The 115,343-nt window shown below is 68.6% G+C and carries 95 protein-coding genes and 1 pseudogene (2 of these 96 cut by a window edge); 49 read left to right on the forward strand and 47 right to left on the reverse strand.

What is annotated here, in order from left to right; genetic code table 11:
• A protein-coding gene (gene guaD, locus EKG36_RS02430) for a guanine deaminase (RefSeq protein ID WP_126480677.1) crosses the window boundary here: on the forward strand, positions 1-50 show its 3' end. Its footprint begins 1,309 nt before the window's first position; only the last 50 of its 1,359 coding nucleotides appear in the window; its start codon lies beyond the left edge, outside the window; the stop codon is at positions 48-50.
• Between the two features lie 91 nt (positions 51-141).
• On the opposite strand, the gene EKG36_RS02435 is transcribed toward guaD, so the two are convergent.
• From EKG36_RS02435 to EKG36_RS02460, 6 genes are all read right to left on the reverse strand, one after another.
• Positions 142-1,137, reverse strand: coding sequence for an adenosine deaminase (locus EKG36_RS02435; RefSeq protein ID WP_126480679.1), 996 nt, complete (start codon positions 1,135-1,137; stop codon positions 142-144).
• 26 nt (positions 1,138-1,163) lie between these two features.
• A complete protein-coding gene (gene cydC / locus EKG36_RS02440) occupies positions 1,164-2,909 on the reverse strand; it encodes a thiol reductant ABC exporter subunit CydC (protein WP_126480681.1) in 1,746 nt (581 codons plus the stop codon).
• Complete coding sequence (gene cydD / locus EKG36_RS02445) at positions 2,902-4,584, reverse strand: thiol reductant ABC exporter subunit CydD (RefSeq protein ID WP_246007409.1); 1,683 nt, start codon at positions 4,582-4,584, stop codon at positions 2,902-2,904. Before cydD ends, cydC begins: the two co-directional genes overlap by 8 nt.
• Positions 4,568-5,569: a cytochrome d ubiquinol oxidase subunit II gene (gene cydB / locus EKG36_RS02450; protein ID WP_126480683.1), complete on the reverse strand. Its 1,002-nt coding sequence runs from the start codon at positions 5,567-5,569 to the stop codon at positions 4,568-4,570. The genes cydD and cydB overlap by 17 nt, the downstream gene beginning before the upstream one ends.
• 3 nt (positions 5,570-5,572) lie before the next feature.
• Positions 5,573-6,982, reverse strand: coding sequence for a cytochrome ubiquinol oxidase subunit I (locus EKG36_RS02455; protein ID WP_126480685.1), 1,410 nt, complete (start codon positions 6,980-6,982; stop codon positions 5,573-5,575).
• Positions 6,983-7,253: 271 nt separating this feature from the next.
• The gene (locus tag EKG36_RS02460; protein ID WP_126480687.1) at positions 7,254-8,237 is read right to left on the reverse strand and encodes a calcium/sodium antiporter; all 984 of its coding nucleotides are present in this window, start codon (positions 8,235-8,237) and stop codon (positions 7,254-7,256) included.
• 161 nt (positions 8,238-8,398) lie between these two features.
• Between EKG36_RS02460 and EKG36_RS02465 the strand changes: the two genes are divergently transcribed.
• From EKG36_RS02465 to EKG36_RS02510, 10 genes are all read left to right on the forward strand, one after another.
• Entirely contained in the window at positions 8,399-9,712 is a 1,314-nt protein-coding gene (locus EKG36_RS02465) for a paraquat-inducible protein A (RefSeq protein ID WP_246007410.1), read from the forward strand.
• Complete coding sequence (pqiB, locus tag EKG36_RS02470; protein ID WP_126480691.1) at positions 9,693-11,375, forward strand: intermembrane transport protein PqiB; 1,683 nt, start codon at positions 9,693-9,695, stop codon at positions 11,373-11,375. The genes EKG36_RS02465 and pqiB overlap by 20 nt, the downstream gene beginning before the upstream one ends.
• Positions 11,372-11,962, forward strand: coding sequence for a PqiC family protein (locus EKG36_RS02475; RefSeq protein ID WP_126480694.1), 591 nt, complete (start codon positions 11,372-11,374; stop codon positions 11,960-11,962). The genes pqiB and EKG36_RS02475 overlap by 4 nt, the downstream gene beginning before the upstream one ends.
• Before the next feature lie 143 nt (positions 11,963-12,105).
• Positions 12,106-13,410, forward strand: a complete 1,305-nt coding sequence (locus tag EKG36_RS02480; RefSeq protein ID WP_126480696.1) for a DEAD/DEAH box helicase — start codon at positions 12,106-12,108, stop codon at positions 13,408-13,410.
• An 88-nt stretch (positions 13,411-13,498) separates the two neighbouring features.
• Entirely contained in the window at positions 13,499-14,002 is a 504-nt protein-coding gene (locus EKG36_RS02485) for a hypothetical protein (protein WP_126480698.1), read from the forward strand.
• 5 nt (positions 14,003-14,007) lie between these two features.
• A complete protein-coding gene (locus tag EKG36_RS02490) occupies positions 14,008-14,556 on the forward strand; it encodes a hypothetical protein (protein WP_126480700.1) in 549 nt (182 codons plus the stop codon).
• The gene (locus EKG36_RS02495; protein WP_246007411.1) at positions 14,537-15,763 is read left to right on the forward strand and encodes an MFS transporter; all 1,227 of its coding nucleotides are present in this window, start codon (positions 14,537-14,539) and stop codon (positions 15,761-15,763) included. Before EKG36_RS02490 ends, EKG36_RS02495 begins: the two co-directional genes overlap by 20 nt.
• 75 nt (positions 15,764-15,838) lie before the next feature.
• Positions 15,839-16,903, forward strand: a complete 1,065-nt coding sequence (locus EKG36_RS02500; protein ID WP_126480703.1) for an asparaginase — start codon at positions 15,839-15,841, stop codon at positions 16,901-16,903.
• Positions 16,904-16,975: 72 nt separating this feature from the next.
• The gene (locus tag EKG36_RS02505) at positions 16,976-17,212 is read left to right on the forward strand and encodes a DUF2789 domain-containing protein (protein WP_126480705.1); all 237 of its coding nucleotides are present in this window, start codon (positions 16,976-16,978) and stop codon (positions 17,210-17,212) included.
• A gap of 106 nt (positions 17,213-17,318) precedes the next feature.
• Complete coding sequence (locus EKG36_RS02510) at positions 17,319-18,842, forward strand: sensor domain-containing diguanylate cyclase (RefSeq protein WP_185827459.1); 1,524 nt, start codon at positions 17,319-17,321, stop codon at positions 18,840-18,842.
• Between the two features lie 32 nt (positions 18,843-18,874).
• Here the strand turns inward: EKG36_RS02510 and EKG36_RS02515 are convergent, their stop codons facing one another.
• Positions 18,875-19,285, reverse strand: coding sequence for an SRPBCC family protein (locus tag EKG36_RS02515; RefSeq protein WP_126480709.1), 411 nt, complete (start codon positions 19,283-19,285; stop codon positions 18,875-18,877).
• A 106-nt stretch (positions 19,286-19,391) separates the two neighbouring features.
• Positions 19,392-20,807, reverse strand: coding sequence for a prephenate-dependent tRNA uridine(34) hydroxylase TrhP (gene trhP / locus EKG36_RS02520; RefSeq protein WP_126480711.1), 1,416 nt, complete (start codon positions 20,805-20,807; stop codon positions 19,392-19,394).
• Between the two features lie 342 nt (positions 20,808-21,149).
• Here trhP and queC point away from each other — a divergent pair, with 342 nt between their 5' ends.
• Genes queC through EKG36_RS02540 form a run of 4 tightly spaced genes read left to right on the forward strand, consistent with a single transcriptional unit; the run spans position 21,150 to position 23,617 of the window.
• The gene (gene queC, locus EKG36_RS02525) at positions 21,150-21,869 is read left to right on the forward strand and encodes a 7-cyano-7-deazaguanine synthase QueC (protein WP_126480713.1); all 720 of its coding nucleotides are present in this window, start codon (positions 21,150-21,152) and stop codon (positions 21,867-21,869) included.
• Positions 21,862-22,506: a 7-carboxy-7-deazaguanine synthase gene (gene queE, locus EKG36_RS02530; protein WP_126480715.1), complete on the forward strand. Its 645-nt coding sequence runs from the start codon at positions 21,862-21,864 to the stop codon at positions 22,504-22,506. Before queC ends, queE begins: the two co-directional genes overlap by 8 nt.
• Positions 22,506-23,351, forward strand: a complete 846-nt coding sequence (locus EKG36_RS02535) for a 6-carboxytetrahydropterin synthase (protein WP_126480717.1) — start codon at positions 22,506-22,508, stop codon at positions 23,349-23,351. The genes queE and EKG36_RS02535 overlap by 1 nt, the downstream gene beginning before the upstream one ends.
• Entirely contained in the window at positions 23,348-23,617 is a 270-nt protein-coding gene (locus tag EKG36_RS02540) for a YkgJ family cysteine cluster protein (RefSeq protein WP_126480719.1), read from the forward strand. Before EKG36_RS02535 ends, EKG36_RS02540 begins: the two co-directional genes overlap by 4 nt.
• 39 nt (positions 23,618-23,656) lie before the next feature.
• Here the strand turns inward: EKG36_RS02540 and EKG36_RS02545 are convergent, their stop codons facing one another.
• The 3 genes from EKG36_RS02545 to EKG36_RS02555 are packed head-to-tail and all read right to left on the reverse strand — an operon-like array spanning position 23,657 to position 28,686.
• Positions 23,657-27,556: an ATP-binding protein gene (locus EKG36_RS02545; protein WP_126480721.1), complete on the reverse strand. Its 3,900-nt coding sequence runs from the start codon at positions 27,554-27,556 to the stop codon at positions 23,657-23,659.
• A 32-nt stretch (positions 27,557-27,588) separates the two neighbouring features.
• Entirely contained in the window at positions 27,589-28,224 is a 636-nt protein-coding gene (locus tag EKG36_RS02550; RefSeq protein ID WP_126480723.1) for a MiaE family protein, read from the reverse strand.
• 27 nt (positions 28,225-28,251) lie between these two features.
• Positions 28,252-28,686, reverse strand: coding sequence for a DUF1289 domain-containing protein (locus EKG36_RS02555; RefSeq protein WP_126480725.1), 435 nt, complete (start codon positions 28,684-28,686; stop codon positions 28,252-28,254).
• A gap of 237 nt (positions 28,687-28,923) precedes the next feature.
• Between EKG36_RS02555 and acnB the strand changes: the two genes are divergently transcribed.
• The 3 genes from acnB (at position 28,924) to EKG36_RS02570 (ending at position 34,148) form a co-directional block, all read left to right on the forward strand.
• Positions 28,924-31,527, forward strand: coding sequence for a bifunctional aconitate hydratase 2/2-methylisocitrate dehydratase (acnB, locus tag EKG36_RS02560; RefSeq protein ID WP_126480727.1), 2,604 nt, complete (start codon positions 28,924-28,926; stop codon positions 31,525-31,527).
• Positions 31,528-31,707: 180 nt separating this feature from the next.
• Entirely contained in the window at positions 31,708-32,193 is a 486-nt protein-coding gene (gene rraA, locus EKG36_RS02565) for a ribonuclease E activity regulator RraA (protein ID WP_126480729.1), read from the forward strand.
• A 71-nt stretch (positions 32,194-32,264) separates the two neighbouring features.
• On the forward strand, positions 32,265-34,148 hold the full coding sequence (locus EKG36_RS02570; RefSeq protein ID WP_126480731.1) for a glycerophosphodiester phosphodiesterase: 1,884 nt from the start codon (positions 32,265-32,267) through the stop codon (positions 34,146-34,148).
• A gap of 8 nt (positions 34,149-34,156) precedes the next feature.
• Here EKG36_RS02570 and EKG36_RS02575 read toward each other — a convergent pair whose 3' ends face one another.
• From EKG36_RS02575 to ppsA, 5 genes are all read right to left on the reverse strand, one after another.
• A complete protein-coding gene (locus EKG36_RS02575) occupies positions 34,157-35,980 on the reverse strand; it encodes a gamma-glutamyltransferase family protein (RefSeq protein ID WP_126480733.1) in 1,824 nt (607 codons plus the stop codon).
• A 56-nt stretch (positions 35,981-36,036) separates the two neighbouring features.
• On the reverse strand, positions 36,037-36,456 hold the full coding sequence (locus EKG36_RS02580) for a hypothetical protein (RefSeq protein WP_126480736.1): 420 nt from the start codon (positions 36,454-36,456) through the stop codon (positions 36,037-36,039).
• Between the two features lie 72 nt (positions 36,457-36,528).
• Entirely contained in the window at positions 36,529-37,305 is a 777-nt protein-coding gene (locus EKG36_RS02585; protein WP_126480738.1) for a universal stress protein, read from the reverse strand.
• Complete coding sequence (locus tag EKG36_RS02590; protein WP_126480740.1) at positions 37,292-39,667, reverse strand: Lon protease family protein; 2,376 nt, start codon at positions 39,665-39,667, stop codon at positions 37,292-37,294. The genes EKG36_RS02585 and EKG36_RS02590 overlap by 14 nt, the downstream gene beginning before the upstream one ends.
• 224 nt (positions 39,668-39,891) lie before the next feature.
• Entirely contained in the window at positions 39,892-42,264 is a 2,373-nt protein-coding gene (ppsA, locus tag EKG36_RS02595; protein ID WP_126480742.1) for a phosphoenolpyruvate synthase, read from the reverse strand.
• Positions 42,265-42,509: 245 nt separating this feature from the next.
• Here ppsA and ppsR point away from each other — a divergent pair, with 245 nt between their 5' ends.
• Positions 42,510-43,343 carry a posphoenolpyruvate synthetase regulatory kinase/phosphorylase PpsR gene (ppsR, locus tag EKG36_RS02600; protein ID WP_126480744.1) on the forward strand — a complete coding sequence of 278 codons (834 nt, stop codon included), beginning with the start codon at positions 42,510-42,512 and terminating at the stop codon, positions 43,341-43,343.
• Here the strand turns inward: ppsR and EKG36_RS02605 are convergent.
• The 6 genes from EKG36_RS02605 to EKG36_RS02630 all read right to left on the reverse strand — a co-directional run bounded on the left by EKG36_RS02605 (position 43,340) and on the right by EKG36_RS02630 (position 50,906).
• Entirely contained in the window at positions 43,340-44,545 is a 1,206-nt protein-coding gene (locus EKG36_RS02605; RefSeq protein ID WP_126480746.1) for a CaiB/BaiF CoA transferase family protein, read from the reverse strand. The genes ppsR and EKG36_RS02605 overlap by 4 nt on opposite strands.
• Before the next feature lie 20 nt (positions 44,546-44,565).
• A complete protein-coding gene (locus EKG36_RS02610; RefSeq protein ID WP_126480748.1) occupies positions 44,566-45,747 on the reverse strand; it encodes an acyl-CoA dehydrogenase in 1,182 nt (393 codons plus the stop codon).
• Positions 45,748-45,814: 67 nt separating this feature from the next.
• A complete protein-coding gene (locus EKG36_RS02615; RefSeq protein ID WP_185827460.1) occupies positions 45,815-47,209 on the reverse strand; it encodes an MATE family efflux transporter in 1,395 nt (464 codons plus the stop codon).
• 98 nt (positions 47,210-47,307) lie between these two features.
• Positions 47,308-48,210 (reverse strand): 3-hydroxyisobutyrate dehydrogenase, encoded by a 903-nt coding sequence (mmsB, locus tag EKG36_RS02620; protein WP_126480750.1) that lies wholly within the window; start codon positions 48,208-48,210, stop codon positions 47,308-47,310.
• Between the two features lie 352 nt (positions 48,211-48,562).
• Positions 48,563-49,717 carry an enoyl-CoA hydratase/isomerase family protein gene (locus EKG36_RS02625; protein ID WP_126480752.1) on the reverse strand — a complete coding sequence of 385 codons (1,155 nt, stop codon included), beginning with the start codon at positions 49,715-49,717 and terminating at the stop codon, positions 48,563-48,565.
• A 22-nt stretch (positions 49,718-49,739) separates the two neighbouring features.
• Positions 49,740-50,906, reverse strand: coding sequence for an acyl-CoA dehydrogenase family protein (locus EKG36_RS02630; protein WP_126480754.1), 1,167 nt, complete (start codon positions 50,904-50,906; stop codon positions 49,740-49,742).
• A 238-nt stretch (positions 50,907-51,144) separates the two neighbouring features.
• Here EKG36_RS02630 and EKG36_RS02635 point away from each other — a divergent pair, with 238 nt between their 5' ends.
• Together EKG36_RS02635 and EKG36_RS02640 are read left to right on the forward strand one after the other, a co-directional pair.
• Positions 51,145-51,588: a MerR family transcriptional regulator gene (locus EKG36_RS02635; RefSeq protein ID WP_126480756.1), complete on the forward strand. Its 444-nt coding sequence runs from the start codon at positions 51,145-51,147 to the stop codon at positions 51,586-51,588.
• A gap of 71 nt (positions 51,589-51,659) precedes the next feature.
• Positions 51,660-53,351, forward strand: a complete 1,692-nt coding sequence (locus tag EKG36_RS02640) for an AMP-binding protein (RefSeq protein ID WP_126480758.1) — start codon at positions 51,660-51,662, stop codon at positions 53,349-53,351.
• A 169-nt stretch (positions 53,352-53,520) separates the two neighbouring features.
• Here the strand turns inward: EKG36_RS02640 and EKG36_RS02645 are convergent, their stop codons facing one another.
• Together EKG36_RS02645 and nagZ are read right to left on the reverse strand one after the other, a co-directional pair.
• On the reverse strand, positions 53,521-54,099 hold the full coding sequence (locus tag EKG36_RS02645; protein WP_126480760.1) for a hypoxanthine-guanine phosphoribosyltransferase: 579 nt from the start codon (positions 54,097-54,099) through the stop codon (positions 53,521-53,523).
• 33 nt (positions 54,100-54,132) lie between these two features.
• On the reverse strand, positions 54,133-55,146 hold the full coding sequence (gene nagZ / locus EKG36_RS02650) for a beta-N-acetylhexosaminidase (RefSeq protein ID WP_126480762.1): 1,014 nt from the start codon (positions 55,144-55,146) through the stop codon (positions 54,133-54,135).
• 161 nt (positions 55,147-55,307) lie between these two features.
• Here nagZ and EKG36_RS02655 point away from each other — a divergent pair, with 161 nt between their 5' ends.
• The 4 genes from EKG36_RS02655 to EKG36_RS02670 are packed head-to-tail and all read left to right on the forward strand — an operon-like array spanning position 55,308 to position 57,954.
• Positions 55,308-56,159, forward strand: a complete 852-nt coding sequence (locus EKG36_RS02655; protein WP_246007412.1) for a prepilin peptidase — start codon at positions 55,308-55,310, stop codon at positions 56,157-56,159.
• Position 56,160: 1 nt separating this feature from the next.
• On the forward strand, positions 56,161-56,790 hold the full coding sequence (gene coaE, locus EKG36_RS02660) for a dephospho-CoA kinase (RefSeq protein ID WP_126480766.1): 630 nt from the start codon (positions 56,161-56,163) through the stop codon (positions 56,788-56,790).
• Between the two features lie 55 nt (positions 56,791-56,845).
• Entirely contained in the window at positions 56,846-57,079 is a 234-nt protein-coding gene (gene yacG, locus EKG36_RS02665; RefSeq protein ID WP_126480768.1) for a DNA gyrase inhibitor YacG, read from the forward strand.
• Between the two features lie 5 nt (positions 57,080-57,084).
• Positions 57,085-57,954 (forward strand): DNA replication terminus site-binding protein, encoded by an 870-nt coding sequence (locus EKG36_RS02670; RefSeq protein WP_126480770.1) that lies wholly within the window; start codon positions 57,085-57,087, stop codon positions 57,952-57,954.
• A gap of 9 nt (positions 57,955-57,963) precedes the next feature.
• Here EKG36_RS02670 and EKG36_RS02675 read toward each other — a convergent pair whose 3' ends face one another.
• Positions 57,964-58,233: a hypothetical protein gene (locus EKG36_RS02675; RefSeq protein WP_126480772.1), complete on the reverse strand. Its 270-nt coding sequence runs from the start codon at positions 58,231-58,233 to the stop codon at positions 57,964-57,966.
• A 456-nt stretch (positions 58,234-58,689) separates the two neighbouring features.
• Between EKG36_RS02675 and EKG36_RS21055 the strand changes: the two are divergent.
• Both EKG36_RS21055 and EKG36_RS20670 read left to right on the forward strand, forming a co-directional pair.
• Positions 58,690-58,902 (forward strand): annotated as a pseudogene (locus tag EKG36_RS21055) (helix-turn-helix transcriptional regulator); the annotation flags it as partial.
• A gap of 96 nt (positions 58,903-58,998) precedes the next feature.
• Positions 58,999-59,406, forward strand: a complete 408-nt coding sequence (locus tag EKG36_RS20670; protein WP_246007413.1) for a hypothetical protein — start codon at positions 58,999-59,001, stop codon at positions 59,404-59,406.
• Positions 59,407-59,482: 76 nt separating this feature from the next.
• Here the strand turns inward: EKG36_RS20670 and EKG36_RS02685 are convergent, their stop codons facing one another.
• The 8 genes from EKG36_RS02685 to EKG36_RS02720 form a co-directional block, all read right to left on the reverse strand.
• Positions 59,483-59,860: a histone-like nucleoid-structuring protein, MvaT/MvaU family gene (locus EKG36_RS02685; protein WP_126480776.1), complete on the reverse strand. Its 378-nt coding sequence runs from the start codon at positions 59,858-59,860 to the stop codon at positions 59,483-59,485.
• A gap of 309 nt (positions 59,861-60,169) precedes the next feature.
• Positions 60,170-61,846: a 30S ribosomal protein S1 gene (gene rpsA, locus EKG36_RS02690; protein ID WP_126480778.1), complete on the reverse strand. Its 1,677-nt coding sequence runs from the start codon at positions 61,844-61,846 to the stop codon at positions 60,170-60,172.
• Between the two features lie 179 nt (positions 61,847-62,025).
• A complete protein-coding gene (gene cmk / locus EKG36_RS02695) occupies positions 62,026-62,715 on the reverse strand; it encodes a (d)CMP kinase (RefSeq protein WP_126480780.1) in 690 nt (229 codons plus the stop codon).
• Positions 62,712-64,979: a bifunctional prephenate dehydrogenase/3-phosphoshikimate 1-carboxyvinyltransferase gene (locus tag EKG36_RS02700; RefSeq protein ID WP_126480782.1), complete on the reverse strand. Its 2,268-nt coding sequence runs from the start codon at positions 64,977-64,979 to the stop codon at positions 62,712-62,714. The genes cmk and EKG36_RS02700 overlap by 4 nt, the downstream gene beginning before the upstream one ends.
• 1 nt (position 64,980) lies before the next feature.
• Entirely contained in the window at positions 64,981-66,072 is a 1,092-nt protein-coding gene (gene pheA, locus EKG36_RS02705; RefSeq protein WP_126480784.1) for a prephenate dehydratase, read from the reverse strand.
• Positions 66,073-66,342: 270 nt separating this feature from the next.
• Positions 66,343-67,446, reverse strand: coding sequence for a 3-phosphoserine/phosphohydroxythreonine transaminase (gene serC / locus EKG36_RS02710; protein WP_126480786.1), 1,104 nt, complete (start codon positions 67,444-67,446; stop codon positions 66,343-66,345).
• A 17-nt stretch (positions 67,447-67,463) separates the two neighbouring features.
• Entirely contained in the window at positions 67,464-70,160 is a 2,697-nt protein-coding gene (gyrA, locus tag EKG36_RS02715; RefSeq protein ID WP_126480788.1) for a DNA gyrase subunit A, read from the reverse strand.
• A 109-nt stretch (positions 70,161-70,269) separates the two neighbouring features.
• On the reverse strand, positions 70,270-70,692 hold the full coding sequence (locus EKG36_RS02720) for an acyl-CoA thioesterase (RefSeq protein ID WP_126480790.1): 423 nt from the start codon (positions 70,690-70,692) through the stop codon (positions 70,270-70,272).
• 156 nt (positions 70,693-70,848) lie between these two features.
• Here EKG36_RS02720 and EKG36_RS02725 point away from each other — a divergent pair, with 156 nt between their 5' ends.
• The 5 genes from EKG36_RS02725 (at position 70,849) to EKG36_RS02745 (ending at position 76,864) form a co-directional block, all read left to right on the forward strand.
• Entirely contained in the window at positions 70,849-71,799 is a 951-nt protein-coding gene (locus EKG36_RS02725; protein WP_126480792.1) for a recombination-associated protein RdgC, read from the forward strand.
• A 38-nt stretch (positions 71,800-71,837) separates the two neighbouring features.
• A complete protein-coding gene (locus EKG36_RS02730; protein WP_246007414.1) occupies positions 71,838-72,983 on the forward strand; it encodes a 1-acyl-sn-glycerol-3-phosphate acyltransferase in 1,146 nt (381 codons plus the stop codon).
• Between the two features lie 5 nt (positions 72,984-72,988).
• Positions 72,989-74,152 (forward strand): cation diffusion facilitator family transporter, encoded by a 1,164-nt coding sequence (locus EKG36_RS02735; RefSeq protein WP_126480796.1) that lies wholly within the window; start codon positions 72,989-72,991, stop codon positions 74,150-74,152.
• Positions 74,153-74,226: 74 nt separating this feature from the next.
• Positions 74,227-74,943, forward strand: a complete 717-nt coding sequence (locus EKG36_RS02740; RefSeq protein WP_126480798.1) for a transglutaminase-like cysteine peptidase — start codon at positions 74,227-74,229, stop codon at positions 74,941-74,943.
• 4 nt (positions 74,944-74,947) lie between these two features.
• A complete protein-coding gene (locus EKG36_RS02745; RefSeq protein WP_126480800.1) occupies positions 74,948-76,864 on the forward strand; it encodes an EAL domain-containing protein in 1,917 nt (638 codons plus the stop codon).
• 57 nt (positions 76,865-76,921) lie between these two features.
• Here EKG36_RS02745 and EKG36_RS02750 read toward each other — a convergent pair whose 3' ends face one another.
• The 6 genes from EKG36_RS02750 to EKG36_RS02775 form a co-directional block, all read right to left on the reverse strand.
• The gene (locus EKG36_RS02750) at positions 76,922-77,257 is read right to left on the reverse strand and encodes a tryptophan synthase subunit beta like protein (RefSeq protein ID WP_126480802.1); all 336 of its coding nucleotides are present in this window, start codon (positions 77,255-77,257) and stop codon (positions 76,922-76,924) included.
• A gap of 103 nt (positions 77,258-77,360) precedes the next feature.
• Positions 77,361-82,667 (reverse strand): retention module-containing protein, encoded by a 5,307-nt coding sequence (locus tag EKG36_RS02755; RefSeq protein ID WP_126480804.1) that lies wholly within the window; start codon positions 82,665-82,667, stop codon positions 77,361-77,363.
• Between the two features lie 168 nt (positions 82,668-82,835).
• Positions 82,836-83,447: a response regulator transcription factor gene (locus EKG36_RS02760; protein WP_126480806.1), complete on the reverse strand. Its 612-nt coding sequence runs from the start codon at positions 83,445-83,447 to the stop codon at positions 82,836-82,838.
• Entirely contained in the window at positions 83,447-84,874 is a 1,428-nt protein-coding gene (locus EKG36_RS02765; RefSeq protein WP_126480808.1) for an HlyD family type I secretion periplasmic adaptor subunit, read from the reverse strand. The genes EKG36_RS02760 and EKG36_RS02765 overlap by 1 nt, the downstream gene beginning before the upstream one ends.
• The gene (locus EKG36_RS02770) at positions 84,874-87,042 is read right to left on the reverse strand and encodes a type I secretion system permease/ATPase (protein WP_246007415.1); all 2,169 of its coding nucleotides are present in this window, start codon (positions 87,040-87,042) and stop codon (positions 84,874-84,876) included. Before EKG36_RS02770 ends, EKG36_RS02765 begins: the two co-directional genes overlap by 1 nt.
• Before the next feature lie 60 nt (positions 87,043-87,102).
• Positions 87,103-89,007, reverse strand: coding sequence for a TolC family outer membrane protein (locus EKG36_RS02775; RefSeq protein WP_246007416.1), 1,905 nt, complete (start codon positions 89,005-89,007; stop codon positions 87,103-87,105).
• A 342-nt stretch (positions 89,008-89,349) separates the two neighbouring features.
• On the opposite strand from EKG36_RS02775, the gene EKG36_RS02780 reads away from it, so the two are divergent.
• Together EKG36_RS02780 and thiI are read left to right on the forward strand one after the other, a co-directional pair.
• Positions 89,350-89,631, forward strand: a complete 282-nt coding sequence (locus EKG36_RS02780; RefSeq protein ID WP_126480813.1) for a hypothetical protein — start codon at positions 89,350-89,352, stop codon at positions 89,629-89,631.
• A 109-nt stretch (positions 89,632-89,740) separates the two neighbouring features.
• On the forward strand, positions 89,741-91,219 hold the full coding sequence (gene thiI, locus EKG36_RS02785; protein ID WP_126480815.1) for a tRNA uracil 4-sulfurtransferase ThiI: 1,479 nt from the start codon (positions 89,741-89,743) through the stop codon (positions 91,217-91,219).
• A 38-nt stretch (positions 91,220-91,257) separates the two neighbouring features.
• On the opposite strand, the gene EKG36_RS02790 is transcribed toward thiI, so the two are convergent.
• The 4 genes from EKG36_RS02790 to EKG36_RS02805 all read right to left on the reverse strand — a co-directional run bounded on the left by EKG36_RS02790 (position 91,258) and on the right by EKG36_RS02805 (position 94,504).
• Positions 91,258-91,803: a hypothetical protein gene (locus EKG36_RS02790; RefSeq protein WP_126480817.1), complete on the reverse strand. Its 546-nt coding sequence runs from the start codon at positions 91,801-91,803 to the stop codon at positions 91,258-91,260.
• Between the two features lie 87 nt (positions 91,804-91,890).
• Positions 91,891-92,919, reverse strand: a complete 1,029-nt coding sequence (locus EKG36_RS02795) for a PQQ-binding-like beta-propeller repeat protein (RefSeq protein ID WP_126480819.1) — start codon at positions 92,917-92,919, stop codon at positions 91,891-91,893.
• Between the two features lie 40 nt (positions 92,920-92,959).
• On the reverse strand, positions 92,960-93,658 hold the full coding sequence (locus EKG36_RS02800) for a TVP38/TMEM64 family protein (RefSeq protein WP_185827462.1): 699 nt from the start codon (positions 93,656-93,658) through the stop codon (positions 92,960-92,962).
• Between the two features lie 576 nt (positions 93,659-94,234).
• Positions 94,235-94,504: a hypothetical protein gene (locus tag EKG36_RS02805; RefSeq protein ID WP_126480823.1), complete on the reverse strand. Its 270-nt coding sequence runs from the start codon at positions 94,502-94,504 to the stop codon at positions 94,235-94,237.
• A gap of 303 nt (positions 94,505-94,807) precedes the next feature.
• Between EKG36_RS02805 and metG the strand changes: the two genes are divergently transcribed.
• The 10 genes from metG to EKG36_RS02855 all read left to right on the forward strand — a co-directional run bounded on the left by metG (position 94,808) and on the right by EKG36_RS02855 (position 105,473).
• Positions 94,808-96,844 carry a methionine--tRNA ligase gene (gene metG, locus EKG36_RS02810; protein ID WP_126480825.1) on the forward strand — a complete coding sequence of 679 codons (2,037 nt, stop codon included), beginning with the start codon at positions 94,808-94,810 and terminating at the stop codon, positions 96,842-96,844.
• A gap of 125 nt (positions 96,845-96,969) precedes the next feature.
• Positions 96,970-98,547 (forward strand): sensor domain-containing diguanylate cyclase, encoded by a 1,578-nt coding sequence (locus EKG36_RS02815; RefSeq protein WP_126480827.1) that lies wholly within the window; start codon positions 96,970-96,972, stop codon positions 98,545-98,547.
• Positions 98,548-98,680: 133 nt separating this feature from the next.
• Positions 98,681-99,262: an electron transport complex subunit RsxA gene (rsxA, locus tag EKG36_RS02820; protein ID WP_126480829.1), complete on the forward strand. Its 582-nt coding sequence runs from the start codon at positions 98,681-98,683 to the stop codon at positions 99,260-99,262.
• A 9-nt stretch (positions 99,263-99,271) separates the two neighbouring features.
• A complete protein-coding gene (rsxB, locus tag EKG36_RS02825) occupies positions 99,272-99,910 on the forward strand; it encodes an electron transport complex subunit RsxB (RefSeq protein ID WP_126480831.1) in 639 nt (212 codons plus the stop codon).
• Positions 99,903-101,612 (forward strand): electron transport complex subunit RsxC, encoded by a 1,710-nt coding sequence (gene rsxC / locus EKG36_RS02830; RefSeq protein WP_126480834.1) that lies wholly within the window; start codon positions 99,903-99,905, stop codon positions 101,610-101,612. The genes rsxB and rsxC overlap by 8 nt, the downstream gene beginning before the upstream one ends.
• Entirely contained in the window at positions 101,609-102,676 is a 1,068-nt protein-coding gene (locus EKG36_RS02835) for an RnfABCDGE type electron transport complex subunit D (protein ID WP_126480836.1), read from the forward strand. Before rsxC ends, EKG36_RS02835 begins: the two co-directional genes overlap by 4 nt.
• Complete coding sequence (locus tag EKG36_RS02840) at positions 102,673-103,314, forward strand: RnfABCDGE type electron transport complex subunit G (RefSeq protein WP_126480838.1); 642 nt, start codon at positions 102,673-102,675, stop codon at positions 103,312-103,314. The genes EKG36_RS02835 and EKG36_RS02840 overlap by 4 nt, the downstream gene beginning before the upstream one ends.
• On the forward strand, positions 103,311-104,021 hold the full coding sequence (locus EKG36_RS02845; RefSeq protein WP_126480840.1) for an electron transport complex subunit E: 711 nt from the start codon (positions 103,311-103,313) through the stop codon (positions 104,019-104,021). Before EKG36_RS02840 ends, EKG36_RS02845 begins: the two co-directional genes overlap by 4 nt.
• A gap of 18 nt (positions 104,022-104,039) precedes the next feature.
• A complete protein-coding gene (nth, locus tag EKG36_RS02850; RefSeq protein ID WP_126480842.1) occupies positions 104,040-104,675 on the forward strand; it encodes an endonuclease III in 636 nt (211 codons plus the stop codon).
• A gap of 48 nt (positions 104,676-104,723) precedes the next feature.
• Complete coding sequence (locus EKG36_RS02855) at positions 104,724-105,473, forward strand: YdcF family protein (protein WP_126480844.1); 750 nt, start codon at positions 104,724-104,726, stop codon at positions 105,471-105,473.
• 160 nt (positions 105,474-105,633) lie between these two features.
• On the opposite strand, the gene EKG36_RS02860 is transcribed toward EKG36_RS02855, so the two are convergent.
• Entirely contained in the window at positions 105,634-106,317 is a 684-nt protein-coding gene (locus EKG36_RS02860; RefSeq protein ID WP_126480847.1) for a glutathione S-transferase family protein, read from the reverse strand.
• Positions 106,318-106,442: 125 nt separating this feature from the next.
• Here EKG36_RS02860 and EKG36_RS02865 point away from each other — a divergent pair, with 125 nt between their 5' ends.
• The 4 genes from EKG36_RS02865 to EKG36_RS02880 are packed head-to-tail and all read left to right on the forward strand — an operon-like array spanning position 106,443 to position 111,856.
• Complete coding sequence (locus EKG36_RS02865) at positions 106,443-106,814, forward strand: response regulator transcription factor (protein WP_126480849.1); 372 nt, start codon at positions 106,443-106,445, stop codon at positions 106,812-106,814.
• Complete coding sequence (locus tag EKG36_RS02870) at positions 106,814-108,892, forward strand: 3'-5' exonuclease (protein ID WP_126480851.1); 2,079 nt, start codon at positions 106,814-106,816, stop codon at positions 108,890-108,892. The genes EKG36_RS02865 and EKG36_RS02870 overlap by 1 nt, the downstream gene beginning before the upstream one ends.
• Complete coding sequence (locus EKG36_RS02875; RefSeq protein WP_126480853.1) at positions 108,889-109,083, forward strand: hypothetical protein; 195 nt, start codon at positions 108,889-108,891, stop codon at positions 109,081-109,083. The genes EKG36_RS02870 and EKG36_RS02875 overlap by 4 nt, the downstream gene beginning before the upstream one ends.
• Positions 109,084-109,090: 7 nt before the next feature.
• The gene (locus EKG36_RS02880; protein ID WP_126480855.1) at positions 109,091-111,856 is read left to right on the forward strand and encodes an ATP-binding protein; all 2,766 of its coding nucleotides are present in this window, start codon (positions 109,091-109,093) and stop codon (positions 111,854-111,856) included.
• On the opposite strand, the gene EKG36_RS02885 is transcribed toward EKG36_RS02880, so the two are convergent.
• The 3 genes from EKG36_RS02885 to EKG36_RS02895 all read right to left on the reverse strand — a co-directional run bounded on the left by EKG36_RS02885 (position 111,816) and on the right by EKG36_RS02895 (position 114,796).
• On the reverse strand, positions 111,816-112,946 hold the full coding sequence (locus EKG36_RS02885; RefSeq protein ID WP_126480856.1) for a DUF294 nucleotidyltransferase-like domain-containing protein: 1,131 nt from the start codon (positions 112,944-112,946) through the stop codon (positions 111,816-111,818). The genes EKG36_RS02880 and EKG36_RS02885 overlap by 41 nt on opposite strands.
• A 135-nt stretch (positions 112,947-113,081) precedes the next feature.
• The gene (locus EKG36_RS02890) at positions 113,082-113,378 is read right to left on the reverse strand and encodes an HlyU family transcriptional regulator (RefSeq protein WP_126480858.1); all 297 of its coding nucleotides are present in this window, start codon (positions 113,376-113,378) and stop codon (positions 113,082-113,084) included.
• A gap of 197 nt (positions 113,379-113,575) precedes the next feature.
• Positions 113,576-114,796, reverse strand: coding sequence for an argininosuccinate synthase (locus EKG36_RS02895; RefSeq protein ID WP_126480860.1), 1,221 nt, complete (start codon positions 114,794-114,796; stop codon positions 113,576-113,578).
• A gap of 146 nt (positions 114,797-114,942) precedes the next feature.
• On the opposite strand from EKG36_RS02895, the gene rnt reads away from it, so the two are divergent.
• Positions 114,943-115,343, forward strand: partial view of a ribonuclease T gene (gene rnt, locus EKG36_RS02900; RefSeq protein ID WP_126480862.1) — the 5' portion only. Its footprint extends 265 nt past the window's final position; only the first 401 of its 666 coding nucleotides appear in the window; its start codon is at positions 114,943-114,945; its stop codon lies beyond the right edge, outside the window.

Consider the following 115,343-nt stretch of genomic DNA (forward strand, 5'->3'; position numbering starts at 1 on the left):
ATCACCGTGACGCCCGGATGGCGGAGGCGACGACCCCCGTCGACGCCTGATCACCGAGCAAGATGGGGTGTAGACCTTGGGCGACCCGCGACGGGTCGCCCCTTTTTTATGGCCGGTTATGGCCGGCCGTTGGCCGGGGGCTCAGCGACAGGCGGTGAGGCGGCGGCGCAGTTCGGTGCGCCGTGCCTCGGGCATGAAGGCCGCCTCGATGGCGTTGCCGGCGAGGTCGAGGAAGACCTCCCGGGACCAGCCGAAGGCCCGCCGACAGGCGAGGAAGTTGTCCAGCATGCCGCCGCCGAAGTAGGCGGGGTCGTCGGAGTTCAGCGTCAGGGTCAGCCCGGCCTCCAGCAGCCGCGGCAAGGGGTGGTCCTCCATGCGCTCGACCACCTTGAGGCGCAGGTTGGAGAGCGGGCAGACGGTGAGCACCATGGCCTCCTCGCGCAACCGCTCGACCAGGGTCGGGTCCTCCAGGCAGCGCACGCCATGGTCGATGCGGCACACCTCCAGGGCATCCAGCGCCTCGAGGATATAGTCGGGCGGCCCCTCCTCGCCGGCATGGGCGACCCGCGCCAGCCCCAGGGCCTTGGCGCGCTGGAACACCTCGCTGAACTTCGCCGGCGGGTTGCCGCGTTCGGCGCTGTCCAGGCCTACGGCATCCAGGGTTTCCCAGTAGGGGGCGGCCTGCTCGAGCAGCGTCAGGGCCTCGTCGGCGGGCCGGTCGCGCAGGAAGGCCATGATCATCGCCGTGGACAGGTCGAGCTCACGCTCGGCGCGGCGCCGGGCCCGTCCCAGCCCCTCCATCACCGTGGCCAGCGCCACGCCGCGGGCCAGGTGCGCCTGGGGATCGACGTGCATCTCCACGTGCACCACCCCCTCGTCGTGGGCCCGCCGGAAGTAGTCCATCGCCAGGTCCTCGAAGTCCCGGGCGGTGCGCAGCACGCTCATGCCCTGGTAGTAGAGGTCGAGGAAGGACTGCAGGTCGGTGAAGTCGTAGGCGGCGCGTATCGCCTCCACCGAGCCGTAGGGCAGCGACACGCCGTTGCGCTCGGCCAGCGCCATCATCAGTTCCGGCTCGAGTGTCCCCTCGATGTGCAGGTGGAGTTCGGCCTTGGGCAGGCGCTTGAGGAAATCCCGCATGGCTCACCTCGCAAAAGTCCTTTGCCCTATCCTGTAAGATTCCGCGCCCGGGCGCAAAGGGCGTGTGACGCCCCTTCGTCCAGCGCCAGATGGCGCGTCACCCCCGGTAGCAGTCCCCCGCCGACGGCGGGAGCGTGGGCCAGGTAGAGCACGCTGCGCCCTCGAAGCCAGGCGTCCAGGCGTCCGGCCAAGCGCTCTGCCAGGGCCCTATCCAGGCCCGCGAAGGGCTCGTCGAGGATCACCAGGCCCGGGTCACGCAGCAGCAGGCGGGCCAGCGACAGGCGCCGGGCCTGGCCGCCGGACAGCCGCCGCCCCCCCTCGCCCACCCGGGTGGCGAGCCCCCGGGGCAGGCCCTCGGCCCATTCGGCCAGCTCCACCACCGCCAGCACCTCCCATAGCCGCGCCTCCCCGGCCGAGGGATCGGCCAGGCGCAGGTTGGCGGCCAGGCTGTCGTCGAACAGCTCGGTGAGCTGGGTCAGGCAGGCCGTGCGCCGCCGCAGGTCGGCCTCGGCGACCTCGGCGAGCGGCAGGCCGGCGAGCCGCACGCGGCCCGCGCTCGGCGCGAGCTGGCGCGTCAGCAGGGCCGCCACGCTCGACTTGCCGGTGCCCGAGGCGCCATACAGGGCCAGGCGCTCCCCCGGCGCCAGGACCAGGTCGAGTCCGTCGAGGGCCGGGGTCAGCGCCCCGGGATAACGCAGGCCGACCGCCTCCAGGGCGACTGCCAGTGGCCCCTCGGGCAGGGGCGCCGTGGCCGCGGCGGACGGCCGGCACCGGGTCGCCTCGAGGGCATTCAACCGCTCGGCGGCGGCCCGGGTGGCGCCGGCCTGGGTGAAGGCCGCAGGCAGTGCCGCCAGCGCCTCGTTCAGCGCCAGCACGGCCAGGGGCATCATCACCATCACCGGCCCGGACAGCACACCGCCCTGCCAGGCCCTGGCGGCCAACCACAGGGCGGCGAGCCAGGTCGCCCCGGTGGCCAGCCCGGCCAGGGCGTTGCCCAGGGCCGCGGTGAGCCCCAACCGCCGGTGGTCGGCGGCGAGCCGCGCCTCGATGACCTCGAGTCGGCGACGATGCGCGGCCAGGCTGCCGTAGGCCTCGAGCTCGGCGAGGCCCTGGAGCTGCTCGATCACACGCCCGCGCAGACGCTCCAGCGCATCCACGCGGCGCCGGCTGGCGGCCAGGCCCAGCCGCGCCTGACCCAGGGTCAGCCACAGCCAGGCCAGGCCCAGCACGCCAGCCACTGTCGCTCCCACCGCGGGCAACCAGAGTGCCAGAAAGCCGGCCAGGGCGAGGATCGCCACCAGGGCCACCGCCGCCGGCGCCAGCAGGCGCAGGAAGAGGCTGTCCAGGGTATCGATATCGGCGGTCAGGCGGTTGAGCCAGTCGCTGGCGCGCCGCCGGGCCAGGTGGGCGGCATCCAGGTCGGCGAGGACGGCGAACATCCCGGCGCGCAGGTCGGCCAGCAGGCGCAGCACGGTGTCATGGTTGTACAGGCGCTCCAGGTAGCGAGCCACGGTACGCGTCAGGGCGAAGGCACGGATGCCACCGCCGGGCACGTAGACGTCGAGAGTCGCGGCGCCCCCCGCGGCCAGGACCAGCCCGGCGAGCGCGGTGGCGGTAATGAACCAGCCCGACAGCGCCAAGAGCCCCAGGGCGGCCAGCAGGGCCAGGAGCATCAGGCCGGCTCCGGCCAGCAAGCGACGTCGATGCTGTCCCAGCAGGCGCAGCCAGGGCCCCAGGGTGGTCCACCATCCGGGGGGCGAGGGCTCAGCCATGGACCGCTCCCGCCTCGCGGCCCGCGTCCAGCCGCACCATGCGCTGGGCCAGCGCCAGCGGGGCCGGCTGGTGGCTGGCGATCACCAGGGTGCGCCCCTCAGCGGCCAGGGCGGCCAGCCCCGCCAGCACCCGGGCCTCGCTGGCCGCATCGAGGCTGGCGGTGGGCTCGTCGAGCAGCACCAGGGGGGCCGGCGAGAGGAAGACCCGGGCCAGGGCCAGGCGCTGGGCCTGGCCCCCGGAGAGCCCCACGCCACGCTCGCCGAGGGCGCTGTCGAGCCCGGCGGGCAAGGCGGCCAGCAGGTCGGCGAGCCCGGCCCGCGCGAGGGCGTGATGCAGGTCGGCTGCGTCGGCCTGCGGCGCGGCCAGGCGCAGGTTGTCGGCGAGACTGCCATGGATCAACAGCGGGCGCTGATCCATCCAGGCGAAGGCATGATCCGCCACCACCCGCCGCGCGCCCTCGGTGGGCTCGGCGAACCCCGCCAGCAGCTGCAGCAGCGTCGACTTGCCGGCCCCGGAGGGGCCGCTCACCCCGACGATCTCGCCCCGGGCGAGGGTCAGGTCCAGGGGGCCCAGCACCCGCCCCCGCTCGGGGTGCGACACCGTCGCGCCCTCGAGTTCGACGAGCGAGTGCTCCCCGCGCGGCCCGTCCTGTGCGACGCCGGTACGGCGCGGCGTCGTCTCGAGCAGCGCCACCAGCCCCTCGGCGGCACCCAGCGCCGCGGCCCGATCGTGGTAATGCTGGGCGAGGCTGCGCAATGGCTGGAAGAATTCCGGGGCCAGCAGCAGCACCAGGAGCCCGCTGAACAGGGTCAGCTCGCCCGATGGGCCATAGTCGATATAGCCGAGCAGGCCGAAACCCACGTAGATGGCCACCATGGCGATGGCCACGGCGGCGAAGAACTCGAGGACCGCCGAGGACAGGAAGGCCAGGCGCAGGGTGCGCATGCTGCGCCGCCGGTAGTCGTCGGCGGCGGCGTGCACCTCCCGGGTGGCCATCCGGGTGTGGCCGAACAGCTGCAAGGTGGCGAGGCCGCGTACGCGATCGATGAAATGCCGCGACAGCCGCGAGACGGCGTCGAACTGCTCACGATTGAGCCGCTCCGCACCCATGCCGACCAGGGCCATGAACAACGGGATCAACGGCGCGGCGAGCAACAGGAACACTGCCGCCAGCCAGTCCAGCCAGGCCACCACGGCGAGGATCAGCAGCGGCATGACCACGGCCAGCCGGCGCTGGGGCAGGAAGCGGGCCACATAACCGTCCAGGGCCTCGACCTGGTCCACGACCCGGTTGGCGAGGCTGGCCGTGTGCTGGCCGGCAATGCCCACGGGGCCCAGGCGCGCCAGGTGGTCGAGCAATTCCCCCCGGGCCCGGGTGCGCAGGCGCAGGCTGGCGGCGAGCCCGGCCGCGTCCTGGCCCCACTGGGCCAGGGCGCGCAGCGGCAGCAGCACCGCCAGCGCCGCAAAGCCCGGCAGCAGGGCCGGAAGCGATCTGCCATCCACCAGCAGGGCCGCCACCAGCCAGGCCAGCAGCGCCAGCTGGACAACGGTCAGGGCGCCGGCGACGAGCCCGGCAGCCACTGCCAGCGCCAGCCATCCGCGCTCGACGTGGGCCAGGCGCGCCAGCCAGGCGCGGGCGGTGCGCGCCTCGCTGGCCTCAGTGATAGCCCTCACCCTCCCGGACCTTGCCGCGGAAGACCCAGTAGGTCCAGGCGGTGTAGGCCAGCACGATGGGAATCACGAAGAGCATGCCAAGCAGCAGGAACAACTGGGATTCCGGTGCCGAGGCGGCCTCCCAGAGGGTATGGTCCGGCGGCACGATCACCGGCCACTTGCTGACCACCAGGCCCAGGTAGGTGAAGACGAACAGGCCCAGGGTGGCGATGAACGGCTGGCCCTCGCGACGCTCCTTCACGGTCCGCCACAGCCACACCGCGCTGCCCAGGGCCAGTGCCGGGAAGATCCAGATCAGGTGCAGCTGGCCGAACCAGCGCTCGCGCACGAAGTCGTCGACGAAGGGAGTCCAGACGCTGATGACGGCGAATACCACCAGCACCATCAGCAGCAGTTTCGGCGTCAACCGATAGGCCCAGTCCTGGAGGCGCCCCTCGGTCTTCATGATCAACCAGGTGGCGCCGAGCAGGGCGTAGCCGGCCATCAGCCCCAGGCCTGTGAGCACGGTGAAGGGCGACAGCCAGTCCAGCGGCCCGCCGACGTAGACGAAGTCCTCCACGGCGAAGCCCTGGATATAGGCGCCGACCACCACGCCCTGGGCAAAGGCGGCCACCGCCGAGCCCCAGCAGAAGGCGCGGTTCCACCAGCGACGGTGGCGATGGGACTTGAAGCGGAACTCGAAGGCGACCCCGCGAAAGATCAGCCCCGCCAGCATCAGGAAGACACCGATGTACAGTGCCGGCAGGAACACCGAGTAGACCAGCGGGAAGGCCGCCAGCAGGCCGGCACCGCCCAGCACCAGCCAGGTCTCGTTGCCGTCCCAGACCGGCGCCACCGAGTTCATCATCACGTCCCGGCTGCCCTCGTCCGGGGCGAAGGGGAAGAGGATCCCCACCCCCAGGTCGAAGCCATCCATCAGCACGTACATGATCACGCCGAAGCCGATGATGACGGCCCAGATCAGCGACAGGTCGAACATCTCCATGGTTCAGCTCCTCCTCGGGTGGCTGGTGGCATCGTCGAACGGCACGTGGGCGGCGGACAGCGGACGCTTGGGCCGTTCGACCTCATCCTCGTGGGGGGCCTCGGGCAGCATGCCCTGGCGCACCACCCGGGTCAGGTAGAGGGTCCCGCTGTAGAAGACCACGGCGTACACGAGGCCGTAGCCGATCAGAGTGAACAGCGCCATGCCACCGGTCAGCGACGGAGTCAGCGCCTCGGCCTGATCCATGATGCCGTAGACCAGCCAGGGCGCGCGGCCGGTCTCGGTGACGAACCAGCCGGCCAGCACGGCCAGGAAGGGGGTGACCGTCATCACCCGCATCAGCTGCAGGTAACCGCGATGCTCATAGAGCCGGCCCTTGAAGCGCAGCCACAGGCCGGCCAGGGCCACGGCGATCATCGCCAGGCCCATGGCCACCATGATCCGGAACGACCAGAACACGATCCACACCGGCGGCTGTTCCTCCGGCGGCACGGCGCTCACGCCGGGGACCTCGCCGTCCAGGTGATGGGTCAGGATCAGACTCGCCAACTTGGGAATGCCGATCTCGAAGTGGTTGTCCTGGGCATCCTGGTCGGGCCAGGCAAACAGCAGCAGCGGCGCGCCGGGCTGCGTCTCCCAGTTGCCTTCCATGGCCGCCACCTTGGTCGGCTGATGCTCCAGGGTGTTGAGGCCATGAAAGTCCCCCACCACCGCCTGGGTCGGCGCCAGCACCAGCAGCAGCCACAGGCACATGGAGAAGGCCTTGCGGTTGGCTTCCACGTCGCGGCCGAGCAGCAGGTACCAGGCGCTGACGCCGGCCACCACGAAGCCACCGGTGAGGAAGGAAGCCAGCACCATGTGAGCGAAGCGATAGGGGAAGGAGGGATTGAAGATCGCCGCCGACCAGGAGGTCACGTGGAAGCGGCCGTCGATCAGTTCCATGCCCGCCGGGGTCTGCATCCAGCTGTTGGCGGCGAGGATCCAGAACGAGGAGATGAAGGTGCCGATGGCCACCATGATGGCGGCAAAGAGGTGCACGCCCTGGGGGACCTTGCCCCGGCCGAACAGCAGCACGCCGAGGAAGGCGGCTTCCAGGAAGAAGGCCGTCACCACCTCGTAGCTGAGCATCGGCCCCAGGAAGTTGGAGGCCGCCAGGGAGAAGTTGCTCCAGTTGGTGCCGAACTGGAAGGACATGACGATCCCCGAGACCACACCCATCCCGAAGACCACGGCGAAGACCCGGGTCCAGAAGATCGCCAGGCGTTCCCAGGCGGGATTCTCGGTGCGATAGAAGAGGCCGTTGAGCACGGCGATATAGGACGCCAGCCCGATGGTGAACACCGGGAAGATGGCGTGGAAGGACACCACGAAGGCAAACTGCAACCGCGATAGCAGCAGGGGATCCAGTTCCATGAGGCACTCCTCGTTCCTGCGGTTCATGGGTACGAGATGCGTCAGGCACTGGACGTGCTCTTGTGCGTGGGGCGTCTTGCGCCCTGCCGCATTCTAGATCGGTCACGGAACAGCCTAGAGCATCCTGGCGCGGGGCAGGCCCACAGGCATCCATAGCCAGAACGAATAAGCTAATTCCATCAGTTCCACTCCCCTATCATACGCCTTGGAGCTTGCCGCCTGTTAGCCAGTTCGGCGACCAGTGCTGTGTCGCGTTGTCGCAGCATGTCGATCAGGCGGTTGCGCTGCCGACCACCAGGCTGATCATGAAGCCGATGTAGCCTACGTACATCGCCAGCAGCGTGCCCCCCTCGAGGCGGTTGATGCGCCCTGCCCGGCCCTGCCAGCCCATGGCGAAGACCACCATCAGCACGGTCATGGCGGTCATCAGACTCCAGTCGCGCAGCAGCACCTCGCGGCCGGCGTCGATGGGGGCGATCACCGCGGCCAGCCCCACCACCCCGAGGGTGTTGAAGAGGTTGGAGCCCACCACATTGCCGAGTACCAGGTCATGCTCGCCCCGCCGCAGGGCGCTCAGCGAGGACGCCAGTTCCGGCAGCGAAGTGCCCACGGCCACCACCGTCAGGCCGATGATCAGGTCGCTGACGCCGAAGCTCTGGGCGATGGCCACCGCCCCCCAGACCAGCAGCCGCGAACTGGCCACCAGCAGCACCAGACCGATCGCCGTCCAGGCCAGGGAGGCACGCAGCGACATGGGATGGGCCGCCAAGTCGGTCTCGGTGTCGGCGGAGAGGGGATCGCTGCCGTCACGCAGCCCCTTGACGACGCTGATCGCCATGAAGGCCCCCAGCAGCACCAGCAGCAGCACGCCCTCCAGGCGGGCGATGCCGCCCCCCAGCAGCAGCAGCGCCGACAGCAACGTCGCGCCCCCCAGTACCGGCAATTCGCGGCGGATCACCCCCGAATGCACCGCCAGCGGCGAGATCAGCGCCACCACGCCCAGGATCAGGCCGATGTTGGCGATGTTCGAGCCGTAGGCATTACCCAGGGCCAGGCCGGGGTTGCCCTGCCCTGCCGCGATGGCCGAGACGACCAGCTCCGGCGCCGAGGTGCCGAAGCCGATCACCAGCATGCCGATCAACAGCGGGGAAAGACCGAGTCGTGCCGAGGTCGCGGCGGCACCATCGATGAAGCGCTCGGCGCTCCATACCAGCAGGATCAGGCCTGCCACCACCGCCAGAGCGGGAAGCATCATGGGATCTCCAAGGGGAACATTCAGGCCCGCATGTTTGACTATGGTGCCCCCGGCGTCAACGTGACACACTTTCCATTAGTTCATTGCGCCGTCAGGAGGACCCCTCGCCAGTGCCAAGGCCGGCCTTTCGTCATGTCGCCCTGCCCCGGCAGGCGCCCCTCGTGGACCGTGCCCCGCCGGAAGTCCGGATCTCCCGGCGGCGCCTGCGTGCCTGCCACGAGTGCGACTGGCTGATGGCTCTCCCCCCCCTGCATGCCGGCGAGCAGGCCGTCTGCCCGCGCTGCCGCCACTCGCAGGTCCGGCGTCATCGCTACCCCGCCCAGCGCAGCCTGGCCCTGGCCCTGGCCGCCCTGACGGCGCTGGCCCTGGCCCTGGCCTTTCCCTTTCTCGGCTTCCGCGTGAGCGGCGTCGGCAACCGCATCGAGCTGACCCAGACCGCCGCCCAGCTGATCGGCCACGACGAGCCCCTGGTGGCGATCGCGGTGTTGCTGACCATTTTGGTGCTGCCGGCCATCTACCTGGCCGGCGTGATCTGGCTCCAGGCCGGGCTGCTGAGAGGCTCGCCACTGCCGGCAAGCCGCGGCCTGGCGCGCTCCCTGGCCCACCTCGAGCCGTGGATGATGGCCGACGTCTTCCTGGTCGGCACCCTGGTCAGCCTGATCAAGATCGCCGGGCTCGCCCAGGTGGAACTGGGCCCCTCCTTCTGGGCCTTCGGGGCCTTCGCCCTGCTGCTGCTGGCCACCTCCCAGTCGGTGGATCGCGACTGGCTATGGTTCGCCCTGGCCGGGGAGCCGAGTGCCCCCGAAGGCAGTCGCACCGGCGAGACCGCCGCCGCCCAGCGCCTCACCGGCTGCCCCACCTGCGGCCTGGTCAATCGCCTGGACACCGGCGGCCAGGGCCGCTGCCGGCGCTGCGGCGAGCCCCTGCATGCCCGCCACCCGCGGAGCATCCAGCGCACCTGGGCGCTGCTGGCCGCGGCGGCCATCCTCTATATTCCCGCCAACATCTACCCGATCATGACCACCACCAGCCTGGGGCGCAGCGACCCGTCCACCATCATCGGCGGCATCGTCGAGTTGATCGAGATGGGCTCCTGGCCGGTGGCACTGGTGATCCTGGTGGCCAGCGTGATCGTGCCGGTGGGCAAGCTGCTGGCCCTGGCCTGGCTGTGCCTGGTGGCGCCCCGGGCGCACAACCACTTCGCGCTGTCGCGCACCCGGCTGTACCGGCTGACCGAGTTCATCGGCCGCTGGTCGATGGTCGACATCTTCGTGGTCGCCATCCTGGTGGCGCTGATCCGGGCCGGCAACCTGATGTCGGTCACCCCCGGCCCCGCGGCCCTGGCCTTCGGCGCCGTGGTGGTGATCACCATGCTCGCCGCCATGAGCTTCGACCCCAGACTGATCTGGGACACCCCGACGCCCCCGAGCCACTCAGCGGACAAGGAAGCAGCCCATGAACGACTCGCCCCGTGACGACACGGCCGAGGATGCGCACCGGGCCCGGGCCACGCCCCAGGCACCGCTCTCGCCGATCTGGATCGTGCCCATCGTGGCGCTGCTGATCGGTGCCTGGCTGGTCTACGACAACTACCTCAGCCGTGGCCCGCTGATCACCCTGACCATGCAGAGCGCCGACGGCATCGAGGCCGGCAGCACCCTGATCAAGACCCGCAACGTGGAGATCGGCCGGGTGGAGACGGTGTCGCTGTCGGACGACCTCTCGCGGGTGGTGCTCAAGGCACGGATGAAGCCCGAGGCCACCCCCATGCTCGTCGAGGACAGCTACTTCTGGGTGGTCAAGCCGCGCATCGGCCGGGAGGGCATCAGCGGCCTGAACACCGTGCTGTCCGGTGCCTACCTGCAGCTCGAGCCGGGGCGCAGCGAGGAGGAGAAGCGCACCTTCCAGGTCAGCGAGCAACCGCCGGTGGCGCCCCCCGGGGCCGAGGGCCTGAGGGTCAACCTGATCAGCCAGCTCGGCAACTCCCTGAGTGTCGGCGACCCGGTCACCTACCAGGGCTTCGCCGTGGGCCGCGTCGAGGAAGCCGATTTCGAGGTGGCGTCCCGGCGCATGCACCATCGCATCTTCATCGAGAGCCCCTACCACCGCCTGGTGACCGAGAATACGCGCTTCTGGACCGCCAGCGGCGTCGACCTGCAACTCGACTCCGAAGGCGTCCGCGTGCAGCTGGAGTCTCTGGAGGCGCTGCTCGGTGGCGGCGTGACCTTCGGCGTGCCCGAGGACCTCCCCAGAGGCCTGCCCGCCGACCCCGACACCACCTTCACCCTCTATGCCGACGAGGACAGCGCCCGCCAGGGCACCTTCGATCGCTACCTCGAGTACGTGCTGCTGATCGAGGACACGGTCCGCGGCCTGAGCCGTGGTGCCCCGGTGGAGTTCCGCGGCGTGCGGGTCGGCACGGTGGCCAGCGTGCCCTGGAACTTCACCGCGCCCCAGCCCGACCGGCGCGACCGGCTGGCCATCCCGGTGCTGATCCGCATCGAGCCCCAGCGACTGGGCATCGACAGCCAGGCGCTGGACCTCGAGGACTGGCGGGCGCGCTTCGACCGGCTGTTCAAGCGCGGCCTGCGGGCGTCGCTGAAGAACGGCAGCCTGCTGACCGGGGCCCTGTTCGTCGACCTGACCTTCGACCGCGAGCGCTCGGGCGAGTACCGGCCCGAGACGTTCGCCGAGCGCACCGTCTTCCCCACCACCTCCGGTGGCCTGGCCCAGATCCAGGCCCAGGTCACGGCCCTGCTCGACAAGCTCAACGAACTGCAGGTGGCGCCGATTCTCGATGGCCTGGAGCGCAACCTCTCCACCTCGGAGGCGATGCTCGAGGAAGTCCGCGAGCTCACCGCCGGGGTGCAGGGCCTGCTCGACGACCCGGGGACCCGGGCTCTGCCCGGCAACCTCAATGCCACCCTGCAGGAGCTGCGCGGCACCCTCGAGGGCCTGTCGCCGGAGGCTCCGGCCTACCGCGACCTGACCGACACCCTCGACCAGGTCGAACGCCTGATGCGCGACCTGCAGCCGATGGCCCGCCAGCTGGGCGACGATCCTCGGGCGCTGCTGTTCGACAGCCTGCAGACCGAGGACCCGATGCCTCGCGCCCCGACCCAGAGGAGCCAGCCATGATCTCCCCCAAAGGTCTTGCCACCCTCATGAGCCTGGTGTGGCTGGGCGGCTGCGCCGTGGGTGGCGCACCGCCGACCCGCTATACCCTGCCCGACGATGCCGCCACTCCACCCGCGCCGGCCTCGGGCGCCGAGGCTCGCCATCAGCTGACCGTGCGCCCGCTGCGCCTGACCCGCTACCTGGACGTCGAGGGCATCGTCTTCCAGCTCGATGACATCACCCTGCAGGAGGCCAGCGGTCACCAGTGGGTCGAGCCCCTGGGCCGCCAGCTGGAACGCGGCCTGCGCGAGCGGCTCGCCCATCGCCTCCCGGAGACCCGGGTGATGCTCGAGGCCGACGCCGGGAACGAGACGTCGCAGCGCCTGCGCGTCGAGGTGGAACGCTTCCAGGGACGCCACGACGGCCTCGCCGTCACCGAGGGCCGCTGGCAGCTGCGCGACGCCGACGGCCGCCTGCTGGTCCTCGAGCCCTTCCGGGTCACCACGCCCCTGGCGGCCGATGGCTACCCGGCCCTGGTCCGCGCCCTGGGCCACAGCTGGGACGGCGTCGCCGACGAGATCGCCGCCGGGATTCGCCGGCTGCGTTGACGGCGCCGCTGTGGCATAATGATCGCCCTCGCGGCTTTCTCGGTCCCTTCTGCCGCGTCTACCCCTATTCCCACGCCCCGGCCCGGGACTGGCCAGTCGCGACTCGAGACTGGCGCGGACCGAGGCGTTGTTGCGGAGACCGCATGACCTTTTCCGACCTCGGCCTGAGCGCCGAACTGCTGCGCGCCATCGATGCCCAGGGCTACACGATCCCGACCCCGATCCAGCGCCAGGCGATTCCCGCCGTCCTGCAGGGCGGCGACCTGCTGGCCAGCGCCCAGACCGGCACCGGCAAGACCGCCGGCTTTACCCTGCCCATGCTGCAGCGCCTGTCCGGCGGCAAGCGGCCGGCCAAGCGGGGCGTACGCGCCCTGGTGCTGACCCCGACCCGCGAGCTGGCCGCCCAGGTGGGCGAGAGCGTGCGTGACTATGGCCGTCACCTGCCGCTCACCTCCCACGTGATCTTCGGTGGCGTCGGCCAGCAGCCCCAGGTGGATGCCATCCGCCCCGGCCTCGACATCCTGGTGGCGACCCCGGGTCGCCTGCTCGACCTGCACCAACAGGGCCATGTCGATCTCTCCGGCATCGAGATCCTGGTCCTGGACGAGGCCGACCGCATGCTCGACATGGGCTTCATCCACGACATCAAGAAGGTCCTCAAGCTGGTTCCGCCGCAGCGCCAGAACCTGCTGTTCTCGGCGACCTTCTCCAACGAGATCCAGGCGCTGGCCAACAAGCTGCTCGACGCGCCGACGCTGATCGAGGTGGCCCGCCGCAACACCACCGCCGAGACGGTGGATCAGGCGGTCTACCGGGTCGACCGCGAGAAGAAGCGTGACCTGCTGGCCCACCTGATCAGCGCCCACCAGTGGTACCAGGTGCTGGTCTTCACCCGCACCAAGCACGGCGCCAACCGGCTCGCCGAGCACCTCGGCAAGCAGGACATCCCGGCCATGGCCATCCACGGTAACAAGAGCCAGTCGGCCCGTACCCGAGCCCTGTCCGCCTTCAAGTCCGGCGACCTTCAGGTGCTGGTGGCCACCGACATCGCCGCCCGCGGCCTGGACATCGACGAGCTGCCCCACGTGGTCAACTTCGAACTGCCCAACGTCGCCGAGGACTATGTCCACCGCATCGGCCGCACGGGCCGGGCCGGCAACGACGGCCAGGCCGTTTCCCTGGTCTGCGTCGACGAGCATGGCCTGCTCAAGAACATCGAGCGGCTGATCAAGCGGGACCTGGAGAAGCACATCGAGCCGGGCTTCGAGCCAGACCCCAATGCCAAGCCCGAGCCGATCGAGAACGGCCGCGGTGGCGGTGGCCGCGGTCGCAATGGCGGCGGCCGTGGAGGCAAGCCCCAGCAGGCCCAGGGTGGCCGCGGCAGTGGCGACGGCCAACGTCCCTCTCGCCGCCGGCGGCGCGGTGGCCAGGGTCGCCAGCAGGCCTGAGGCCCGGACTGGCGGGCCACCACGGAATATGCGACGGTGGCCCGATGGCCAGGCGTGACATCTTCACCATCCAGAGCAAGGAATGCCCATGGACAGCAACGACCCGATTCACGACTATCAGCGCTGGCTCACCTTCCAGCGCCAGGCACAGCTGGACCGCGAGCACCGTGCCGCCTGGCAGAAGCTCGAGGCCTCGGGGGTCTCGGCGACCCGCACCACCGAAGCCTATCGCAGCATGGCCGAGAAGGCCGCCGGCCAGGGAGCCTGCTATCGCACCCTCTTCCTGCGTCAGCACTCGGGTGGCCCGTCGCTGGCCTGCGAGGGCTGGCTGTTCGTGCGCCGCGTGCTGGCGGAAGGCGGGGCGACCCGGGTGCGCGCCACCCTGCTGCCGAGCTTCACCCTCCAGGATGGCCACCTGGAGCCGGGTGCGACCGACGCCGAGAAGCTGACCCTGGAGATCTTCGACCAGCTGACGGTGGGCCAGGGCATGGCCAGCGTCGCGCGGGTCGACCGCATCGACGCCTCGGGAGACACCCACTTCATCGCGCTGCTGGACAGTGTCCGCGGCGACCTGCGCCGCCACCTGGGGTAAGGCCCATGTGGAAGCGACTCTTTGGCCGGACCCCCGTGCGCGTCTGGGTCATCAAGCAGATCGACCGGGACCTCCTCCATCTCTGCGGCGAGGGCCGTCTCGACGCCGGGCGCAAGGCCGATGCGGTACTGACCGAGCTGAGCGAGGGGCGCTATCAGGGGCCGGTGCAGATGGGCGACAGCGGCCTGGTCCTCAACGCACGACTGTTCGCCGCGCTGGTTCCTCATGATGGCCTCCACCTCGGCGCCGACGGCCAGGCCCACTGGCGGGGCCACAACTGGCGGGTCGCCAAGGTCCCACAGCGCTGCTGGGCCTATGAAGGACGCCTGGTTCCCCAGATGACCACCCAGGGACGCCTGCACCTGACCAGCACGGAAGACCTTTCCGGCATCCGGCGCCGTGCCGACAGCGACCATGCCGCCCCCGGCACGGTGCACTTCCGTGCCGCCAACGAGCTCGAGGACGAGGCCGCCTTCAGCGACCGCCAGCAGCGTCGACGCGCCCGCCCGGCCCCGCACCGGGAGTGGCGAGGGGATGACCTTGAGGGCGGCTGAGGCCGCCCCGCTGCGTCGGCCCCGTCCACTGGTGTTCATCGCCTTGATGATCCTGGTGGGGCTCAACCTGCGCCCGGCGCTGTCGTCGCTCGCCCCCCTGCTGCCCCGCATCGAGTCCCAGGCCGGCCTGCCGGTCCTGGCCATCGGCGCCCTGACCACCCTGCCGGTGCTGTGCCTGGGGCTCTTCGCCCCCCTGGCCCCGTGGCTGTCCCGGCGCCTGGGGGCGGAACGCACCCTGTCCCTGGCACTGCTGGCTCTGACCCTGGGCCTCGCCCTGCGGGGCCTGGCGGGCCCCGCAGGGCTGTTCGGCGGCACCCTGCTGGTGGGTGCGGCAATCGGCGTCGCCGGCACCCTGCTGCCGGCGCTGGTCAAGCGCGAGTTGGCCGAGAGCGCCGACCTCATGACCGGGGTCTATACCATGGCGCTGTGCCTGGGCGGCGCCCTCGGGGCCGGCCTGAGCATCCCGCTGGCCGACGGCTTCGGCGGCTGGGCGGCCAGTCTGATGGCCTGGGCCGGCCTGTCCGCCCTGGCCCTGGTGGCCTGGGCGGCCCTGATGCCGAGCCCCGGGACGCTGCCGCCACCCCCCGCGCCCACCGGCAATACTCGGGCCCTCCTGCACCAGCCCCTGGCCTGGCAGGTGATGCTGTTCATGGGCTTCCAGTCGTCGCTGGCCTATATCGTCTTCGGCTGGCTGCCGAGCCTGCTGGTCGAGCGCGGCTACGACGAGGCCACGGCCGGCTGGATGATGGGCGTCTCGGTGCTGGTCCAGCTCTTCGCCGCCCTGGCCGCTCCCTGGCTCGCCCGCCTGGGCCGGGACCAGCGGCCGGCCCTGCTGCTGGTGCTGTCGCTGGTAGGCAGCGGTCTGTGGCTGTTGCTGCTGGGCCCGGAGGACGGACGCTGGGCTGGGGTCGCGCTGCTCGGCCTCGGCCAGGGCGGCGGCTTCAGCCTGGCGCTGACCCTGATCGTGCTGCGCACCGCCGACTCGCGCCTGGCCGGCAAGCTCTCCGGCCTGGTGCAGGGCGGCGGGTACACCCTGGCCGCCCTGGGGCCGCTGGCAGTAGGCGTGATGCTCGACCGGGCGCTGAGCCTGGCCCAGATCACCACCGCCCTGCTGGCCATCGTGATGGCCGCCGCCGGCTTCGCCTTGCTGGCGGGACGCAACCGGCGACTCGAGACCGACCCCCAGGGACGCCTGATCACCCGCTAGCCGAGCATCCCGGCGCGCTTGCCCGGTGACGCCAGGCCCGTATCATGTCGCCAATGCCCCCGGCCAGGAGAGCCCATGACGCGCAACGCCCCCGCCTCCCCCCTGCTGGTGATCTACACCGGCGGCACCCTCGGCATGATCGATGGCCCCGATGGCCTGGTCCCCGGCCCCGACTTCGAAGCGCGGCTACGCCGTGCCCTGGCGACTCTGCCGCCGGCTCGCCGGGCCGCCCTTCCGGACTTCGAGCTGATCGCCACCCCGACGCCCATCGATTCCAGCGCCGCCTCGCCCCGGGACTGGCAATGGCTGGCCGGCCTGATCGCCGGGCGCTACCAGCGCCATGCCGGCATCGTGGTGCTGCATGGCACCGACACCCTGGCCTGGACTGCCGCCAGCCTGGCCTACCAGCTCCAGGGCATCGACCGCGGCGTGGTCCTCACCGGCGCCATGCACCCCCTCGAGGCGCCGGGCAGCGATGCCCTGGCCAACGTCGAGGCGGCGCTACGCTTCGCCGCCGACCCCGGCCTGCAGGAAGTCGCCCTGTGCTTCGCCGGTCGATTGCTGCGCGGGGTGCGCAGCCGCAAATGGCAGACCCGCCAGACCGACGCCTTCGCCAGCCCCAACCATCCCCCCCTCGGCGAGTGCGTGGGCGAGGATTGTGTGCTCTACCCGACCCGCGGCCTGGAACGCCAGCAGCGCGGCGCTCCCCGCTTCGAGCTGCCGGATTATGCCGCCCTCGCCGAGGGCGGCGTGCCCCGCATCGTGCTGTGGCCGGGCATCGCCGCCTGGCAGCTGAAGGCCTGGCTGCTCGACGACCGCGTGCGCGGCGCCCTGCTCGAGGTCTGGGGCGGCGGCAACCTGCCGGACACGGCGGCCGTGACCGGCGTGCTGGCTCAGGCCACCGGCGAGGGCAAGCTCATCGCCGCCATCAGCCAGTGCCCCCATGGCGGGGTGGCGATCGGTAGCTACGCCGCCGGCCGGACCCTGGTCGAGGCCGGGGTGCTGTCCGGAGACGACATGACCCCCGAGGCGGCGGCCACCAAGCTGGTCCACCTGCTCGCCCAGCCTCTGGATGAAGCCGAACGCCGTCGGCGCTTCCTGACCCCTCTGGTCGGGGAGCGCGAGACGCCGAAGCGTTGAACGGTCCAGCCCCCGTGCAGCGCCGCGAGCGGCTAGAGTATACGGCACACATTGCGGCCTCAGGAGCGGCGCATGGAACACCCTGATCATCCCTTCAGCGAACTCTTCGAGCAGCTCGGTCTGGCCTCGGACCCGGCGTCCATCCAGCGTTTCATCGAGCGCCATGCCCCGATCCCGGAAGCGGTGGCCCTGCCGGATGCGCCCTGCTGGAACGAGGGCCAGGCCGAGTTCCTCCGCGAGGCCATCGCCGAGGATGCCGACTGGGCCGAGGTGGTCGACCACCTGAACGCCTCGCTGCGCAAGGCTTGATCGGCCGCGCCGGCCACCAGTGGCCACGCGAAGCGTGCGGGCGGCAAGGCTGACGCCTTTCGCGGCCCGTCGGATCATCCGGCCCATCCCACCCAGGAGCAACGGCGTGCACGACACCGATTCGCCAGTCCTTGCCGAAGCCTCGGCGGCCCCGGACCTGCAAGCCCTCCCGGCAGGCCTGTCGAGACGGCTCCAGGAGTGCCAGACCCTGCCGTCACTGCCGGCCGCAGTGTCGCAGGTGTTGCGGCTGTCACGCGAGGAGGAGGTCGGCACCGACCAGTTCGCCCGCGCCATTGAGCCAGACCCGGCCCTGACCCTGCGCGTGGTGGCACTCGCCAATAGCGCCTACTACCGGCGGGCCGGCCAGGATGTGGTGACCTGCCACGACGCCGTCAGCCGCCTGGGCAGCGAGGCCACCCTCGCCGCCGTCATGAGCTTCGGCCTGCAGGCCGCGCGCATCCCGGAACCGCTCTGGCACCGCGCGGTGATCGCCTCGGTGGCCGCCCGGGAACTGGCCCAGCGGCTGTGCCCCGAGAGCGCGGGCCTGCTCTTCACCAGCGCGCTGCTGCAGGACATCGGCGTGATCGGCCTGCTCGCACTGGACGACGAAGCGTACCGTCGACAGCTGCCTCATCACGGCGAGCACCTGAGACTGATGCTGGCGGAGCATGACGCCTATGGCTGTGATCATGCCCTGATCGGGGCCTGGCTGGCGTTGAGCTGGGGCGTCCCGCCGGGGCTTGCCCGGTGCATCGCCGACAGTCACGGCCCCCTGGAGGACGGCGACATGGCGCGGCTCTGCCTGAGGCTATCCGGACGCATCGCCGATGCTCGGCTGGCCCCGGACCCGGGAGTGGCGCTGGCCAGGCTTGCCCAGCAGCTCGAGCACCTGGAGGGCCTGCAGGCCATGCCCCTGGCGCCCCTGCTCCAGGCGCTGCATGCCCGGCTGCCGGCCATGTCCCAGTTGCTGGCCCTGACCCAACCGCTGGCCCTGGACGACGAGGACCTGCTGCACCAGGGCAAGCAGCGGCTGGTCGAGTTGACCCTGTCGCTCAGTACGCGCCTCCAGCAGCGCCATCGGGAACTCGACGACCTGCGACGCGAGAACGCGGCCCTGGAACAGCGCAGCCACACCGACCCGATGACCGGACTGGCCAACCGGGCCTGGCTCGAGCACTGCCTGGACCAGCGGCTGGACGAGACCACGGCGCAGGCCGGGGCCCTGGCCCTGCTGTTCATCGACCTGGATCACTTCAAGCAGCTCAACGACCGCCACGGCCATGGCCTGGGCGACCGGGTGCTGATCAACTTCGCTTCGGCATTGCGGGAACTGGTACGCGAAGGCGACCTGGCCGGCCGCTATGGCGGGGAGGAATTCGTGGTGATCTTGCCGGGCGAGACCAGCGACGGGGCCCGGGTGGTGGCCAGCCGCCTGCTGGCACTGCTGGTGGCCCAGCCAATGGCCGAGGTCGCCGGCGAGCCGCTGTTCGTCTCCGCCTCCATCGGCATCGCCAGCCTCGAGGATGCCCCCATCGGCTCGGCCCAGGAGATGATCGCCACTGCCGACCGGCAGATGTATCGCGCCAAGCGCGACGGCCGTGCCCGGGTCTCCACCGTCCGCCCGGGCTGAGCGAGAGGCCGGGCGCTACGCCGCGCCCCGGTCTAGAGCCGGTCCTCGACCCGATCGAGGATCTGCTGGCTGACCCTGTTGACCAGCGGCCGGACCGCCCGGTTGACCGCCTTCTCCACGAGGCGGTTCTTGATCTCGTATTCCAGCGTCAAGGCCACCTCGGTGCCCTCGGATACCGGCGTGAGCCGATAGCGGCCGCGATTGTGGACGCCACTCAACGACTCCCAGGCCAGCACTTCCGGCGCCCGGGATTCGGTGATCGCCACCTCGAAGGTCCAGTCCATGCCCACGGCGTGCACGTACCAGCGATAGCGCCCATCCCCCAGCGGCTCGATGGCCCGGATCAGGTCGGAGTAATCGACGAAGTCCTCGACCCGCTCGAGCAGGCTGAAGACCCGCTCGGGCGGCGCCGCGAGGGTGGCGCTGTGCTCGATGATGGCCATGCCGGTTCCTTCTGGTCGATATCATCGGGAAGCAGGGCTGTCCCTGCAGGGCCCAGCTTCCCCGAAGGCGGCCGGCGGTGTCCAGCCCGGCGGCCGCACCGGAGGCTCAGTTCAGGTCGCGCATCAGCAGGGCGAACTCGATCCGCTCCGGCGCAATGGCCTCGCCCGGCACCGGGATGCGTACCACATGGCCGGAGCCGGGGGCCGCGCCCACGCTCTCGCCCCGGCGATTCTCGATGTGCTCGAGAGTAAAGCGGCGGTTGCCGCCGGGCAGCATCAGCTCCATGCCATCGCCGACCTCGAAGCGGTTCTTGACGTCGATCTCCAGCACGCCGCGGTCGGGATCGTAGCCAGTGACCTCGCCGACGAACTGCTGGTGCACGCCCACCGAGTTGCCCTGCTCGTAGTTCTGGTACTCGTCATGCACATGGCGGCGATAGAAGCCTTCGGTGTAACCGCGGTTGGCCAGGTTGTCGAGCTCGTCCATCAGCCGCATGTCGAAGGGCCGGCCGGCCACGGCGTCGTCGATGGCCCGCCGATAGACCTGGGCGGTACGCGCCACATAGTAGTGGGACTTGGTGCGCCCCTCGATCTTCAGCGAGGTGACCCCCATCTCGGTCAGCCGTGGCACGTGCTGCACCGCGCGCAGGTCCTTGGAGTTCATGATGTAGGTCCCATGCTCGTCCTCGAAGACCGGCATCAGCTCACCGGGCCGGGTACGGTCCTCGATCAGCGCCGAGAGCTCGTCCTGGCCCTCCACGCCGCCGGCGCTGGCGGTGCTCACCTCGGCACTGCCCCCGGCGGAGGCGATCATGCCGCCGCCCTGCCCGGGGGTCCAGATGCCGCTGGCGGCATGGGCGCGGGCCGAATTGGCCGGCACCAGATCACCGGTCTCGTCTTCCGCTGCCGCCACGGTGTTGTACTTCCAGCGACAGGCATTGGTGCAGGTTCCCTGATTGGGGTCCCGGTGGTTGAAGTAGCCGGACAGCAGGCAGCGCCCCGAATAGGCGATGCACAGGGCGCCGTGGACGAAGGTTTCGATCTCCAGGTCCGGGCATTCGGCGCGGATCTGGGCGATCTCCTCCAGGGACAGCTCGCGCGACAGGATGATGCGACTGATGCCCTGCTGCTGCCAGAACCGCGCAGCGGCATAGTTGACCACGTTGGACTGCACCGAGAGGTGAATGACCTGCTCGGGCCAGCGCTCGCGGATCATCATGATCAGGCCGGGGTCGGACATGATCAGCGCGTCGGGGCCCGCCTCGATCACCGGCTCCATGTCGCGCAGGTAGGTCTTCAGCTTGCTGTTGTGCGGCGCGATGTTCGAGGCCACGTAGAACTGCTTGCCCCGCTCGTGAGCGTAGGCAATGCCCTTGTGCAGGTTGTCGAGCTTGAAGTCGTTGTTGCGCACGCGCAGCGAGTAGCGTGGCTGGCCGGCGTAGACGGCATCCGCCCCGTAGGCGAAGGCATAGCGCATGTTCTTGAAGGTGCCGGCGGGCGACAGCAGTTCGGGGGCTTTCATGGAGTTCACCGTTGTCAGGACGATGGCGCGCGAGGGCGCAGGGTGTGAAGGGGCACGGATTATAGCAGGGACGAGGGACGAGGGACGAGCGGTAGGGTCGAGGCGCAAGTGGTGAGGGGCGCCGGGGACAGCTCGCAGAGGGGGCGTTTGACCAAGGATGGCAACAGGAGCGCCCATGAGGGGGCATAGCGCCTCCTCGTCGACCTGTCGTCCGGGCCCCCGAGGAACGGCGATAGCGCCGGAGGGCGAGCCCGCTTGGCGCCTGTCCTTCCGGTCAAGTACACTAGGCGACCTGCCGGACCGGACCCCGGTTAAGAAAATTCTCCGACCCACAGGTACCCCATGTCCAAACCCGCTTCCCCTGCCACCGTGGTCATCTACTCCGGCGGCATGGATTCCTACACCGTGCTGCACCGCGCCCTGCGCGAGGGCCGCGAGGTGCATGCCCTGTCCTTCGACTATGGCCAGCGCCACGCCAAGGAGCTCGAGGTGGCCCGCCGGGTCTGCCGTGATCTCGACCTCCCCCACCAGGTGGTCGACATCCGGGCCATCCACGGCCTGATCGACAACTCGGCGTTGACCGACGCGAGCCGTGAGATGCCCGAAGGGGACTACGCCGCCGACAACCTCGCCGACACCGTGGTGCCCAACCGCAACATGATGCTGCTGTCGCTGGCCATCGCCAAGGCCGTGAACATCGGCGCCGACCGGGTCGACTACGGCGCCCATGGCGGCGACCACGTGCTCTATCCGGACTGCCGTCCCGAGTTCGTCACGGCCATGAACGCCGTCGCCGGCATCGCCAACTTCGCGCCGGTTTCCATCCATGCCCCCTACCTGAGGGCCGGCAAGGCCGAGATCCTCGCCGACGGCCTCGCCATGGGCCTCGACTACGCCGCGACCTGGACCTGCTATCGCGGCGAGCCCCTGGCCTGCGGGCGCTGCGGCAGCTGCCGGGAGCGCCTGGCCGCCTTCGCCGCCAATGGCGTCCCTGACCCCCTGGGCTATGCTCAGCGGCCCGATACCGCCGCCGAAGCATCCGAGGCTGCCGGCGATGTATAGCGTCAAGGAAGCCTTCTACTCGCTGCAGGGAGAAGGCGGCCAGGCCGGGCGCGCGAGCGTCTTCTGCCGCTTCGCCGGGTGCAACCTGTGGTCGGGCCGCGAGGTCGATCGCGCCAGTGCCGCCTGCCGGTTCTGCGATACCGACATCCGCGGCACCGACGGCCAGCACGGCGGACGCTTCGCCAGTGCCGCGGCCCTCGCCGAGCATCTGACCATGCTCTGGCCGGACGCACCCGGCACGGCCACCCCCCAGGTCATCTTCACCGGCGGCGAACCGCTGCTGCAGCTCGACGGCGCCCTGATCGAGGCCATGCACGACCGCGGCTTCGACGTCGCCGTGGAGACCAACGGGACCCTCCCGGCGCCTCCCGGCATCGACTGGTTGTGCGTCAGCCCCAAGGGCACCGCGCCCCTCGTCCAGACCTCGGGGGACGAGCTCAAGCTGGTCTACCCCCAGGACGATGCCCCGCCCTCGCGCTTCGTCGACCTGGACTTCCGACATTTCTTCCTGCAGCCCATGGACACCGCCCCCCTGGGCGGCGGCGATGCCGCCCTGGCCGACACCGTGACCTACTGCCTGGGCCATCCCCAATGGCGGCTGTCATTGCAGACCCACAAGATCGCGGGGATCGACTGATGACGCTTTTCGTCAACCGGCTCACCCACCTCGATGTCTCCCTGTGGTGCCCCGAACATGGCCTGATGGGCGCCAGCTGGCGCGTGGATGCGGAGCTCGACGGCGAGCTCGGCGAGGATGGCATGCTGTTCGACTTCGGCGAGGTCAAGCCGTGGATCAAGTCGCGCCTCGATCGGGGCGCCGATCACACCCTGCTGGTGCCCACCGAGGCCCCCGGCGTCAGCGTGCGCGACTGCCCCGAGGGCCTCTGCGTGCGCACCGAGACGCCCTACCCTCTGGAGGTCCGCGGCCCCCGCCAGGCCTTCACCCTGCTGCCCTGGCACAGCGTCACCCCGGACCGGCTGGCCGACCGACTGGCCACCGAGTTGATGCGCCAGCCGCCGGAACGGGTCGGCGAGATTCGCCTGACGCTCCTCGAAGAGGCCATCGAAGGGGCGAGCTACACCTACAGCCATGGGCTGCGCCGCCATGCCGGCAACTGTCAGCGCATCGCCCACGGCCATCGTTCGCGGCTGCATGTCTGGCAGGACGGCGAGCGGCGCCCCGACCTGGAGGCGGAATGGGCGCAGCACCTGGCGCATCGCTACCTGGTGGACGAGGCGGATATCGTCGAGGGTCGCGAGGCCTCCTTCCTCGGCCGTCTGAGCAGCCGCTACCACGCCGACCAGGGCCGCTTCATGCTGACCCTGCCGCGGGAACGCTGCGTGGTGCTGCCCACGCCCACCACCGTGGAGCATATCGCCGCCTGGCTGGCCGGCGAGATCGCCCGGGACACCGGCCGCCCGACCCGGGTCCAGGCCTTCGAGGGCATCGACAAGGGGGCACTGGCGGAGGCCAGGCCATGAGCGCAGAGGCCGTCACCGCGGGCTGCCGCCCCGGTTGCGGGGCCTGCTGCATCGCCCCCTCGATCAGCTCTGCCATCCCGGGGATGCCCGACGGCAAGCCGGCCGGCGTGCGCTGCGTGCAGCTCGACGACGACAACCTCTGCCGACTGTTTGGCGACCCGCGCCGACCCGCCGTGTGCGAGCGCTTTGCCTTCGACCCGGCGCTGTGCGGGGAACACCGGGAGCAGGCACTGGCGCGGATCGCCAGCCTGGAAGTGGCCACCTAGCGGCGCGGGGCCCACTGCACCCCGGCCGCAGTGCCAGGCTCAATCCTCGACGTCGGCGGTATGCGGCAGGCGCTTGTCGAGCAGGGTCCGCCAGCGCACCAGCACGGGGGCATCACTGTGGCTGACCTCGCCGAGCAGCGCCCGGAAGGCCTCCCGGGCAGTCTCATCGTCGGGATCGACCAGCGTCAACCAGGCCTCCAGGGCACACAGCTCCTGATGCAGGTTGCCGTCACCGCGGGCCTGCTGCAGGGCCTGGTCGGTCAGCGCACGCACCTCCTCGGCCGGGTGACCGAGGCGATGCCGTACCCTGGCCAGCTGGACCGCCAGCTCGGGCACAAACAGGGTGGTGCGCTCCCGAGCGATCATCAGGCACTGATCGAGATAGTCCTCGGCACGGGCCAGCTCGCCCAGCGACATGCAGGCATCGACCAGCCACAGCGCCGGCCGCTGATAGGGATCGCGACCGGTGACCTCGGCGAGTTCCTCCAGGGCGGCCTCGATGCGGGTCAGCCCCTCGCGGTCCCCCGACAAGGCCCGCTGCCAGCCCAGCACGGTCCGCGCCGCGACCTGCCACAGGTGCAGGTCCGGCGTGCCGGTGATCTCGAAGGCCCGCTCGGCGCGATTGGCCGCCAGGTGCACGTGCCCCACCTGACGGTACAGGGAGGCGGCATACATCAGCGCCATGGCCAGGCTGCCGGGATGATTGATCTGCTCGGCGAGGCGGATCGCCGATTCCACCTGCTGCTCGGCGCGGCGGTAGTCGCCACGCAGGCACAGGGCCCAGCCCTGGAAACAGGCGGCGGCCACCTGGGGGTGGTCGGAGAACGGCAGCCACTCGATCATCATCGAGACGTTGAGCGGATCGATCTCCTCGAGATGTTCGTAGGCCTGCTGGATGCGTCCCGCCCAGTACTCGCAACTCGCCCGGGCGAAGTCGGCCAGGCGACGATAGCGCGGGTCCTCGAGGTGCGCGGCCAGGTCGGCCAGCCGCGAGGCCAGCAGGAAGGCATCGGCGTGGGCGTTGCGCTGGCTGCAACCCACCCACAGGCCCCACTTGACCAGGAAGGCCTGTTCCAGATCCTCGCTGTCCTCCGGCGCCTCCTCGGCACAGGTCAGCAGCTCCCGGGCCCGCACGAAGCTCTCGTGGGCGGTGGGCGAGCCGTGCCCTTCGAGAGCGAAGGCCGCCTGGCCGCGCACCGTGTGCAGGCTGATCTCACGCTCCTGCTGGCCCTCCACGTGGCGTAGGCTGGCCAGCCCGAAGTCGGCCATGCGCAGCGCCGTGCGATTGGCGCTGACCTTGAGCGCCTCCCGGGCCGCCAGCTCGAAGTAGCGGGCCCCGCGGGCATAGTGGCCGCTGCGCCGCAGGTGGGTGGCGAAATCCCCCGGATGGCGACTGATCCATACCGGGAAGCGCTCCTCGATCAGGCCGACCACCTGCCGATGGATACTGACCCGCACGTCGCGGGGGCAGGACAGGTAAGCCGCCTCCTGGAGCAGCTGGTGGGTGAACTGGTAGCCACGCCCCTCCTCGGCATCCTCGGCCGGCTCGATGATCTCCAGCCGGCACATCTGCTCGAGGGCCGCGGTCAGCCGAGACATCTCCCAGCCGCTGCATTCGGCCAGGAAGTCGAGCCGAAAGCGACGCCCCAGCACCGCGGCCACATGGGCCACCTCACGATCGGCATCCAGCTGGTCGATACGGCTGGCCAGCAGGCCGAGCAGGCCACGCGGCAACTCGTCCAGCTGGACGCTGCGCCCCTCGCGGCGATCCATGTCGACGCGGCGGCAGATTTCCTGGAGGTACAGCGGCACCCCATCGCAGCGCTCGATGATCTGGCTGCGCAGCCGCGGACTGAAGTGCAGTCGGTAGCGCCGGGCGAGCTGCGACAGCAGTCGCGAAGCCTGCATGGGGTCGAGGCGCCCGAGGGTGATCTGCTGGTCCCAGTCGAGCCGTGCCGGCAGGGCCTCGCGGCCATGGTGGCTGGCCACCAGCAGGAAGGGACAGTTGATGGGCAGCCGGGCCTGGAGACCGGCCAGCACCTTGAAGGAGGGCTCGTCGAGCCACTGCAGGTCATCGATCATCAGCACCAGGGTGCGCTCGGCGGCCAGCTCACCGATCAGCCGGTGCAGCAACCCGACCACCAGCTCCACGGCCTCGCCGCTCTGGGCCAGGGCCGCCATCTCGCGGGGCTCGCGCACCCCCAGGGCCTCCTCCAGCAACAGCCGATGATCGTCATCCAGCGCCCCGCCCTCGATCTCGGCCAGGGCCTCGGCGTCGATGGCCCCGCCGAGATGCCAGCGTAGCAGCTGGCGCGCCACGCCGTAGGGTTCCTGGACGGACAACCGCGTGGTGGGCTGCCAGCAGATCGCCGCCTCGCGGCTCTGCTCGAGCTGGCGGAAGCCGACCAGCAAGGCCGACTTGCCGAGCCCCGATGGCCCGCGTACCAGGACGCTCTGGCGCAGCCCGATGCCGGCCCGGGCCAGGGCGTCACGCAGCGTGCGCAGCGCCGACTCGCGCCCCACCAGGCTCGGCGGCAGGGCCTCCCGCCCGCCTTCATTGGTACCCAGCACCAGCGCCCGCAGACGCACCCGGCCATCGCTGGCCATCAGCCGCGAGGACAGCCGGGGCTGCAGGTCCAGGGCCGGCGGCATGTGCTGGCTGGCCTCCTGGGAAATCACCAGCTCGCTGCCCTCGGCCGCGCTCATCAGGTCCAGGGCACCCTGGGTGACCTGGCCGAGCGGATCGACCAGGTGGCGCTCGGGTAGGTAGACCACCCGACCACTGTTGAGCCCGGCGGCGAAGGCAATTCGCGGTGGCTCGCCCTCGCCGTTCCAGTGCCGCTGGCACTCGTCGGGCAGCACGCGGCGACAATGCTCGTAGAGAGCCACCAGTTCAGCGAGCTGGTGGGCCGGGCCATGGGTGCCGAAGCAGGCCAGCCCCAGGCCGCCGGTGGCGCCGGGCAACCAGAAGCCGCCCAGGTGATGGCACTGCTGTTCCAGCCAGCGCATCAGCTCGATCTGCAGGGCCAGGCAGGCCCGCGCCTCGCTGCGGGCCGAGAGGTCGGCGTCCAGGGTCAGGCGGATCGCCATTACCGAAAGCTGGCGCTGCTCGATCTCGTCCTCGCGCAGCGGCGTGCTGTCGGGCGCCAGTGCCCGGGAGAAGGCGCCGCTCGGCCCGGCGCTCTGCTCGGGCTTGCCGTCGGACCAGTAGCGCGCCAGTTGCAGGAAGGCCGGGTCGGGCTGCTGGCCGGTCAGCGCCAGCAGCTGCAGGTAGGCATTGTACTGCTCGTGGGCGGCGGCCAGCTGGCCGTGCTCGGCCAGTTGGCGCACCAGCCGCTCGTGGAAGGGCCCGTAGCCGGAAAAGCGGCTGACCAGCGCCTGCAGCAGGCTATCCGGCAACGGCTCATGCTGCTCGAGCACGGCCTCGGCGAAGCGGATCACGCGCTGACGCCACTCGTTGCGGACCTGGACCAGCCAGCGCTGGAAGTCGGCGCAGGCACTGAGCTGCAGTTCCTCGACGAGATCGCCCTGATAGCAGGCCAGCACCGCCTCCAGGCTGGCCACATCGGCCGGCGCATCAAGCAGGGCCTGCAGCTCGTGAAGGTCGAAGTGCCAGCTCTCGGGCAGCTTGAAGGCGATGGTCTGGCGTGACACCGACAGCACCTGCTCGGCCTGCTCGCCCAGCGATTGCCGCAGGCAATGCAGCGCGTGGCGCAGGTTGGTACGGCCGGACGACAGCCCCTGGTCCGGCCACAGCAGCTCGGCCAGGGTGGCCCGGTTGACCGGCTGATCGTGGAGCAGCAGGTAGACCAGCAGTGCCTTGACCTTGTCGTAGCTGAAATGGGTCAGGGCGTCGTCGCCCAGGGTCAGCGAGAAGTGACCGAAGAGGGCCAGGCGATCCTGGTCGTCATGGGTAACGGCGTCGGAAGCATCCCGCATGGTGGTCGGTCCTGCTGGGCGGCGCGGCGGCTTCAGGCCGGTACGCCGCTGTGAAAACGAAATGCCGTGTCCGGCATGGTGATCAGTTCGGCCTCGCGCTCGGCGAGGAACGCGAGGCGCGCATCGAGCGCCTCCGGGGCGAGCTGCCGTGCCAGCATCAGATAGTCCTCATAGTGACGCCCTTCCGACTTAACCAGACCGCGATAGAACTTGGCAAGCTCGGTGTCCAGGTGCGGGATCAGGCGAGCGAAGCGCTCGCAGCTGCGTGCCTCGATCAGCGCCCCGACCAGCAGGATGTCGACCAGCCGGTGGGGCTCCTCGCCGCGCACGTGACGGCGCAGCCCCTCCGCATAGCGTGACGCCGCGATCTGGCGGTAGACGATGCCCCGGGCCTCCATCAGCTTGAGCACCTGCTCGAAGTGCAGCAGCTCCTCCCGGGCCAGCTGGCACATCTTGGCCAACAGCAGCGGCTGGTCGACGTAGCGGTGGAGCAGGCTCATGGCGGTGGCGGCAGCCTTCTTCTCGCACTGGGCATGGTCAATCAGCAGCAGCTCGGGGTTGGCCAGCGCCCAGTCGACCCAGGCATCGGGGGTGGCGCAGGGCAGGAAGTCGAGCAGTCCCGGGGGCAGCAGGTCGTCGAGGTCGGGCGCGGCAAGCATCGCAGTCATGTCGGGGTCGTCCGGCGGTACAGGGGTTCAGGAGAGGGGCACGGCGGCATGGCGACGCGTCTCGGCGGCCGCCATCAGCTCGGCCGAGATCCGCTCGTGCAGGGCGGCGGCGTCCAGCGGCTGGCGTGGCGCCAGGCCGTAGCGGGACAGGTCACGGATCCGCCCGCGCCCCACCCGCAACAGTTCCACGGCCCGGGACAGCGGGGGCTGCTCGGCACGGAAGCGGATGCCATGGCGCTGCAGCTGAGTCTCCAGGGCCTCGGTATCCACCACCTCCAGGTGACGCCCGGCCACCGCCGCGCGCAGCGCGTCGAGCGCGACCATGCGACGCTCACGCTCCTCGCCGGTCAGGGCCGGCCAGTCGCGGATCTCGCCATCCAGGCGTTGACAGCCGCGACAGACGCGATCGCCCACCGTGGTCGAACAGAGCCCCACGCAGGGTGAGGTGACACGCCCGGCCATCGTCTGCTCCTCTCCGTTGATTCGTCGTCATGGTAACGCGCCACGCGCGTGCTGGCACCCTGCAGGGCGGCGCAGACCAAAGTTCAAGGCCCGCCGCAGCGGGCGTTCTTAACATTGTCGACAGTTTCTTCTAGAATTGCGCCACCGTTGACCGTGTCGATTCATGCGCCGAGCTGTCTCGTGCGACGGCCCCGTCGCGCGCCCGACTCGGCTATCACAACCAATGAGGGCCACCACGTGCTTGAAGCCTATCGCCAACATGTCGAGGAGCGTGCCCAGGCCGGCGTTCCGCCGAAGCCCCTGAACGCCGAGCAGACGGCTGCCCTGGTCGAGCTGCTGAAGAACCCGCCCGCCGGGGAAGAAGAGGCCATTCTCGACCTGCTCACCAACCGGGTCCCGCCGGGCGTCGACGAGGCCGCCTACGTCAAGGCCGGCTTCCTCACCGCGATCGCCAAGGGCGAGGCCGAGTCCCCGCTGATCGACCGCGTCCATGCGGTCAAGCTGCTGGGCACCATGCAGGGCGGCTACAACATCGTCTCCCTGGTCGAGTTGCTGGACGATGAGGCGCTGGCCGGCGAGGTCGGCGAGCAGCTCAAGCATACCCTGCTGATGTTCGATGCCTTCCACGACGTCGACGAGCGCGCCAAGGCCGGCAACACCGTGGCCAAGGACATCATCCGGTCCTGGGCCGAGGCCGAGTGGTTCCTCTCCAAGCCGGCCCTCGACGAGAAGATCACCCTGACCGTGTTCAAGGTGCCCGGCGAGACCAACACCGACGACCTCTCCCCGGCCCCGGATGCCTGGTCGCGCCCGGACATCCCGCTGCATGCCAACGCCATGCTCAAGAACGAGCGCGACGGCATCACCCCCGAGGAGCCCGGCGTCACCGGTCCGCTCAAGCAGATCGAGGAGGTCAAGGCCAAGGGCTTCCCGGTCGCCTATGTCGGCGACGTGGTGGGTACCGGTTCCTCGCGCAAGTCCGCCACCAACTCCGTGCTGTGGTTCTTCGGTGACGACATCCCCAATGTCCCGAACAAGCGCGCCGGCGGCTTCTGCTTCGGCGGCAAGATCGCCCCGATCTTCTTCAACACCATGGAAGACTCCGGTGCCCTGCCCGTCGAGATGGACGTCGAGAAGCTCGCGATGGGCGACGTCATCGACGTCTACCCTTACGAGGGCAAGGTCTGCAAGCATGGCACCGACGAGGTGCTGACCACCTTCGAGCTCAAGACCCAGCTGCTGCTCGATGAGGTGCGCGCCGGCGGCCGTATCCCGCTGATCATCGGCCGCGGCCTGACCGCCAAGGCCCGCGAGTCCCTGGGCCTCGAGCCCTCCGAGGTCTTCCGCAAGCCGGAGCAGCCCGCCGACACCGGCAAGGGCTTCACCCTGGCCCAGAAGATGGTCGGCAAGGCCTGCGGCATGGACGGCGTGCGCCCGGGCATGTACTGCGAGCCGAAGATGACCACCGTGGGCTCCCAGGACACCACCGGTCCGATGACCCGTGACGAGCTCAAGGACCTGGCCTGCCTGGGCTTCCAGGCCGACCTGGTGATGCAGTCCTTCTGCCACACCAGCGCCTACCCGAAGCCGGTGGACGTGGAGACCCACCACACCCTGCCCGACTTCATCATGAACCGCGGCGGCGTCTCGCTGCGCCCGGGCGACGGCATCATCCACTCCTGGCTGAACCGCATGCTGCTGCCCGATACCGTGGGCACTGGCGGCGACTCTCACACGCGCTTCCCGATGGGCATCTCCTTCCCGGCGGGCTCCGGTCTGGTGGCCTTCGCCGCCGCCACCGGGGTGATGCCGCTGGACATGCCGGAATCGGTGCTGGTGCGCTTCAAGGGCAAGCGCCAGCCCGGCGTCACCCTGCGTGACCTGGTCCACGCCATCCCCTACTACGCCATCCAGCAGGGCCTGCTGACCGTCGAGAAGTCCGGCAAGAAGAACGCCTTCTCCGGTCGCGTCCTGGAGATCGAGGGGCTCGAGGACCTCACCGTGGAGCAGGCCTTCGAACTCTCCGACGCGTCCGCCGAACGCTCCGCGGCCGGCTGCACCATTACCCTGGGCGAGGACTCGGTCGCCGAGTACCTGAAGTCCAACATCACCCTGCTCAAGTGGATGATCGCCAACGGCTATGGTGACAGGCGCACCATCGAGCGCCGCATCCTGGCCATGGAGGAGTGGCTGGCCAACCCGAGCCTGATGCGCGCCGACAAGGACGCCGAGTACGCCGAGGTCATCGAGATCGACCTCGACCAGCTGGCCGAGCCGGTACTGTGCGCCCCGAACGATCCGGACGATGCCCGCCTGCTCTCCGAGGTGGCCGGCCAGTCCATCGACGAGGTGTTCATCGGCTCGTGCATGACCAACATCGGCCACTTCCGCGCCGCCGGCAAGCTGCTCGAGAAGCAGCCCGCCGGCAGCCTGAAGACCAAGCTGTGGCTGGCACCGCCGACCAAGATGGACCAGCACCAGCTGACCGAGGAAGGCTACTACGGCATCTACGGCCGCGCCGGGGCCCGCATGGAAATGCCCGGCTGCTCGCTGTGCATGGGCAACCAGGCACGGGTCGCCGCCAAGAGCACCGTGGTCTCCACCTCCACCCGCAACTTCCCCAATCGCCTGGGCGATGGCGCCGATGTCTACCTGGCCTCCGCCGAGCTGGCCGCGGTCGCCGCGGTGGAAGGCCGGCTGCCCTCCGTCGAGGAGTACCAGCGCTATATGGGCGAGTTCGACGCCATGGCCGGCGAGATCTATCGCTACATGAACTTCCACGAGATCGAGGAGTTCCAGAAGGCTGCCTCGAACGTGATCCCGGTGGCTCAGGAGGCCTGAGCCCCACCATCGACGCCGATGCTCGCACCATCGAAGGCCCGCCGCCCGGCGGGTCCGTCGACCACCGAAGCGCCCCGTCCGGGGCGCTTTTTTTCATGCTCTCCCCCCACCAAGGGGGCATTTTCCCCTCGCCCGTCTGTGGCATCATCGGGGCCTCACTATCATCGCTGCGAGGTTCCCATGACGTCCATCGTCACCCCCGATATCTGCGACGCCTATCCGGAAGTCGCGGTCCTCGAGCCGCTGTTCGTCAACTTCGGTGGCCTGGAGGCCTTCTGCGGACCGGTGCGCACCGTGAAATGCTTCGAGGACAACTCGCTGGTCAAGCAGGCCGTCGCCGAGCCCGGCGACGGGGCCGTACTGGTCGTCGACGCCGGCGGCTCGACCCGCTGCGCAATGCTCGGCGACATGCTGGCCGAGCAGGCCGCCGGCAACGGCTGGTCCGGCGTGATCCTGTACGGCTGCGTGCGCGACGTGGACATCCTGGCCGAGACCGACCTCGGCATCCAGGCACTGGCCGCCCACCCCCGCAAGAGCGAGAAACGCGGCGAGGGCCAGCGGGATCTCCCGGTCAGCTTCGCCGGGGTGACGATCACCCCCGGCCAGTGGGTCTACGCCGACAACAACGGCATCCTGGTCGCCGACCAGCGCCTGACGCTGCCGTGATCGCCCCTGGGATTGCCCCGCTCCCCCGGAGGGTGCCACCCTGAGGCCATGACCTCACCATCGCGTCGTTCATGCTGGCCCTGCCCCGATTGACCGGCGATGTGTTGCGCAGCCTGCGCGAGCACCTGCGCCCGCTCGTCGCCTATCACCTGTTCTTCACGCTGCTGGCCTCCAGCCTGCTGCTGCCGGCGGCGGGCTGGGCCCTGGCTCACCTGCTCGGACACTTTGGCCGGCCACTGCTCTCCCCGGGGGCCCTGCTCGAGATCCTGCTGACCCCCGCAGGCCAGGCCTGGCTGCTGGCCGCCCTGGGCGTCATCTTCCTGCTGCTGTACCTGCAGCAGGCCGGCATGACCCTGGTCGCGGTGCGCCCGCGGGACCATCACGTCCGCCTGGCCTTCGAGGCCCTGTGGGGCAGCCTGCGGCGGCTGCCATCGCTGTGCGGCCTGGTCGTGCTCCAGGTCGGCAGCCAGTTGCTGCTGGCGCTGCCGCTGGTGTTGGCCCTGGTGGGGCTGCACGACCTTCTGCTGGGCCGCCTGGACTCCTACTACGTCCAGCAGGTGCGCCCGCCGGCATTCTGGGGCTTCCTGGCCGCGGCCCTGCCGCTGGTACTGCTCTGGGCGGTGGCGGCCGCCACCCTCTACACGCGCTGGCACCTGGCCTTGCCGGTGCTGATCCTCGAGGAGGCGTCCCCGCGACGTGCCCTGGCCCGCAGCGTCGCCTTGACCCGCAGCCGCGGGCATGACATCGCGCTGTCGATCCTGGTGCTGCTGGCGGTGATCCTCGCCCTGCCACTCGCGGCGAGCGCCGCCTTCGATGCCCTCTTCACGCCCTTGCTCGGGCACTTGCCCGAGCGCCGGGCGGTGCTGGTTCCCGCCATGCTCGGCTATGTGGGGCTGTATGTGCTGGTCACCCTGGCCATCACCTTCCTCGGCATCGCCGCCAACGCCCTGATGGGAGCCTGCCTGTACCTGCGCCTGGCGCATCGCGAGCCCAGGCCGCCCGCCCCACCCGTCGGCGCCCATCCGGGCCGACTGGCCTGGGCCGTGGAGCTGGCCGTGGTGCTGTTCGCGATCGGTCAGGCCTGGCTGATCGTCAACCGCTTCGAGCTGCGCGAGGAGGTGGCGATCATTGCCCATCGGGGGAGTTCGCTGAAGGCCCCGGAGAACACCCTGGCAGCCATCGATCAGGCCATCGTCGACGGCGCCGACCTGATCGAGGTCGATGCCCGCCTGACCGCCGATCAGCAGGTGGTGCTCCACCACGACAGCAGCCTGGCCCGGCTCTCCGGCGATGCCCGGCGCATCGCCAGCCTCGACCGAGCCAGCCTCGACGAGGTGGACGTGGGCAGCTGGTTCGGCGATCCCTATGTGGGCACCCGGATTCCCGGCCTCGACGAGGCGCTGGTCCGGGTCCGTGGGCGCGCCGGCCTGATGATCGAGCTCAAGCCCTCGGCGGGGAACGGTCCGACCCTGGTGCGGCAGGTGCTCGATGTCCTGGCCAAGGAACGCTCGGCACGCCTGGCCTGCCGCGAGCGTGCCCCCGACGGCATCCGGCGCGCCGCCTGTGGGGAGCCCGCCGTGCTGGAGCAAGTGGCGCTGGCGACCCAGGCCTACTCGCTGCTCGCCGAGATCGAGCGCCAGGCCCCCCGGGCCCGCACCATCCTGCTGGCTCAGCTGGTGATGCGCGGCACCCTGCCGCGACATGGCTTCGATGCCCTGGCCCTGCGCCACAACCGCATCGACGCAGACGAGGTGCGCCGCGCCCACCACTATGGCTACCGGCTCTATGCCTGGACCATCAACGACCCGGCACGCATGTCGCGGCTGATCGACCTCGGCGTGGACGGCATCATCACCGACCGCCCGGACCGGCTGGCGGCGCTGATCGCCGAACGCCACCGGCTCGGCGACGGGGCCCTGATGCTGGTCAAGCTGCGCAACTGGCTGCGGGGATGACGGCCGCGTCAGTCCTCGCCGGCGGTGTCGCCTCCTCGCGGGTCGCTGGCAGCGACCAGGCCATCGTTGCCACGCCGCAGGACCTGCAGGCCACTGGTCAGCGCACCGGTTTCGACATCGTGCCCTCGCTCGGCGAGGGCGCTGCGCACCGCCTCGGGATAGCCATCCGCCTCGAGACGGACCAGCCCCTCACGCGTGACCACATGCGGCAGGCCGATGGCCGTTGCCGGGTCGAGCTGCCAGTCCAGCAGGGCCACCAAGGTCTTGGCCAGGTAATGGACGATGGCAGCGCCGCCGGAGGTCCCCAGACTCGCCACCAGGTCGCCGCTCTCCCGGTCGAAGACCAGGGTCGGGCTCATGCTCGAACGCGGCCGCTTGCCGGCGGCCACCCGGTTGGTGAACGGGGTGCCCTGCTGATCCGCCGGGCGGAAGGAGAAATCGGTCAGCCCGCTGTTGAGCAGATAGCCACCGGGCTTGCCGGTCCCCCCATCGGCCAGCAGTCGCGCCCCGAACGACTGTCCGACGGAGGTGGTCACGGCCACGGCCTGTCCCGCGGCATCGATAACGCTGATATGGCTCGTGCCGTGCTCCGCCTGGACGGGCGACATCGCCCAGGCGCTGTCCAGGGCGCCCGGGTTGCCCGCTCCCACTTGATCATCGTCCAGGCGCTGCTCGCCGATGAGGTCGGCGCGACTGGCCAGGTAATCGTCGGCCAGCAGCGTCGACCAGTCGCCGCCCGGCGGGTCGACGAAGCCCGGATCGGCGATGTAGCGGTTGCGGTCGGCGAGCGCCAGCCGCGACGCCTCGACGAAGCGATGCAGCCAGGCCGCTGTCGGCCGCCCCTTCTCCAACGGCGCCTCCAGCGGGGAGAGCTCGGCGAGCATGCCGAGCATCTGCATGATGGAAAGGTGCCCTGAGGACGGCGGCGGGAAGCCACAGACCCGCCAGCGCCGCCAGGGGACACAAAGCGGCTCGCGCTCCTTGGCGACATAGGTGGCGAGGTCCTCGAGGCTCATTGCGCCTGGCAGCTCGGGATGTCCCTGGACCCGGGCCACCAGGTCCTCGGCGACGGCGCCGGTATGCAGCGCCGAACTGCCCTGCTCGGCGATCAGGCGGAGGATCGCCGCCAGGGCGGGATTGGTCAGCGTATTGCCTGCCGGCAGGGGGTCATCGTCCTCCGTGAAGTAGAGGGCGGCCACCGCGCCGTCGTCGGCGAGCTCGGCGGCCGCCGCCAGCTCATGGTGCAAGCGGTGACTCACCGGGACCCCCTGCTCGGCCAGCGTGATGGCCGGCGCGACGAGGCTCGCCCAGGCCAGGCGGCCGTGAGCCTTGTGGGCCACCTCCAGCATCCTCAGCATGCCCGGCACCCCGACGGCACGGCCACTGGAGGCAGCCACGGGCAAGGTCAGCGGCTTGCCCTCTCCGTCCATGAACAAGGTCTCGTCCACCCCAGCGGGCGCACTCTCCCGACCGTCGAAGGCCCGCACCTGCTCCCCGTCGAAGTGCATCAGGAAACCGCCACCGCCGATGCCGCTGGATTGGGGGTGCACCAGGGCCAGTACCAGCTGCGCGGCGACGGCGGCGTCGATGGCCGAGCCTCCGGCGGCGAGGACCTGATGGCCCACGTCGCTGGCCAGCGGGTGCGGTGTGACGATGGCGAAGGGCTCGGCCGCCTCGCCGGACAGGCGGGCCTGATCGCCGAGATCGGAGGCGTCAGGACGCTGGTACTCGAACGACGACTCGGCCTGGCTCAGCGGGGGGATGAGCACCAGCAGGGTGCCCAGCACCGCCTGACCCAGTCGACGGCGGAATGGCGGGGGATGTCTCTCCATGGCCTCGGCTCCCGTGATGATCGCGACAAAGCCCCACCAGCATAGGCGATGTCGGCTCAGCGCCGACACCGCCAGGCCGCCACCAGGCCCAATAGCGACATCCCGAGCAGCCCGGCGGCGGTCCAACCGAGGCCCTCGACCAGCCGGTGGAAGGCGCCGGGCGCCGGCCGGGAGCGGGCGGCCATGCCATGGGCCGCCAGCAGGCTGCCGCCATACAGCAGCAGGGTCACCAGGCCCAGGGGCAGCGCCGACCCCAGGGGCGCCACGGCGCGGGTCAGGCGCCAGGGGGACGCTGCCGACGGCTGCTCGGCCTGGCGGCGTCGGGTCGGGCGGGCGGCGGGACGCCTGGTGCGCGTCCGGCGGCGGGGGCCACCCCCCAGCCGGCCGGCGAGCCAGCTCACTGCACGCCACAGTGCCCAGCCCAGGGTGAAGCATACCGACAGGGCCAGGCCACCCATCACCAGGAAATACGCCATCAAGAGGTCCTTCACGTCGACTACGGGGCGCCCATGATGCCAAATGGCTGGCACGCTGTGGACGCCAATCGCTCAGGGCACCACCACCAGCGGGATCGTCAGCCGCAGGAGCCAGTCAGGATCCTCGCCGAGCAGCGTCTCGAGCTCGCCGCGATGCAGCAGCAGGGCCCCGTTGCGGCACACCGCCAGGCGCCGTGCCAGGGTCGCCGCATCGCTCCTGGGGATCGGCTCGAGCGTGTCGAAGAGCGCCGCCAAGGGCCCGGGAATCAGCCCAGCCTCGCCCTGGCGCGGATCGGCCAGCACCCGCAGGGGACCCGGCGCCACCGGGATGCCCTGGTCATCCCAGATGACGACCGGACATGGGGCCGAGAGGATCAGGCCACGACTGGTGGAACCCAGCGCGCCGCCCCAGCCACTGGTTACCCCCGACCGGCCGAGCAGCATCACATCGCCCGGCCCGGCAATCGACAGGGCCTCGCTGATCACGCGCCCGCGACTGATGCGCAGCGAATGCCGGAGTTCTCGCCCGGCGACCGCGCCTTCCAGCGCCCGGGCGACCCGCTGTGCCTGACGGGCCAGGCTCGCCTCGAGCTGGGGGGTCGTCAGGCGCCGGGCCAGCCCCGAGACAGCCCCGATCTCACGGGCAAACGGAAAGGCCACGCTGTGCAGGAGATCCTGATCCTCGACGTAGAGGGCCACCAGCTCGACCCCCTCGCGCTCGGCCAGCTCCACCGCCAGGGATAGCGCCGCCAGGCTGTGTTGCGAGGCGTCCAGCAGGGCCAGGACCCGGGCCGCGGCCAGCATGGCCTCATCGGCCCCGGCCTCCCGGGGATCGTCAGCCTTGGTCACGCTGCCCCTCCTCACCGCCGGCGGCGGACTTGTCCCGATGGCGTGTCACCGCCTTGCGGAAGCTCGAGAGCCTGGCCTTGACCCGCGACTCCAGGCGCGCTCCCTTCCCGGAGGCCTCGACCAGCAGCGCCAGGGCCTCGTCCACGTGGCGGATGGCATAGAGCCGGAAGCGCCCCGCCGCCATGGCGTCGCGGACCTCTCGGCCGAGCATCAGATGCTCGACATTCGCGGCCGGCAGGATCACCCCCTGCTCGCCGGTCAGCTCGTCCCGCTCGCGGCACACCGTGAAGAAGCCCTCAACCTTCTCGTTGACGCCGCCCACCGCCTGGACCTCGCCATGCTGGTTGATGGAACCGGTGACGGCGAAGGCCTGGTCCAGGGGCACACTGGCGATCGCCGAGATCAGCGCGCAGGCCTCGGCCACCGAGGCACTGTCGCCCTCGATACCGCCATAGCTCTGCTCGAAGGCCAGGCTCGCGGACAGTGACAGTGGCGTGTCGCCGGCATAGCGGCTGGCCAGGTAGCGAGACAGGATCATCACCGCCTTGGTATGGATCGGCCCCCCCATCTTGGCCTCGCGCTCGATATCCACCACCTGCCCGGCCCCGGGTCGGGCGGTGGCGGTAATGCGCATCGGCTGGCCGAAGCCGTGCTCGGTCAGCCGCACCACCGACAGGCCATTCACCTGGCCGACCCGCAGCCCCCGGGTGGCGATCATCACCGTGCCCCGGGCGATCAACTCGAGGCTGCGTCGCTGCAGCCGGTCGGCCCGCCGGCGCTGCTGGGCCACCGCCCTTTCGACCGGACCGCGGCCGATCACCGCCTCGCCGGCCTGATCGGCCCAATGGTCGGCCTCCACCAGCAGGTCATGCAGGTCTCGATGTCGGGCGGTGAGCTTGTTCTGGTCATCGGCCAGCCGACTGGCCCGCTCGATCACCGCCGCGACCCCCTCGGGGTCGAGCGGCTTGAGCCCGGCCTCGCGTACCAGCATCGCGACCATCCGGGCATACAGCCCCAGGCGGTCGGCATCGCGGTCCAGCTCGTCCTCCAGGTCGGCCTGCACCTTGAACAGCTCGAGAAAGTCGGGGTCATGCTCACACAACAGGTAGTAGAGCAGGCGATCACCGAGCAGCACGACCTTGACGTCCAGCGGCACCGGCTCGGGTTCCAGGGTCAGGGTGCTGATCAGGCCATAGGCCTTCTCGAGGGACTCGGTGCGGATCTGCCCGCCGTCCAGCACCCGCTTGAGGGTGTCCCAGGCCCCGGGCTGCGTCAGCAGGCCGCGTACGTCCAGGATCAGGTAGCCTCCGCTGGCGCGATGGAGGGCACCGGCGCGAATCAGCAGGAAATCGGTGACCAGGGTGCCGTTCTGAACATGATGCTCGATGCGACCCACCAGATGCTGGTGGGAGGGCAGGTCCTGGTAGACCACCGGTGCCCCGCGGGCATCGGCGTTGTCCACCAGCAGGTTGAGGCGGAAGCGACTGAAGATGGCCTCGGGAGGGACCTCGGGGTCATCGGCATGGAAGGCTTCGCCATGCAGGAGGATCGCCTCGCGAATCGCCTGCAGATGCGCCAGGACGCCCGCATGTTCGGCATAGCGCTCCTCGAGCTCCGCCAGTGGCGCACCGATGACCGACTGCAGCATCTCCTCGTTGAGGGCATTGACCTGCTCGCGGAGTGACTTGGTCAGGCGAGGCATCTGCCGGATCGCGTGGGTCAACTTCTCCTGGAGGATCTCCACGGTGCGCTCGATGCGCTCGCGTTCCTCCGGTTCCAGGGCCTTGTAGTCCTCGGGGGACATCATCTCGTCACCGGCGGCCGGGGCGAAGGTGAACCCGCCGGGGGTCGAGAGCAACAGGATGTCGTGCTCCCTGGCCTCGCGGCGCACCGCCTCGACGGCGTCGCGCTGGCGCTCCCCCATGGCCTGCTTCAGCTCGTGCACCCGGTTCTGGTACTCGTCGCTCTCGAAGACGGCCGGGATCGCGGTCTCCAGTTCCTCGATCAACCGCTCGATATCGCCGCGCAGTTGCCGCCCCAGACCAGGCGGCAGGGTCAGCAGCAGCGGCATCGCCGGGTCTTCGAAGTTGTAGCGATAGCAGAGGTCCGGGGGCGGCGCCGCATCCCGGGCGCGCTCCTCCAGGAAGCGGGTGACCAGATCCCGCTGGCCGTGCCCGGGAGGACCGAGCACGTAGAGGTTGAAGCCGTCGTGGCGGATGGCCGTGCCCAGGCTCAGAGCCTCCCTGGCCCGGTCCTGCCCACCCAGCGGGTCCAGGGGCTCCAGATCACTGGTCAGGGCGAAATCGAAGGCCTCGCTCGGGCAACGCCGGAACACCGCCTCCACCGTCAAGGGTTCCACCATGGCATGTCTCCTGTGCCGACACGTCCAGTATGGAAGATGGCAAGGCGACCCGCCTGACCGGGGTCAAGGGCGCTGCGACCGACACGGGAGGAGATGGCTTACGGCGTGGAAGGTGCCAGCGATGGCATCGGCGGCCGCCGACTCGCGGGAGGGCATGTCGGGGCACTAACGGCGACACCCGGGCCAGGCCCGGGTGTCGCGTTGGCGGTGAAGGCGCGGTCGACTCAGCCCAGCTTTTCGCCAGCCAGCATGAACCAGGTCTCGAGCACCGCATCGGGGTTGAGGGACACCGAGTCGATCCCCTGTTCCATCAGCCACTTCGCCAGGTCAGGGTGGTCCGACGGTCCCTGGCCGCAGATGCCCACGTACTTGCCCTGGGCCTTGCAGGCCTGGATGGCCATGGACAGCAGCTTCTTGACCGCCGGGTTCCGCTCCTCGAAGAGGTGCGCGACGATGCCGGAGTCCCGGTCGAGCCCCAGAGTCAGCTGGGTGAGGTCGTTGGAGCCGATGGAGAAGCCATCGAAGTACTCCAGGAACTCGTCGGCCAGCAGGGCGTTGGCCGGCAGCTCGCACATCATGATGACCTTGAGGCCGTCATGCCCCCGCTCCAGGCCGTTGGCGGCCAGCAGGTCGACCACCTCGCGGGCCTCCTCGGTGGTGCGCACGAAGGGCACCATGATCTCGACGTTGTTCAGGCCCATCTCGTCACGGACGCGCTTCAGCGCCCGGCACTCCAGCTCGAAGCAGGGACGGAAGGCATCGGAGATGTAGCGCGAGGCGCCGCGGAAGCCGAGCATGGGGTTCTCTTCGCCCGGCTCGTAGAGCTTGCCGCCGATCAGGTTCTCGTACTCGTTGGACTTGAAGTCCGAGAGGCGCACGATGACCCGCTGGGGATAGAAGGAGGCCGCCAGGGTGGAGATCCCCTCCACCAGCTTGTCGACGTAGAAGCTGACCGGGTCGCTATACCCCGCAGTGCGCAGGTCGATGGTCTGCTGCAGGTCGGCGGGCAGGGTGTCGTACTCCAGCAGCGCCTTGGGGTGCACGCCGATCATGCGGTTGATGATGAACTCCAGGCGGGCCAGGCCGACGCCGGCATTGGGCAAGCCGGCGAAGCCGAAGGCGCGGTCCGGATTGCCCACGTTCATCATGATCTTGAAGGGGATCTCGGGCATGGCATCGACGCTGGTGACGTTGCGGTCGAATTCCAGCAGGCCGTCATAGACATGCCCGGTGTCGCCCTCGGCACAGGAAACGGTGACGTCGCGACCGTCGTCCAGGACCTCGGTGGCGTCGCCGCAGCCGACCACGGCGGGGATGCCGAGCTCGCGGGCAATGATCGCCGCATGACAGGTGCGGCCGCCGCGGTTGGTGACGATGGCCGAGGCCCGCTTCATGATCGGTTCCCAATCCGGGTCGGTCATGTCGGTGACCAGCACATCGCCGGCGTTGACCTTGTCCATGTCGTCCGGGGTCTCGACGATCTTGACCGCGCCGCGGCCGATGCGCTGGCCGATGGCGCGACCGGAGACCAGGGTGCGCCCTTTTTCCTTGAGCTGGAAGCGCTCGAGTTTGCCGCCTTCCTGCTGGGAAACCACGGTCTCGGGACGCGCCTGGACGATGTAGAGGCTGCCGTCGTCGCCGTCCAGCGCCCACTCGATGTCCATGGGACGACCGTAGTGCTCCTCGATGATCACCGCCTGGCGGGCCAGCGCCATGACCTGCTGGTCGTCGACGCAGAAGCGGCTGCGATCGGCCAGGGGCACGTCGACGGTCTCCACGGACTTGCCGGCGCTGGCGTCGTCGGTATAGACCATCTTGATCAGCTTGGAGCCCAGGTTACGACGCAGGACCGCCGGACGGTCGGCGGCCAGGGTCGGCTTGTGGACGTAGAACTCATCGGGGTTCACGGCGCCCTGCACCACGGTCTCGCCCAGTCCCCAGGAGGCGGTGACGAAGACCGCATCGCGGTAGCCGGACTCGGTGTCCAGGGTGAACATCACGCCGGAGGCGCCGGTCTCGGAGCGCACCATCTTCTGCACGCCGGCCGACAGCGCCACGTTCTCGTGAGCATAGCCGCGGTGCACGCGGTAGGAGATCGCCCGGTCATTGAACAACGAGGCGAACACCTCGTGGACGGCGCGCTTGATGTTGTCGAAGCCCTCGATATTGAGGAAGGTCTCCTGCTGGCCGGCGAAGGAGGCGTCCGGCAGGTCCTCGGCGGTGGCCGAGCTGCGTACCGCCACCTTGAGGTTGGGATGCCGGGCCAGCAGCTCCTCGTAGCTGTCGCGCAGCGCCTGCTCGAAGGCCGGCGGCAGCGGCGTGTCGATCACCCACTGGCGGATCTGGGCCCCGACCCGGGACAGCTCGGCGACATCATCCACGTCCAGGGTGGCGAGTGCCTGATTGATGCGGTCGTTGAGCCCCTCGTGGGACAGGAATTCGCGATAGGCGTCCGCCGTGGTGGCGAAGCCACCGGGAACGGTGACGCCGGCACCGGCGAGGTTGGAGATCATCTCGCCGAGTGAGGCGTTCTTGCCGCCTACCCGCTCGACATCATCCATGCCCAACTGATCGAACCACAGAATGTAATTGTCCACGTGAGACCCCCTTGGATGGCGTCGCCGGGAACTCCTTGGCGCGCCGTCATGACTGGATGTTGGCGACTCTACCAGCGGCGATCCATATTCGCCATTGGTCTAACATCGAAGTCACTGGAGGTTTTTTACAACATTTTCCCGGAAGCGCCGATTCCTGTAGTGAGCGCCCTGTGCCGCGGCTTGTGCCATGACCGAACAGGCTCGACAATGGAGGGCCTTTCCCACAGCCTGAGCGACACCCCGCCATGCCCCGTACCGCCTTCTTCATTTCCGACGGCACCGGCATCACCGCCGAGAGCCTGGGTCGCAGCCTGCTGGCCCAGTTCGAGAACGTCGAGATCCGCATGCTCACCAAGCCCTATATCGACAGCATCGACAAGGCCCGGGGCCTGGTCCAGATCATCGAGGGCGCGGCGGTCAAGGACGGCGAGCAACCCATCATCATCGACACCATCGTCGATCAGGACGTACGCGACGTGATCCGCGACGCGCCGGGCTTCAAGGTGGACATCTTCTCCACCTTCCTCAAGCCCCTGGAGCAGGAGCTGGCCACCCACTCCTCTTACAGCGTGGGCCGGACCCACGCCATCGGGCGCGACGACGTCTACATGGACCGTATTCACTCGGTGCATTTCGCCCTGGACAACGACGACGGGGCCCGCACGCATCAGTACGACAAGGCCGACATCATTCTGGTGGGGGTATCGCGCTGCGGCAAGACGCCCTCCTCGCTCTATCTGGCACTGCAGTTCGGCATTCGCGCCGCCAACTACCCGCTCACCGAGGACGACCAGGACGAGGACGGCAACCTCAAGCTGCCCAAGGCACTGGAGCCGCATCGCCACAAGCTGTTCGGCCTGACCATCGACCCGCGGCGGCTGGCGGCGATCCGCCACGAGCGACGCCCCAACAGCCGCTACAGCTCCATCGATCAGTGTGTGCAGGAGGTCCAGCAGGCCGAGGCCCTGTACCGGCGCATGCACATCCCGTTCATCGATACCACCCGCTTCTCGGTGGAGGAGATTTCTACCCGGATGATCGCCGAGACCGGCATCAATCGACGCTTCTCCCCCCGCTAACGCACGATGCCCTGGCGCCGCAGCCGGGCAATGTCCGCCGCCGTCAGCCCCATCTCGGCCAGCAGCGCATCGCTGTCCTGCCCGAGCCCCGGCGGCGGCACCTCGCTGGTGACGCTGTCGCCGTCGAAGCGCAGCGGGTTGGCCACCTGGGGGATGCGCCTTCCGCCGTCTGGCAGCTCCCGGCACAGGCCGCGGTGACGCACCTGGGGATCGGCGAAGACCTCGGTGAGGGTGTTGATGGGGCCGGCGGGAATGCCCCGCGCCTCGAGCTCGGCAAGCCAGGCATCCCGCCCCTGGGCCAGGAAGGCCTCGGCGATCATCGGCACCAGTACCTCGCGGTTGCCGACCCGCGCGGCGTTGGTGGCGAAGGCCGGGTCCCCGGCCCACTCGGGGCGGCCGAGCAGGTCCGCGAGCCGGGCGAACTGGGCGTCATTGCCCACGGTCAGCACCAGGTGGCCGTCGGCGCAGGCGAAGGCCTGGTAGGGCACGATATTGGGGTGGGCATTGCCGTGACGCTCGGGGTCCTGGCCGGTGACCAGCGCATTGAGCGCCTGGTTGGCCAGGGTGGCCAGCTGGACGTCCAGCAGCGCCACGTCGATATGGCGCCCTTCCCCGGTCCGGCGACGCTCGTGCAGGGCGGCCAGCACCCCGATGGTGGCATAGAGCCCGGTCATCACGTCGGTGATCGCCACGCCGGTCTTCATGGGCAGGCCGTCGGGCTCACCGGTCAGGCTCATCAGCCCCCCCATGGCCTGGATCATGAAGTCGTAACCCGCGCGATGCGCATAGGGACCGTCCTGGCCGAAGCCGGTGATGGAGCAGACCGTCAGCCGCGGGTTGCGCGCGCGCAGTCGCGCCGCGTCCAGGCCGTACTTCGCCAGCCCGCCGACCTTGAAGTTCTCCAGCACCACATCGGCACCCTCGGCCAGGGCCCGCACCAGGGCCTGGCCGTCCGGGGTGGCGATGTCCACGGCCAGCGACTGCTTGCCGCGGTTGGCGCAGAGGTAGTAGGCCGCCAGGCGCGACGCGTCGGCCTCGCCCTCGAGCCAGGGCGGTCCCCAGCCCCGGGTGTCGTCGCCGCGCTCGGGATGCTCGATCTTGATCACCCGCGCGCCCAGGTCCGCCAGCAGCTGGCCGGCCCAGGGGCCGGCCAGCACCCGCGACATGTCCAGAACCACCACGCCGTCTAGGGGTCCACTCATCAGCGTCTCCTTGCCAGAAGTCAGCCGGTAAAGGCCTGCAGGCCGGTCTGGGCCCGCCCCAGAATCAGCGCATGGACGTCATGGGTGCCCTCGTAGGTGTTGACCGCCTCGAGGTTCATCACATGGCGGATCACATGGTATTCGTCGCTGATGCCGTTGCCGCCGTGCATGTCCCGGGCCTGGCGGGCGATATCCAGGGCCTTGCCGCAGTTGTTGCGCTTGATCAGCGAGATGGCCTCCGGTACCAGCTGCCCCGCGTCGATCATACGCCCCACCCGCAGCGCCGCCTGAAGCCCCAGGGTGACTTCGGTCTGCATGTCGGCGAGCTTCTTCTGGATCAGCTGGTTGGCGGCCAGGGGGCGACCGAACTGCTTGCGGTCGAGGGTGTACTGGCGGGCAGCATGCCAGCAGGCCTCCGCAGCGCCCATGCTGCCCCAGGCGATCCCGTAGCGGGCCCGGTTGAGGCAGGAGAAGGGGCCCTTGAGGCCGGTGACACCGGGCAGGCGCTGGTCGTCGGAGACCTCCACGTCCTGCAGGGCGATCTGGCCGGTGACCGAAGCGCGCAGGCTGAACTTGCCCTCGATCTTGGGGGCGGACAGCCCCGCCATGCCCTTCTCGAGCAGGAAGCCGCGGATCACGCCGTCGTCATCGCGTGCCCAGACCACGAGGACATCGGCGATGGGCGAGTTGGTGATCCAGGTCTTGGTGCCGTTGAGTCGCCAGCCCCCGTCGGTGCGGGTGGCCCGGGTGGACATGCCGCCGGGGTCAGAGCCGTGGTCGGGCTCGGTCAGGCCGAAGGCCCCCACCCACTCGCCGCTGGCCAGCTTCGGCAGATAGCGGGCCTTCTGCGTCTCGCTGCCGAAGGCGTCGATGGGGTACATCACCAGGCTCGACTGCACGCTCATGGCGCTGCGGTAACCCGAGTCGACCCGCTCGACCTCCCGGGCGATCAGGCCGTAGCTGACATAGTTCATCCCGGCACAGCCATGGCCCTCCAGGGTGGCCCCCAGCAGGCCCAGCTCCCCCATCTCGTTCATGATCTCGCGGTCGAAGTGCTCGTGGCGGTTGGCCTCGAGCACCCGCGGCAGCAGCTTGTCCTGGCAGTAGTCGTGGGCGGTCTGCAGGACCATCCGCTCGTCCTCGTCGAGCTGGTCGAATAGCCGCAGGGGGTCGTCCCAGGTGACGGGGGTGATCTGGCTCATGGTGAACACTCCTTAGCAATTTCTACATTCCATACAAATGTAGACCTTCACCCTCCACCTGCCAAGCCTAGCCGGTCGATTGACTGAGGGAATCCTGATCCAGCACAAGTCGTAGCTGCCACCAGGCCAACCCGGCCATCAGCAGATTGGCCGCGAGCAGACCGGCGAAGATCCCCGTGGGACCGGCCAGGGCGCCGCCCAGCCAGGCCAGCGGCACGGTGAGCACGAACAGCCGCACCACCGACAGGCGCATGGCGAGGGCTGGCCGGTGCAGGGCATTGAGCGAGGACACGGCCAGGATCACCACGCCCTGGGCCCCCAGGCCGAGCGGCACCAGCCACAGGAAGCGACGCAACACCGCGCCGACGGCCTCGCCCGCCGCATAGCTGGCCACCAGCCAGGGCGCCAGGAGCTGCAGCAGGCCCCAGACCAGCAGCTGCCAGACCAGCACGAAGCCGAAACAGCCGAGCACCGCCCGGCGTACCCGGGCGTAATGGCCGGCCCCGGCGTTCTGGCTGACCAGCGGGGAAAGCGTCATGGAGAGCGCCAGTACGGCGATCTGCGAGATGGCCTCGAGACGGCTGCCGACCCCATACCCCGCCACGGCGGTATGGCCATGGCTCGCCACGACCCGGGTCACCAGCGCCATGGCGATGGGGGTGAAGACGCTGGTCAGCGCTGCCGGGGCGGCAATGTGCCCCAGCTCCCGCCACGACTGGAGCAACCGCACGGGTCCCAGGTCACGCAGGGCGACCAGGCTGCGGAGTTCACGATGGCAGCAAAGCGCCAGCGTCATCAGACTCCAGCTGATCACCGTGGCCAGGGCAGCGCCCTGGACCCCCAACGCCGGCAGCGGCCCGGGACCGAAGATCAGCAGCGGGTCGAGGACACCGTTGACCAGTGCGGCCAGTCCCATCATCAGGCCCGTGACACGGGTATTGCCGTGGGCGCGCAGCACGCTGTTGAGCACCCGCGGCACGATCACCGCCGCCGCGCCCAGGTACCAGACCCCCATGTAGTCGCGGATATGCGGCAGCAGGGCGGCATCGGCACCGAGCAGGCGAAACAGCGGCTCCAGCGTGGCCAGGCCCAGGGCAGATACGGCAAGCCCCACCACCAGCGCCAGCAGGGCCGCATCGGTGGCCCGGTGCCGCACCGCGGCGAGGTTGCCCTGGCCCAGGCGACGGGCCACCACCGCCGACGTGCCGATCCCCAGGCCGATCGCCAGGCTGATGACGGCGAAGACCACCGGAAAGGTGAAGGCGACGCCGGCCAGGGGGGCGGTGCCGAGCCGCGACACGAACCAGGTATCCACCAGGTTGAAGCTCATCATGGCGAGCATGCCGCCCACCACGGGCAGGCTCTTGCGCAGCAGGGTGGTGCCGAGGGGGCCTTCCAGCAGGTCGCGCCGCACCGGGCGTGCCGAGGAGGGTGGCGGGGAGGAGGAAGTGGAGGCGGGCATCGGGGCTCTCGTGAAGCAAACGGGCACCGAGTGTGCCCGTTTGCGTTCCGCCTGCCAAAGGGCCCGCCCGTCGCGGTGCCCCCACGACGGTCAGTGAATCACTGCCCCTCGCCCGCCCGGTAGAGCTGCTGGATGCTCGAGAAATCCAGCCCGCCGTGGCCCTGGGCGCTGTGCAGGGCAAAGAGGTTGCGGGCCTGAGAGCCCATGGGCACGCTGGCCCTGGCCTTGAGCGCCAGCTCCCAGGCCAGCCCCAGGTCCTTGGCCATCAGGTCGGTGAGGAAGCCGCCCTGGTAGTCGCGGGACGCCGCCGAGCCTTCCATCACCCCGGGCCAGGGATTGTAGACGTTGAGCGCCCAGTTGCCGCCGCTGCTCTGCTTCATGATCTCGGAGAGCACCGCCGGGTCAAGGCCGTTCTTGACGCCCAGCGACAGCGCCTCGGCGGTGCCGCTCATCAGGATACCCAGCAGCATGTTGTTGCAGATCTTGGCCACCTGGCCGGCACCGATCTCGCCGGCATGGAAGATGTTCTTGCCCATGCCCTCGAGCACCGGCCGGGCCTGGTCGAAGCCCTGGGCGTCACCACCGACGATGAACGTCAGGGAGCCGGCCTTGGCCCCGCCGACCCCGCCGGAGACCGGGGCATCCAGATAGGTCAGGCCGCGCTCGGTGGCGGCGACCCCCACCGTCCGGGCATCGTCCGGGGAAATGGTCGAGGCGTCGATGATCAGCGGTCGGTGGCCGAGGGCGTCAAGCAGGCCGGCCTGGCCCTCGCGTCCCAGGTAGAGGCTACGGACATGGGTGCCGGCAGGCAGCATGGAGATGACCACCTCGGCGTCGCGGCAGGCCGCCTCGGCGCTCTCGCCGCGCCGGGCGCCCTGCCCTTCCAGGTCCGCCATGGCGGCCTCGACCAGGTCGAAGACGCAGACGTCATGTCCTGCCTGGAGGAGGTTGGCGGCCATGGGCGCCCCCATGTTGCCGAGTCCGATAAATGCGATCTTCATGGCGTTGCTCCTTGATGTCTTGTGAGTTGTGGCAGAGCGTGCGGGCCAACCCGGCGGGGCTAGCGCCGATAGCGGTATCGCTCGAGGCGGATCCGTCGACCCGCCCCGGGGGGCCGGACCATCGGGCAGGCGCTGTGAATACCTCCCTGGACGTTACCGACGCCCTGCAGCGCTCTCGCATCCTGCGGCGCATGCAGGGCCTGGGGTGGCCATCCTTGGCCATCCCGTTCGGCGGGAAGAGCATCCACCGGATGGTCTTCCTTGTCCGCCGCTTCCTGGCGCAGGACCTCCTCTTCGGCTTGCCCCCGGCGCCCCTTGTCAGACGCAGCTGCAATGGCCCGGCTGGGCCCAGTCAGGCTACGCGGTGGCCCATGCCCAGATCCCGCAGGGGGTGCTCTTCCTTGCTCCAGGGTGAGATGAACAGGGCCTGGATGTCCGCTTCGGGGACGCTGTCCACGTCGGCGTGGGACCACTTCGGCTGCTTGTCCTTGTCGATCAGCAGGGCGCGCACGCCCTCGGGGAAGTCGCCCTGGCGGCAGCACTGCACCGACAGGCCCAGTTCGTCGCGGAAAGCATCGGCCAGGGAGCTGTGGCGATGACGCTCGAGCATCCGCCACACCAGGTGCGCGGTCATCGGGCAGCCGGAGGCGAGTCGCCCACGGTTGGCCGCGAGCCAGGGGTCGTCGTTGGCGTCGGCGAGGATCCGTGCGGTGGCGTCGGCGGCCCCGGTCTCACCCACCAGCGACTGGAGGTGATCGCGCAGCGGCCAGACCTGGCCCTCGGGAGCCTGGTCGCGAGCCTCGAAGCGATCCAGCACGCCTTCCACGGCCAGTCGGCAGTCCGCAGGGGCGTGATCACCGTAGTCGGCCTCGGCCAGGGCGCCGAGCAGGTCGTCACGCCGGTCGCGAGGGATAAAGCGATCCGCCAGCCCCAGATCCAGGGCGTCCCGGGCGTTGAGCTGGGCACCGGTGAGTCCCAGGTAGGCGCCGATGCCCGGGGGCATACGGTTGAGGAACCAGCTGGCACCGATGTCCGGGTAGAGGCCGATGGTGATCTCGGGCATGGCGATCCGGGTGATCTCGGTGGCCAGGCGCTGGAAGCCGCCGGCCAGCAGGCCCAGGCCGCCGCCCATGACGATGCCGTCGCCCCACACCATCAGCGGCTTGGGATAGGTGTGGATCCGGTGATCCAGGCGATACTCGGCGGTGAAGTAGGTCTCGGCGAACAGGCCGCCCCGGTCCGGGCCCCGCACGTCACCCTCATCCATGAGGGAGCGATACAGCGACACCACGTCGCCGCCGGCACAGAATGCCTTGTCCCCGCTGCCCTCCAGCCAGACCGCGACCACGCTGCGGTCCACCGCCCAGGTCTCGAGCTTGGCCTCGAGGCGCTGGATCATTTCCAGCGACAGGGCATTGAGGGCCTTTGGCGCATTGAGCCTGGCCACGCCGACGCGGCCGCCGCCGCGGGTGGGTAGTTCGTCGAAGCAAACCGCGAGGTCCGACATCGATGTCTCTCCTGGTGTCCGGTTACTGAAGCGACTCGATGACGCCGTCGGCGAGCAGCCGGCGAGCGACGATCAGCCGCATGATCTCGTTGGTGCCCTCGAGGATCTGATGCACGCGGGTGTCGCGAACCAGGCGTTCGAGGGGGTATTCGCGGATATAACCATAGCCGCCATGCAGCTGCAGGGCCTCGTTGCAGACATTGAAGCCCATGTCGGTGGCGAAGCGCTTGGCCATGGCACAGTGGGCGGGGGCCTCGGGGTCGCCCTGGTCGAGGCGCCAGGCGGCATGACGCACCATCAACCGGGCGGCGGTCAGCTCGCTGGCCATATCGGCGAGCTTGAACTGCAGGGCCTGGAAGCTCGACAGCTCACGCCCGAATTGCTTGCGCTCGGCCATGTAGTCCCTGGCCAGGGTCAACGCCTGCTGGGCTGCCCCCAGGGAGCAGCTGGCGATGTTGAGCCGACCGCCGTCCAGGCCCTTCATGGCGAACCGGAAGCCCTCGCCCTCCTCGCCCAGACGATTGCCCACCGGTACCCGCACGCCGTCGAAGCTGATCAGGCAGGTCGGCTGGCTCTTCCAGCCCATCTTTTCTTCCTTCTTGCCGACCTCGACCCCCGCGGCATCGGCGGGCACCAGGATGGCCGAGATGCCTGCGGCGCCGCTATCGGGGGCGCCTGTGCGCGCCATCACCACCAGCACGTCCGTGGCACCGGCCCCGGAGATGAACATCTTGCTGCCGGATATCACGTACTCGTCGCCTTCGCGCACGGCCCGAGTCTTCAGGCTGGCGGCATCCGAACCGGCGCCCGGCTCCGTCAGACAGTAGGACCCCAGCGCCTCACCGGCTATCATGGCCGGGACATAGCGTTCGCGCAGGGCCTCGTCGCCCCAGCTGGCCACCATCCAAGTCACCATGTTGTGGATGGTCAGGTAGGCGGTGGTGGCGATGCAGCCCTGAGCGAGCTGCTCGAAGATCAGCGAGGCCTCCAGGCGCGGCAGCCCCAGGCCGCCTTGCGCCTCGGGGGTGTAGATCCCGAGGAAGCCCGCCTCGCCGGCCCGGCGGATGACATCCACCGGAAAGTGACTGCGCGCATCCCAGTCCGCGGCATGCTCGGCCAGCTCGGCCCGGGCGAAATCGGCGGCGGCAGCGGCCAGCGCCTTCTGATCATCGGTCAGCGCAAAATCCATGGGAACCTCTCTTCGAACGGCAATGGAATGTGGGATCGTGATGGCGCCCCGCCCCTCGGTGGCTCGCGCGTCGAAGCGACGCTCGGCCCGTCGGTTGGGCACCAACCTAGCACTTGCTTGGTTTATCCCATATCACCCCATGGTCGAACAAGCACTTTACGTTAACGTAAACCTCGTCTAGGGTTTCCAGACGAGGTGGGAAACCGCCGGTGGACCACCCGGCTACAGGACTAAAGCCATGAGTCGATCTTCACCCCAGGCCCCCGATGCCCAGACGGACGCCTTGCCCCGGCAGCAGCGTACCTACAGCATCGGCGAACTGGCGCGAATGTTCGAGGTCACGCCTCGCACCATCCGCTTCTACGAGCAGGAGGGGCTGCTGGCCCCGACCCGCCAGGGACAGAAACGCATCTACCGGGAGAAGGATCGGGTGCGGCTGAAGCTCACCCTGCGCGGCAAGCGGCTGGGATTCTCGCTGGCCGAGATCCGCGAGGTGGTGATGATGTACGACGCCATGCCCGACGGAAATGCCCGTCAGCTCAAGCGACTGCTGGAGATCCTCGCCGACAAGCGGGCCAATCTCGAGCGACAGCTCGAGGACATCCGCCTGATGCGCATGGAGATCGATGACGTGGACCAGCGGGCCCGTGAGGTACTGCGCCAGCTGGACCAGGAGGCCTAGCCGGGTCGCGGCCGCCGCGTGACCTTTCCCGGTGCCCCAAGCGTTCATGCCACAACAAGACGAGAGCCACCATGTCACGCCAAACCCGTCAGATCAGCTATGTCAGCGGTATCAGCGACACTCCGTTGAAGGGCCAGACCATCGGCGACTGCTTCGACGACACCGTCGAGCGCTTCCCCGAGCGGGATGCCCTGATCAGCCGCCATCAGGGACTGCGCTACAGCTGGCAGGAGCTGCAGCAGGCCGTCGACCAGGCGGCCCGGTCGCTACTGGCCCTGGGCGTCGCCAAGGGGGACCGGGTCGGCATATGGTCGCCCAACTGCGCCGAGTGGACCATCACCCAGTTCGCCACGGCCAAGATCGGCGCCATCCTGGTCAACATCAATCCCAGCTATCGGACCCATGAGCTGGACTACGCTCTCAAGCAATCCGGCACCTCCACGCTGATCCTGCAGGGGGCCTTCAAGACCTCCGACTACGTGGCCACCCTGGCGGAACTGGCCCCCGAGCTGCGCGACGGCTCCCCGGACAGCCTGGCCATTGCCGGCCTGCCCGACCTCAAGCGGGTAATCTGCCTCGATGAGGAACGGGCGCTTCCGGGCATGCATAGCTGGACGGGCCTGCTGGCCCACGCCGACCGGGTCGGCGCCGACCGGCTCGCCGAACTCCAGGCCAGCCTGGAGTTCGACGAGCCGATCAACATCCAGTACACCTCGGGGACCACCGGTGCCCCCAAGGGCGCCACCCTCTCCCACCACAACATCCTCAACAACGGCTTCTTCGTGGCACGCACCATGAACCTCAGCGAAGCCGACCGCATGGTCATCCCGGTACCGCTCTACCACTGCTTCGGCATGGTGATGGGCAATCTCGGCTGCGTCAGCCACGGCGCGACCATGATCTATCCCGGTGACGGCTTCGATGCCCAGGCGACCCTGGAGGCCGTGGACGAGGAGCGTGCCACCACCCTGTATGGCGTGCCGACCATGTTCATCGCCGAGCTCGAGCACCCCGACTTCGAGCGGTTTGACCTGAGCAACCTGCGCACCGGCATCATGGCCGGCTCCATCTGCCCCATCGAGGTGATGCGCAAGGTCATCGACAAGATGAACATGCAGGACGTGACCATCTGCTACGGCATGACCGAGACCAGTCCGGTGAGCTTCCAGACCCAGACCGACGCCCCGCTGGAAAAGCGCGTGACCACGGTGGGCACCATCCACCCGCATCTCGAGGTCAAGCTGGTCAGCCCGGAGACCGGGGCCGTGGTCCCCCGCGGCGAGACCGGCGAGCTGTGCACCCGGGGCTACAGCGTCATGCTCGGTTACTGGAACAACGAGGAGGCCACCGCCAAGGCCATCGACGGCGCAGGGTGGATGCATACCGGCGACCTGGCCACCATGGACGAGGAAGGCTACGTGGCCATCGTCGGCCGCATCAAGGACATGATCATTCGCGGCGGCGAGAACATCTATCCCCGCGAGATCGAGGACTTCCTGTATACCCACCCGGCCATCTCCGACGTCCAGGTGATCGGCGTGCCCGACGAGAAGTACGGCGAGGAGGTCATGGCCTGGGTCAAGCTGAGCGAGGGCGAGAGCCTCGACGAGGAGGGCCTCAAGGCCTTCTGCAAGGGCAAGATCGCCCACTACAAGGTGCCGCGCTACGTGAAGTTCGTCGACGCCTTCCCGATGACCGTCACCGGCAAGATCCAGAAGTTCAAGATGCGCGAGGAGGCTACCCACGAGCTGGGCCTGGACTGATAGCTGGAAGCTGGAAGCTGGAAGCTGGAAGCTGGAAGCTGGAAGCTGGAAGCTGGAAGCTGGAAATCAGCGTGAACTTAACCGGCAGACCACAACACCCCTTTCGGGAAACCGAAGGGGGTGTTTTTCTTCGAGCTTCAAGCTTAAGGCTCCCGCTCGATAGAGTGGGCTACATGCCCTGGGGGGCGAAGATACCGGGCGCATTGCGCCAGTAGCCCTTGTAGTCCATGCCGAAACCAAACACATAGCGGTCAGCCACCTCGAGGCTGCAGTAGTCCGCCTTGAGGTCGGGTACGGCCTTGCGGTCGTGACGCTTGTCCACCAGCACGGCGGTGGTGATGCTGGCGGCACCGGCCTCGCGGCAGTAATCGAGGATGGCGGCGAGGGTCGCACCCTCGTCGAGGATGTCATCGACGATCACCACGTGCCGGCCGGCCATGGGAATCTCCGGGGAGACGCGCCAGAACAGCTCGCCGCCCCGGATGCCCCCGCGATAGCGGGTGGCATGCAGGTAATCCACTTCCAGGGGAAAACCGAGCCGCGTCAACAAGTGCCCGGTGGTGATCAGACCTCCGTTCATCACGCAGTAGAAGACCGGCAGCTTGTCGCCGAGGTCGCGGGTGATCTCGTCGGCCATGCGGTCGAGGGCGCGCTCGACCTGCTCCTGGTCGATCAGGCAGTCGGCGGAGTTCATGACCTCACGCATGTCGGCCAGGGACGGGAGGGCGTCGGCATCGAGTTTGGGCATCGTAGGGCTCGTCGTTCAATCAGCGGTGGGACGTCAGTCGGCGGCCATGGCCTCGAGACGGGCATGCACGCGGCGCCAGCGGGACAGCGCCCCCAGGGCATCCAGATCGGGGCGGGCCCGTCCGTAGCGCAGCTTGGCGGCCCGCTTGGTCGTGCGCCCCTCGCAGGCCGCGACCACCTCGAGGGCCGCGGCGCGATCGTTGCAGACCAGCAGCATGTCGCAGCCGGCCTCCAGCGCCAGTCGCGCCCGCTCGGCGGGATCTCCGGCCGAACAGGCGCCGGCCATGCTCAGGTCATCGGAAAAGATGGCCCCCTTGAAGCCCAGCGACTCGCGCAGCAGGCCGAGCCACGCCGGCGAGAAGCCGGCGGGGCGATGGTCGAAGGCCGGGTAGACCACGTGGGCGGGCATCACCCCCCCCAGTCGTGACGCCAGGGCCTGGAAGGGCAGCAGGTCATGTCGACGCAGCGCCTCCAGGGGACGTTCGTCCACGGGCAGCTCCAGGTGGGAGTCCGCGGCCCCCCCCCCGTGACCGGGAAAATGCTTGCCGACCGCCGCCATGCCGGCCTCGTGGAGACCATCGACGAAGGCGCCGGCGAGACGCGTCACGCCCTCCGGCGAGGCACCGAAACTGCGATCGCCGATCACCGAGGAGCACCCGGTATCGACATCGAGCACCGGCGCAAGGCTGAGATCCAGGCCACAGGCCGCCATCTCCATACCCAGCAGCCACCCCGCATCCTGGCAGAGCCGCTGGGCCACCTCGGGCGCCGCCGCAGCCTCGCGCCCCAGCCGCCCCATGGCCGGCAGGCGGGTCACGCCCTGGCGCAGGCGCTGCACGCGCCCACCCTCCTGGTCGATGGCCAGCAACAGCGACGACGACTCGCGACGGATTGCCTGGCACAGCTCACGCACCTGGACGGCATCCTCGATATTGCGGCCGAACAGGATCACGCCACCGACCTCCGGGCGCCGCAGCAGTTCGCGTTCCTCGTCGCGCAGGCAGGGACCTTCCAGGTCCAGCATCACCGGTCCAAGCGTCTGGGTCATGGTCGCTTCCTGACGTGTGAAGGGGGGAGATTCTAGCCCATAGGCGCCAGCCAGGACAGCCCGGGTCTCGACGTGACGCTCTCAGCATAGAAGAGACCGGACAAGTCGGGGCCCGGGCCGATAGAATGGCAAACAGACCCCCATGCGCAAAGGAGCGCCCCTTGCTAGTCGACCTCCCCCCTACCCTGCTCTGGCCGCTGGCGGCGGTCCTCGGCCTGTGCCTGGGCAGCTTCCTCAATGTAGTGATCACCCGGCTGCCGGTCATGCTGATGCGCGAATGGCGGGCCGAGGCGCGGGATGCCCTGGAGCTCGAGGCCGAATCGCCGCCACCGTTCAACCTGGTCCGCCCCCCCTCGCTGTGTCCCCGCTGCGAGACCCCCATCGCCTGGCACGACAACATCCCGCTGATCGGCTGGCTCAAGCGCCGCGGGCGCTGCGCCAGCTGCCATGGACGGATCAGCGCCCAGTACCCGCTGGTGGAGCTGGCCGGCGGCCTGCTGAGCCTGGCGGTGGTGGGACTCTACGGTTCCACGCTGCAGGGACTGTTCATCCTGGGTGCCTGCCTGGCCCTGCTGGCCATGGCCGTGATCGACATGCGTACCCAGCTGCTGCCGGACATCCTCACCCTGCCGCTACTCTGGGCGGGCCTGCTGTACCAGCTGGTCTTCCAGCCGCCGGCGCTGGCGGCGGCGGTGATCGGCGCCATGACCGGCTACCTGGCCCTGTGGAGCTTCTACTGGCTGTTCAAGCTGGTCACCGGCAAGGAAGGCATGGGCTATGGCGACTTCAAGCTGCTCGCTGCCCTGGGCGCCTGGCTGGGCTGGCAGTTCCTGCCCCTGGTACTGATCCTCGCCGCCGGTGCCGGGGCCCTGGTGGGCATCCTGGCCCAGCTGGTCCTGCCCCGCCTGCGGGGCGCGCCGATGCCCTTCGGCCCCTGGCTGGCCGTGGCCGGCTGGATCGCCCTACTGGCCGGCGAGCCCCTGATGGCCACTTACCTCCAGCTGGTGTTCTGAAATGGCTTCCGCGACCCTGATCATCGGCGTGACCGGCGGCATCGCCTCCGGCAAGTCCACGGTGACGCGGGCCTTTGCCCGGCGGGGCATCCCCTGGGTGGATGCCGACGACACGGCCCGGGAGATCGTCGAGCCGGGCGAGCCGGCCCTGGCGGAGATCACCGCCCGCTATGGCCAGCGGATCCTTCACGCGGATGGCAGACTCGACCGTCGCGCCCTGCGCGAGATCGTCTTCGCCGCCCCGGAAGAGCGTCGCTGGCTGGAGTCGGCCACCCACCCGCGGATACGCGAGCGTCTTCTCGAGCGCCTGGCGGCCTTCCGTCGCAGCGAGGCCCCCTATGCGCTGCTGGTCTCGCCGCTGCTCTTCGAGTCGGGACAGGCGTCGCTGGTCGACCGCTGCCTGGTGATCGACGTTCCCGAAGCCGTGCAGATCGCCCGCACGGCACGACGGGACGATGTCGACGAGGCACAGGCCAGGGCCATCGTGGCCGCCCAGATGCCCCGCCGGGAGCGACTCCAACGTGCCGATGACGTGATCGACAATGCCGGCGACGAGGCCGGCCTGGCCGCCCAGGTCGAGACCCTCGACCGACGCTACCGTGCCCTGGCCGGTTTGCCCGCACCGCGCTGATTCGTCATCCTTGTGGGCAACCCCCTGACATCCACTGCCCTGACGAGTGTCCGCGATGAGCCAAGTCCCCAACGACCGCCCCCTCGAGGTCGCCTGCCCCCAGTGCCGCCAGACGGTACGCTGGACCGAGGACAACCCCTACCGCCCCTTCTGCAGCAAGCGCTGCCGCTTGCTGGACCTGGGCGCCTGGGCCGATGAGTCGCACCGCATCGCCGGCGAACCGGCCATGGACGAGACCGACATCGACGCCTTGCTGGCCCGGGCCGAGCGGGATGGTGACGGCGGGTGACGACGATGGCGGCGCGCCCGGAGTATCGCTTGCTGGCGGAGCTGGAAGCCGCCTATGACAGCCTGGTAGACAACACCGAGGGGCTGGTCGCCACCTGGCGTGCGTCGCCGGGCCGGGCCTGGGCCTTTTCCCGGGGCGCGGCCGATGCGGACTGGCTGCACAGCGTACTGATGGACTTCTGGTATCAGGATGGCCAGGACGGCCGTAGCACCCGCAGCCATGTGGGACTGGTCGCGGCCGATGCAGACGTGATGGAGCAGGCAGCCCGGGTGAATGCCGCCAAGCAGGCCTTCGCCGCGCTGCTGGTCCAGATCCGCGAGCAGGCGCCCTCGCTGATCCCCGAGATCAAGGCGGTACTGCCCTTCCGGCACCCCGGCCTGCATGGCCACCTGAGCGGTAGCGGCCTGGCGCGCCTGCACCTCAAGCAGTGCTGGCGTGCCATTCCCCTGGCGCCGGCACCGGTGGCCAGGGTCCGGCTGGCCTGGTATGCCAGCGGGCGCTCGATCAAGCGGCTGACGGTGCGTGAGGCCGAACAACGACTGCTGGCCCTCGACACCGAGGCCCCGCATGTTCGCCTCCAGCTGCGCAAGCTGGCCGGCCTCCCCGACGGCGAGCCTCTGGCCCAGGTCCAGCCACAGGCGCCGCTGATGCGGGCCAACCTGTTCTTTCGGGAGCCCTTGCCGGACGGCCATACCCGTCGCGCGATGAACGTCGCCCTGCCACTGTTCGTGCCATCCGAGGACGGCCGGCTGCCCGACCACAACCAGCCGCCGCCATCTCCGCCGGAAAAGCGCACACGGGCACGCCGCCGCGATGAGCGCCTGGAGGACACGCCCTTGCTGCCGAGCCTGAGGATCTACCGGTATCGGAACTGATGCCCCCGATCAGGCGATATGGCCGAGGGAGCGCAGCGTCTCGAGGAGGCGACTGACGCTCTCGGCGGGCTGCGCATAGTCCTGCATCAGGGTCTTGAGACGACGCTCGAAGGCCTGCTGGGTGGCCGCGTCGTCCGGCGGCTCCTGCGCTTCGAGAGAGCGCACAGGAGGGCCGGTGGGGATGTCCAGTCGACTGTCGGGGTTTTCGAGCTCCTTCAGCGCTTCGGCAAAGGCATCATCGAGCTCGCGGAACTTGCGCAACTTCTCACGCTCGTCCATTGGCTTTCGTGAATTCTGCTGTTTCATTCGCTACCCATCAATTCAAGGCACAGGCCGGGGACACCAGAATGGCACTGCCCATGGGATGGTACGGGGGTGTGAACGAAGTATACCCGCTTACTGTCCCCCTATCACCATCTGCGAGCGGGCATGCCGGACAGTCGTCATTGTGCCGAATCGCTCAATGCCCGATGGCAAACTTGCCTTTGCCTCTGGTTGCCGGCATAAATGACGCATTCAAATACCCTAATAGAACACTACGACATCTCGGACAGCCCGGCGCCCATATCCCGCGCCGGCCACACTAGAGAACAGTGCTCCCTCCACTTCCCGATTCAATAAGCGGGCACCACCATCAATAGGGGCCAGGTCATGAGTACGGATATGATGCGAGCGGAAATCTGGCTGCAGGAAACCCTGGGTACTCAGCAAGGCATCGAGGAACTTGCAAGCCGGATGGGATACTCCTCCTCCCAGATCCGACGCCGCTTCCGATCCAGTTTTGGACTCTCTCCCGGCACCTACCGAGACCGGCTGCGACTCGAATGGGCAGCCCGCCTGCTCATTCATACACCGAAAGAGATACGACACGTCGCCGCAGTTTGCGGCTACCAAAACCACTCGGCGTTTTCCCGCGCCTTCCAGCGCCACTTCGGCCAGACGCCGCGGCACTATCGCCAGAGCCGTCGCCTCCACCTGAATCGCCAGCGGCGCGACCTGTCACCCTTCAGCTATCGGATCCGGGAGCTCCCGGCGAGGTGCGCGGTGCTGACCCGACTCTACGCCGGTTTCCGGGTGCTCGACGACCTCCGGATGTGGCAGCGCCATGTGCACGACGCCGGAGCATTGCCCGAGCAACTGGCCTCGGCGTCCACCATCGCCATCCTCCACGACCAGCCCCTGGCAAGCGAGCTGCCTCGCCTGGACCTGGGGGTGCAGCTCCCCGCCGGCAGCGGCGATAGCCTGGCGCTGCCTCCCACGTTCCGGCTGCAGCAATTGCCCGCTCACCCCTACGCCTGCCTGACGCTCGAACACCGCGACCAGCTGCGTCCGGCCCTGCTCTACATGGCCTGCCAGGGCATGGCACCGGATGGCCGTTCCCTCAGCGGCGAGGCCCCGCAGCTGCTGAAGCGCCACGACGCCCTGGAGCTGCGCGTCCCCCTGTACCGCTGAACGCCGCACCGGGACCAGCAACGCAGCGACGCCGCCCTCGGGCGGCGTCGTCGGCGACCGGGGCCGGCACGAGGGATCACTCCTCGACGCGGACCAGCCAGGACTCCACGGTGTCGGCACCGAATTCGTCCTTCCAGGCCTTCAGGGTCTTCTGGTTACCGCCGCGGGTCTCGACGACCTCACCGGTATTGGGGTTCTTGTAGATCTTCAGCTTGCGCTTGCGACGACCGCCACCACTGGCGGGTGCCGACTTGGCGGTAGCGGCGGGCTGGGGATTGAGAAGTTCGATGACGTCGCCGGCACTCTTGCCAAACTCCTTCATCAACTCTTCAAGCTTGGTCTTGAACTCGAGCTCCGCCTTCAGACGCTCGTCATGCTCCAACTTCTCGAGTTCGGACTGGAGCTGCTTGAGTTGCTGCTCCTTCTGCATGTAGTTGCTCAGCAATGATGACATCTACTGTTTTCCTTCTATCCAGGACTGAAACCTAAAGGGATGCCCTAGTATTATTACCCCGAATATCATCACATGCAACTCATCACTAATAAAACCGTCAAACTATGCACCCGACAATTCCACCTCGCTTAAGTTTAAAGCCACTCCTCACTTCCATTAGAAGTTGTTCTGCCACTACTTCTTCACTCTTCGCGCCCGGGGTTTAAGCCGACCCGCCAAGCGGGGCGCGGACAAGGCCGCATAAAAAAACGCCGCCCCGAGGGGCGGCGTCTTGAGGGGCGCCTAAGGCGCGGATACCGTATCCGCGACTCAGTCCTGACCCATCTGCTGCTTGATGAGGTCGCCGATGGTGGTGGGGCCACCGCCCTCGACGTCCTGCTCGCGCAGCTTGCTCAGGTTGCGACGGGTATCGTCCTGATCCTTGGCCTTGATGGACAGGTTGATCTGACGGTTCTTGCGATCGACCCCGATGATGCGGGCCTCGACGCTGTCACCCTCGTTCAGGACGTTGCGGGCATCCTCGACGCGATCGGCGCTGATCTCGGAGGCCTTGAGCACGGCGACGACATCGGTAGCCAGCTCGACGTGGGCTTCCTTGGCGTCGACCTCGACCACGCGGCCGGTGACCACGGAGCCCTTGTCGTTGACGGCCAGGAACTCGGCAACCGGGTCGGTATCGAGCTGCTTGATGCCCAGCGAGATACGCTCACGCTCCGGATCGATGGAGAGAATGACGGCTTCCGCCTCGTCGCCCTTCTTGAACTGGCGCACGGCCTCTTCGCCGGTCTCGGTCCAGGAGATGTCGGACAGGTGCACCAGACCATCGATGCCGCCTTCCAGACCGATGAAGATACCGAAGTCGGTGATCGACTTGATGGTACCGGCCACACGGTCGCCCTTGTTGTACTGGGCGTTGAAGGTTTCCCACGGGTTGGCAGTGCACTGCTTGATACCCAGGGAGATACGACGACGCTCCTCGTCGATATCGAGCACCATGACGTCCACCTCGTCGCCGACCTGGACGACCTTGGACGGATGGATGTTCTTGTTGGTCCAGTCCATCTCGGAGACGTGGACCAGACCCTCGACACCCTCTTCCAGCTCGGCGAAGCAGCCGTAGTCGGTGAGGTTGGTGACGCGGGCATGCACCTTGGTGCCTTCCGGGTAACGATCCTTGATGTTGACCCACGGATCCTCGCCCAGCTGCTTGAGGCCCAGGGACACGCGGTTACGCTCGCGGTCGAACTTCAGCACCTTGACGTTGACCTCGTCGCCCACGGAGACGATCTCGCTCGGATGCTTGATGCGCTTCCAGGCCATGTCGGTGATGTGCAGCAGGCCATCGACGCCGCCGAGGTCGACGAAGGCACCGTAGTCGGTGAGGTTCTTGACGATACCGACGATCTGCTGACCTTCCTGCAGGGTGGCGAGCAGGGCCTCGCGCTCAGCGCTGTTCTCGGCTTCGAGCACGGCACGGCGAGACACCACGACGTTGTTGCGCTTCGGGTCGAGCTTGATGACCTTGAAGTCGAGTTCCTTGTTCTCGAGGTGCGTGGTGTCACGCACCGGACGCACGTCGACCAGGGAGCCCGGCAGGAAGGCGCGGATGGAATCCACGTCGACGGTGAAGCCGCCCTTGACCTTGCCGTTGATCACGCCCTTGACGATCTCTTCCTTCTCGAAGGCCGCTTCCAGCACCTTCCACGCTTCGGCGCGCTTGGCCTTCTCGCGGGACAGGCGGGTCTCGCCGAAACCGTCCTCGACGGCTTCCAGGGCGACATGCACCTCGTCGCCGACGGCGATGGTCAGCTCGCCGTTCTCGTCGCGGAACTGGGCCGCGGGGATCTGACCTTCGGACTTCAGGCCGGCATTGACGGTAACCCAGTCACCTTCGATGTCGACGACGGTAGCCGGGACGATGGCGCCCGGCTCCATGTTGATGTCCTGGAGAGACTGTTCAAACAGTTCAGCAAAGCTTTCGCTCATGATGTTCCTACGTGATCAACGTTGTGTGCGGCAGGGCCGCTCCTCCGCACCACCAGCGAGTGCGGGCCATTTCAGACTACCTTCGGGGATGTTGGCGCTGGTTCGACCTGGCCGGGCTCACGGGAAACGGGGTGCCCGACCACGTCATCACATCTTGCCGAAGGCGCCGCAAGGGAGTTTCAGGAGGCGGGTGCCAGGCCACGCTTGGCCAGCAGCTCCGTCAGCCGATCCACCACTTCCGGTATCGTCAGGCTCGTGGTGTCCAGCTCGACGGCATCATCGGCCGGTACGAGCGGGGCCACGCTGCGTTGCATATCGCGTGCATCGCGTGCCTGAATCTCCTTTAGAAGACTCGATAGATTAGCATCGACCCCGGCCTCCCGCAACTGCAGGTGGCGCCGCCGGGCCCGCTCGGAAGCCGAGGCGGTGAGGAAGATCTTCAGCGGCGCATCGCGGAACACCACGGTCCCCATGTCACGGCCATCGGCCACCAGTCCCGGTGCCTGGCGGAAGTCACGCTGCCGCTTGAGCAGCGCCTCACGCACCGCCGGCAATGCGGCCACCCGGGAGGCGGCATCACCGACCTGCTCGGTGCGAATCGCCCGAGTGGCATCCGCCCCCTCGAGCAGGATACGCCCCTCGCCCCCCTCGGCGAGAAACACCACGTCCAGGGAGGCGGCGACGCCCGCCAGCGCCATCTCGTCGTCGAGGGGCACCTCGTGCTTGGCGGCGGCCAGCGCCGTCAGCCGGTACAAGGCCCCGCTGTCCAGCAGATGCCAGCCCAGACGCTCGGCCACCAGGCGGCTGATGGTCCCCTTGCCGGCCCCGCCGGGGCCGTCGATGGTCAGCACGGGGGCTACCTCGCTCATGACGCCTCCTGCTCTTCCTGGAGAGACAGCCCGACGCGACGCGCCAGGGTGACGAAACCGGGAAAGGACGTGGCGACATTGGCGCAGTCGTCGATAACGATTTCGCCGGAGGCCCGCAGCGCGGCCACGGTGAATGCCATGGCGATGCGGTGATCTCCCAGGCTGTCGATGCGACCACCAGTGTAGTTCGGCGCCTCGCCGCCTCCACCGACGATGTCGATGCCGTCATCGAAGAGTTGGTGCTCGATGCCCAGGATGGCGAAGCCATCGGCCATGGCCTTGAGACGGTCGGACTCCTTGACGCGCAGTTCCTCGGCCCCACGCAGGCGGGTCGTGCCCTCGGCGTTGGCGGCGGCGACGAACAGCGCCGGGAACTCGTCGATGGCCAGTGGCACCTGGTCGAGGGGAATATCGATGCCCTTGAGCGGCACATGACGGATATGCAGGTCGGCCACCGGCTCGCCCCCCACCTCGCGCGGGTTCTCCAGGCGCAGGTCGGCGCCCATCAGCTGGAGGATGTTGATCACGCCGATCCGGGTAGGATTGATGCCCACATGCTCGAGCACCAGGTCGGCGCCCGGCGTGATCGCCGCCGCCACCAGGAAGAAGGTCGCCGAGGAGATGTCGGCGGGCACGTCGATGGGAGCGGCGGTGAGCCGGCCTCCCCCCTGCAGCCAACAGGTGTCGCCCTCGCGCTCGACCGGGTAGCCGAAGCCCCCCAGCATGCGCTCGGTATGGTCGCGGGTCGGCGCCGGCTCGCGCACCCGAGTCTCGCCCTCGGCATAGAGGCCGGCCAGCAGCAGGCACGACTTCACCTGGGCGCTGGCCATGGGCATGTCGTAGGCGATGCCCCGGAGGCGCTGACCGCCGCGGATCTTCAGCGGCGGCCGGCCGCCCTCGGTGGTCTCGATCACCGCCCCCATCTCGCGCAGCGGGTCGGCGACACGCCCCATGGGACGCTTGGTCAGCGAGGCATCGCCAGTGAGCTCGGTATCGAAGGCCTGGCCGGCCAGCAGCCCGGCGAACAGGCGCATGGCGGTACCGGCATTGCCCACGTAGAGCGGACCGGCGGGAGCCTTGAGACCATGCAGGCCCACGCCATGGACGGTGACCCGCCCCTGATGGGGCCCCTCGATGGCCACGCCCATCTCGCGGAAGGCCTGCAGGGTGGCCAGACTGTCTTCCCCCTCGAGAAAGCCGGACACCTCGGTCACCCCATCGGCCAGCGCGCCGAGCATGATGGAGCGATGAGAGATCGACTTGTCGCCGGGCACGCGAATGCGGCCGGTCACGGCGCCCCCGGGACCGGCCCGGTAGCGCAGCTTGCCATGTGCTTGCATCTGGTATTCCGCCTGATAGCTGGTCTGGTTGAGCAGGGAATCGAAATAGTGCCGAGCGTGGCTGGCGCGGTCGAAGGTCGCCAGCATGGCATCGGTATCGCCGGCCTCGACCGCGCGGCGCAGCCGGGCCACGCCGGCCTCGAAGTCGTCGAGCGCCGCCAGCACCGCCTCACGGTTGGCCACGAAGATATCGCGCCACATCACCGGGTCGCTGCCGGCGATGCGCGTGAAGTCGCGAAACCCGCCGGCCGCATAGCGAAAGATCTCGAGGCGCTCGTCCTGGCGGGCCAGGGTATCCACCAGCGAGAAGGCCAGCAGGTGCGGCAGGTGGCTGGTACGCGCCAGGACCTGGTCGTGGCGGGCCACGTCCATCTCCAGCACCTCGGCACCGGCGGCGCACCACAGGGCCCGCACTCTGGCCAAGGCGTCGCCATCGGTATCCGGTGCCGGGGTGAGGATGACCTTGTGGCCCACGTAAAGCGCGGGATCGGCGGCCGCCACGCCGCTCTTCTCGGAACCGGCGATGGGGTGTCCCAGCACCAGGTTGGGCGGCAGCCGGCCGAAGGCCTGCTCGGCGGCCTGGCGGATCGCCGACTTGGTGCTGCCCACATCGGTGATCACGAGGTTCGGCGCGGCGCGCCCGAGGGCAGCGGCGAGTTCCTCCATCACGCCGCGCATGGCCAGCACCGGGACCGCCAGCACGACCAGGCTGACCCCGTCGAGCATCGCCGACAAGCGGGTGTCGCCCCGGTCGATCAGGCCCATCTCGACGCCTCGCGCGATCTCCTCGGCGTCCGGGTCGCAGGCCAGGAGCTCGCCCTCGAAACCGGACCGGCGCAGGGCGGCGGCCAGGGAACCACCGATCAGCCCGAGCCCGACGATCAACAGCCGTGATTCTCGGGGGATCGTTGCTTGCCGTGCCATCCTAGAGCACGCCCTGGGGATAGGAGCCCAGGACCTTGACCTCTGCGGCCCGCAGGCGCACTTCCTCGAGCATGGCGGCGACGCGGGGCTCGTCGTGGTGGCCCTTGAAGTCGATGAAGAAGACGTAGTTCCACACCCCACTGCGCGACGGCCGGGTCTCCAGTCGCGTCAGGTCGATCTGGTGACGGTGGAAGGGCTCGAGCAGATCGTGCAGGGCGCCAGGCTGATTGCGCATGGCTACCACGATCGAGGTCTTGTCCTCGCCCGACATGGGCACGTCCTGGTTGCCGATGATCAGGAAGCGGGTGGAGTTGTCCGGGCGGTCCTCGATCTTCTCGGCGATACGCGTCAACCCGTAGAGCTTGGCCGCCATATCCCCGGCGATGGCGGCGCTGTGCCACTCGGTCTTGACCAGGCGGGCGGCCTCGGCGTTGGACGACACCGGTACGCGCTCGGCCTGCGGGTAGTGGGCATCCAGCCACTTGCGGCACTGGGCGAAGGACTGCGGATGGGAATAGATCCGCGAGACCTTGTCACGCCGGGTGGTGTCGGACACCAGCAGGTGATGGTGGATGCGCAGCACGACCTCGCCGCAGATGCGCAGGGAGGAGTCCATGAAGGAATCCAGGGTGTGATTGATCACGCCCTCGGTGGAGTTCTCCACCGGCACCACGCCATAGTTCACGGCGCCCGCCTCTACCTCGCGGAACACCTCGTCGATGGCGGCCATGGGCAGGCTGACAGCACTCTCGCCGAAATGCTTGAGGGCGGCCTGCTGGGTGAAGGTGCCTTCCGGCCCCAGGTAGGCGACCTTGATCGGCTGCTCCAGGGCCAGGCAGGCGGACATGATCTCGCGAAACAGCCGCGCCATCTCCTCGCTGTCCAGGGGCCCGTGGTTGAGCTCCATGATACGCCGCAGGACCTGCGCCTCTCGCTCGGGACGGTAGAAGACGGTCTGAGGATCGTCCTGGGTCTTGATCTCGGCCACGCCACGGGCACATTCCGCCCGCTCGCTGATCAGCCTCAGGATGTCGCTGTCGAGTTGGTCGATGCGCTGTCTCAGCGCCTCGAGATTGTTGGGGGTATCACTCATCGGTGGTTCCCTTCTTATCGGGGCCGGGGCCCGGTGTCTTGCTTGCTGAGGTTCGAGGTTCGAGGTTCGAGGTTCGAGGTTCGAGGTTCGAGGTTCGAGGTTCGAGGTTCGAGGTTCGAGGTTCGAGGTTCGAGGTTCGAGGTTCGAGGTTCGAAGCGCAGGGTAATGCCCTGCCGGTCAAGGAACGGATCCTTGCACCTCGCCCCTTTACCCCTTCCCCTTTCTCCTTTTCTCCTCGTACCTCGTCTCTTGCGCCTCGTACCTCGCTCCTTAGCCCTTGCGCCGCTCGAAGTCGCCCATGAACTCGATCAAGGCGTCCACGGCAGCCTCCGGCACGGCATTGTAGAGGCTCGCCCGCATGCCCCCGACGCTGCGGTGCCCCTTGAGGTTGAGCAGACCGGCGGCCTCGGCCCCCTCCAGGAAGGGCTTGTCCAGGCGATCGTCGGCCAGCACGAAGGGAATGTTCATCCGCGAGCGATTGCGCCGGGCGATCGGGTTCGAGTAGAGCTCGCTGCCGTCGATGGCGGCGTAGAGCTTCTCGGCCTTGCGGTTGTTGATGGCGTCCATCGCCGCCAGGCCGCCGATGTCGTCCTTGAGCCACTGGAAGACCAGACCGGCGAGGTACCAGCTGTAGGTGGCCGGGGTATTGACCATGGAGCCGGCCTCGGCCAGCGCCCGATAGCCCAGCAGGCTCGGCATGTCGGCGCGGGCGCGGTCGAGCAGGTCCTCGCGGACGATCACCACGACGAGCCCGGCCGGGCCGATGTTCTTCTGGGCACCCGCGTAGATCACCCCGAACCGCGACACGTCGAGCGGTCCGGAGAGGATGCTGGAGGACATGTCGCAGACCAGCGGGATCTGGCGGCCATCGGGCCGCACCGCCTCGGGGATGTAGTCGAACTCCAGCCCGCCGATGGTCTCGTTGGCGGTGTAGTGGAGGTAGGCGGCATCCTCGGTCAAGGCAATGTCCGACTGGCGGGGCACCGCGGCATGGCCACCGGCCTCGCTGGACGCCGCAACCGGCGCGTCGCCGAACAGGTGGCGAGCCTCGGCGATGGCCTTCTTGCCCCAGATGCCGGTATGCAGGAAGTTGGCCTGCCCGCCGAGCCCCAGCAGGTTGTAGGGTACCGCGGCGAACTGCAGGGTGGCCCCGCCCTGGGTGAACAGCACTCGATAGTTGTCGGGAATGGCCAGCAGCTCGCGCAGGTCGCGCTCGGCCTGCTCGGCGATGGCCACATACTCCGGCGAGCGATGGCTCATCTCCATCACCGAGAGGCCACGCCCCCGATAGTCCAGCAGCTCATCCCGGGCCCGGACCAGCACCGCCTCCGGTAGCGCGGCGGGCCCGGCACAGAAGTTGTAATGGCGTGTCATCAGCGTCGTGTTTCCGTTCAGGCGTTATCGTCGTTGGGCGTCACATCGGGACCTCGGGACTCGCCGTTCGGCCCCATGGCATCCGGCGTTGCGTCGTCCCGGACGTCGTCGACCGGCTCGTCGATGCGCACCGTCTTGACCAGCGACTCAGCCTCGCCCAGGCGGATCAGCATGACGCCCTGGGTGTTGCGCGACGAGATGGAGACCTCGTCGACCCGGGTCCGCACCAGGGTGCCCTTGTCGGTGATCAGCATCATCTCGTCGCTGGCGTAGACCTGCATGGCCGCCACCAGGGAGCCGTTTCGGCTGCTGGTCTGCATGGCGATGACCCCCTGGCCACCGCGGCCCCGCAGCGGGAATTCCTCGAGGCGGGTGCGCTTGCCGTAGCCGTTCTCGCTGGCAGTCAGGATGTAGATCTGCCCCCCGTTGCCGCTCTCGACCGGGGCGTCCCCGTCAGCTTCGCCCACCTCCTCGGCATCGATCTGCTGGCTCTGGGGGATGATCAGGCTGATCACTTCGGCCTCCCCCACCAGGCGCATGCCACGCACCCCCCGAGCGGTCCGCCCCATGGCCCGCACGTCGCCTTCCTCGAAGCGGATCGCCTTGCCGTTGGACGACAGCAGCATGGCATGGTCCGACCCGCTGGTGATGGCAGCCCCCACCAGGCGGTCGCCCTCCTCCAGGTCGATGGCGATCAGGCCCACGCTGCGAGGCCGGGAGAACTGGTCGAGGCTGGTGCGCTTGACCGTGCCCTTGGCCGTGGCGAAGAAGATGTAGCTGTCCGGGTCATAGTCATGGACCGGCAGGATGGCATTGATCGCCTCGCCCTCGTCCAGCGGCAGCAGGTTGACCAGCGGCTTGCCCCGGGAACCCCGGCTCGCCGCCGGCATCTCGTAGACCTTGAGCCAGTAGACCTTGCCGCGATTGGAGAACAGCAGCACGGTATCGTGGGTGGAGGCGACCAGCAGGTGCTCGATGATGTCCTCGTCCTTCATCGCCGTGGCCGACTTGCCGCGCCCCCCGCGCCGCTGGGCCTGATAATCGGAAAGCGGCTGGGTCTTGGCGTAGCCGGAGCGGGATACCGTGACCACCATGTCCTCCTCGGCGATCAGGTCCTCGATGGACAGGTCAAGGTGGCTGGCCTGGATCTCGGTGCGGCGGGGCTCGCCGAACTGGTCGCGCACGGCGATCAGCTCCTCGCGGATCACCTCCAGCAGGCGGTCGGCGGAGGCCAGGATCGCGGTGAGCTCGGCGATCTTGTTGAGGATGCCCAGGTACTCGTCGAGCAGCTTCTCGGTCTCGAGGCCGGTCAGGCGATGCAGGCGCAGCTCGAGGATGGCCTGAGCCTGGGCCGGCGACAGCCGATACTGACTGGACGACTGGTCGAGGCCGTAGCCCTCCTCGAGATCCTCGGGCTTGCAGGAGGTGGCGCCGGCGCGCTCAAGCATGCCGGTGACCTGGCCCGGCGGCCAGCTCCTCGCCAGCAGTTTCTCCTTGGCCTCGGCGGCGGACGGCGAGGCCTTGATCAGCTCGATCACCTCGTCGATGTTCGAGATGGCGACGGTGAGGCCCTCGAGGATATGCCCCCGCTCCCGGGCCTTCTTCAGCTCGAACAGGGTACGCCGGGTGACCACCTCGCGCCGGTGGCGGACGAAGGCTTCCAGAACCTCCTTGAGGTTGAGGGTCCGCGGCTCGCCGCCGTCCAGCGCCACCATGTTGATGCCGAAGACGTTCTGCAGTTGAGTCTGGGCGAAGAGGTTGTTGACCACCACCTCGCCGGATTCGCCGCGCTTGACCTCGATGACGACCCTCAGGCCGTCCTTGTCCGACTCGTCGCGCAGCTCGGCGATGCCCTCGATCTTCTTGTCCTTGACCAGCTCGGCGATCTTCTCGATCAGCCGCGCCTTGTTCACCTGGTAGGGCAGCTCGGTGACGATGATATGGTCACGGCCGGTCTTGTCGTCATGCTCGATGGTGTGGCGGGCACGCACGTAGATGCGGCCCCGGCCGGTGCGATAGGCCTCGAGGATGCCGGCACGGCCGTTGATGATGCCCCCGGTGGGAAAGTCCGGTCCGGGGATGTGCTCCATCAGGTCGTCGACGGTGAGCGTATAGTCGTCGATCAGCGCCAGACAGCCGTTGATCACCTCCACCATGTTGTGCGGCGGGATGTTGGTCGCCATGCCCACGGCGATCCCCGAGGAGCCGTTGATCAGCAGGTTCGGCACCTTGGTCGGCAGCACGTCGGGAATCCGCTCGGTGCCGTCGTAGTTGTCGACCCAGTCGACGGTATCCTTCTCGAGGTCGGCGAGCAGCTCGTGGGCCAGCCGGGCCATGCGCACCTCGGTGTAACGCATAGCAGCTGCATTGTCGCCGTCGATGGAGCCGAAGTTGCCCTGACCGTCGACCAGCACGTGACGCATGGAGAAGTCCTGGGCCATGCGCACGATGGTGTCATAGACGGCACTGTCGCCGTGAGGATGGTACTTACCGATGACATCGCCGACGACACGGGCGGACTTCTTGTAGGCCTTGTTCCAGTCGTTGCCGAGCTCGTGCATGGCGAACAGTACTCGCCGATGCACCGGTTTCAGGCCATCGCGCACGTCGGGCAGCGCACGGCCGATGATCACGCTCATCGCGTAATCGAGGTACGACTGCTTGAGCTCGTCCTCGATGTTGACTGGCAGAATCTCTCTGGCGATGTCACCCATGGGTCGTCGAATCCTTTGCACTGCAACAGGTTGGCGCGTCACGTGGCCGTGACATGGCGCGCAATAACAGCCTCACATCATACCACCCCGGGCGGGGCAAAGCAGCGGGCTATTGCGCAACGACCAGGGGCGCCATGGCATCGCGAAGCGCTCCCTCGATCGCCACCGCCTTGTTGGCGTGCACATCCAGCAGCACGAAGGTCACATCGGCGCTGGCCACGAGCTTGCCGTCCCGCGCCCGGCGAATGTCCTGATGCATACGAGCACTGCGCGAGCCGAGCTCGGCCAGGCCCGTCACCACCTCCAGGTCCTCGCCGGCCACCGCCGCACGCCGATAATCGATATTGAGGTTGACCGCCACGAAGGCCACGCCGCTGCGCTGCACCGCGTCGGCCAGTGCCGAGCGCTCGTCGAAGTAGGCCCAGCGCCCTTCTTCGAGGAACTCCAGGTAGCGAGCATTGTTGACGTGGCCGTAGCCGTCGAGGTGATAGCCGCGAACGCGCAGCGAAACCGTGGTTTGGCGAGATTCCATGGAACTGGACTCCTGTGTCCGGGGAGGAAGCTGCGATTCTAGGCGTGCGACCGCCCCGCATTCAAACGGCAGTTTTAACCCTGAAGTCGGTTCATCGCTGGCACCCCCGGCTCCCATTCGCCATAATATGCCTCCTTTTCACCCGGGAAATGCTTCATGTGGTTCAAGCACTTGCATCTCTACCGCCTGCACGGCGCTCCCGATCTGGACGCCGCCACCCTGGAAGAGGCGCTCGGCGAGCAGGCCTTCCGCCCCCTGGGCGGCAGTGAGCCGCGCCGCATCGGCTGGTGCCCGCCGGCCGGCCGCGCCGGCACCCAGCTGCTGCATGACCTGCAGGGCCAGCGCCTGATGACGGCCTTGCGCCAGGAGCGGATTCTGCCGGCTGCGGTGGTACGCGAGGAAGTGGAGGAGCGCGTGGACGCCCTCGAGACCGCCGAGGGCCGCAAGCTTCGGCGCCAGGAGAAGCTTGCTCTCAAGGAACAGGTCTACGAGGAGCTCCTTCCCCGAGCCTTCGTGCGCAGCCAGAAGGTCGACCTGTGGTGGGACAGCCGCCGGGACCTGATCGCCGTCAACAGCAGCAGCCGCAAGCGTGCCGAGGAGATCCTCGACCTGCTGCGCGAGACCCTGGGCAGCCTCAAGGTGACGCCGCTGGCCAGCCAGACCCTGCCGATGCGCGCGATGACCACCTGGCTCGGCGACCCCGGCACACGCCCCGCCGACCTGGTGCTCGGTGACCAGGTGGAACTCAAGGCCAAGGGCGACGACGGGGTACTGCGCGCGCGGCAGGTGGACCTGGACAGCGACGAGATTCAGCAACTGCTGGAGAGCGGCCGCCAGGCCAGCAAGCTGGCCCTGAGCATCGAGGGTCGCCTGACCTTCGTGCTGCATGACGACCTGGCCGTGAAGTCGCTGCGCTTCGATGACGCCCTGATCGACGAGGCCAGCCAGGCCGATGACGGCGGAGATGCCCTGCTGCGTCTGGAGACCGACTTCCTGCTGATGACCCAGGCCCTGGCCGAGAGTATCGAGCGCCTGCTGGCCTGGCTGGGCGGCGAAGCCAGTGCCGCCAGCGACGCCCAGCCCGTCCTGAGCGCCGACCCCGCATGACCGAGCACGCCGCCGCGCCCATGAACACGACGCCAGACATGCACAACAACGATCCCTGGGCCGAGATTCGCCCCTACCAGGACGACGAGGTCGCCGAGGTCCTGCAGCGCCTTGCCAACGACCCTGAGCTGCTGGATGCCCTGACCCGCTTCCGCCTGCCGCGCCTGGCGCGTATCATGCCGCGCCTGTCGCGAGCCGTGGCCAGTTTCGCCATCCGTCGCGAGGTGCGCGGGGTGACCAGCGTGCGGACCTTCCAGGGCCGCATCGCCAGCTACATGGAGCGGATGATCCGCAACTCCACCACCGACTTCCGGGCCGACGGCCTGGAGCGACTGGACCCGCAGGCGGCCTATCTGTTTATCGGCAACCACCGCGACATCTCCCTGGACCCCGCCTTCGTCAACTATGCCCTGTACCTTGCCGGCCGCGACACGGTGCGCATCGCCATCGGCGACAACCTGTTGAAGAAGCCCTATGTCACCGACCTGATGCGGCTCAACAAGAGCTTCATCGTGCCGCGCAGCGCCCGAGGCAAGCGGGCCATGCTGGCCGCCTACCAGAAACTCTCCGCCTATATCCGCCACTCCATTACCGAGGACAACCACTCGATCTGGATGGCCCAGCGGGAAGGCCGGGCCAAGGACGGCATCGACCGCACCGACCCGGCGATCATCAAGATGCTGACCATGGCGCGTCGCGGGCAGGACCGCCAGGCCGGCCTCGGTGAGGCCATCGCCGAACTGCGCCTGGTGCCGGTGTCGATCAGCTACGAGTTCGACCCCTGCGACCTCCAGAAGGCCCGCGAGCTGTACGCGGTCCACGAGCGCGGCAACTACGAGAAGAGCGAGTTCGAGGACATCAGCTCCATCGTCGCCGGCATCACCGGCCACAAGGGGCGTGTCCACCTGCGATTCGGCACGCCGCTGAGCGCCGACTTCGACACTCCCGAAGCCGTGGCCGAGGAGATCGACCGTCAGGTACTCGAGGGCTACCACCTCTTTCCCAGCCACTACCTGGCCCTCGAGGCCCTGGGGGATGCGCCCGAGCTGGTCGATCTCAGCGAGGTGACCGACGCCGACCGCGCCCGCTTCCAGGCCCGCCTCGCCGAGGTACCCGAGGAGCTGCGCGCCTGGTGGCTCGCCCAGTATGCCAACCCGGTGCGCAGCCGGGCGGCCCGGGGCTGAGCCCCATGTCGGCCACCGAGGTCCGTGATCGCCAGACCCGCGAGGCCCACAAGGTCACCCTCGTCGGGGCGGTCGTGGACTTCGTGGTCGGCATGGCCAAGCTCGTCACCGGCCTGCTGGTGGGTTCGGCAGCGCTGGTGGCCGACGGCATCCACTCCTTCTCCGATATCGTCACCGACATCTTCGTGCTCGCGGCGACTCATTTTGGCCGCCAGGCGCCGGACAGCGAGCACCCCTATGGCCATGGACGCATCGAGACCCTGGCCACCCTCTGGCTGGGCAGCGTGCTGATCTTCGTCGCCGGCGGCATCGCCTGGGCCAGCCTGAGCCGCCTGCTGGATGGCGAACCGGTCCCCGCGCCCGGCGGTTGGGCCATTGGCATCGCCCTGGTCGCCCTGCTCGCCAAGGAGTGGATCTACCACTACACCCTAGGCGTCGCCCGGCGCATCGGCTCCCGCCTGCTCGAGGCCAATGCCTGGCATTCCCGTTCCGACGCCCTCTCCACTCTCGTGGTCCTGATCGGCCTGGTGGCGGCCCAGGCAGGCCTTGGCTGGATGGATGCCGTGGCCGCCATCGTGGTAGGCGTCATGGTCGGCCAGGTGGGCGGCAAGCTGCTCTGGGATTCCAGCCAGGAACTGATCGACACGGCGCTGCCCCACGCCGACAGGGCGGCACTGCAGGACACCGCCGAGTCGGCGCCCGGTGTCAGGAGTGTCCATGACCTGCGGACGCGCAAGCTCGGCAGCGACGTGCTCCTCGACCTGCATGTCGTGGTCCCGCCCCGGGTCACGGTCTCCGAGGCCCACGAGATCGGCAACGAGGTCACCCGGCGCCTTCGCGAGGCGTTTCCGAACCTCTCCGACGTGACCTTCCACATCGATCCCGAAGATGATGCCGGGGAGACAGCGCACAGCCTGAGACCCGGCCTGCCGTTGCGCCATGATGTGGAGCAGCAGTTGGATGATGCCTGGCACGAGCTGGCCATCTGGCAGCATCGCATCGATCTGGACCTGCACTACCTGGATGACCGTATCGACGTCTCGCTCTACGTCGACCGCCTGCCACCGGATGCCAGCCTCGATCAGGCCGCCGACATGCTGCGCCGCTGCGCCGGCCACCTCCCGTGGGTGGGTCGGCTACGCCTGTGGCAGGGCCCCGGCCGCGGCTGATCGTGCTCATACGCTCGCATTAGCGCCTCCTGCAACCTAAAATTGAGCAAAAGCTCATTAATCGGCGAGACCGCATGGCCGACCGCTCGACCCACGCTCCCGCATCGCTCGGCCGTCGACGCTTTCTGGCGTCGATGGGCAGCCTGGCGCTAGGCGGCATCCTGGGACTGCGGCCGACGAGACTCGAGGCACGCCTCGATGCGCCCCGCCTACGTCGCAGCATGGAAGACGCCTACGGCCAGTCGGGACTCGAGGTGCTGGACGACTGGTTCGGCCTGCTCGATCGCCTGGCCGGTGCCGACCTCGACCGCCAGCTGCGCGAGGTCAACGGCTTCTTCAACCGCCGCGTGCGATGGCTGGACGACAGCCTCATCTGGCGACAGGAAGACTACTGGGCCACGCCCCTGGAAACCCTGGGCCGCGGCGAAGGGGACTGCGAGGACTTTTCCATCGCCAAGTACATCACCCTGCAGCAGCTCGGCATTCCCACCGATCAGCTCAGGATGATCTATGTGAGGGCCCGGATCGGGCGCAGCCAGATCACCCAGGCCCATATGGTGCTGGGCTATTACGAGACGCCGGACGCCGAGCCACTGATCCTGGACAACCTGGTGCCTTCCATCACGCCCGCCCGGGATCGCACCGACCTGGATCCGCTTTTCAGCTTCAACAGCAGCGGCCTGTGGGCCGGTGGCTCGAGCCGTTCCCGGGCCGACCCCGTCGCCAGGCTCTCGCGCTGGCGACGCGTCCTCGACCGCATGCGACTACAGGGATTCATCCAGGGGGGATAACGAGATGTCGCTCATCAAGCAACTGTGGCTGATCATCGTGGGACTGCTGTTGCTGGCCTTCGGCGGCAGCCTGTTCATCGGCGTGACCTCGAGCCGTGCCTATATCGAACAGGAAGTCCGCATCAAGAATGCCGACAACGCCAACGCCCTGGCGCTGACCATGAGCCAGATGCCCAAGGATGCCGTCACCCTGGCCCTGCTGGTCTCGGCCCAGTTCGATACGGGCTACTACCGGCGGATCGAGCTGCGCGATTTCGACGGCGAGGTGATCGAGCAGCGCCAGGCGGATGCGGCCATTGAGGACGTGCCGGACTGGTTCAGCGAGCTGATCGAGTTCGACGTGCCTGCCGGAACCGCCGTGGTGCAGGATGGTTGGCAACAGTTCGCCACCCTGAGCGTGGAGAGCCAGCACAGCTACGCCTACCGCTCTCTCTGGCAAAGCACCCTGGAGCTGGCCGGATGGTTCCTGCTCGCCGGCAGCCTCAGCCTGCTGCTGGGCTGGTGGCTGGTGCGTTCGATCCGCCAGCCACTGCATCGGGTCGTGGACCAGGCGCGCGACATCGGCATGCGACGCTTCACGACCTCGAAGGTGCCACGGACCCGCGAGCTGCGCGATGTGGTCGTGGCCATGAACCAGCTCGCCGAGACCGTGGGCGACATGCTCGGCACCGAGAGTCAGAAGCTCGATGTCCTGCGCCGTCGCCTCCAGCACGACGCGGTGACCGGGGCGCTGAATCGCGAGGCCTTTCTCAGTCAGTTGCAGATCCACCTGGAGAGCCACGACTTTCGCGCCAGTGGTACCCTGGTGCTGGTGCGCGTCAGCCGACTGACGCAGATCAACGAGCAACTCGGCCATGCCGATACCGATGCCCTCCTCAAGGCCCTGACCGAGACCCTGGAACAGCTGGCCCAGGTGCATGGCAGTGGCCTGGCCGGCCGACTCAACGGCAGCGACTTCGCCTTGCTGCTGCCCGGCCTGGATGACGCGGAATACGTCCACCAGGAACTGGTGAAGCGTCTCAAGGCTCTGGTCCGGGACGAGGACGCCATGATCGGTCTGCCGGCCGCCATCAGTCCCTATTGCCAGGGCGACCGACGCGGCACCCTGCTGGCCAGCCTGGACGGCGCGCTCTCCAGCGCCGAGGCCCGTGGCCAGCACAGCATCACCATCATCGAGGATGGCAAGCAGAAGAGCCTGTTCCACACCCATGCCCAATGGCGTAGCGCCCTGCAGCAGGCCATGCAGGAGGGAGTCTTCCTGGCGCACTTCCCGGTGCTGGACAGCGGTGGCAAGCTGCTGCACTACGAGTGCCCCTCGCGTCTGCGGCTCGACCAGCAGTGGCAGCCCGGCGGAGTCTTCATGCCCTGGGTGACGCGTCTGGGCCTCGAGACGGAGCTGGACCTGGCAGTAGTGGAAGCGGCCCTGCAGGACATCGATCAGCGCGACCAGGCGGTGGGCATCAACCTCTCGGCCGCATCGATTCGCGATGCACGCTTCGTCCTCGAGTTGCGCTCACGGCTGCATGCCCGGCCCAGCGCGGCCGCCAGGCTGTGGCTGGAGCTGCCGGAGACCCTGGCCATTCAGGACCTGGCGAGCTTTCGCACCCTGTGCCGGGAGCTGCGCCCGCTGGGCTGCAAGCTGGGGCTCGAGCACGTCGGCGCCGAGTTCACGCATATCGCCGACCTCCAGGACCTGGGCCTGGCCTACCTGAAGATCGACAACAGTCTGGTCGGCGGCGTGACAGACAGCCACGAGCAACAGACCATCCTGCGCGGCATGGCCACCCTCTGCCATTCGCTGGGAATCCAGGCCATCGCCGAGGGCGTCACCAGCCGCGACGAGGCCTTGACGCTATTCGAATTGGGGCTCGATGGCGTCACCGGTCCCGGAATACGTCAGAACGACAAGTCATCACTGTGAGCCGGCATGCCAGCCGCCGGCCCGAAGGGACCGGCGTTACCTGGCTACGGCAACCGCTCAGATGACGTCGTCGTCCGCCCCGGAAGACACCAGCTGCAGGCCATTCAAGCGACGACGCAGCGACTGACGCGCCATCACCTTCTCCTGGGCGGCCTCGGGCAGCTCGGTGAACTGGATCACGCCCTTGTCCATCAGCAGGTCGATCACGTCTTCCAGCACGCGCACGAAGGCCAGGTCCGCTGCCTGGAAACGCGCCGCCTCCCTGCCGACCTCCCCTTCCATGAGAAACGCCAACAGTTCGGGCGAATCCGCCGGGAGGTACTCGCTGCACTCCGGTGTGGGCTCGCGACTGACGAGCCGTATCCGCCCCTGGGCGTCGCGTTCGATGTACATAGGTCGCTCCCGGGCTTGGGTACTGTGGGCATCATAGGCAGCCACGACCATGACGCACAAGAAAGCGCCCGACAGGGTCGGGCGCGGCGTTTGCGGCGACAGCTCACTCGATGTCGAGCTGGCCACTGTCGATCAGGGACTGGATGAACGCCGAGGAATCGGCACCCTCCATGCTGACGCCGTTCAAGGCGATGACCTGGTCCGACTCGGCCGAGTTGAAGGCCTCCTCGAAGGCACCACTGGTGCTGACATGCAGCAGGGTGTTGCCCTGCCCATCGTCGACGGCGTGCAGATAGTTTGCAAAGTCCGACTCGGCATCGGTGCCCTGCAACAGATCACTCAGCAGAAGCGCATCGCCTTCGTCGGCTTCATTCAGGTTGAAGTCGGTAACGAGGTCGGTGGCAGGCCCCCCCGGCACCCCCTGATCGCCGCTGTCGCCGAACTGCCAGGCGAAGGTATCGGCGCCCAGGCCGCCTGCCAGGACATCATCGCCCTGTCCGCCCACTAGGGTATCGGCACCTTCGAGACCGAACAGGGTGTCATCCTCGCCGGTGCCCGACAGCGTATTGTCCTGACTATCCCCCACGATGCTCTCCGAATCGGGGTAGACGGTAATGGCGACCTGGCCATCGAGACTATCGCCATCGGCATCCGAGCCTAAGACCGGCAATTCGAAGGACACCGGCGAGAAGCTCGGCTCCTCGCCGTAGCTGAAACCTCCCAGCTTGAAGCTGGTGGTATCACCACCGTTCAGTTCGACACCCTCGATCTCGACGGCATTGAACGCCTCGGGGTCCAGGCTGGTGTCGACACTGACGATCTGGAAGCTCCAGCCATCCTGCAGCCCCTCGACCAGCACAGAGCCATCAACGCCGGAGGTGACATGACCCGTCTGCTCGATGCCGTTCTCGTCAAAGATCTTGACCTCGCCGGCGGTCAAGGTCAGCTGCCCATCGCCACCGGTGCCTGAGACCAGCGATTGCGAGGCGCCCGTGGCGGCCTCATCCAACCCCATGGAATAGATCCGCAGGTAGAAGCTGGCTTCCTTGCCACCGGAGACGACGATGTCCTGCGTAAAGGCCGAAGTTTGTTGATAGCCATCGAAGCTGTACGACTCGGCATTCTGAGTGTCATCAACCGAAAGACTGCTGACCAGGTCATAGCGTACGACCTCGCCGTCGGAGATCTCGGCCCCCTGGCCAACTCCGAGAGTTGTGCTGGTGCTATTGACGCTCCCCTGATCGGTATCCCCCACAGGCAGGATTTCCGAAGATACCAGCACATCATCCGTGCCATCCGGGTCCATCGCCTGTTTGGTACCGATATTCAGCCCCTTGAAGGCGACATTGCCACCGCCGATACCGCTCAGGTCGGTCACCGAGGTGATCTTGCTGTCCGTCATGATGGAGCCCGAGAAGATCGTGTAGGTAACATTGCCCTCGGCATCGATCGTGGCCTCGAAGCCGATATCTCCATTCTCGGTGACAGCCTGGATGCTGTGGTGGGAGCCGTCCGTGTAACGGAGGAACAGAGGCTCATTGTCAAGGTAAAGCTGATCTCCATCGACGCTGAGGAAAGCCTGCTTGCCATCCACCAACGACAGGTTGAAGACGATATCGCCGAGCCCATCCGTCCCCGGCAAGAAGTTGAGTGGCTGGGTCACGGTCTGCTGAGTCGCCTCCGCTGCATCGACCGCCAGCAAGACATGCGCGGCCTGAGGGAGGAAGGGCCGGGGTCCGTCATCCTCGATGGTGAAGACGCCGGCGCTCAGGTCCACCGCTGCCGAGGCGCTGTCACCATCGGCATCGGTCACCGTCTGGGTCAGCAGCAGGGTCCCGCTCGCCGCCTCCAGGCTCTCGGGGTCATCATGGGCGGCCTCGCCCTCGCCGTGCCAGATGTTGGCGCTCTGGGTGAAGGTGACCGTGCCGCTGTCATTCACGCTGATGCGAAAGTACTCGGTACCGTCGAGCTGGCCGATGATGTCATCACCGTCTCGGGCCAGCTGGATCTCGCCGCCGGCCGTCCCGTCGGCACCCAGCGCATAGAGCCCCGAGCCCAGGGCATCGCCGGCCAGCGACAGGCCGTAGGTCACGCCGCCAGCACCATCGGTGCCGTAGTCGATGGTCGTGGCGAAGGCCCCGCTGAAGTCACTGCTGGCACTGGCGAGGCCATCCACCGACAGCGGCGACTCGTCCAGGGTCAGCGCCGGGGCGACATAGTCCGGGGTCGGCACCACGCTGGGGCCATCATCATCGAACAGGACATTGCCGCCCAGGTCCAGCGTCTCGCTGTCGCTGGCCGAGTCCCCCTCGCTGTCGGTGATGGTCACCGTGCCCACCAGGTTCACCAGCCCGGTGCCCAGCCCCTGCTGGTCACTGGCGTAGTCGCTGGTATCGGCAGTCGCATGGTCGACCGCCGCCCGCTGAGTCAGGGTCACGTTACCGTCACCATCCACCGCCAGGGTGAAGACGGTGTTGGCGTCGGCCACCGCCCCGGCGCTGGCCGCCGTGGCGCCGACCACCTCGCCGCCGACCTGGTAGAGATGGACGGGATCGCCGCCGCTGGTCAGCCCCGAGTCGCTGCCCTCGGCCACTGCCAGGTCGAGCGCGTAGTTCCAGCTGGTGGTGCCGGCACCGTCGGCGCCATGGCTGCTGCCGGCCACCGTGAAGGCCGCGGCGAAGCTGGCCGTGGCAGTGTCGGTGAGTTCGGCATCCTGGGTGTTGAGGGTCACGCCGTCGCCATCGGACACGCTGGCCGTGATGCTCGGGCCGGCGTCATCGAACAGGACATTGCCGCCCAGGTCCAGCGTCTCGCTGTCGCTGGCCGAGTCCCCCTCGCTGTCGGTGATGGTCACCGTGCCCACCAGGTTCACCAGCCCGGTGCCCAGCCCCTGCTGGTCACTGGCGTAGTCGCTGGTATCGGCAGTCGCATGGTCGACCGCCGCCCGCTGAGTCAGGGTCACGTTACCGTCACCATCCACCGCCAGGGTGAAGACGGTGTTGGCGTCGGCCACCGCCCCGGCGCTGGCCGCCGTGGCGCCGACCACCTCGCCGCCGACCTGGTAGAGATGGACGGGATCGCCGCCGCTGGTCAGCCCCGAGTCGCTGCCCTCGGCCACTGCCAGGTCGAGCGCGTAGTTCCAGCTGGTGGCACCGGCACCGTCGGCGCCATGGCTGCTGCCGGCCACCGTGAAGGCCGCGGTGAAGCTGGCCGTGGCAGTGTCGGTGAGTTCGGCATCCTGGGTGTTGAGGGTCACGCCGTCGCCATCGGACACGCTGGCCGTGATGCTCGGGCCGGCGTCATCGAACAGGACATTGCCGCCCAGGTCCAGCGTCTCGCTGTCGCTGGCCGAGTCCCCCTCGCTGTCGGTGATGGTCACCGTGCCCACCAGGTTCACCAGCCCGGTGCCCAGCCCCTGCTGGTCACTGGCGTAGTCGCTGGTATCGGCAGTCGCATGGTCGACCGCCGCCCGCTGGGTCAGGGTCACGTTGCCGCCACCATCCACCGCCAGGGTGAAGACGGTGTTGGCGTCGGCCACCGCCCCGGCGCTGGCCGCCGTGGCGCCGACCACCTCGCCGCCGACCTGGTAGAGATGGACGGGATCGCCGCCGCTGGTCAGCCCCGAGTCGCTGCCCTCGGCCACTGCCAGGTCGAGCGCGTAGTTCCAGCTGGTGGCACCGGCACCGTCGGCGCCATGGCTGCTGCCGGCCACCGTGAAGGCCGCGGCGAAGCTGGCCGTGGCAGTGTCGGTGAGTTCGGCATCCTGGGTGTTGAGGGTCACGCCGTCGCCATCGGACACGCTGGCCGTGATGCTCGGGCCATCATCGTTGACGTCGATGGCCAGGGTCGCCGGAGCGGAGACATCGCCATCGTCGTCGGTCACCCGGACCGTGAACGGGTCCTGCACCTGGTCGCCGGCCCCGGTGGCACTCGGGTCATCATGGTCCAGGGTGTTGGCGTCCAGCGTGTAGCTCCAGCTGCCGTCCGGATCCATGCTCAGGGTGCCATAGGCGCCCTGCACCAAGGTCCCGGCGCTCTCGATGGCGATCCAGGTGCCGCCTGCATCCTGCACCTCGATAAGATCGAGCGTATCGCCACCGGTGTCGATCTGCAGGCTGCCGCCAGTGGTCAGGCTGCCGCCGCCACTACCCTCGGGCAACGCGGATTCCCAGACCTCGTCGCCGTCCTCATTGAGGTCGGCGGTCGCCACCGTCGGCGTGGAGTCCGCGGCGACGCTCAGGGTGACCGTGGCCGTAGTGGTGTCGCCCTCCCGGTCGGTCAGGGTGTAGGTGAAGCTGTCCGCACCCTCGGCACCAGGCGCCGCGGTATAGGTGAAGGTACCATCGCCGTTGTAGACCACGCTGCCCTGACTCGGCCCGCTGGCCACGGCGATACCGGTCGCCAGGTCGACGCTGTCGGCCCCGGCGCTGTCGTTGGCGAAGACGTCGATCTCGACGCTGCCCTCCTCGGCCACCTCGCCGTCGACGCCGTCATCGGCAGCGACCGGACCGTCGTCGTTGACGTCGATGGCCAGGGTCGCCGGGGCGGAGACATCACCGTCGTCGTCAGTCACCCGCACGCCGAACAGGTCCTGCACCTGATCGGCGTCGCCCGTCAGGCCGGCGCCGTCATGGTCCAGGGTGTTGGCGTCCAGCGTGTAGCTCCAGCTGCCGTCGGGATTCACCGTCAGCGTGCCGTAGGCGCCCTGTACGGCGGTGGCGTCGGCGCTGATGGCGATCCAGGTGCCGCCGGCATCCTGCACCTCGATCAGCGCCAGGGTGTCACCGCCGGTGTCGATCTGCAGGCTGCCGCCAGTGGTCAGGCTGCCGCCGCCACTACCCTCGGGCAACGCGGATTCCCAGACCTCGTCGCCGTCCCCGTCGAGGTCGGCGGTGTCCACTATCGGTACATCATCGGGTTCTTCCGTTGCCAGGGCGCCGCCCTCGAGCTGGATTTCGTCGGCCCCCTCCAGCGAGTTGGCGCCGAAGGCGAAGGCCAGCGGATCGACGCTCTCGCTGATCCGCGCCAGGCGCACGAAGCTGTGCCCTCCCTCGCTGCCACCACCGGCCCCCGCCCCGGCCGCGGTCGCGTCCAGATCCTCCAGCAGGTCTCCCTGGCCCTCGTCGATGGCTGTCAGCAGGGCCTCCAGGTCGGCATCCTGGGCACTGGCATCGGCCGCCTCGACCGGTGCATCGCTGGCGAGCTCCGGTGTCATGACGACCTCCCGGCCTTCCCCGATCGTCGTCGGCTCGAGGTTGTCACCGAAATCGAGCACCACTCGACCAGAGTCCGAGGTGACGAGGGTCTCGCCTTCCTGAAGGCTGTCGCCGACGCTGAGTTCACGCAGCTGGCCATCGGCGTCACGCGCCCAAGCCTGACCGGTGATGGAAAGAACGGTTGCGATGGTCATGACATGCTCCTGACAATAAACACCAGCTGAGTCGCAAGGCAGTACTGCTCGACTCTCATACCTTCAAGTTAGGGGACGGCGACATGCCTCGGTATTGGACCGATGGACAGGGTGACAAAATGTATCAGGCCCATGGCCATCACTTGGCCCGGGAGCGCCAGGCGCCGATCACAGCACATCCTGCTCCTGGTGGGAGAGCTTGAGAATCAGCTGCATGCGGTCGCGCACGCCGAGCTTGCGAAACACGGCGCCTAGATGCGCCTTGACCGTTCGCTCGGTGATCTCCAGTTGCTTGGCCACGGCCTTGTTGCTGAGTCCCTCGGCCACGGCCCGTGCCACCGCGCGCTCGCGCTCGGTCAGGCACGCCAGGGTTTCCTCCTGCAGCACGGCCTCGCCCCCCAGGGTGCGGAAGGCGCCGCCCACCACCTGGGCAAGCAGCTCCGGCCACACCCAGATCCCCTGGTGAGTGACCACCGTCTCCACCTGGCGCAGCAGCTCAGGCGGTGAAAGAGCATGGGCATAGCCGCGGGCACCGGCCCCCAGCGCCTGAAAGGCCTCGCGGGAATTCGGCGCATAGCTCAGCACACTGAGGATGACCCCACGCTGACTGAGCGTGGTCACCAGGCTCGACCAGTGCTCCAGGTCACTGGTCACCCATACCCGATCCCCAGCGACAGCCTGGGCCCGTGCCTGCTCGGGCCCGATGAGTCGAGCCTCGGTGAAGGCTTCACGCCAACGAGGAATCTCGTCGCGCCCCTGACACACGAACAACTGCGCCATCATCTCTCCCCCATGGCATTGTCCCAGGCCCGCAGGACCGGCTTGAGGAGGTACTGCATCACGGTGCGCTTGCCGGTGAGAATGTCCACCTGAGCGGTCATCCCGGGAATCACGTCCAGCGCCGCGTGCTCGTTGCCGCCCTCCCGGGTGCGGACCCGGACCAGATAGAAAGTGTTTCCTTCGTCGTCAGTAATGGTGTCGGCACTGATATGGTCGAGCTCGGCCTCGAGCCCACCGTAGATGGCGAAATCATAGGCGGTGAGCTTGATGGTCGCCGGTTGCCCAGGACGCAGGAAGGCAATGTCCTGCGGGGCGATGCGCGCCTCCACCAGCAGGGCATCGTCGGTGGGCACGATATCGACCACCTCCTGGCCGGGCTGCACCACGCCCCCCAGGGTGGTGATGCCCAGGCGCTGCACGACCCCGTCGACGGGCGAGCGAATCTCGGCCAGCCGCACCCGGTCCTCGAGACCGGTGCTGGACTCGTCCAATGCCGCCAGGTCGCCGAGTGTCCGGGACAGTTCATTGCGCCATTCATTGCGGGCCTCCAGGGTCACCTCGCGAAGCTGCGCCTGGGCTTCCTCGATGGCGGCCTCCAGACGCTCAACCTGGGCCGCCGCCTGGTTCCGCTCGCCGCTAGCCTTGGAGACCTCACGCTGCAACCGCAGCACCTCGACCTCGGAGACCGCGCCTGAGTCCAGCAGCGGCCGGGTCAGGTTCAACTCCCGGCTGGCCATACCCAGGTCCCTGGCCGCGGTATCCCGCCGCGATCGGGCCTCGTCCAGCTCGGCTCGACGTTGCGCCAGGCGTTCCTCGAGGATGCTCTGCTGCTCCGCCAACGCTTCGAGGCTGCTTTCATAGAGCTCTCGCTCCCGGGCCACGAGTCCCGGGGCTGCTTCACGCAGTGAGGTGGAGGGAGAGAACTCGGACTCCGTGACCAGCGCCTTCAGCCGTGCGGCGCGAACCTCCAGTGTCTGGGCCTTGGCCCGGTTCTCCCGGAAGGTCGCCAGGAAGCGTGTCGGATCGATGCGCATCAGCAGTTGCCCCGCCGCCACCCTGTCACCCTCCGCGACCAGGATCTCCTGTACCACCCCGCCATCGAAGGACTGCACCTTCTGCAACTGACTCGAGGGAATCACCCGCCCGACCCCACGGGTCACCTCATCGATGGCGGCGAAGGCCGACCAGACGATGAGGGCCGCCACTGCCAGTAGCACCACGTAGAGGAAGGCCCTGGCCCGCAGCGGATCCTGCTGCAGCCGAGCCCAGTCGGCATCGCTCGCCCAGTCACGATCGAGGTGCGCCGCCGTCACGCGGCGGGCGAAGAGACGGTCAATGAAGGGCCGGAAGGCACGGCCACCGGTATCGGAGAACCGGCCAATGGCCTCGAAGCCCTGCTGCTCGGCACTGCGCCGTGAAGCCGTCATCAGGCGGCCCTCCCGATCTGCCCCTTGCGCAGGGCCTCCACTACCTTGTCGCGAGGCCCGTCGGCCACGACCCTGCCGGCGTCGATGACGACGATGCGGTCGACCAGAGACAGCAGAGACGTACGGTGAGTCACGACCACCATGGTCTTGCCCTGGGCATAGTGCTTCAGCCTGGCCTTGAACGCCTCCTCGGTGGAATGGTCCATGGAGCTCGACGGCTCATCGAGCAGCAGCACCTGGGGGTCATGGACAAGAGCCCGGGCGATGGCCACGGCCTGACGCTGCCCCCCGGAGAGCCGCTGCCCCCGTTCGCCGACGTTCAGATCGACGCCCTGGGGATGACCATTCACCAGACCCTCGAGGCCACTGAGCTCGATGGCCCGCAGCAGCGCCTCGTCCTCGACACCCTCGCTGCCGCCGCCAGCCACGATGTTTTCTCGCAGGCTGCCGTAGAAGAGGCTCACGTCCTGGGGCACGTAGCCGATATGGCGCCGCAGCTGGATGGGGTCGAACTGGCGAATGTCCACGTCGTCGAGCCTCACCGCCCCGCTGGCGGGCGCATAGAGGCCCAGAAGGAGCTTATTCAGGGTGGTCTTGCCGCACCCGACGCGTCCCAGCAATGCCACCTTTTCGCCCGGCTCGATGCCCAGCGACACGTCACACAGGGCATCCTGCTCCTCGTCGGGATAGCGGAAGGTCACCTTGTCGAAGCGGATATCGCCCCGGATCACAGGGCGGTCGATGAAACGCTGCCCGTCCGGGCGCTCGACCGGCAGCTGCATCACGCCCTCGAGGGACTGCAGGGCCGTGGCCGACTGGTGATACTGCGCCAGCAGGGCCGCCGCCTGGCTCACCGGCGCCATGGCCCGGGAGGAGAGCAGGTAGGCGGCGATCAGGCCGCCCTGTGTCAGCTGGCCGTCGATGATCAGGTAGACACCGATGAGGATCACCGCCACCGCCACGCTATGCTGGGCCCACAACGCCACGCTGGAGACCGAGGAACTCACCAGTCTCAGCTGTGCCGCGGTACGCGAGAGATAGGCCGAGGCCCGTTCCCAGGAGCCCTGGATGCGGCTCTCGCCGCGCAGGGCCTTGACGGTCTCGAGCTGGGAGACCGACTCCACCAGGGTGGCATTGCGCTGGGCACTCACCCGCCAGGTGGTCTCGGACAGCTCGTGCAGCTTGCCCTGTGCCGCCAGGGCATAGAGCAGCACGAAGGCAACACCGACCAGCACCGGGATCACCAGCGGCGGCCCGATCAGGGCGATGATACCGGCGAACAGCAGCACGAAGGGCAGATCGACCAACCCGACCACCGTGGCGGAGCCGATGAAAGCGCGCACCGATTCGAAGGACTGCAGCGTCGCCGCGAAGGAACCGGTGGACGCCGGGCGGGCCGCCATGCGCAGTCCCAGTACCTGGGACATGATCGCCGCGGACAGCTTGACATCCGCCCGGCTCGCCGCCAGGTCGACGAAGGCATTACGCATCAGGCGCAAGGCCAGGTCGAAACACAGCACCACGAAGATTCCCGCCGCAAGCACCCAGAGCGTCTCGGTGGCATGGTTGGGCACCACCCGGTCGTAGACGTTGAGCACGAACAGCGGCATGGCGACCGCGAACAGGTTGATCACCACGGAACCAGCGATGACGTCTCGATAGAGGCGGCGATTCTCGCGGATCACGCCCCAGAACCAGTGACGTGACGCCGAGCGCCGGATCTCCGGCCCGCGCGCATCGAAGCGAAAGCGCGGACGCACGTAGATGGCTTGGCCGCTGTAGCTGCCCTGCAGGCCATCGAGATCGACCTCGGTCTCGGCCTCGCCGAGCTCGGGAAAGATCACCCGGGCACGGCGCGACGTCAGGTCGAGGGCCACCAGCACGCAGGCCCGGCCGGGCTCGAGCAACAACACAGTGGGGAACAAGGCGGGGTTCAGCTGCACCAGACGGGACTTGACGATCCGGGCCGACAGGCCGGCACGTGTCGCCGCACGGGGAAAGACCCCCGGAGTGAGGCGCCCGGCCTCCAGGGGCAGGCCGGCGGTCAGCGCTTCCGCGCTGACGTCATGGTCATGGACGAGGGCGATGGTCTGCAGGCACTCCAGCAATTCGTCGCGAACCGCCGAACTGGCACCAGCGCCTTTTCCCAGGGTTTCCTGTTGTGTCACAGACACCTCTGCACTTGGTCAATGTCGCGGATGCCGGGGGCCGATGCCCCCGGACAGGCATCATCCCGCGACGCGCCCCTGGAGGACGGGTTCCCGCTGGCTCAGGTCGAGATTCTCTCCGACCCGCTCCAGGGTGACCTCTACCCGGCGGTTCTGGCGCCGCCCCTCCACGGTGGCATTGGTGGCCACCGGACGACGCGACCCGAACCCTTCGGTCTCGATCAGACCGGCGTCAACGCCCTGGGCCATCAGGTAGTCCCCCACACTTTCGGCACGCCGCCGCGACAGCGGCTCGTTGATGGCATCGGTCCCCGTGATATCGGCATGGCCAGCGATATAGACGCGCGCCAGGTCATTGCGCCCGCGAATCCGCTCGGCCAGCGAGCGCAGCTCCTGGCGGGCCTCGAGGCTCAGCTCGGCGCTGTTGATCTCGAACAGGGCATCGGCGGAAAGGGTCACGTCCGGGGCCCGGGTCGGGGCCGGGCTGATGCCATCGGTGAAATCCGCCAGGGTGTAGCCGCTGGGTCCCGGTGCCGGGCAAACTGTCTCGGGGTCGAGCCGAATGCCCTCGCTGCCCAGCTCCGACAGGCTGGGCAGATCATCGCGGCGCACCTCCAGCACCTGCATCAGCTGGCCCATCGCGGCCAGGGTACGGGCATCGGCCAATGCGACGTCGTACTGGGCGTTGACGTAGGCACGGCTGGCCTCAAAGAACTCGTTCTCGGTGTCGAGCACATCGAGCAGGCTGCGCTGACCGATATCGAACTGCTGCTGGTAGGCCCCGCGCACCCGATCGGTGGACTGGCGATGCTGGTTGAGGTAGGCGAGCTGCTCGCGCAAGCGCCGGGTATCGTTGTAGGCGATCTGGGTGGTCTGGCGCACGTCCACGCAGGCCTTCTCGCGCAGGTTGATGGCCTGCTCGACGCGGTCACTGGCGGCACGGAACTCCGCCAGGTCACTGCCACCCCGATAGAGGTTCATGCTGGCCACCAGCTCGATGCTGTGGCGGTCCTGCCGCTCGTCCGGCGTCAACAGGCTGGTGCTGTCGCCGTCCTGGTAAGTCCCGGTGCGCCCCACCAGGTCCAGCCGAGGATGGAAGTCGGACTGGGTCCCGCGCCGCTCCGCCCGGGAGGCGGCAATATTCTCGATAGCGGCGTGAAATTCCGGATTGCCCTGGAAGGCCAGGTCGAGCGCCTGGGAGACATCGGCGGGAAGCTGGTCGGCGAAACGCGGAGCCGGTGTCAGGCTCGCCGCCGGGAGGTCGCCGACGATGCGCTGATAGCGGGCGGTCACGTCATGCAGGTTGGACGCCTCGGTCATCAGGTTGGACTCGGCCAGCGCCAGGCGGCCACTGATCTGCTCCAGGTCGACCCGACGGCCGGCACCGGAAGCGACCCGCTGCTCGATCTGGTTGAACACCTCCAGGTGCTTGCGATAGTTGTCCTGGGCAAGCCGTACCAGCTCCCGGTAGCGCTGGACATCGAGGTAGGCCCGGGCGGCCTCCAGGGCCACCTCCTCACTGGCGCCGAGCAGCTCGTAGTAGCGCACCAGTTCCGCCCGGTCGAGGCGCTCGACCTCGCTCCGGGTGGCGAAGCCGTCATAGAGCATCTGGCTCAGTGCCAGCTCGGCGTAATCGGTGTCATAACTGCCCCGGCCATCGTTTTCACGGTCCTCGATCCCCACCCCGGCGTTGACGTCGACGCTCGGCAGGTAGTTACCCCAGGCCGCACGGGCATCATGCCCCGAGGCCTGGAAGGCCCGCCAGGCGGCCTGCACCTCCGGGTTGGAGGAAATGGCCTGTTGCACCACCTGCTGGAGGTTGGCCGAGCCCGGTGACATGAGGCCGGCGGGCAACGATTGCGCCACGGCCGAGGCAAGTGGCAACAAGGCCAGGGTGGCACCGGCAGCCAGGCCCCTGGCGAGGCGCCTCCCGGTTGATGATGGCTGTGTACGCGCGCGTTTCATGGCAGTTCCCTTCGTTGTGCGTAATGGGACGGAGGCGGCGCGATGCCACAGACACCTGGCTGCCGCCTGCCTTTCTTGGGGGATGTCTCATGTCCTGCGGCACCGGTTTGTCATGCCTCAGCATGAGAAATCCCTTGTCCCCGGCATTATAGGCAACATACTGTTACACACATTAACAAGGTTTGGCAGCCTTGGCAGCCGGTCCGAGGGGAATAGTTGCAAGCGATCGCCCATGGATCGTGTGAGCGATGTCTTACATGGTAGAGGCCTGGCCTCTCGCCCACGGGGACAAACATGGTATCGTCTCGGCAAGACAGCACCGGCCCGCACAAGGAGAACGCCATGTCCTCATCGGAAATCCAGAAGACCCGTGTGATCAACGAGCTACGCAGCTTCATCAAGAAACTGCTCCAGGACCCCAAGATCCTCGAGCAGTCCCTGGAGATCGCCCGGCAACGCCTCGGCGACGGCGACCAGGCCGATGTCATGGCCCGCATCGCCAACGAGATCTCCGACACCACCAGCGTGCACATCCCGGAGGATCCCGCCGAGCACTCCGAGGCGGATCGCCTCTTCCTGGAACTGCTCAAGGAAGTCGTCCGCGAGGAGCAGGCCCTCTACTGACGACGGCAGCATGGCGTGGCGGCAACAGCGGTGCCGCCGGCCGCCACGCCCCTGCGCCTCGCGGCGGCGCCTGATAGAATGGCACGACACTTTTTCAACGCGTCGCCGCATGTCCTACCTGATCAAGCTGCACCCGGAGATCACCATCAAGTCCCGCTCCGCTCGGCAGCAGATGACCCGCTGCCTGACCGGGAATATCCGCACGACCCTGCGCCGCCACGATGAGCGCATTCGGGTTCGCGACCAATGGGACTCGATTCGCGTGAGACTGCCCGCCGGGCTGAGTCGCGACCTGACCGCGACCATCGAGGGCAACCTGGCGCGCATTCCCGGCATCCAGGAGATCCTGGCGGCCGAAGACCTACCCTTCGTCTCCCTGGACGATATCGCCGAGCGCATCACGCCCCTCTGGCGCCACGCCATCGAAGGCCGACGCTTTCGCGTCAGGGCCAAGCGCCGGGGGCATCATGACTTCACCTCGGAGGATATGGAACGCCACCTGGGCAGTGCATTGCTCCGCGCCGCCCCCTCCGCCAGGGTCGATCTTCGCGATCCGGACGTGGTGGTGCCCGTGGAACTCACCGATGATCGCGTCCAGGTGATCCGAGACCGCTGGCCGGGCATCGGTGGATATCCGCTGGGCGTGCAGGGCCAGGCTCTGGCGCTGATGTCGGGAGGCTTCGACTCGCCGGTGGCTGCATGGCGCATGATGCGCCGGGGGGTGAAGACGCACTTCATCTTCTTCAACCTGGGCGGCCCGGCCCATGAAGCCGGGGTCCGGGAACTCACCCACCACCTCTGGGCGCGCTATGGGGCCTCGCACCGGGTACGCTTCCTCTCGGTGCCCTTCGAGGGCGTGGTCGGGGAAATCCTGCGCAGCGTCCCCGACGGCCTGATGGGCGTCGTGCTGAAACGCATGATGGTCCGCGCCGCCGGCCGCGTTGCCCAGCAGGCAGGGATTCCGGCCCTGGTCACGGGCGACGCCATTGCCCAGGTGTCGAGCCAGACACTCACCAACCTCGGCCAGATCGATGCCGCCAGCCCGATCCCCATCCTTCGCCCGCTGCTCACCGAGGACAAGCAATCCATCATCGACCAGGCACGAAGGCTCGATACGGCCCGCTTCGCCGAGTCCATGCCGGAGTACTGTGGCGTGATCTCGCGGCGGCCGCATATCAAGACCGACCCGCAGCGACTCGAGGCCGCCGAGGCCGACTTCGACTTCGCGGTGCTGGATGCCGCCCTGGAGGCTGCCGTCGTCACCCGCAGCGATCGGCTCGGTGAACAGACCAGGCCACCCGGCGAAGTGTTGACGGTGGACTCGCCGCAAGCACTGTCGACGCTGCCCACCCCCTGTGTGATCGACATCCGCTCGCCGGCGCAACAGGAGGCCGCACCACTGGTGGTCGACGAGGCTCCGCTGCTGCAGATTCCCTTCTACGAACTCCAGGACCGCGCCCCGACCCTGCCCCGGGACCGGCATTACCTGCTGTTCTGCGACCAGGGGGTGATGAGCCGCATGCAGGCGCTCCACCTCGCCGACCGCGGACTGGAACACTTCGGCGTCTACCGCCCAGAGCCGCGCTGACCGCGGGGGGAGCCTGGCCGGCGCCCCCCTCGAGAGCGTTACTGGAAGCGGTCGTGCCCATAGACCAGGTCGCCACCCGGCGCTGCCGTGTGGCAGGCGATGCAGCCCTGATCCATGCCCTTGGCCACGCGGCCGGCCAGGGGCACGCCCTTGGGATTGGTATCCAGCTCACCGCTGGGCAGGTACTTGACCCAGAACCAGTCGTTGTTTTCCGGATCATACCCCTCGCGCTGGAACATCACGGTGACGGCCCCCAGATAGGCGTCGGGTTCGTTCCAGACGGCCTGCTTGGAGACGCCCTCTCCGCCATAGTTGCGCTTGATGATCACCGGGCCGCTGGTGCCATCGACCGTCACCTCGCCGTCGATGGTGTCAAGGATGGCCCCGTGGGGATGCTGGCCCGTGTAGGGTGCGGACATGGTCCGGCCTTCGCCGACCAGGTTGGCCTCCTGCAGGGCGCTCCACAGGGAGGCCGCGTAGTTGACGTCGTCCTCGCCGCCGAACGGTGCCTGCTGCGCCATGGCCAGCGGACCGCCCAGCACCAGGCCGAGGCCGATAGCGCCCAGAAACTGTTGAGTAGTCATGGAACCCCCTTCTGCCGTTATCTTGGATATAGGCTTACGGGGGTTGGTAGCGGTTGAGGGGCCGACCTTACAGCCAAGGCGACCGCCTCACCGGCAGCGTGCCGTCTCGCCGACCTCGGACATCTCGTCATGGTTTGGCACGGAAAGGGGGCGCGATTCGAGCCGCGGCCCGGGCTCGGTCACCCACAGCAAGTGTCCGGCACAGAGCCGTGGAGGCAATGAGGGAGCCGGCGACAGCTCAACCTTCGAGGTCGGGACCAATCCTTGGCGCTTCAGGACCGCCACACGACCGGCCCCATCGCTCGCCACCACGTATCCCTCATCGGTGGACACCGGCATCAGTGCATCGCTGCCCAGGCGATAGCGCCCGATGCCCTCGCCGCTCGCCTGGTCAAAGCCCTGTACGAGGCCATCGAAACGCGGCAGGTAGAGTTCGTCGCCGACCACCGACGGACTGTCGCTCACCACGTCATCCCGGTGCAGCCACCGCACCTCGCCGTCGGCCGGATCAATGGCCCACAAGATGCCCGCGAAGGTCGTGACGAAGACGCCGTGGCGACCGGCGACCGGTCGATAGACCAGCTCCTGGCCGAGCGAACGTCGCCAGCGCTCCTCGCCACTTTGCGGATCGAGCCCGACCAGTTCGGCTGCCTGGCCGCCGGTCACAAGCACGCCGCCGTGGAGGGCCGGGGGGTACACCCAGCCCGTGAACCGACGCTGCCAACGCACCTCGCCGGTCGCGATATCCAGGGCCCGAAGGCTGCCATCGCGCCCCGCCACATAGGCCACCTCACCCGCCACCGTGGGCGAGAATACGCTGGTGCCGGCAAAGCGGCGCCACACCGGGTCGCCACTAACCGCGTCCAGGGCGACGAGTCCCGCGCTGGTGCCCACCAGCAACCGCTCCCCCACCGGCACGGGCTCGAAGGTCTGCTCCCCGGCCAGGCTTCGCCAGATGGCTGCCCCGCCGTCGCGGTCGAAGCGCACGACCCCGTCGTGCGAGGCAAAGACCGCCGTCGGGGTCACAACCGGATTGGCAGGATAGCGGACATCGGCCTGGCCTCCCCGGGCAGCCAGGCAGGTCAGCAGGAGGATACCGGCGATCAGTCGACCCATGGCCCCTGTCCCCTCGTCAGCTCACGATATGGCACCCAGGCTAGCGGGGATGCCTGAGGTGGTCGACGAACTCCCGCCAGCGCTTCGGCAAGGGAATCCAGCCGGCATCGACCATCCGGGGCAGCGCGATCAGCAAGCCCAGGACCACCAGCCCACCCGCCATCGCCCAGCCACTGTCGATGGCGATCCCCTTCCCCGCCAGCACGTAGATCAGGGTCATGGGGGACATGCCCAGTGCCGTGGCGACCAGGAAGCGGCCGGTAGTGAGCGCGGTGAGTCCTGCCGCATAGCTGACCAGGGCAAAGGAGACCACGGGAATCAGCCGCGCCATAAGCACCATACCGAAGAGGAAACGCTGGGGGCATTCAGGGAACAGGGCAACGTGGCCATGGAACAGCCGTTCAATGACCGGCCGGCCCACCAGTCGGGCGATCCAGAAGCTCAGACCGGCTCCCAGCAGAGCCCCGACCATGCTCAGCAGGAAGGCCAGCAGCGGGTCATAGAGCATCCCGGCCGACACGCTGACTACCATGGTGGGAATCGGGCCCACCACCACCGTCAGCGCCATCACCCCTGCCAGCACCGGCGGTCCCCAGGGGCCCAGACTCAGGCCCAAGCGCTCCAGACGGACGGGATCGATCCACCCGGACTGGTAGACCCACAGCCCCAGAGCCACCAGCCCCAGCAGCGCCAGCCCCCCCAGCAGTGCCTGACGCCTGTGCCGCCGCTCTATTCTCATCTCGCCTTCCATTGCCATATCGACGGTGGTGTCGTGTCAAGCGCACGCCACCCTACCGATACCGCAAGCACTCACGCCCTGAAGGTCACGAGGCCTTCAAGGGCTTGAGCCACCATGTGTTATGGCGACTTACACCTCCGGAAACCCTGAATCGTCGCTTCCGGCCTGCTCAGGGTATCCATTATCAGTCTAGTGCGTGGGGTGAAGGACGGTTGGCAGAGAGTGCCGAGGCAGGGACGGTCCTGTGCGGTAATGCAAGCCGTACATCGACAGAGCACAGGGGCCACATGATGGCGGTCCCGCTTGGGCTCGTCCAGGGGCGGAGGGCACGATGCGCTCGGGACCCAGGAGCAGCGGGAGTCGGGATGGGCGAGGAAGGCCGTGTCGAGTCGCTATGTCGCCGACGGCGCCCGGGTCAGGCACAGCACGAGAACCGCTGAGCGAGAGGGCTGCTCATGGCGTCTCGTTCCTCGGAGCGTCCCGGGAGGAAGGCATTAACGGCCGGGGCGTGACCGGACGCCGGGCAAAGGGCCCGGTGGCGTCACACACCGGGCCCGGGGATCGGCGCGACGATCCTTAGTTGCAGGGCACCACCTCACGCTGGGTGTTCAGGGCCCAGAGTTTCTGACCATCGGGCGTCGCGCCCTGCTCCCTCCAGGTCTCGGTGACCTTGATGCAGTAGGAGCCGAGGCTCTCGGTGGTGACCTGAGGGTCGGCCGGGCGCTCGTTGCCGATACGCATGATGTCGGGGTTCTCGCTGGTGTACGTCGGGGCGATGGCCCCGCTGGCGCAACCGGCAAGCAGGGTAATGACGCCCAGGACGGGCAGGAGACGGCGAAATGCCATGAGAATTACCTCCGTGAAGCAGGTGGGGGGAACGACCGAAGGTGACAGAAGGCGGATGCGTCTGCCGGCAGACGCCTCCATCCCCTGGGGCCCCTCGCCGGCAAGGAACGCACTCTACCCGAGTCGCCGGGGACCGCCAAGCGTCGCCCGCTGACGACGGCAGGCCATCGGGCGGATGCAGGCGAGGACGAAGATGCTACAATCGGGTGCCTGATTTCACGGACTTTCCCATGGCGGCCTCGACTTCGCCCAGGCGTCGAGTCGGCCGCCGTGATCCACGTTTACGGGAACCTCTGAGCCACCATGTCGAATACCGCCCCGCGCAAGATCCTGGTCACCAGCGCCCTGCCCTATGCCAACGGCGCCATTCACCTGGGCCACCTGCTGGAGTACATCCAGACCGACATCTGGGTGCGCTTCCAGAAGAGTCGTGGCCAAAACTGCCACTACGTCTGCGCCGACGACGCCCACGGCACCGCCATCATGCTGCGCGCCGAGCAGGAAGGCATCACCTCCGAGGCGCTGATCGACCGGGTCTCCCGGGAGCACCAGGAAGACTTCGCGCGCTTCGGGGTGGCCTTCGACAACTATCACTCGACCCACTCCGAGGAAAACCGGCACTTCAGCGAGCTGATCTATACCCGGCTTCGCGACAAGGGGCATATCGCGACCCGCGACATCGAGCAGATGTACGACCCGGTGAAGGGGCTGTTCCTGGCCGACCGTTTCATCAAGGGCACCTGCCCGAAGTGCCGGACCGACGACCAGTACGGCGACAACTGCGAGGCCTGTGGCGCCACCTACACCCCGGCGGAGCTGATCGATCCCGTCTCGGCCATCTCCGGCGCCACCCCGGAGGTCAGGAGTTCCACCCACTACTTCTTCAAGCTGCCCGACTTCGCCCGCTTCCTGAAGGGCTGGATCGACGACGACCATGTCCAGCCGCAGATCCGCAACAAGCTGATGGAGTGGTTCGAGTCCGGCTTCAACGAGTGGGACATCTCCCGCGACGCCCCCTACTTCGGCTTCGAGATCCCCGACGCCCCGGGCAAGTACTTCTACGTCTGGCTGGACGCCCCCATCGGTTACCTGGCGAGCTTCAAGAACCTCTGCGACCGTGAGGGCCTCGATTTCGACGCCTACTGGCGCGAGGACTCCGACGCCGAGGTCTACCACTTCATCGGCAAGGACATCGTCTACTTCCATGCGCTGTTCTGGCCGGCCATGCTGCACGGCGCCGGGTTTCGCACCCCCACGGCGGTGAACTGCCACGGCTTCGTCACCGTCAACGGGGCCAAGATGTCCAAGTCCCGTGGCACCTTCATCAAGGCTGCCACCTATGCCGACCATCTCAATCCCGAGTACCTGCGTTACTACTTCGCCGCCAAGCTGACCGCCGGGGTCGACGATCTCGACCTCAACCTCGAGGACTTCGCCCAGCGCGTCAACTCGGACCTGGTCGGCAAAGTGGTCAACATCGCCAGCCGCTGTGCCGGCTTCGTCAAGAAGCTCGGTGGCGGTCGCCTGTCCGGCCATTGCGCGGCGCCCGAGCTGGTCGCCCGCTTCATCGCCGCCGGCGACGAGATCGCCGATCACTACGAGGCGCGCGAGTTCGGACGCGCCATGCGCCGGATCATGGAACTGGCCGACGAGGCCAACACCTACATCGCCGAGGCGGAACCCTGGGTGCTGGCCAAGCAGGGGGGTCGCGACCAGGAGGTGCTGGACATCTGCTCGGTGGGCATCAACCTGTTCCGCCAGCTGATGGTCTACCTGGCGCCGGTAGTGCCGGCCATGGCCGAGGGCGCCCGGCGTTTCATGCAGCTCGAGACTCTCGACTGGGACAGCCGCCAGGAACTGCTGCTGGATCACGAGGTCGCCAAGTTCAAGCCCCTGATGACCCGCGTCGAGACTGACCGCATCGATGCCATGATCGAGGCATCGAAGGAGGACCTGGTGGAAGAACAGAAACTCAAGGAGACCCCCAAGGGCCCGCTGGCCGACACGCCGATCGCCCCGGAGATCGGCTTCGAGGACTTCGCCAGGGTCGACCTGCGCATCGCCCGCATCGCCAAGGCGGAGTACGTTGAGGGCGCCGACAAGCTGCTCCAGCTGACCCTCGACCTGGGCGGCGAGACCCGCAACGTCTTCGCCGGCATCCGCAAGGCCTATGCCCCCGAGGCTCTCGAGGGCCGGCTCACCGTGATGGTCGCCAACCTGGCGCCTCGCAAGATGCGCTTCGGCGTCTCCGAGGGCATGGTGCTGGCGGCCGGCGACGACGAGGGCATCTACCTGCTGGAACCCCACTCCGGCGCCCAGCCGGGTCAGCGCGTGAGCTGAACCGCCCCCGGACCGGGGGCCCTGTGCCCCCGGTCCGCGGCCCCCGTTGGCAGCCCCGACTTGTCCCGGCACCGTCGGGCCGTCACCCTGGCCCACAGGTCTCATGACAAGGACAAGCGCCCGCCATGGCTTCGCTGCCTCCCCGATTTTCCTCGCTGCGCAATCGCTTCCTGGCCGCCCTGGCCCTGGTGGTGGGCGTCGCCGCTCTGGTACTGGCGTTGATCGCCCGCTACCAGATCACCCCCATCCTGCTGGAGGACGAGAGCCGCTATGCCAGCGGCGAGCTCGACCGCATCGAGCGCGCCCTGGACAACGAGCGCGATCACCTGCAGAGCCTGGTCGAGGACTGGGCCTGGTGGGATGACACCTACGCCTTCGTCAGCGGCACGCGCCCGGAGTACGTCGACAGCAATCTCTATGCCGGCACCCTCGAGACCCTCGGCGTGGAACTCATGGCCTTCTTCGCCGCCGATGGTTCGCCCTATTGGACCGCCGGCATCGACCGGCAAGGTGCCTTCTGGTCCTGCGCGGGGCAACCGGATACCTGCGGGGGCAGCCGTGAGCTCACCGACCTGATCCGCACACTCACCGCGGGAGAGCTCGAGGCACGCACCCACAGCTGGCTGCTGGCGAACGACTCGCCGGCCCTGATCGCCCTCTCGCCCATCCTGAAGAGCCAGGACGATTCACCGGCCAACGGCTGGCTGGCGATGGTGCTCCCGCTCTCGGAGCCCCTGATCGCCCAGCTTCGCGAGACCACCGGCATCGACCTGAGCCTTGACGGCCAGCCAGTCGAGGGCAGCATGGCCGACGATCGCCTGCAACGGCTCTCCCCGACCCGCATGCGGGTCATCCGTGACCTCGCCGCCCTGCCGGGCGGCCAGGCGCTGCGCCTGGAGGCCATCCTGCCGCGTCAACGCTATCAGGCGAGCCTGGAGACCTTCCGCTTCGCGTTGATCTGGACCGCGGCTGTCCTGGCCGTGACCCTGGTCGTGGTGCTGCTGTTGCTGGAGCGCATGATCCTGCGCCCCCTGCGGGACTTCGCCCGCTTCACCCAGCAACTGAGCCGGCATGAACACGACCAGCAGACCCCCGACGCCCTGATCGGGCGCAAGGACGAGATCGGCATCCTGGCCCGGGCCTTTCAGCACCTGCGACAACGCCAGCGTCACCAGCACGACCTGCTGCTCGAGATGTCCCAGCATGACGCCCTGACCGGGCTCGCCAACCGCCGACTCCTCGACGAACACCTGGCCGCTGCCCTGGCGCGGGCGGCACAGGGCGAGCATGGCGTGACCCTGATGATGGTCGATATCGATCATTTCAAGGCCTACAACGACCACTTCGGCCACCCCGCCGGCGATGCGTGCCTGAGGACGATCGCCGAAACCATGTGCCAGCACTTCAACCGGGCCGGCCAGCTGGTGGCCCGGACCGGTGGCGAGGAATTCACGGTCGTGCTGCCCGGGGCACCGCCGGCGGCCGGGCCACGCATGGCGGAGAGCCTGCGCGCCGCCATCGAGCACCTCGCCATCCCCCATCCCCACTCCCGGGTCACCATCAGCATTGGCGTCAGTCAGCTCGGACCACGTCAGCAACGCACCGCCGAGTCGCTGATCGCCGGCGCCGATACCGCCCTCTATGCCGCCAAGCGGGCGGGGCGCAACCGAGTCCGGGTCGAGAGCGCCCTGCACTGGGTGTGAGACCTCCGCCAGACGCCGGATGGCCCTGGGGGGAGATCCCCCGGTGGTACGCCGGCATGGCCAGCACCTATAATGGGCGCCTCATCACCCCGGCGCCGGGGTGGCCGCAACGTTTCGACTCGCTTGGCAGGCAATGACCGATTTCTTCCTGATCCTGGTCGGCACCGCACTGGTCAATAACTTCGTGCTGGTGCAGTTCCTGGGCCTCTGCCCCTTCATGGGCGTCTCCAGCAAGCTGGAGTCGGCCATGGGCATGTCGCTGGCCACCACCTTCGTGCTGACGCTGTCCTCGGTGGCCAGCCATCTGGTCTATCACCTGCTGCTGGCACCGCTGGGCCTGGAATACCTCAGGACCATCGCCTTTATCCTGGTGATCGCCGTGGTGGTGCAGTTCACCGAGATGGTGGTGCGCAAGGCCAGCCCCCTGCTGCATCAGGTCCTGGGCATCTTCCTGCCACTGATCACCACCAACTGTGCCGTGCTCGGTGTGGCCCTGCTGACCCTCAACCGCGGCTCCAGCGTCATCGAGGCCGCCCTCTACGGCTTCGGCGCCGCCGTGGGCTTTTCCCTGGTGCTGGTGCTGTTCGCCGCCCTGCGCGAACACCTGGCCACCGCCGACGTGCCCACACCCTTTCGTGGCGCGGCCATCGCCATGATCACCGCCAGCCTGATGTCGCTGGCCTTCATGGGCTTCTCGGGACTGGTGCGGCTGTGAGGGAAGACGATGCTTGAGACCCTGTTCGATGCCGATCTGGTCACCGCCGTGCTGGCGCTGGTCGGTCTGGCGGCGGCCTTCGGCGCCCTGCTCGGTTTCGCCGGCGAGCGCTTTCGCGTCGAGGGCAATCCGGTGGTGGAGAAGATCGACGCCCTGCTGCCCCAGACCCAGTGCGGCCAGTGCGGCTACCCGGGATGTCGCCCCTACGCCGAGGCCATCGGCGAGGGCGAGGATATCAACAAGTGTCCTCCCGGGGGCGAGACCACCATCGCTGCCCTCGCCGACCTGCTGGGCCGTGAGGTCAAGCCCCTGGACGGCGAGGCCGAGGCCACTCCCCGGGTGGCCTTCATCCGCGAGGAGGAGTGCATCGGCTGCACCAAGTGCATCCAGGCCTGCCCGGTGGATGCCATCCTGGGGACGGCCAGACGCATGCACACAGTGATCGCCGACGAGTGCACCGGCTGCGACCTGTGCCTGGAGCCCTGCCCGGTCGACTGCATCGAGATGCTGCCCCGGGATACGGGACGCGACGCCGCGCCCCTGCCCCCCGGTCCCGGCCATCGCCCCGTGCTGCCCACGCCGGCCTGGCGGACGGCACTGATCGCCAGCGACCGTCCATCCTCGTCGACGGAGGCTCGGCATGGCTGAGCGATTCGACTTCCCGGGCGGCATCACGCCGCCGACCCGCAAGGCCCGCGCCACTCGCTCGCCGCTGTGCACGCCTCCGCTGCCGCGCCGGGTCATCCTGCCGCTGGCCCAGCATGCCGGCGCTCCCGCCGAGCCCTGTGTCGAGGTCGGCCAGCGCGTGCGTACCGGCGAGCGCATCGCCCGGGCAAGCGGCCTGATTTCTGCGGCCCTGCACGCCAGCATCACCGGGCGGGTCGCCGCCATCGAGGACCATCCGCTGCCCACTGCCGACGGCCGGCGGGGCCCCTGTATCGTCATCGAGGGAGAGGGCGAGGACGACTGGTTGACCCTGCCGCCCCTGGACTGGCGCCAGGCAGCGGAGACGACCCTGCTCGAGCGTCTCGACGCCTCTGGCGTGGTAGGCCTTGGCGGCGCCGCCTTCCCGACCCAGGTCAAGGCCCGCATCCGCGAGCTGCATGCCATCGACACCGTGATCGTCAATGCGGCGGAGTGCGAACCCTACATCTCCGCGGATGATCTGACCCTGCGCCACTTCGCTGCCGATGTCCTGGAGGGGGCTCGCCTGATGGCGCGACTAGCCGGTGCCGAACGCATCCTGGTGGGGATCGAGGACGACAAGCCCGAGGCTCGCCAGGCCCTGGAGGTCGCGCGGGAGGCCACCCTGGCAGAGGCCGTACCGGTGGAGATCCGCGCCATCGCCACCCGCTATCCCAGCGGCGGCGAGCGCCAGCTGATCAAGCGCCTGCTCGGCCGCGAAGTGCCGAGCGGGGGACTGCCGGCGGATGTCGGCACCCACTGCCATAATCCCGGCACGCTGCGCGCGGCGCTGGCCGCCATTCGCGACGGTGTGCCGCTGGTCGAGCGGGTGGTCACCCTCACCGGGGAAGCCCTGGCCCGGCCCGGCAACGTCGTCGCCCGGCTCGGCACGCCCATGGGCGAGCTGCTGGGTTTCGCCGGGCTCGACACGCAGGCCCTGCATCGCCTGGTGATGGGGGGCCCCATGATGGGCGAGGCCCTGGGCGAGCTCGCCTGTCCGGTCGTCAAGGCCACCAACTGCCTGATCGCCGCCACCCGCTCGGAGCTGCCCGACCCGCCGCCGGAGCAGCCCTGTATCCGCTGTGGCGCCTGCGAGGAGGCCTGTCCGGCCAGCCTGCTGCCCCAGCAGCTCTACTGGTTCGCCAGGGGCCGCGAGCATGACAAGGCCGAGCGCTTCCATCTCTTCGACTGCATCGAGTGCGGGGCCTGCAGCTACGTCTGCCCCAGCCATATTCCCCTGGAGCAGTACTACCGCGCTGCCAAGCAGACCATCCGCGCCCAGCGCCGTGAGGCCGCGCGGGCCGACCATGCCCGGCATCGCTTCGAGTTCCGCCAGGCCCGTCTGGCCCGTGAGCAGGCGGAGAAGGAGGCCCGCCGGGCCGCCCGCAAGCGCGCCGCCGCTCCGGCCACCCGGCCCCCCGCCGGCAGCGACGCCCAGAGCGCGGCCCCCGCCGCCGACCTGCGCGGATTGCGCATCGCCCACAGCGCCGCCAGGGCGGCGGAGCGCAAGGCCGAGAAGGCCCTGGCCCGGGCGGCCGAGAGCGGCGAGGCCGATCCGGCGACCCTCGAGGACCTGGAAACCCAGCTGGCCACGGCCCGCGAGAACCGGCAGGCTGCCGAGGCCCGCCTGCAGGCCGCCCGTGACGTCGAGGAGAAGCCCTCATGAGCCTGATGCACACCGACCAGACGGCCCCGCGACGCCCCGCCTCCACCACCGCGGTGATGGGCTGGCTGCTGGTCGCTACCCTGCCCGGCATCGCCGCGTTGACCTGGCACTTCGGCTGGGGGGTGCTCACCAACCTGGGCTTTGCCGCCGCCGCCGCCATCGGACTGGAGGCCACAATGCTGCGCCTGCGCCACCGCCCGGTCGCCGCGACTCTCGGCGACAACAGCGCCCTGGTCACCGCCGTGCTGCTCGGTGCCGCCCTGCCCCCGGGCAGCGCCTGGTGGCTGATCCTGATCGGCATGGTCGCCGCCATCGTGGTCGCCAAGCACCTGTATGGCGGCCTCGGCCACAACCTGTTCAACCCGGCCATGGTCGGCTACGCCCTGTTGCTGGTGTCCTTCCCTGGACCGATGAGCCTGTGGCCCAGTCCCGACGGCCTGCTCAGCCCCGAGGCCCGCCCCCTCGGCGAGGCACTGCACCAGCTTGCCGGCCTGACCTCCCTCGAGACCCGCGATGCCCTGAGTGGGGCGACGCCGCTGGATGCCTTCAAGCACAAGCCCGAGGCACTGATGGCCAGCGAGTTCTGGGCCGACTCCCCACTTCCCGATGGGGCACTGGCCGCCTGGCAACAGGTGGCCCTGGCCTGGCTCGCCGGTGGCGCCCTGCTGGTCTACAAGCGGGTGATCGGCTGGCAGATTCCCGTCGCCATGCTCGGCACCCTGACCCTGGTGGCCACGCTGCTCTACGCCGGCAACCCCAGCCACCAGGGATCGCCGCTCTTCCACCTGCTCGGCGGGGCCGCCATCTTCGGCGCCTTCTTCATCGCCACCGACCCGGTCAGCGCCGCCACCAGCCGGCGCGGCAAGCTGATCTACGGGGCCGGGATCGGCGCGCTGGTGATGGTGATCCGCCCCGCCGGAGCCTACCCGGATGCCGTGGCCTTCGCCGTGCTGTTGATGAACTTCGCCGCCCCGTTCATCGACTACTACAGCGAACCTCGGGTCTACGGCCATCCGACCGCGACCCGGGGCATCCGTGTCGACGTCGACAAGGAGGCGCGATGAACGCCGAGCTGCCGCGCGCCATGGGCCGGGCCGCCCTGGGACTCGCGACCTTCGCCCTGATCACCGCCGGCAGCGTCGCCCTGACCCGCGACCTGACCGCGGAGCGAATTGCCGACAACCGCCAGGCGAGCCGCCACCGGGAGGTCGCCGCGGTGGCCCCGGCCGGACACGACGACCGGCTGCTCGACCATGTGCTCAGCCGTCCTGCCGCGCCGATGTTCGGCTTCGAGGCGCCCATCACCCTGTGGCAGGCCCGGGCCGGCGAGCGGGTCCTCGGGGTGGTGGTACCGGTGACGGCCCGCCAGGGCTACAGCGGCGACATCGCGATGGTGGTCGGTCTCGACACCGCGGGCACCATCACTGGCGTGCGCGTCACCGACCACCGCGAGACCCCCGGCCTTGGCGATCGCATCGAGGCCCGCAAGGGCGACTGGATCGAGCAGTTCACCGGCCACTCGCTGACATCTCCGCCCGCCGGGGGCTGGGCGGTGGGCCAGGACGGCGGCGGGATCGACGCCCTGACCGGGGCCACCATCACCTCGCGGGCGGTGGTCGCTGCCGTACACCGAACCCTCGAGTGGTTCGAGACCCAGCCCGGCAGCCTGCTCGCCCCCCCAGCCACGGGAGAGACACCATGACGACACCGAGCCTCGGCGAGGTCAGCCGCCACGGACTGTGGTCGAACAATCCGGCACTGGTACAGCTGCTCGGCCTGTGTCCGCTGCTGGCGGTGTCCAGCAGCGTGGTCAACGCCCTGGGGCTGGCCCTGGCCACGCTGCTGGTGCTGCTCGGCTCCAACGTCGCGGTGTCGCTGATCCGCCACCAAGTGAGCGGCACGCTGCGCCTGCCGGCCTTCGTGATGATCATCGCCGCCTTCGTGACCTGTGCGGAATTGCTGATGGCCGCCTACACCTTCGAGCTCTACCGCATCCTCGGCATCTTCATCCCGCTGATCGTCACCAACTGCGCGATTCTCGGTCGAGCCGAGGCCTTCGCCTCGCGGCAGCCGCTGCTCCCCTCGGCCACCGACGGCCTGATGACCGGGCTCGGCTTCGGCGCCGTGCTGGTCCTGCTGGGCGGGCTGCGCGAGCTGTTCGGCCAGGGCACGCTGTTCGTCGACATGGACCTGCTGCTGGGGCCCGCGGCCGCCGGCTGGGGCATCACCGTCTTCCCCGACCTCGACTTCCTGTTCCTGGTGCTGCCGCCGGGGGCCTTTTTCGCCACCGGCCTGCTGATCGCCCTGAAGAACCTCATCGACGATCGCCTGGAACGCCGCCGCCAGGCCCGGTTGCCCGACCGCCCCCGGGAGACGCGCCGGGTTCGGGTCACCGGCACCATTCGCTGAAGGATTCCCCCCACCACCATGAACGCCCAGAAACGCTACGAGATCTTCGCGCGCCTGCGCGCGCACAACCCCGAGCCGACCACCGAGCTCCACTGGACGACCCCCTTCGAGCTGCTCGCCGCCGTGCTGCTCTCGGCCCAGGCCACCGACGTGGGGGTGAACAAGGCCACCGCCCGGCTGTTTCCGGTCGCCAACACACCGGCTGCGATCCTCGCGCTCGGCCTGGACGGCCTCAAGGAACACATCAAGACAATCGGCCTGTACAACACCAAGGCCGAGAACCTGATGAAAACCTGCCGCATCCTCGAGGAGCAGCACGGTGGCGAGGTGCCGAGGACTCGCAAGGCCCTGGAGGCGCTGCCTGGGGTCGGTCGCAAGACGGCCAACGTCATCCTCAACACCGCCTTCGGCGAGCCGACCATCGCCGTGGACACCCATATCTTCCGGGTCGCCAATCGCACTGGCCTGGCCAAGGGCAAGGATGTGGTCGAGGTGGAGCGGAAACTGATACGCCACGTGCCCCGGGAATTTCGCCAGGATGCCCATCACTGGCTGATCCTCCACGGCCGCTACACCTGCCTGGCGCGCAAGCCGCGCTGTGGCAGCTGCGTCATCGAGGATCTCTGCGAGTACCCGAACAAGGTCGACATCTAGGGCGGGCTGGACGAGGATGCAGAAAGCTCCCGCATCCGAGGTGACTGCATGGCCCTGCTGGAAACCCTGCTGCTTCCCCCCACCCTCAATGCCCTGCTGATCCTGGTCGGCGGCCTGCTATGGCGCCGACACCAGCTGCTCGGCGGCCTGGCGGTGGTACTGGGCCTCGGCGGCCTGCTGCTGCTGGCCACCCCCGTGGCGAGCCATGCGTTGCGCCAGGACCTCGAGCCGCCGGCGCTCCAGGTGGCCGGGGACCTGAGTGGCGCCGAGGCCATCGTGATCCTCGGCGGCGGACGGGACTATGACGCGCCGGAGTTCGGCTGGGGCGATGCGCCGTCCAATGCCAGCTGGCGCCGACTCGCCTACGGTGCCTACCTGCATCGCCAGACGGACCTGCCGATCCTGGTCAGCGGCGGCCGCCGCCACGACGAGCCCAGCGCCGAGGCGAGCCTGATGGACGCGGCCCTGGAGGAGGTCTTTGCGGTGCCGGTCCGCTGGTACGAGGGCCGCAGCCGCACCACCGCCGAGAACGCCCGCTACAGCGCCGAGCTGCTTGGCGACGAGGACATTCGGCGCATCGCCCTGGTCTCCCAGGCCTGGCACCTGCCCCGAGCGACGGCGGCCTTCGAGCGAGCCGGCCTGGAGGTCGTCCCCGCTCCCACCGAATTCGCCAGCCCGCCACCCGCCGGGCTCGCCGCCTGGCGGCCCAGCGCCTATCACCTTCACCAGAGCAGCCGCGCCCTGCATGAATGGCTGGGGCGCACGGCTCGGCGGCTGAAGGACCGGCTGCCCCGCTAGTCGCCGCCAGCCAGGGAAGCGCTGATTGATGTCGCGAGCGATGAGAGGCTGGTCGCCGCCGGAACGGAAACACCGGAATTTACACGGCAGTAAATGAGGATGTTGACCGGGCTGGCGCTCCAGTACCGCCGGCGGCCAGGATATCGAGCGCAGCCATCAATCAGTGGTTTCCTAGGGAGAACTCCCCGCCCCGCTCGATCGCCCGCCGATAGGCCGGCCGCTCGCGGCAGCGGGCCAGGAAGTCGCGCAGATTGGGGGCCTCGTCGAGCCCCCCGCGCCCCTCGAGGGCCAGCACCGGGAAACTCATCTGGATATCGGCCGCCGAGAAGGCCTCGCCGGCGAACCAGGCCGAACGCCCGAGTTCGGCCTCCCACAGCGCCATCAGGTTGCGCAGCTGGGGGGCCAGGAAGCTGCGCTCCACCCCCTTGGCGAACTGTTGTCCCAGCGGGCGCACCAGGGCCGGGACCGGCGGTTTCGACAGGCGCGAGAAAACCAGTCGCATCACCAGGGGCGGCATCGCCGATCCCTCGGCGTGGTGCAGCCAGAACCGATAGCGCTCCCGCTCGTCCGTGCCGGGCGCCGGCGACAGCGTGCCCTGGGCGTCGAGACGCTCGAGGAGATACTCGAGAATGGCCCCCGACTCAGCGATCGCGCGGCCGTCGCGCCCCTCGTCGGTGATCACCGGCGACTTGCCCAGGGGATGCACGGCCTTCAGTGCCTCAGGGGCCAGCAGGGTCTCGGGGTCGCGCCGATAGGTGACCAGCTCGTAGTCGGCACCCAGCTCCTCCAACAGCCAGAGCACGCGCTGGGAGCGTGAATTCTCCAGGTGGTGCACACGGATCATGATCGACCTCCTTGACGATGGAACCGCCAGTCTACCGGCTTGGGCCAAGGTCGTCTTTGCTCGTCCGGGGGCGGTCACTAGACTTAGCGCAACAACGTATAACAAGCCTTCACGAGGAGAGCGCCATGGCCAAGGTGCTGGTGGTGGACGACGAGCCCAACATCGTCCTGTCACTCGAATTCCTGATGCAGCAGGCCGGCTTCGAGGTGACCACCGCCGGCGACGGCGAGGCTGCGCTGGCTTGCATCGCCACCGACACTCCCGATCTGGTGCTGCTGGACATCAGCCTGCCGGGCATCAGCGGCTTCGATGTGCTCGAGCGCCTGCGCGCCGACCCGGCGCTGGCCCGGCTGCCGATCATCATGCTGACCGCCCACGGCCGCGAGGTGGAACGCGAGAAGGGGCTGGCCCTGGGCGCCGATGATTATGTCACCAAGCCCTTCTCGACCCAGGCCCTGGTCGAGAAGGTCAAGGCGCTGCTCGACGAGACCCACTGATGGCCCGACGCAATCCCGGTATCCCCCGCCGCCAGACCCTGGTCGGGCTGTGGCTGCTGCTCAGCGGCATCAGCCTGCTGGGCGGAGCCATCTTCGCCCTCTGGCTCGATGGCCTCTTCCAGCCCCAGGGGCTGGCTCGCTGGGTGCTGTGGCTGGGCTGTTTTTCCGGCGGCGGTACCATCTTCCTGGTCGGTCTGCTGCTGGAGCGCCAGCTGTTCGCTCCCCTGCGCCACCTGCAGGTGCAACTGGCCCGCATGGTGGCCAACCCCGATGCCCGGGACGACTACCCGCCCGAAGGCTGGCTGCGGGGCCTGGGGCCCGACCTGGTGCGCATTCGCGAGGCCTGGCGCAGCGACCGTGGGCGCCTCGCCACCGCCCATGCCGAGGGCGCGCGCAGCGCCGCGCGCATCCGCCAGGAACTCGAGGCGCTGCTTCAGGTCCTCGACACGCCCCTGCTGCTGTGCGACCGCCACCGCCGGTTGCTGCTCTACAATCAGGCCGCCGAGAGCCTGTTCGAGAACCAGCCGGGGCTGGGGCTGGGCAAGCGCCTGGAGGCACTGCTGCCGGTGGCCAGCCTGCATGATGCCCTGGGGCAGCTGCCCGGGGATGGCAGCCCCCGGGAGGTGCTGGTGCCCTGCGGCGAACGCTGGCTGCGCGCGGGCCTGCGCCGGGTCCCCGGCAGCGAGGGTGAGACCCTGCTGACGCTTGCCGACACCACCGCCGCCTGGTCCAGCGAGCTGGGCGCGCGGGCGGAACTCGCCGAGCTGCTGCCCGTGCTGCGTCGACACGGCGCCAGCCTCAGCACCGCCGCCGATGCCCTGGGCCAGTTGCCCCGACCGGTCGCCGACGCCGACTCCGACGCTCTGCGCCGACGCCTGGAGGCAGTGATCGACGAGGAAGGACAGGCTCTGGCCGAGCGCCTCGCCCGCCTGGGGGAAGTGGTCGACGACATGCAGCGCCATGGCGAGCGGCTGGCTCCGCTGTGGTCCAACGACCTCTGGCAGGCCCTCGCCGAGCGCCTCCCCGACACGGGGCCGCGCATCACGCCGGTGGGCATGCCCGCCTGGCTGAAGGGTGATGCCCCGACCCTGCTGGTGGTGCTATCCACGCTGCTGGAGCACCTCGCCGAGCACACCGACCAGGCGACTTTCGATGCGGAGGTATGCCTGGGCAACCGCCGGGTCTACCTGGACCTGCGCTGGCGAGGCGCGCCACTGCCCGAGCAGCGCCTCGACGCCTGGCGCCGCGAGCGACTGGAAGGCCTGCCGATGACCCCGACAGTGAGCGAAGTGCTCCGCCAGCATGCCAGCGATGCCTGGAGCCTGGCCGATCCGGACGGTGAACACGCCCGGTTGCGCCTGCCGCTGCCCGCGCTGGAGCGAGTCGGGGCGCCCCGGCCGCGCACGCCGCCACGCCCCGAGTTCCACGACTTCGGCATCGCCGAGCTGCCGGCGCCGGATGCCGAACTCGCCGCCTGCCCGCTACGCGCCCTGGAGATTGTCGCCTTCGACACCGAGACCACCGGGCTGGAGCTGCGCGGCGGTGACCGGGTGATCAGCATCGGCGCCTGCCGCATCGTCAACGCCCGGCTGCTGGCCAGCGAGACCTTCGATATCCGCGTCGACCCGGGCCGGGCCATTCCCCCGGCCAGCACCGCCATCCACGGCCTGACCGACGAGGACGTGGCCGGCGCGCCGCCCCCCGCCGTGGCCCTGCCACGCTTCCGCGACTATATCGGCGAGGCGGTCATCCTGGCCCACAACGCGGCCTTCGACCTGTTGGCCATCCAGCCCCCCGATGGCGGCGTGACCTTCGACATGCCGGTGCTCGATACCCTGCTGATCTCCCGGGCACTGGATGCCGGCCTCGACGGGCACGACCTCGACTCCCTGGCCGGGCGCTACGACCTCAGCTTCCCGCCGGGCAGCCGCCATACTGCCCTGGGCGATGCCCGGGTCACCGCCGAGCTGTGGCTGGCCCTGCTACCACGGCTCGAGGCCCGGGGCATCGACACCCTGGAGGCGCTGCTGGCCCTGCAGGCCAGCGCCTTCGACCGGGAGGACGCCAGCGCCTCATGATCACGCCGCGCCGCAAGGAACGTCTCATCGCCCTGGTCGTGCTGGCCACGGCCCTGTTCACCCCGCCGCTGCTGCTGGTGGCCGATCGCGCCGGCGGCAGCCCGTCCTGGCTGCCGGCCTACCTCTTCGTCGCCTGGGCGCTGGTGATCGGCCTGATGGCCTGGCTGATGGAAGGCGGACGCGGGGAGTGACGGGGCCATGAGAGACGAACTGACGGTGCTGACGATCGCCTTCGGCTACCTGGCGCTGCTCTTCGTCATCGCCGCCTGGGGCGACCGGCGCGCCGAACAGGGCCGCTCGCTGATCGGCTCGCCCACCGTCTATGCACTGTCCATCGCCGTCTACTGCACCGCCTGGACCTTCTACGGCAGCGTCGGCCGCGCCGCCCAGACCGGCCCCAGCTTCCTGCTCATCTACCTCGGCCCGACGCTCGCCATGCTGCTGGCCCCCTTCGTGATCCGCAAGATGGTGAGGATCGCCACGGCCCAGCGCATCACCTCCATCGCCGATTTCATCAGCGCCCGCTATGGCAAGAGCGCCGGGCTGGGCGCCCTGGTGGCGCTGATCGCGCTGCTCGGCATCACCCCTTACATCGCCCTGCAGCTCAAGGCCATCACCCTGAGCTACGCCATGCTGGTCGACTACCCCCAGGAAGCCGCCCGACGCCTCGACGAGGCGAGCTTTCTGGCCGACAAGTCGTTCTGGGTCGCCCTGGTGCTGGCGGTCTTCATCATCCTCTTCGGCACCCGGCACCTGGACGCCAGCGAACGCCACGAGGGCATGGTCGCCGCCATCGCCTTCGAGTCGTTGGTCAAGCTGGCCGCCTTCCTGGCGGTGGGCATCTTCACGGTCTTCGTGCTCTACCAGGGGCCCGCCGACCTGTTCGCCCGGGCGGCTGCCACCCCGGCCCTCGAGCAGGCCCTGAGCCTGGCGGCGGTGCCGGGTGGCTCGCTCGGCTGGGTCGGCATGCTGGTGCTCGCCTTCCTGGCCTTCCTGACCCTGCCCCGGCAGTTCCAGGTGCTGGTGGTGGAGAACGTCGACGAGCGGCATATCCAGCGCGCCGCCTGGCTCTTTCCCCTCTACCTGCTGGTGATCAATCTCTTCGTGATCCCCATCGCCCTGGCCGGGCTGCTGGGCGACGCCGGCAGTGATCCGGACAGCTTCGTGTTGACCCTGCCCCTGGCCGCGGGCGGCGAGGGCCTGCCGGTGCTGGTGTTCATCGGCGGCCTGTCGGCGGCGACCGGCATGATGATCGTCGAGACCATCGCCCTGTCCACCATGGTCAGCAACCAGCTGGTGATGCCGCTGCTGCTGCGCTCGAAGCGCCTGCCGCAAAGCAGCCGAGGGGCGCTGGCCGGCTGGGTGCTGGGCATCCGCCGGGTGGCGATCTTCGGGATCCTGCTGCTGGGCTACAGCTACCACGCGCTGATCGGCGATGCCTACAGCCTGGTCACCATCGGCCTGGTGTCCTTCGCCGCGGCCGCCCAGTTCGCCCCGGCGCTGCTGATCGGCATGTACTGGCGAGGCGCCAACCGGCTCGGCGCCGGGCTGGGCATGAGCGCGGGCTTCCTGGTCTGGGCCTGGACCCTGCTGATCCCGGGGTTCGCCCAGTCCGGCTGGCTGGATGCCGGCTTCCTGTCCCAGGGGCCCTTCGGGCTCGGCTGGTTGCGTCCCTATGCGCTGTTCGGGCTCGAAGGCTGGGACATCTATACCCACTCGCTACTGTGGAGCCTCACCGCCAACGTGGGCCTGCTGGTGGGCGTCTCGCTGTTCGCCCGGCAATCCCCCCTCGAGCAGACCCAGGCCGCGCTGTTTACCGAGGCCCTGCATCCCCGCCTCGACCAGGCCTCGTTGTGGCAGGGCCAGACCCTGCGCGGAGACCTGCGAGCCCTCCTCGACCGCTACCTGGGGGCCGCCGCCACGGCCCGGGTGTTTGCCGACAGCGGCGCCGAGGACGACGACCAGTCAGCCCCCCCCGCCCTGGTCGCCCGGGCGGAGCAGGCGCTGGCGGGCGCCCTCGGCAATGCCTCGGCCCGGGTGCTGATCGGCTCGGTGGTGCGCGGCGAGGCCCTGGATCTCGAAGCGATCCTCAGTATCCTCGATACCACCTCCGAGACCCTGGAGATGAACCGCCGGCTGGAGCAGAAGTCCCGTGAGCTCGAGCGCATCGGTCGCGAGCTGCGCGACGCCAACGAGCGGCTGCGCGAGCTGGACCGGCTCAAGGATGAGTTCGTGGCCATGGTCAGCCACGAACTGCGCACGCCCCTGACCTCGATCCGCGCCTTCGCCGAGATCCTGCGCGACAACCGCGAGCTGCCCGACGACAAGCGGGAACATTTCCTCGACGTGGTGGTGCGGGAAAGCCAGCGCCTGTCACGGCTGATCGAGGAGATCCTCGACCTGGCACGCCTCGAGAGCGGCCGTCTGACCCTGCATCCGCAGCGACTGGACCTCGCCGATCTGACCCGCCACAGCCTCGAGGCGATCCAGCAGCCCCAGGAGGAGCGCGGCGTCAGCCTCGAGGTGGCCATCGAGGTCGAGGCCGCGCCGGTGATCGGCGACCCGGACCGCCTCGAGCAGGTGATCATCAACCTGCTCGACAACGCCGGCAAGTTCGCCGCCGACGAGGCGCCCCGGGTGCGCCTGCAGCTGGCCCGCCACAAGCGGGGCTTCCGGCTCGCCGTGGAGGACAACGGCCCCGGCATCGCCGAGAGCGAGCGCGAGCGGGTCTTCGAGAAGTTCCACCAGATCCAGCGCGAGGACGACGGCACCGTGCGCGGCCGGCCGCGGGGCAGCGGGCTCGGCCTACCGATCAGTCGGGGCATCGTCGCCCACCTGGGGGGCCGGCTGTGGGTGGAGGCCGCGCCGATCCTGGGCGGCGCCTGCCTGGTGATGGAGCTGCCGGAAGCCCCCGAGGAAAGCCCTAGGACGACGCCTGCGCCCGCCGTACCAGCCGGCGAATGACGCCGAGGTCGTGACGCAGCATCAGCCGCTGGTCCTCACCGAGGCCATCGAGCCCCACCCAGCCGTCCACCGCACGGCCCTCGCGGCGCGCCCCGCGCTGGGCCGCCAACAGCAGCGCCTGGAGACGCTCCATGGAGCGCATCAGCTCGGCGGCCTCGGCGGCCGCGAGCGCGCCCCCGGCCACCAGGGCGGCGAGGCGATCACGTGTCGCCACGGCCCGCAGGCCATGGCGCAGCGCCAGCAGCCGTACGGCCCCGACAAGCGGCACCAGCCCACCGTGCTTGAGATCCACGGCACCGTCGTGGGGCGCCTCCTTCCCGCCGCCGGCCAGCCGCCCGAAGCGGTCCAGGGCCACCGGCGACTCGTCGAGCAGCGCGGCCATCTCGTCGAGGAACAGCGAGGCCGCCGGCACGTGCCGGGCGACACTGTCGGCCAGCGCCTCGGCCAGCGTGGATGTCCCGTAGACCGGGTGGAAGTCGAGCAGGATATTGGCCTGCTGTACTCGCTTGACCCGGCGCTCGGCGGTCCAGAGGGCGAGCTGGGCATCCCACTCCCGCAGGCGCTTGCGCCACATCGGCCAGCGGGCCATCACATGCCCCGGGCACAGCGGGATACCCGCGGCATCGAGCCGCGCAGTGAAGCGCTCGCTCAGGGACTGGAAATAGCCATCGATCTCGCCATGCCGGGCATCCGAATAGTCGGCGATCAGCATGGCATTGTCCTGGTCGGGGCCCAGCAGGCTCTCGTGGCGCGCCGCCGAGCCCAGGGTCAGGACGCAGAACGCCACCGGGGGATCTCCCCAGCCCTGGCCGCGCATCTCGTTGAGGGCGAGCTCGATGGCACGGCGGTAGAGACCATCGTTGTGATCGCTGAGCAGCTGGGCGATCCGCCAGGCCGGCAGCTCCAGCCGGGACAGGGCATCCACCAGCTCGATCTGCCAGGCAAAGGACGCGGCCAGCGTGGGCTCGGGCCCCAGCCGGGCGAGGGATTCGCGCAACGGGACCAGCAACTCGGTCAGGCGGTCATCGAGCGGCCCCTCCTGGCCGGCAAGCAGGGCCCGCCAGGGGGAGGCACGGTGGAGCAGCTGCATGGGGACTCCGGCAGGCGTTCCGCTTCAGGGTAGCAGCCTCGTCGGTCGGCGCCCCTGTCCGGGAAGGTCGCCGCCAACGAGAAACGGCGCCTCGCGGGCGCCGTCGATCGATCTGGTCGGGTCTGGCCGAGCGTGTCAGCGCTCGTCGAACAGGGCGTCGCCCATCTCGTCGATGAACCGCTCCGCCTTGCTGACCATCAGGGTATCGCAGGCCTCGCGGCCGGGGACCACATCGGAGCGCTCGAAGCGATGCTCGAGCATCTCGCCATCGTCGCCCCGGGGCTTGCGAATCCAGCCGCTGACGCGGAACTGGCCGCCCATGTCCTCGGCCTGGGGCACGATCAGGTAGCCCTTGTAGGTCACCGGCTCGCCCTCGGCGGCCGCGGACGGCTTGCCCTGGCCGAACAGGCCGGATAGCAGTTTCTTCAGCATCAGAACTCTCCTGACGAATAGCGGAGCCAACCACGACGCCAGGAAACAACGGATTTACGTTGCGAGCGAAGAGAGGTTGGCCGCCGCCGGAGCACAGGAACCGCAGTGTAGCCTGCTACATGAGGATTCCGATCGGACCGGCGTGCCGGCACCGCCAGCGGCCAAGATATCGAGCGCAGCAATCAATCCGTGTTTCCTTAGTCCTGCTGGCGACCCTTGCCCGCCGCAATGCGCAGGCGCAGGGCGTTGAGCTTGATGAAGCCCTCGGCATCCTTCTGGTCGTAGGCACCGGCATCGTCCTCGAAGGTTGCGATGGACTCATCGAACAGCGAGGCGTCCGACTTGCGGCCGGCCACGGTGGCATTGCCCTTGTAGAGCTTCATGCGCACCACCCCGGACACGTTCTTCTGGGTCTCGTCGATGGCGGCCTGCAGGGCGCGACGCTCCGGGCTCCACCAGTAGCCGTTGTAGATCACCTCGGCGTACTTGGGCATCAGCTGGTCCTTGAGGTGGGCCTCCTCGCGGTCCAGGGTCAGGGACTCGATGGCGCGGTGGGCGCGCAGCATGATGGTGCCCCCCGGCGTCTCGTAGCAGCCGCGGGACTTCATGCCCACGTAGCGGTTCTCGACGATGTCGAGACGGCCGATGCCGTTGTCGCCGCCCAGCTGGTTGAGCTTGGAGATCACCTCGTGGGGCCGCATCGGCACGCCGTCGATGGCCACGATGTCACCGCGCTCGTAGGTCAGCTCGACGTAGGTGGGGGTGTCCGGGGCGGCCTCCGGGGAGACGCTCCAGCGCCACATGTCTTCCTCGGCCTCCGTCCAGGGATCCTCGAGGTTGCCGCCCTCGTAGGAGATGTGCAGCAGGTTGGCGTCCATGGAGTACGGCGACTTCTTCTTCTGGCTGGTGAAGTCCACCGGGATATCGTGCTGCTGGCAGTAGGCCATCAGCTTCTCGCGGGAGTTGAGGTCCCACTCCCGCCACGGCGCGATCACCTTGACGCCCGGCTTCAGCGCGTAGGCGCCGAGCTCGAAACGCACCTGGTCGTTGCCCTTGCCGGTGGCGCCGTGGGAGATGGCGTCGGCACCGGTCTGGTTGGCGATCTCGATGAGGCGCTTGGCGATCAGCGGCCGCGCGATGGAGGTGCCGAGCAGGTACTCGCCCTCATAGATGGTGTTGGCGCGGAACATCGGGTAGACGTAGTCGCGGGCGAACTCCTCGCGCAGGTCCTCGATGTAGATCTCCTTGACACCCAGGGCCTCGGCCTTGGCACGAGCCGGGGCGACTTCCTCCCCCTGGCCGATGTCGGCGGTGAAGGTCACCACTTCGCAGTCATAGGTTTCCTGCAACCATTTGACGATGACGGATGTGTCCAGGCCGCCGGAATAGGCGAGCACGACCTTCTTGACGTCGGACATGCTGGGGCTCCTTCTAGGTGAACGACGTAAAAGACCGATTATAGCGCGCCAGCCCCACCGCGAATACCGGCAGCGGGACGCCCCGGGCCCGAGCTGGTAGACTCTCGCGTTCCGAGACATTCCGTTGGCCCAACAAGGAGAGGTGCATGAGCGAGGTGGTCGCCCGCGAACTCATGGCACAGCGATTCCGCAGCTTCCTGCCCGTGGTGGTGGACCTGGAGACCGGCGGCTTCAATCCCCAGCGCGACGCCCTGCTGGAGATCGCCGCCGTGACCCTGACCATGGACCCCGAAGGCAACCTCATACCGGATGCCACCTACGCCTGTCATGTCACGCCCTTCGAGGGGGCCAATATCGAGCAGTCGGCGCTGGACTTCACCGGCATCCGACTCGACGACCCCCTGCGTCAGCAGGTGGCGGTCAGCGAGGCCGAAGCGCTGGGCGAGGTGTTCCGTCCGGTGCGCAAGGCGATCAAGGCCAACGGCTGCACGCGAGCGGTGCTGGTGGGCCACAACGCCGCCTTCGATCACGGCTTCCTGAATGCCGC

Origin of the sequence: Halomonas nitroreducens (assembly GCF_003966155.1) — a bacterium.
Taxonomy (GTDB): domain Bacteria; phylum Pseudomonadota; class Gammaproteobacteria; order Pseudomonadales; family Halomonadaceae; genus Halomonas; species Halomonas nitroreducens.

Coding starts and splice junctions, on each gene's coding strand:
- rsxA (WP_126480829.1), top strand. CDS start 98,681: ATGACCGATTTCTTCCTGATCCTGGTCGGCACCGCACTGGTCAATAAC.
- EKG36_RS02640 (WP_126480758.1), top strand. CDS start 51,660: ATGTCACGCCAAACCCGTCAGATCAGCTATGTCAGCGGTATCAGCGAC.
- EKG36_RS02605 (WP_126480746.1), bottom strand. CDS start 44,545: ATGAGTGGACCCCTAGACGGCGTGGTGGTTCTGGACATGTCGCGGGTG.
- EKG36_RS02535 (WP_126480717.1), top strand. CDS start 22,506: ATGACGCTTTTCGTCAACCGGCTCACCCACCTCGATGTCTCCCTGTGG.
- EKG36_RS02890 (WP_126480858.1), bottom strand. CDS start 113,378: ATGCTGAAGAAACTGCTATCCGGCCTGTTCGGCCAGGGCAAGCCGTCC.
- rpsA (WP_126480778.1), bottom strand. CDS start 61,846: ATGAGCGAAAGCTTTGCTGAACTGTTTGAACAGTCTCTCCAGGACATC.
- EKG36_RS02815 (WP_126480827.1), top strand. CDS start 96,970: ATGGCTTCGCTGCCTCCCCGATTTTCCTCGCTGCGCAATCGCTTCCTG.
- EKG36_RS02550 (WP_126480723.1), bottom strand. CDS start 28,224: ATGACTGCGATGCTTGCCGCGCCCGACCTCGACGACCTGCTGCCCCCG.
- rraA (WP_126480729.1), top strand. CDS start 31,708: ATGACGTCCATCGTCACCCCCGATATCTGCGACGCCTATCCGGAAGTC.
- pqiB (WP_126480691.1), top strand. CDS start 9,693: ATGAACGACTCGCCCCGTGACGACACGGCCGAGGATGCGCACCGGGCC.
- EKG36_RS02670 (WP_126480770.1), top strand. CDS start 57,085: ATGGCGGCGCGCCCGGAGTATCGCTTGCTGGCGGAGCTGGAAGCCGCC.
- EKG36_RS02555 (WP_126480725.1), bottom strand. CDS start 28,686: ATGGCCGGGCGTGTCACCTCACCCTGCGTGGGGCTCTGTTCGACCACG.
- EKG36_RS02545 (WP_126480721.1), bottom strand. CDS start 27,556: ATGCGGGATGCTTCCGACGCCGTTACCCATGACGACCAGGATCGCCTG.
- EKG36_RS02755 (WP_126480804.1), bottom strand. CDS start 82,667: ATGACCATCGCAACCGTTCTTTCCATCACCGGTCAGGCTTGGGCGCGT.
- EKG36_RS02855 (WP_126480844.1), top strand. CDS start 104,724: ATGGCCCTGCTGGAAACCCTGCTGCTTCCCCCCACCCTCAATGCCCTG.
- EKG36_RS02735 (WP_126480796.1), top strand. CDS start 72,989: ATGTCGGCCACCGAGGTCCGTGATCGCCAGACCCGCGAGGCCCACAAG.
- EKG36_RS02540 (WP_126480719.1), top strand. CDS start 23,348: ATGAGCGCAGAGGCCGTCACCGCGGGCTGCCGCCCCGGTTGCGGGGCC.
- rsxB (WP_126480831.1), top strand. CDS start 99,272: ATGCTTGAGACCCTGTTCGATGCCGATCTGGTCACCGCCGTGCTGGCG.
- rsxC (WP_126480834.1), top strand. CDS start 99,903: ATGGCTGAGCGATTCGACTTCCCGGGCGGCATCACGCCGCCGACCCGC.
- EKG36_RS02875 (WP_126480853.1), top strand. CDS start 108,889: ATGATCACGCCGCGCCGCAAGGAACGTCTCATCGCCCTGGTCGTGCTG.
- queE (WP_126480715.1), top strand. CDS start 21,862: ATGTATAGCGTCAAGGAAGCCTTCTACTCGCTGCAGGGAGAAGGCGGC.
- EKG36_RS02625 (WP_126480752.1), bottom strand. CDS start 49,717: ATGTCGGACCTCGCGGTTTGCTTCGACGAACTACCCACCCGCGGCGGC.
- EKG36_RS02435 (WP_126480679.1), bottom strand. CDS start 1,137: ATGCGGGATTTCCTCAAGCGCCTGCCCAAGGCCGAACTCCACCTGCAC.
- EKG36_RS02490 (WP_126480700.1), top strand. CDS start 14,008: ATGTGGAAGCGACTCTTTGGCCGGACCCCCGTGCGCGTCTGGGTCATC.
- EKG36_RS02455 (WP_126480685.1), bottom strand. CDS start 6,982: ATGGAACTGGATCCCCTGCTGCTATCGCGGTTGCAGTTTGCCTTCGTG.
- EKG36_RS02845 (WP_126480840.1), top strand. CDS start 103,311: ATGACGACACCGAGCCTCGGCGAGGTCAGCCGCCACGGACTGTGGTCG.
- EKG36_RS02895 (WP_126480860.1), bottom strand. CDS start 114,796: ATGTCCGACGTCAAGAAGGTCGTGCTCGCCTATTCCGGCGGCCTGGAC.
- EKG36_RS02500 (WP_126480703.1), top strand. CDS start 15,839: ATGACGCGCAACGCCCCCGCCTCCCCCCTGCTGGTGATCTACACCGGC.
- coaE (WP_126480766.1), top strand. CDS start 56,161: ATGGCTTCCGCGACCCTGATCATCGGCGTGACCGGCGGCATCGCCTCC.
- EKG36_RS02795 (WP_126480819.1), bottom strand. CDS start 92,919: ATGGGTCGACTGATCGCCGGTATCCTCCTGCTGACCTGCCTGGCTGCC.
- EKG36_RS02575 (WP_126480733.1), bottom strand. CDS start 35,980: ATGGAGAGACATCCCCCGCCATTCCGCCGTCGACTGGGTCAGGCGGTG.
- EKG36_RS02805 (WP_126480823.1), bottom strand. CDS start 94,504: ATGGCATTTCGCCGTCTCCTGCCCGTCCTGGGCGTCATTACCCTGCTT.
- pheA (WP_126480784.1), bottom strand. CDS start 66,072: ATGAGTGATACCCCCAACAATCTCGAGGCGCTGAGACAGCGCATCGAC.
- EKG36_RS02765 (WP_126480808.1), bottom strand. CDS start 84,874: ATGACGGCTTCACGGCGCAGTGCCGAGCAGCAGGGCTTCGAGGCCATT.
- EKG36_RS02485 (WP_126480698.1), top strand. CDS start 13,499: ATGGACAGCAACGACCCGATTCACGACTATCAGCGCTGGCTCACCTTC.
- EKG36_RS02870 (WP_126480851.1), top strand. CDS start 106,814: ATGGCCCGACGCAATCCCGGTATCCCCCGCCGCCAGACCCTGGTCGGG.
- EKG36_RS02610 (WP_126480748.1), bottom strand. CDS start 45,747: ATGAGCCAGATCACCCCCGTCACCTGGGACGACCCCCTGCGGCTATTC.
- metG (WP_126480825.1), top strand. CDS start 94,808: ATGTCGAATACCGCCCCGCGCAAGATCCTGGTCACCAGCGCCCTGCCC.
- EKG36_RS02675 (WP_126480772.1), bottom strand. CDS start 58,233: ATGGACGAGCGTGAGAAGTTGCGCAAGTTCCGCGAGCTCGATGATGCC.
- yacG (WP_126480768.1), top strand. CDS start 56,846: ATGAGCCAAGTCCCCAACGACCGCCCCCTCGAGGTCGCCTGCCCCCAG.
- EKG36_RS02460 (WP_126480687.1), bottom strand. CDS start 8,237: ATGATGCTTCCCGCTCTGGCGGTGGTGGCAGGCCTGATCCTGCTGGTA.
- serC (WP_126480786.1), bottom strand. CDS start 67,446: ATGACACGCCATTACAACTTCTGTGCCGGGCCCGCCGCGCTACCGGAG.
- EKG36_RS02685 (WP_126480776.1), bottom strand. CDS start 59,860: ATGTCATCATTGCTGAGCAACTACATGCAGAAGGAGCAGCAACTCAAG.
- EKG36_RS02740 (WP_126480798.1), top strand. CDS start 74,227: ATGGCCGACCGCTCGACCCACGCTCCCGCATCGCTCGGCCGTCGACGC.
- EKG36_RS02615 (WP_185827460.1), bottom strand. CDS start 47,209: ATGCCCGCCTCCACTTCCTCCTCCCCGCCACCCTCCTCGGCACGCCCG.
- cydC (WP_126480681.1), bottom strand. CDS start 2,909: ATGGCTGAGCCCTCGCCCCCCGGATGGTGGACCACCCTGGGGCCCTGG.
- EKG36_RS02760 (WP_126480806.1), bottom strand. CDS start 83,447: ATGGCGCAGTTGTTCGTGTGTCAGGGGCGCGACGAGATTCCTCGTTGG.
- mmsB (WP_126480750.1), bottom strand. CDS start 48,210: ATGAAGATCGCATTTATCGGACTCGGCAACATGGGGGCGCCCATGGCC.
- EKG36_RS02720 (WP_126480790.1), bottom strand. CDS start 70,692: ATGGAATCTCGCCAAACCACGGTTTCGCTGCGCGTTCGCGGCTATCAC.
- EKG36_RS02880 (WP_126480855.1), top strand. CDS start 109,091: ATGAGAGACGAACTGACGGTGCTGACGATCGCCTTCGGCTACCTGGCG.
- EKG36_RS02730 (WP_246007414.1), top strand. CDS start 71,838: ATGCACAACAACGATCCCTGGGCCGAGATTCGCCCCTACCAGGACGAC.
- queC (WP_126480713.1), top strand. CDS start 21,150: ATGTCCAAACCCGCTTCCCCTGCCACCGTGGTCATCTACTCCGGCGGC.
- EKG36_RS02480 (WP_126480696.1), top strand. CDS start 12,106: ATGACCTTTTCCGACCTCGGCCTGAGCGCCGAACTGCTGCGCGCCATC.
- EKG36_RS02515 (WP_126480709.1), bottom strand. CDS start 19,285: ATGGCCATCATCGAGCACAGCGCCACCCTCGCGGCGCCGCCCGAGCGG.
- EKG36_RS02590 (WP_126480740.1), bottom strand. CDS start 39,667: ATGGTGGAACCCTTGACGGTGGAGGCGGTGTTCCGGCGTTGCCCGAGC.
- EKG36_RS02725 (WP_126480792.1), top strand. CDS start 70,849: ATGTGGTTCAAGCACTTGCATCTCTACCGCCTGCACGGCGCTCCCGAT.
- gyrA (WP_126480788.1), bottom strand. CDS start 70,160: ATGGGTGACATCGCCAGAGAGATTCTGCCAGTCAACATCGAGGACGAG.
- EKG36_RS02570 (WP_126480731.1), top strand. CDS start 32,265: ATGCTGGCCCTGCCCCGATTGACCGGCGATGTGTTGCGCAGCCTGCGC.
- EKG36_RS02860 (WP_126480847.1), bottom strand. CDS start 106,317: ATGATCCGTGTGCACCACCTGGAGAATTCACGCTCCCAGCGCGTGCTC.
- ppsR (WP_126480744.1), top strand. CDS start 42,510: ATGCCCCGTACCGCCTTCTTCATTTCCGACGGCACCGGCATCACCGCC.
- cmk (WP_126480780.1), bottom strand. CDS start 62,715: ATGAGCGAGGTAGCCCCCGTGCTGACCATCGACGGCCCCGGCGGGGCC.
- EKG36_RS02790 (WP_126480817.1), bottom strand. CDS start 91,803: ATGACTACTCAACAGTTTCTGGGCGCTATCGGCCTCGGCCTGGTGCTG.
- thiI (WP_126480815.1), top strand. CDS start 89,741: ATGTCCTACCTGATCAAGCTGCACCCGGAGATCACCATCAAGTCCCGC.
- EKG36_RS02645 (WP_126480760.1), bottom strand. CDS start 54,099: ATGCCCAAACTCGATGCCGACGCCCTCCCGTCCCTGGCCGACATGCGT.
- EKG36_RS02630 (WP_126480754.1), bottom strand. CDS start 50,906: ATGGATTTTGCGCTGACCGATGATCAGAAGGCGCTGGCCGCTGCCGCC.
- EKG36_RS02580 (WP_126480736.1), bottom strand. CDS start 36,456: ATGGCGTATTTCCTGGTGATGGGTGGCCTGGCCCTGTCGGTATGCTTC.
- EKG36_RS02775 (WP_246007416.1), bottom strand. CDS start 89,007: ATGAAACGCGCGCGTACACAGCCATCATCAACCGGGAGGCGCCTCGCC.
- EKG36_RS02840 (WP_126480838.1), top strand. CDS start 102,673: ATGAACGCCGAGCTGCCGCGCGCCATGGGCCGGGCCGCCCTGGGACTC.
- EKG36_RS02635 (WP_126480756.1), top strand. CDS start 51,145: ATGAGTCGATCTTCACCCCAGGCCCCCGATGCCCAGACGGACGCCTTG.
- trhP (WP_126480711.1), bottom strand. CDS start 20,807: ATGAAAGCCCCCGAACTGCTGTCGCCCGCCGGCACCTTCAAGAACATG.
- EKG36_RS02780 (WP_126480813.1), top strand. CDS start 89,350: ATGTCCTCATCGGAAATCCAGAAGACCCGTGTGATCAACGAGCTACGC.
- EKG36_RS02495 (WP_246007411.1), top strand. CDS start 14,537: ATGACCTTGAGGGCGGCTGAGGCCGCCCCGCTGCGTCGGCCCCGTCCA.
- EKG36_RS02745 (WP_126480800.1), top strand. CDS start 74,948: ATGTCGCTCATCAAGCAACTGTGGCTGATCATCGTGGGACTGCTGTTG.
- EKG36_RS02700 (WP_126480782.1), bottom strand. CDS start 64,979: ATGGCACGGCAAGCAACGATCCCCCGAGAATCACGGCTGTTGATCGTC.
- nagZ (WP_126480762.1), bottom strand. CDS start 55,146: ATGACCCAGACGCTTGGACCGGTGATGCTGGACCTGGAAGGTCCCTGC.
- nth (WP_126480842.1), top strand. CDS start 104,040: ATGAACGCCCAGAAACGCTACGAGATCTTCGCGCGCCTGCGCGCGCAC.
- EKG36_RS02865 (WP_126480849.1), top strand. CDS start 106,443: ATGGCCAAGGTGCTGGTGGTGGACGACGAGCCCAACATCGTCCTGTCA.
- EKG36_RS02750 (WP_126480802.1), bottom strand. CDS start 77,257: ATGTACATCGAACGCGACGCCCAGGGGCGGATACGGCTCGTCAGTCGC.
- EKG36_RS02835 (WP_126480836.1), top strand. CDS start 101,609: ATGAGCCTGATGCACACCGACCAGACGGCCCCGCGACGCCCCGCCTCC.
- EKG36_RS02885 (WP_126480856.1), bottom strand. CDS start 112,946: ATGCAGCTGCTCCACCGTGCCTCCCCCTGGCGGGCCCTGCTTGCCGGC.
- EKG36_RS02475 (WP_126480694.1), top strand. CDS start 11,372: ATGATCTCCCCCAAAGGTCTTGCCACCCTCATGAGCCTGGTGTGGCTG.
- EKG36_RS02800 (WP_185827462.1), bottom strand. CDS start 93,658: ATGAGAATAGAGCGGCGGCACAGGCGTCAGGCACTGCTGGGGGGGCTG.
- EKG36_RS02505 (WP_126480705.1), top strand. CDS start 16,976: ATGGAACACCCTGATCATCCCTTCAGCGAACTCTTCGAGCAGCTCGGT.
- cydB (WP_126480683.1), bottom strand. CDS start 5,569: ATGGAGATGTTCGACCTGTCGCTGATCTGGGCCGTCATCATCGGCTTC.